This window comes from Massilia sp. Bi118, assembly GCF_918697865.1.
Taxonomy (GTDB): Bacteria; Pseudomonadota; Gammaproteobacteria; order Burkholderiales; family Burkholderiaceae_D; genus Telluria.
Map to the genome: position 1 here is coordinate 1 of NZ_CAKKMV010000004.1, position 112,537 is coordinate 112,537.

Below are 112,537 nucleotides of genomic sequence, written 5' to 3' on the forward strand. Positions count from 1 at the left end.
AAGCGCTTGCACCCCTTGTCCGCGTTGTGTCGCTCGACACAACGATTGAACACAGCGCGTGGAAGACCCTTTAAAAGCGCCTGGAAAGTGGTTATCGTAGACATGGTTGCAGGTTTAGGTTGTGAGCGTGAGAACTCAGGGTTTTAGTACCCTTAACCTTTACCTGCAACTCCTTTCCGATGGTCTACTACCAGCTCAACTGTCAATTATCTTGGACAGCAGTGCGCGAAGGCGGGAACCCAATTTTGCTCGCGTTTCGACTGCGCCGAAAACTTGGGTTCCCGCCTGCGCGGGAACGACGGCGGGGTTAGACCGGCATTGCCCGGTTATTGTTCAGGTCCAGGAACCCGCGAATAATCCGGTAAGCCATCCACAGCCACGCACCGACCCAGATCACCCAGGCCAGTGGAATCCCGATGAGGGTGATGAACAGGAAGCCCGCCGCGATCATCCACACCACGTACCACCAGAACGAACGGATCATCCAGGTGTGGTGCGAATAGACCATGGTGCCGGCGGTCTCCGGGCGCCTGATGTAGTTGACGATCAGGACGATCACGTTCAACAGGCCGAGCGAAAAGAAGAAAGTGGCTGCGTGGGCGATGTAAAGGATGCGGGCGAACTGCTTCGCATCTTCCGCGCCGCGTTCGTAGACGAGTTCCTGGGACATGACATTCTCCTGTTGGTAAGGTCGATTCGACGATAATGGATCGCGCGCTCAGGCGGCGCGCGCCCGGGATTGAACCCAAGAAATGATGCTGCCCGCGTCCATGGCCCCGGCCTGGCGCGCGATCTCCTGGCCGCCCTGGAACAGCGCGATGGTCGGGATGCTGCGGATGCCGAACAGCCCGGCGATGTCCTGCGAGGCTTCCGTGTCCAGCTTCAGCAGGCGCACCTGCGGCTCCAGGCGGCCGGCGGCCTGGGCGTAGGCGGGCGCCATCATGCGGCAGGGTCCGCACCAGGCGGCCCAGAAATCGACCAGCACCGGGATGTCGTTGCGGCTGATGTGGCGTGAGAAGCGCGCGCTGTCGACGTCCAGCGGCTTGCCTTCGAAAAGCGTTTTCGTGCATTTGCCGCAGACGGGTTGGTCGGCGAGGCGTTCGTTGGCGACGCGGTTGACGGCGTCGCAGTGGGGACAGACGATGTGCAGCGGGTCGGCCATGGCAAGCTCCTCCAGATATCGATTGTTCATATTGTAAGGCCGTGCGACGTCAGTTCGCGCTCCCGGCATAAAATCGGCCCATGAGCGACAGCACAAGCACCCAAGCCGGCTCCCCCGGCGCGCGCCTGATCGGCTGCGCCGGCTGGAGCCTCCACAAGGACGTGGCGGCCGCGTTTCCCGAAGATGGCAGCCACCTCGAGCGCTACGCGGCCGTGTTCCCGGCCGTCGAGATCAACTCTTCCTTCTACCGCCCGCACCAGCCGCAGACCTACGCCCGCTGGGCCGCCGCCGTGCCGCCCGAGTTCCGCTTCTCGGTCAAGCTGCCGAAGTCGATCAGCCACGAAGCCCGCCTGCGCGACGCCGACGATCTGCTCGACCGCTTCGCCTTCGAGGTCAACCACCTCGGCGCCAAGCTGGGCTGCGTGCTGGTACAGCTGCCGCCCAAGGGCGTGTTCGACGAAGAGGCGGCGCGCGACTTCCTGCCGCGCCTGCGCGCGCGGGTCGGCTGCATGCTTGCTTGGGAAGCCCGTCACCCGACCTGGTTCTCGGACACCGCCACCGCCGTGCTGCGCGAACACGGCGTCACGCGTGTCATCGCCGATCCGCCCGCCGGCCAGCCCGGCCCGCACGTGCCGACCAGCGCCGCCAGCTACATCCGCCTGCACGGCACGCCCAGGGTCTACTACTCGAGCTACCCGCCGGAATTCCTGCGCGAGGTCGAGCAGCGCATTACAGCCCTGACCGCAAACGGCGCCGATTGCTGGTGCATCTTCGATAACACGGCCGCCTTTGCCGCGGTGCCGAACGCCCTCGAGGTACTGCGCGCCCTGCAGCCTGCCGCCATCGATTGATGCATTATGGTCTGCGCCACCTTCCGTTTCTACGGTAATCTGAACGACTTCCTGCCGCGGGAACGGCGCCAGCACGACATCGCCACGCCCTGCGCGCGCATGGCCACGACCAAGCACATGATCGAGGCGCTGGGCGTGCCGCATACCGAGGTCGAGCTGGTGCTGGTCAATGGCGAGGTCTCCGGCCTCGACCTCCTGCTGGAAGAGGGCGACCGTGTCGCGGTCTATCCGCGCTTCACCCGGCTCGATATTGCCGACCTGGCGCCCGCGCCGATGCTGCCGCCCGGACGCCTGCGCTTCGTCGCCGACGCCCACCTCGGCGGGCTCGCGCGGCTCTTGCGAATGGCAGGGTTCGACACCATCTACGACAACAGCCTGCGCGGCGACCAGGTCGAGGTGCTGGCGGTGGAAGAGGAACGCATGGTGCTGACACGGGACCGCGAACTGCTGAAACGCCGCACCATCGCCTACGGTTGTTATGTGCGCGCGCTGAAGGCCCAGGCCCAGTTGCGCGAAGTCTTCGAGCGCCTCGCGCTGGCCGAACGGGCGCGCCCGTTCACCCGCTGCCTGCATGACAACGCGCCGCTGCGTACCGTGGCGAAGGTCGAGGTGCTGGAGCGCCTGCCGCCCCAGGTCGCCGCCACCCAGGAAGAATTCAGTACCTGCGACCTCTGCGGGCGCGTCTACTGGAAAGGCTCGCATTGGGAGCGCATGAGCGGCATGCTGGAGCAGGCCGCGCGCAATGTTTGAACACGAGCGTGATGTACACTATATCGATCCTTTGCCAGACAGCGTGAGAGCATGTTGCAACAGGTAGGCTTCCCCCTCCGTACCGAATGTCCTCCAGGCGCCTGCGTCTGCGAGCGCGAGCGCCTGCTCGCCGAGCCCGATGCCGACCTGCGCCCGCTGCGCCTGACGCGCATGGAGGAGCAGAAGCTGATCGACCGGATCGAGGGCATCGCCAGCTACGAGGAACTCAAGCGCCTGCAAGAGAAGATCCGTTCCAACCTCGGCGTCGAGCTGAAGATCACGCCGAGTCCGAACGAGGTGCGCACGCTCCGCGGCATCGTCATCCTGCTCGAAGACCGGCCCGGCCTGTGCAAGAAGGTACGGCAATCGATTCCGGCCGCGGTGCGCAAGGCGCTGGAGCGGCATCCGGAGATCACCTATGCGATCCTGGATGCGAACGATTTGTTCGGCATGTGAGTCGCGGCCGGACGGCGCATCGCCAGCACCCGTTGGCCTTTCAAAACATAGGCTTCCAGCCGTTCGGCCAGGAAGGGCGGCAGCGTCGCCGACGGCGCCGGCGTGAAGCCAGCTGCGCCGTAAAACTCCACCAGGTGATCGTAGGGCAGGCAGAAGGCCTCGCCGCGGTCCAGCCACGGAACGCACCGGGCCAGCAATGCGCGGCCGATGCCCTGGCGCTGGCATGCCGGATCGACATGCATGCCGCGCAGGACGATCACGCCGGCTTCTTCGCACAAGCGGACTGCGCCAACCACGCGCCCATCGATCGTCGCCGCGAAGGCGAGGTCGGTATCGCGCACGCCGCCGCCATAGCCAAGCGCCTCATAGAACGCGCGTATCCGCGCCAACTCACTGCGGTGCACGATCGCGACCTTGAGCATGGTGTTCCTTGTAACGTGGAGACATGATCGCGTGCGCGGCGCAGGCGCCCACCATCGCGCCCAGCAAGTGCGCCTGCCAGGCCACGCTGACGCCGGCCGGTAAATCGGTGAAAGCGGCCGTGTGCGCGAAGGCTTCCCACAGGGTCTTGCTGGCCAGGGCCAGCGCCGCGCAGACCAGCACCGGGCGACTGACGGGATGACGGCGCCAGGCCAGCACGCCGCCCAGCACGGCCGTGAGCACGGCCAGCCCGGAGGCGCCGCGGTACTCGACGATGCCGGGCGCCAGCGCCAGCAAGCCGAGCGAGATCAGCAAGGCGCCACCGCCCAGCACCAGCGCCAGGCGGCGCGAGCCGACCGCCGGTTCGGCCACCATGCCCATCGCCGTCAAGACCAGCGCATCGGCGCCTGCATGCGAGAGCGAATAATGGACCAGGTGGCCGCTCCACAGCCGCCACAGCTCCCCATGCAGGACCGCGGCGCGCTCGAAGGCGAAGCCGGCGGCGATCGGTTCGCCCGCGCAGGCGAGCAGCAGGCAGATGCCGCCGATCGCACAGCTGACTGGTGCGCGCCTAAGCATGGCGGCGTCCGATGCACCAGGCGACGCCGACCGCCAGCAGCGCCGCCAGCCAGCCGAAGCTGCCGGCGCCATGCCCGCCGCGGTACTGACTGCGGTCGACCTGGATGCCCGGATCGGATTTGGCGCGCTCCTTGAAGCCCGCCAGCTGCGCCCGCAACTGCGGAATCATCTGGTCCACCGCCTGCGCGTAGCCGTCCGACTGCGCGCCGCGCACTTCCTTGCTGTAGCCGGCCAGCGTCGACGAACCCTTCACCTGGCTGGTGCCCGGTGCGCGGAACAGCAGCTTGCGGCTACGGACGTCGAACACCGCCGCATCGACCATGGTCTGCACGTCGAACTGGTCGCCCTTGATCAGGTAGGCGCCGACCACGGTCCAGTACAGCACCGCGAGGCGGTTGGTGTCGTTGAAGCGGATCTGGTCGTAGGACACCAGCGCGATCACGTCGACGTTGAACATGCGCGCCACCTGGTCCAGGTTGGCGAAGCCGCCGCGCGGGCGCAGGTAGCTGCTCGGGATGACCTCGATGCTGCCGATGTAGTCGTACTGGCCGAAGGACGCCTTGACCCGTTCGAGCAGCTGGGTCTTGGCGGCTTCCTGCAGGCCGCCGCCACCGTAACCGCCGCCCGGCGCGAAGGCGATCCCGACCCGCACCGGCAGCCGCAGGCGCGTGACGGTGGCTTCCATCTTCGGCGGCTCTTTGGCGTCCGGGTAGAGGTAGTCGACGACGCTGCCGGCCTGGCGCGTGCCGCCGTGGTCGAACATGGATGCGCAGCCGCCCAGCGAGAAAAGGACGGTAACGCAGAACAGGGTGATCAAGCGCTTCATGCATGCCTTTCAGTGAAACCGCCCGAGCGGCGAATCATGGCATGATGGCATTGCTTGAAAATCAGTCAAATCAAAGAAAACGGAGGCCCGGAATCCGGCACCTCCGGTATCGCACGACGCTACCGCGGTCTCAGTGCGCGTGCCCGCCACCCAGATAAGCCGCCACCACCTTCGGATCGGTCTTCAGGCTGGCCGCCGGCCCGTGCACCGCGATGCTGCCGTTCTCCAGCACATAGCCGTAGTCGGCCACGTTCAGCGCCGCCTGTGCGAACTGCTCCACCAGCAGCATGGTCACGCCTTCGGATTTCAGGCGCGCGATGATCCGGAAGACCTCATCGACCAGGATCGGCGCCAGGCCCATCGAAGGTTCGTCGAGCAGCACCACTTCCGGATTCAGCATGACGGCGCGCGCCATGGCGAGCATCTGCTGCTCGCCGCCGGACAGGGTACCGGCCAGCTGGGTGCGGCGCTCCTTCAGGCGCGGGAACAGCTCCAGCGCGCGTTCGAGGTCGTGCTGGACGTCGCCTTTCGGACGTGCGCGCGTGAAGCGCGGGAAGGCGCCGAGCAGCAGGTTGTCGGTGACGCTCATCGTCGCGAACACGCGCCGGCCCTCGGGCGAGTGGGCCAGGCCCGCACGCGCGATGCGGTGCGAATCGAGGCCGGTGATGTCGCGGCCGCCGAGCTGCACGCTGCCGCTCTTCGGCTTGATCATGCCCGAGATGGCGCGCATGGTGGTGGTCTTGCCGGCGCCGTTGCTGCCGATGAGGGTGACCAGCTTGCCCTTCGGGACCTCGAGCGAGATCCCGTGCAGGACTTCGACCTTGCCGTAGGCGGCGTGCAGGTTTTGGATGGCTAACATGCTGGCTCCTAGTGTGCGGCTGCTTGCGCGGGCGGGGCTTCGGCGGCGCCGCCCAGGTAGGCTTCGATGACCTTCGGATCGGATTGCACCTTGCCCGGCGTGCCCTCGGCGATCTTCTGGCCGAAGTCGAGCACCGTGACAGTGTCCGAGATCGACATCACGACGTCCATATGGTGCTCGATCAGGACGATGGTGATGCCGTGGTCGCGGATCTTGCGGATGATGGCCATCAGCTCGCGGATGTCCGGCGCGGTCAGGCCGGCGGCCGGCTCGTCCAGCAGCAGCAGGCGCGGATCGAGGGCCAGGGCGCGGCCGATTTCCAGCAGGCGCTGCTTGCCGTAGGGGAGGTTGCGCGCTTCTTCCATCGCCAGGTCCGCCAGGCCGATGAAGTCGAGGATGGCCGCCGCGCGTTCGCGCGCTGCCGCTTCTTCGCGCTTGTAGCGCGGCGTGTGCAGCATGGCGTCGAACGCCGTCGAGCGGAAGCTGTGGTGCAGGCCGACCAGCACGTTCTCGGTGGCGGTCATCTCGCCGAACAGCTGCACGTTCTGGAAGGTGCGGGCGATGCCGCCCAGCGCGATCTGCGAAGGCGTGCGGCCGGCGATGGCCTGGCCGGCGAACACCACGCCGCCCGCGGTCGGCTTGTAGATGCCGGTCAGGACGTTCATCATCGTGCTCTTGCCCGAGCCGTTCGGTCCGATCAGGCCGTGCACCGAACCGCGCGCCACCTTCAGGTCGACCTGGTTCAAGGCCTTCAGGCCGCCGAACTGCATCAGGATCTGTTCGACGCGGAGCAGCTCGCCGCCGGCCGCGGCGGCATCGGCGCGCGCACCCGCAAACGGATCGGCCTGGCCGGCGCGTGCAGCCGCGACGTGCAGGCGTCCGCGTCCCATCAGGCCCTTGAAGAAGCCGACGATGCCGTCCTGCAGGTAGTAGACCACGAACAGGGTCATCAGGCCGAAGATGCTCAGGCGCCAGTCGACCATGTTCTCGAGGCGGTAGGACACCACCGCCATCGCCAGCGTGCCGATCACCGGCACCGCCACCTTGCCCAGGCTCGTGCGCCCGCGCGCCAGTGCGATGCCGGCGCCGATCACGGCCACCACGGCGGCGGTGACGGCGATCTTGCGGAACAGCTCGATGTCCGACAGGAGGCTGGGCAGCATCACGACGATCGCGGCGCCGATGAGGGAGCCGAGGCGGCTCTTGCGCCCGCCCATGATCACAGCCAGCAGGAACAGGATCGTCAGTTCGAAGTTGTAGGTGTTGGGCGAGATATACTGCTCCGAATAGGCGTACAGGCTGCCCGCCAGGCCCGCGAAGCCGGCGCTGATCACGAAGGCATACACCTTGTAGCGGTACACGGAAACGCCCATGCAGTCCGAGGCGATCGGGCTGTCGCGCAGCGCCTCGAAGGCGCGCCCGATGTGGGAGCGCAGCAGGCGGTGCACCAGCAGCAGCGACAGGAACATCAGCGCCGCCACCATGTAGTAGTACTGGACTTCGTTCAGTTCGACGCCGGCCAGCTTCGGCTTGGTCAGCATGATCCCCATCGGGCCTTCCGTCAGGAAGGTCATCTCGTTGATCAGGATTTGCACGATGGTGCCGAAAGCGAGGGTCACCATCGCCAGATAGGGGCCGGTGACGCGCAGCGCCGGCAGGGCCAGGACCACGCCGAACAGCGCGCAGCCGACCACGCTGGCCGGCAGGGTCACGTACCAGGGCATCGCCAGCTTCATCACCAGCACGCCGGTGATATAGGAGCCGATCCCGAACAGGCCGGCGTGGCCCAGCGAGACCTGGCCGGTGTAGCCGACCACGATGTCCAGGCCGTACAGCAGGATGGCATAGATTAGGATGGTCTCGGCCAGATGCACGTAGTAGGGATTCGTGAACAGCAGCGGATAGGCCGCCACCAGGACGATGCCCAGTGCGACGGCGATGGCAGTCTTTTTATTCATGCTTTATACCTTCTTGATCGCGGCCTTGCCGAACAGGCCGGACGGCTTCACCGCCAGTACCAGCAGCAGCAGTACCAGGCCAGGCACTTCCTTGTAGCCGGTCGACAGGTAGAAGCCGGTCGCGGTTTCGGCGATGCCGAGGATGATGCCGCCGACGATCGCGCCGAGCCCTGAGGTCAGACCGCCGATGATCGCCACCGCGAAGGCTTTCAGGCCGAGGGAAGCGCCCATCGTGGCGGAGGTCAGCGTGAGCGGCGCGACCAGGGCGCCGGCGAAGGCCGCCGTGGCCGAGGAAAGCGCATACGAGAAGGTGATCACCATGCGGGTGTTGATGCCCATGAGGCCGGCCGCATCGCGGTCGTTGGAGGTCGCGACCACCGCCTTGCCGTAGATCGATTTGCGGTTGAAGATCTCGACCGCCAGCATGATGGCGAGCGCGCCGAGGATCACCAGCACCTGCATCGGCTGCACGTTCGCGCCCATGATGGTGAAGGGCTCGGAGGACAGCGGCGAAGGGAAAGGCAGCACGTCCTTGCCCCAGATGTTCTCGGCCACGTTCTTGAAGATGATGGCCAGTGCGATGGTCGACATGATCCAGCCGAATTCCGACTTGATGCGGATCGCCGGGCGCACGCCTATCCATTCGACGAACATGCCCTGCAAGGCGCCGAACACGACGACGATGGGGATCATCGCCCAGTAGCCGAGATAGGGGCCGCCATGGATCGTCCCGACCAGGGACAGTCCGACCAGGGCGCCCAGCATCAGGGCCTCGCCCTGGCCGAAGTTCAGGGTGCCGGAGGTGGCGAACGTGAGTTGATAGCCGAAGGCGATGACGGCGTAGATCATGCCGAGCGCGATGCCGGAGAAGACCAGCTGGAGGAGGATTTCCATGTTTTACCCTGAGTGACCTGCAACATTTGCACGTCGTTCCCGCGCAGGCGGGAACCCAAGTTTTGCACGCGCAGTCGAAACGCTAGCGAACTTGGATTCCCGCCTGCGCGGGAATGACGGTCTTACGGCCGGTGGTCTTACTTGGCCAGCACCACGCGGCCGTTCTGCACTTCGCCGAACTTGGTGTTGTCGAAGTTGATGGCTTCGTGGTCGGTCTTGCTGTACGGCTTGTTGTAGGTGGCGACCACGCCTTCGACCGGGGTCTTCAGGTCTTCGAGGGCGGCGGCGATTTTCGGGCCTTCGGTACTGCCGGCCTGCTGGATCGCGGCGGCCAGCAGGTAGACCGAGTCGTAGCCCTGGGCTGCCGACACCGCCGACGGCATGCGGCCGCCCGGCGGGTTGTAGGCCTTGATGTAGGCGTCGATGAAGGCCTTGCGCTTCGGCGTATTCGGATCCTGGATGAAGGTCTGCGGCATGCGCGCGCCATTGCCGTTCGCGCCGGCGTTGTCGACGAAGTTGGCCATCGCCAGGGTCCAGCTGCCGATGATCGGCACTTTCCAGCCCAGCTTCTGCATGCCGTTGGCGATCTGCGCCAGTTCGGGACCGATGCCGTAGGTGAGGACCACGTCGGCGCCGGCCTGCTTGGCGCGCAGCAGCTGCGCGGTCATGTCGACGTCGCCGATGTTGTACTTCTCGACCACCACCGGCTTCATGTTCTTCTTGTCGAGCACCTTCTCGAGGTCCTCGCGGCCCAGTTGGCCGTAGTTGGTGGAGTCGGCCAGGATCGCCGGCTTCTTGAAGCCGCGGCGGGTGACTTCCTCGCCGATCATGGCCGACTGGATGGTGTCGTTGGCCGAGTTACGGAAGACGTAGTTTTCCGGCTGGTTGGCGAACTGCTTGGTGACGATGGAGCCGGTGGCGACGTTGTTCATCACCGGGATTTTGGCCTGCTGGTAGAAACGCTGCGAAGCCAGGGCCACGCCGGTGTTGATGTAGCCGACGGTGGCGACCACGCGCTCCTTGTTGATCAGTTCCTGCGTGACCTGCACGCCGCGCTCGTTCTTGGCTTCGTCGTCGCGCTCGACCAGCTCGAGCTTGCGGCCCAGCACGCCGCCCTTGGCATTGATTTCAGCCGCCGCCAGGCGCACGCCGTCGCGCATCGACACACCCATCGGCGCCGAGCCGCCCGTGAAGGGACCGGACACGCCGATCTTGATCGGATCCGCAGCCATCGCGGACATCGACAAACCCAGTGCTACACCTGCAACCAATGCTTTCAGTTTGAAATTCATTGCTGTCTCCGTAGTTGATTTTCTTGCCGTACGTGGGCGTGCGCCATGGGGGCGCCGGACCGATCGTCGGGCCATTGTAGGATGGCAATTGAGCAACAGCAAACGATTCACGTTGCGCGTTGCAACATGCGTCTTTCATACAAATGCGTAAGAAAAACGTAAGGAAGGGGGTGTATGGCGGGCGAAAAAAAAGAGGCCGCACCGTAGTGCGACCTCCCCATTTTAGTGCAGATTTTGCTGTCTAGCGATGCCTGCGCGGACCACCGTGGTATCCACCGCGATAGCTGCGGTGGTGACCCCAGTTGCTCCAGCTGAAACCGAGCCCGATCGTGACCGGCGGGTACCAGAAGGGATCGTAGACCGGGGCCGGTGCATACACCGGCGCCGGCACGTAGACCGGCTGGGTCACGTAGGTGGTGCTGGACGGCGCCGGGCTGTAGGTGACGACATCCGAGGTGGTGACGCGGCCGGCGTCGCCGGAGGCGGCGGCCTGGGCGCCGGTGCCGTTCGGGACCGGGGTCACCGAGACGACTTGCCAGCCGTTGGCGTCGGGCGCCTGCGCATAGGCGCGGCTACCGTAGTTGGCGGGACCCGGATATTGGGTCGCGCAGCCGCTCAGCGCGGCAACTGCAAGAATGATGGCGAGTTTTTTCATGGCGGTTCTCCTCACCTGTCTACTATATAGATTCCGCCGGCGGCCGCTTCGGAATTTACAGGCTGTTACAGCTGTTCACTTTCCTGAAACGTAGACCGAAACCTCAGGCGCGCCGGCGCCGGCTCGACAGCGCCACAGCCACCAGGATCATGCCGAAGCCGGCCACGTGGTACAGGTGCGGCGCCTCGCCCAGCAGCGGCCACGCCGCCAGGGTCGCGAACAGTGGGATCAGGTAGACCGACATGCTGGCGCGCGCCGGCCCCGCCACCGCCACCAGGCGGTCGAAGCAGAAGTAGGCGCCCAGGCTGGGAACGATGGCGAGGAAGGCCAGCGCCACGTAAAGGCGGCCGTCGCCGAAGGACGGCAGGTCGCCGCTGATGGCTTCGATTGCTGCAAACGGCGCCAGCACCAGTGCGCCGCCGCCGATCAGGGCCGCCAGCTTGACGGTGCCGGGCAGCGGCGGCAGCGGCAGGCGTTTATTAAACACCGTGTACAGCGACCAGCCGATCGCGGCCAGCACCACCCACAGGTCGCCGCGGCCGAACTCCAGCTGGCCGAGGGCGGTGATGTCGCCTTTCGACAGCACCACCAGCACGCCGGCGATCGCGACCATCAGGCCCCAGCCCTGGCGGCGGCCCAGCGGCGCCTTCCATACGAGACGTTCGACCAGGGTCACCAGCGCCGGGCAGGCGGCCAGGATGATGGCGACGTTGGCGGCGCCGGTGTGGCGCGCGCCGATGTATTGCGGGGCCACCGCCAGGCCCATGCCCAGCATGGACAGCAGCAGGATGCGCGGCCAGTTGGCGAGCAGGGTGCCGCGCAGCGCCCACAGGCGCGGCCCGACGGAGGGCAGGAGAATCAGGAAGGCCAGGGCCCAGCGGCCGAAGGCGAGGAAGACCGGGGGAATGTCCGCGCCCTGGGCCCAGCGTGCGACCACCAGGTTGGCGGCGAACAGGGCGGGGGTGACCAGCATGAGCGGCAATTCGGCACTGAAGGCGGCGCCCTGGACACCCAGTCCGCCGCGGGATACTGCTTCCGACACTACATAACTCCTTGATTTGAATGCCGGGAAATCATACTGCACCGCACAAAAAATGTGCTTCTGTTCGCTCCTTTCCAAAGAATTCAAATAAAAGATTCTTTTATATTTGGGCTAAAATGCGCAAGAACTATCTTTAACACCTCTTGTATAGACAAGGAAGCCCTGCCATGAAGGACGGCCAGCTCGACGATATCGACCGCCACATTCTGCGCACCCTCAGCCGCGACGGACGCATCAGCAACCAGAAACTGGCCGACACCGTGAACCTGTCGCCCACGCCCTGCTGGCACCGGGTCAAGGCGCTCGAGGAGGCCGGTTTCATCACCGGCTATGCGGCCGTGTTCGACCAGCGCCGCATGGGCGTGCCGGACACCGTGATCATCGAAGTCACGGTAGACCGGCACGACGACGAGATCTTCAAGGCCTTCTCGGACGCGCTGGCCGAGCTGCCCGAAGTGACGGAAGCCTATCTGCTATCCGGCGAATACGATTACCTGATCAAGGTGGCGGTGGCCGGCACCGAGGGCTACGAGAACTTCCTGCGCCAGAAGCTGTACAAGCTGCCAGGCGTGCGCCACACGCGCTCGACGTTCGCGCTGCGCTGTCTGAAGCGTTCGCCCTCGGTCAATCCTTAACTGAATAAATCGATCCGCACCGCCTGCGCCAGCGTCTGGTAGCCGGCATTGTTCGGATGCAGGTGGTCGCCGCTGTCGTAGGTGGATCGCAGGCGCGCGATCCGCGCCGGGTCGCGCAGCGCGAGATCGAAGTCGGCCACGGCGTCGTAGTTGCCGGCAGTGCGGATCCAGGCGTTCAGGCCCTTGCGCACGTTCTCCCGCGCCGCCGTGTAGTAAACATGGCCTTCGAAGGGCGTCAGCGTCGCGCCGATGGCCCGGATGCCGCGCGCCCGCGCCCGCGAGACCAGCTGCTGGTGGCCGGAGATCAGGCTGCTGACCGGGATCGGATTCGAGCCCGAACTGTAGACGATGTCGTTGATCCCGATGAGGACGATCAGCCAGCGCACCCCGGCCGTACCGAGCACGTCGCGGTCGAAGCGCGTCAGCGCCTTCTGCCCGGCCAGCATTGCCGACGGATAGTCCTTCAGCAGCGAGTTGGCGCTGATGCCGCGGTTGGCCACGCCGATATTCCCGCTTACGCCCAGCTCCAGCTGCAGGCGCCGCGCCAGCATGTCCGGCCAGCGCCGGTTGGCATTGGCGCTGCTGGCCTGGCCGTCGGTGATCGAATCGCCGAGCGCGACCACGGACGACGATGCGCTCAGGCCGGAGTAGGGCCCGCTGACGTCGACCTCGCTGAGGAAGGGCCAGGTCGCGATGCTGCGCGAGACCGGCAGGCTTTGCAGGGCGCTGCGGTCGCCGGCGGTCGAGACGTAGCTCGTTTGCAGGGCCGCGTTGTGCAGGGTCGTGACGCGCACGCTGCCCGGCAGGTAGAGGCTGACGGCCAGGTCGGAGAAGGGCGGCACATTGAAGTTCGCGCCGTCTGAAAGAACGGCGGCGCCGGCCGCGATCGTCACCGAGCTGCGGCCGCCGAACAGCAGCTGGCGATCCGTGCCGGCCACGGTGACGGCGCCGCTGGATCGCCGCGCGATGCGGGCAGCGCCGATGGTCAGCGGCGTGCTGCCCATCTCGTTCGAGATGCGGATCCGCACCCGGCTGCCGGCGACGCTGGAATGCACGATCAGGCGCAGGGTCTGGCTGGAGAGGGTCATCGTCGATGCCGCCGGCGGCGGTCCCGCCGGGGCCGCGCCCCAGGAAGCGACCCAGAGGTCGGCGGCCTGGGCCTCGGACAGTGGCGCCAGCGCGGGCAGGGCGAGCGCGGCGGCGAGGGCCGGGCCGCTGCGCAGGAAGCCGCGGCGTGGCAGGTTGGACGGGGCGTCGTCTGGCTCGCCCTCGTGCTCGGAATTCTGGATCGGTCTCATGAAGGTCTCCTCGGAATGGACGAGCGTTAGACCACGCCGGCCGCGCTTCGTCTCACGCCGATATGAACAGATTGAGAGGCACGGCCTGTGCCATGAGCTGGTAGCCGGCGTCGTTCGGATGCAGGTGGTCGCCGCTGTCGCAGGCCGGGTTCAGGCGTCCCGGCTGGGCCGGGTCGCGCAGCACCTGGTCGAAGTCGACCACCGCGTCCCAGGCGCCGGCGTTGCGGATCCAGTCGTTGGCGTGCTGGCGCGCCGCTTCCCGCGCCGGCGTGTAATACGCCTGGCCTTCGAAGGGCGTCAGGGTGGCGCCGATCGCGCGCAGGCCACGCAGGCGCGCGCGGGCGATCAGCTGCAGGTAGCCTGCGATCAGCTCGTCCGCGGAGATCGTATTCGACGACGGGCTGTAGACGATGTCGTTGATGCCGATGAGGGCGAACAGCCAGCCCGCGCCGGTGGTGGCGAGCACGTCGCGGTCGAAGCGCTCCAGGCAGTCGTGGCCGGCGATCAGGGCGCTCGCGTAATCGGTCAGCAGGCAGTTGCCGCTGATGCCGCGGTTGACCACCGCCACCGGCAGCGACTCCTGCTGCAGCCGGCGTGAAAGCCAGTCCGGCCAGCGGCGGTTGGTGTTGCTGGAACTGCGGGCGCCGTCGGTGATCGAGTCGCCGAGCGCGACCACGGCCCGCGCCGTGCCCGATGCCGGCAGTACGTCGACCTCGGCCAGGAAGGGCCAGGAACCGATGGTCTTCTGCACCGGCAGGCTGGGCGCGGACGCGTAATCGCCGCTCGATGAAATGTAGCTGGTCTGCGCTGCCATGTCGTGCAGGGTCGTGGCCTGCACGCTGTCCGGCAGGTAGAGGCTGACGGCGAGATCGGCAAGCGCGGGCACCGCCAGGTCCACGGGATCCGAGACCAGCGGCGCGCCCGGCGGAATGGTGGCGAAGCTGCGACCGCCGAAGCGCAGGTCGCGGGCGCTGCCGGCGACGATGTTCGCGCCGCTCGAACGCAAGCCGATCTGCGCCGCGCCGATGCGCAGCGGCGTACTGCCCATCTCGTTGGACAGGCGCACCCGCACGCGGCTGCCGGCGATGCTCGTGTGGACGATCAGCCTCAGGGTCTGGTTGGCGATGGCGAGCGTGGACGCCGCCGCGGGCGGTCCGGCCGGCGCCGTGCCCCAGGTGGCGCACCAGGCTTCCAGCGGTGCGGCGGCGCGGGCCGGCGGCGCTGCGGTGGCGAGGGCGGCGGCGAGCGCCGGACCGGCTTGCAGAAAGTGACGCCGCGCCATGATCGAGCGCGGCGCGGCGGACGGCGTCTGTGCGGGCATCAGGAATCTCCTATGGTTCCCGCATAATCTACGCCTGTTACTGTCCAGCTCGCTTATGCGGCCGGCATGCTTTTTTGCGCCAGGTCGAAACCTGGTCAGCTTACGTTCAGGACAGAATTGCCAGCAAGCCGTCCAGGCCAGTGAAATTCAAGGCCACATCGGCTTGCGCACGCACCACCGGCTTGGCGCGGAAGGCCACGGACAGGCCGGCAATGCCCATCATCCTGAGGTCGTTGGCGCCATCGCCCATCACGATGGCCTGGCAGGGGTCGATGCCGAGCTCCGCGCAGACGCGCTGCACGGTGCGCATCTTTTCCTCGGCGTCGACGATGCCGCCGGTTACGCGGCCGGTCAGCTTGCCATCCTGTTCTTCCAGCAGGTTGGCGTGCACGTAATCCAGCCCCAGCCTCGCCTGCAGGCGCTCGGTGAAGAAGGTGAAGCCGCCCGACACCAGCAGGGTCTTCAGGCCGGCCGCCTGCACGGCCTCCAGCATCGCTTCGCCACCCGGCGAGATGCGCAGGCGCTCTTCATACACGCGGCCTAGCGCCTCGACCGGCAAGCCTTCCAGCAGCGCCACGCGGCGCTTCAGGCTCTCGGCGAAATCGAGTTCGCCGCGCATCGCGGCTTCGGTAATGCTTGAAACCTGCGGCTTCAGGCCCTGCATGTCGGCGATCTCGTCGATGCACTCGATGGTGATCAGGGTCGAGTCCATGTCCATCGCCACCAGCCTGAAGTCCGCCAGGCTGCGGTCGGCATCGATGAAGGTGGCGTCGACGCCGGCCTGCTCGGCGGCGGCTTCCACGCTCGCCTTGAGCGCCGGCGTGAACTCGAAGCCGTCGGCGCGCAGGGCGTGTGCGTTGAGGGGTGTGGCGCTGCGCGGCTGTGCCAGGGCGGCGACCGCGGCGAGCACGCCCTGGTCGGCCGCGGGGCCTTGAACGATCAGTTTTTTGGACATGAGACTTATGCTAATAATTGTTTGATGGTTTGCTTGACCTGGTTCACGCGCGCCTGCAGGTCCGGCATCGCGGCCGTGATGCGCAGCTTGTCCTGGCCGGCCAGTTTGATCTGGCGGTTCTTCTGGATCAACGTGATGATCTTGATCGGATCGATGGGCGGCTTTTCCATGAACTGCAGGTTTGCGCTCTCCGCATGCGCATCGATCTTGACGATGCCGACCTGTTTGGCGACGATGCGCAGGCGGTGGGTCTCGATCAGGGCCTTCACCGCATCCGGCAGCTTGCCGAAACGGTCGATCAGCTCTTCCTGCATGTCGTCGATGCGGTCCTGGGTCTCGCAGTTGGCCAGGCGCTTGTAGATGGACAGGCGCTCGTGGACGTCGCCGCAGAAGTCGGACGGCAGCAGGGCCGGCACGTGCAGGTTGATCTCGGTGGTCGAGGACAGCGGCGCCGCCAGGTCCGGCTCGCGGCCGGCCTTCAGCGCCTTCACCGCCTCGTTCAGCATATCGGAGTAGAGCTGGAATCCGATCTCCAGCATCTCGCCGGACTGGTTCTCGCCCAGCACTTCGCCGGCGCCGCGGATTTCCAGGTCGTGCATCGCGAGGTAGAAGCCGCTGCCCAGTTCTTCCATCGCCTGGATCGCGTCCAGGCGGCGCTGCGCCTGCTTGGTCATGTTCAGCGCGTCGTTCACCAGCAGGTAGGCATAGGCCTGGTGGTGCGAACGGCCGACGCGGCCGCGCAGCTGGTGCAGCTGGGCCAGGCCGAATTTGTCGGCGCGGTGCATGATGATGGTGTTCGCGGTCGGCACGTCGATGCCGGTCTCGATGATGGTCGTGCACAGCAGGATGTTGAAGCGCTGGCCGACGAAGTCGCGCATCACCTTTTCCAGGTCGCGCTCGTGCATCTGGCCGTGGGCCACGCCGATGCGCGCTTCCGGCAGCAGCGCGCGCAGCATCGAATGGCGGTTCTCGATGGTCTCGACCTCGTTGTGCAGGAAGTAGACCTGGCCGCCGCGTTTCAGCTCGCGCAGCACGGCTTCGCGAATGATGGAGCCGTCCTCGCTGCGAACAAAAGTCTTGATCGCCAGGCGCTTCTGCGGCGCGGTGGCGATGACGGAAAAGTCGCGCAGGCCTTCGAGCGCCATGCCCAGGGTGCGCGGGATCGGGGTCGCGGTCAGGGTCAGCACGTCGACCTCGGCGCGCAGGGCCTTCAGCGCTTCCTTCTGGCGCACGCCGAAGCGGTGTTCCTCGTCGATGATGACCAGGCCGAGGCGCGTGAATTTCACGTCCGGCGACAGCAGCTTATGGGTGCCGATCACGATGTCGACGGTGCCGTCGGCCATGCCCTTGATCGCGTTGTTGATCTCCTTGCCGGTGCGGAAGCGCGACAGCTCGGCGATCTTGACCGGCCAGTCGGCGAAGCGGTTGGCGAAGGTCTGGGCGTGCTGCTCGGCCAGCAGCGTGGTCGGCGCCAGGATCGCCACCTGCTTGCCGCCCATGACGGCGATGAAGGCGGCGCGCAGCGCGACCTCGGTCTTGCCGAAGCCGACGTCGCCGCACACCAGGCGGTCCATCGGGCGGCCCGAGGTCATGTCCTTGATGACGTTGGCGATGGCCTCGGCCTGGTCCGGCGTCTCGTCGAAGCCGAAGCTCTGGGCGAAGTTCTCGTAGTCGATGCTCGAATACTCGAAGGCGTGGCCGGTGCGCGCGGCGCGGCGGGCGTACAGGTTCAGGAGCTCGGCGGCGGTGTCGCGCACCTGCTCGGCGGCCTTGCGCTTGGCCTTGTCCCACTGGCCGGAACCGAGGGTGTGCAGCGGCGCGTCTTCCGGCGAGGCGCCGGAGTAGCGCGAGATCACGTGCAGCTGCGACACCGGCACGTAGAGCTTGGTCTCCTTGGCGTATTCCAGGTGCAGGAACTCGGTGTCGCCTTCGCCCAGGTCCATGCTGACCAGGCCCATGTAGCGGCCGATGCCGTGGTTGATGTGCACCACCGGATCGCCGATCTTCAGCTCCGAGAGGTCGCGCACCATCGATTCGACCTGCGAGCTGGCTTCCTGCTTCTTCTTGCCGGCGCGCCGGCCCGAGCCCGCATACAGCTCGGTCTCGGTGATGAACACCAGATGGCCGCACCTGGCGTCCATCAGCTCGAAGCCGGCCTGCAGCGGGGCCACGCCCAGCATCACCTGCGCGCCGGACGCGCACAGGCCCTCGTAGCTCTCGACCGGGACCGTGTCCAGGCTGTATTCGTTGAAGTACTGCTGCAGGGTCTCGCGGCGGCCGTTAGACTCGGCGCAGATCATGACCTTGGCGTCCGTCTTCAGCAGGAAGGACCGCAGGTTGGACAGCGGATCGTCGAGGCGGCGATTGACGGCGATGTCGGGCAGCGGCGCCGACAGCTCCGAAGCCGCAACCGACCCGTCACGCGCAATCGCCCAGCGTCCGTGCGGCTTGGCGCACACGAAGAAATCCTCGGCGCCGAGGAAGATCTCCTTCGGCTCCAGGATAGGCCGTTCGCGGTCGGCCTTCAGGAATTTGTAGCGCGACTCCGTGTCAAGCCAGAAGCGCTGGATCGCTTCTTCGATGTCGCCGACCAGGGCCAGCGGCGACTCCTCCGGCAGGTAGTCGAACAGGGTCGCGGTCTCGTCGAAGAACAGCGGCAGGTAGTATTCGATGCCGGCCGAGGCGATGCCGCTGCCGATGTCCTTGTAGACCGGCGAGCGGCTCGGGTCGCCCTCGAAGCGTTCGCGCCAGCGCCCGCGGAAGGCGGTGCGGGCCTGCTCGTCCATGGGAAATTCGCGGCCCGGCAGCAGGCGCACTTCCCGGACCGGGTAGAGCGAGCGCTGGGTGTCGGCGTCGAAGGTGCGGATGGTTTCGATCTCGTCGCCGAACAGGTCGAGGCGATAGGGCAGCGCGGAGCCCATCGGGAACAGGTCGATCAGGCCGCCTCGCACCGAGTACTCGCCCGGCGACATCACCTGGGTCACGTGGCTGTAGCCGGCCAGGGTCAGCTGGGCCTTCAGCTTTGCTTCGTCCAGGCTCTCGCCCTGGCGGAAGAAAAAGGTGTAGGCGGCCAGGAAGGAAGGCGGCGCCAGGCGCACCAGCGCGGTGGTGGCCGGCACCACCAGCACGTCGCACTGGCCGTTGCGGATCTCGTGCAGGGTCGCCAAACGCTCCGACACCAGGTCCTGGTGCGGCGAGAACGCATCGTAGGGCAGGGTTTCCCAGTCCGGCAGCAGGTGGCACGCCAGCTTGCCGTCCGCGAACCACGGGATCTCGTCCAGCAGGCGCTGGCCGTCGCTGGCGTTGGCCACGATCACGGTCAGCATCTGTTTGTTTGCCTTCAGCGTGAGCGCGGCGAGCGCCAGCGCATAGGCGTCCGACGAACCGTGCAGGTGAGGCAGGGCGAAGCGTTGTGCGGGCTTGGGGAGGTGTTTTTTCAGGTCGAAAGGCATGCGGGAATTATAGTCCAAGCAGCCGTTCGAAGACTCGCGCCCGCTCGTCCTCCTCGTCGTCCGCGGCCGGATAGCCGGCGGCATCTCCCACTGCATGGCGATGCGCGCCGCCAGCGTGCGGGTGCGCGCCAGCAGGGCCTCGACGAAAGCCGGATCCCGAGGCAGGGCGTCGGCTTCCAGCACGCGCTTGCTCGGTCGTCGGATTGCTTGGCGCATGGCAGGGACATTGGCGCTTCTAGCGCGGTTAGCGCCCCTTTTTTCGTCCCCCGGCGCTACCCCGCGCCGTCAGGCTTCCAAGTCGCGCAGCCGCTCTTCCAGCGCCCTTAAATCCGCCTTTGTCGCGTCGTCCGCAAGCCCCGCCGCTACCTGATCCCGCTTTGCCGTTACTAGCTCAGTCAGCTTGGCCTTTGCCGGTTCATAGACCCCTGCCAGCGTGCCCAAGGCTAGGAAGCCGTAAGCACGCCTAAACATTTCGGTAGACGGGTGGGACGGGTCTGGGTTGTCGTGTATCCAAACGAGACATTCAAGGGCTTTGGCGTAATCGCCCGCCGTAACGGCGTCTGCCGATTCCTGCAATGTGTTCGCTAAATTTCGCATTTTCACCCCGATAAAAAGCACTCGCCGTTAAGCGAGTACGACAACGCCGGACTAGTGATCACCAAGAGAAAACCCACCAGTTGAGCCACGCCCAATTATTCGTGTGGCAGCTATCCTTGCATTTCCAGTAATAATCCGTAGCCTTATCATTGCACTTCTTCCAAGTGTCCGGGTTATTGGGCGCAATTATTAAGCAGTATTGCCCCATGTTTTGGGACGCGGGTTTGCATACATTTTGTATGCAGTCCTCGGGGTTTTCACCAGGCGGATTACTAACGTCGCCCCCACCGGACGGCATTTCCCTAGCGGGCGGGAAATCGTTCCCCCACGTATAACCGCCGCCATCCCACCCGCCATCGTCCAATTCATCGCCGTCTGGCCTTGTCCCTTCAACCACTATGGTGCATGTTTCGTCGTCATCGGTCCCGACGCAGTAATTGGCCGCGCCGGGATTGCGAAGTGCGGCAATACCGTTTTGAATCGCCATGAACGAAGTTACGCGCGTCGGCTTGTTTTGGACGCGGAATTTTACCCGCGCGCTGGTGTCGCTCGTCAGGCCGAGCATTTCGCCGTTCGGGCCGTAGGACGCCTTGATATACCTGCCGTCAGTGTAGACAACGCCTGAAAATTTGCCGCCGTCGTATTGGTAGGTTCCGACTACATCGTTTTGGCCGATTTCCTTCACCAACCGCCCGTTTTCGTAGCCGTACCGCGTCACGCCGTTTTTATCACTCCGCATCAGCACCCTGCCGCGTACGGCTAAATATTTGGGCCTCAGATCGACCTTTTTCGGCGCGGTCTGCGGCGGGGCTTCGCGCACAGTCCCCAACTGTTGCGCGCCCAACGGTACGGCCAAGGCGGCCAGGACAATTGCCCCGGATAACGTCTTGAACCATTTCAACATAATTGCCTCCGTGATAGTTTATGAAAGTCCGCCATAAGAAAGGCAGTAACCCATCATAGGTAAGCGCCCGCGCGGACAGTTTGAGGGTTCCCATGTCGTTGTTAGATACAACACAACGACGCCGCGCATGTATGGAAAACGAACTTGCCGAAGCGCTCGACGTTTCGCGGGCAACAATTCAGAAGTGGTAACCGAACGACGCACCGGGGCGCACGATGCGCCGTTTTTACGCCCACTTGGCGGCATATTGACGGCTTGCATTCCGAATCTGGACAATGGTCCCGACCGTTCAACGGTCATTCTTTAGGTTGCCGGGTGTTGCCTCTTGCGACGCCCGTTTTTTTATACGCATTCAGGCAGGCGATAAGGCGCGCTGTCAGCCATCACGCGCGACAGGCGCAAGGCAAGCCAGCGCAAGACCGGGACCGCCATTGAATTACCAAGGCGGCATAACGCAGCGACTCCGGCGCTTTGGCCTTACCCCGCCAAGGAATATTCGTCCAGTCGTCCGGCAGACCGTGCAACCGTTCGCATTCAATCGGCGTCAGTCGGCGGACGAATTCACGGCGTGTATGCGGCAGGGCGAAGCGTTGTCCGGGCTTGGGGAGGTGTTTTTTCAGGTCGAAAGGCATGCCGGGATTAAGGTCCAACCAGCCGTTCGAAGACCCGCGCCCGCTCGTCCTTGCCATCGTCCGCGGCCGGATAGTCCGCGTCCTGCACGCCCTGGTCCAGCATCATGCGCAGGCAGGCCAGCCGTTCGGCTTCAAGCAGCGCGCTGGCCAGGCCCGTCGCCGGCGCCGGATCCGCGGCGCCCAGGATCGCCGCGGCGATCGGCGGCGGCATCTCCCACTGCATGGCAATGCGCGCCGCCAGCGTGCGCGTGCGCGCCAGCAGGGCGTCGACGAATACGGGATCCTGGGGCAGGGCGTCGGCCTCCAGCACGCTGTCGAACAGGCGGAAGGCGACGATCAGGCCGAGGTCGTCCATCAGGCCAGCAAGATAGGCCTCGAAAGGATCGGCGCGGTAAGTGGACGCAAGCAGGCTGGCGGCCAGCGCGCAGTTTTCGGTGTGGTTCCAGAGCCGCGGCCCGGCCTGCCGGCTGTGGCGCCCGCCCTGCATGCCGATCAGCGGACGGAAGGCGGCGCGCGCAATCAGCATGCGCAGGCCGTTGCGGCCCAGCACCAGCAGGGCGGCGTCGATGGTGCGGACCTGGCTGGACGGGCGGTAAAAGGGGCTGTTCGCTTCGCGGATCAGTTCCGCGACCAGGGACGGATCGCGCGCCACCAGGCGCGCCAGGTCGGCGCTGGAGGCGTCTTCGTCGCGCAGGCTGCGCAGTAGTTGGGGAACGACTTCGGGAACGCGCGGCACCAGGCCTTCGGCATCGGACGGTGCCTCGATCAGGCGATCGAGTTCGGTCAGCACCAGCTGGGCATGCGCAAGCGCTTGCGGGGTCGGGGCCGACGCTGCGGCGCCGGCTGTCAGGCAGTGCCAGAGATCCTGGCCCTTGGGCCTTGCGGGCGTAACAGGGTCCGCGGCAGCAGACTGCGCCTCGCCTTTGGCCACGGCGGCCCGCGCCACGGTGGGCTCAGCGGGCGCGGCAGCCGTGCCGCCGCCGAACAGCCGCGCAATCCAGTTTTTCATCGCCTGGCACCCTCGAGTCGATCAGGCTGCATTCTAACCCGAGGGGCGGCGCCAGGCCGCCGGTTCAGCTATTGGCCATTGGTGCCGGTCGCAGGCTTCTGTACGCCGGTGGTATCGTCGATGACTGCGCCGGTCGTGCCCTGGGTGCCGCTGCTGCCGCTGGCCGGCATGCCGCCGGCCGGCTTGCCGGTGCCGTTGGCGTCCGAATTGCCCTTGGCCGCTGCCGAGCCGGTGGCAGTTGCCGTGCCGGTGGTCGAGCCGCCGGTCGAGGTGTCGCTCGGATTACCGGTGGTATTCGTCGAGCTGCAGGCCACCAGGCTGAACAGCAGGCTGGTGTTGATGAATACGCTGTGTACCTTCCTCATTTGGTGTTCCTCGCTTAGCGGATGCCGGTACCCGAGGTGCCGGAATTGGTGGTGCCGGAGGTGCCCGAGCCGGCGGTGCCGGTGCCGGTCGTGCCGGTGGTGCCGGTGGCGCCTTCGGTCGTGCCGCTGGAGGTGGCGCCGGAGGACGAGCTGCCGCTCATGTCGCTGGAACTGGTGCCGGTCGAGCTGCATGCGGCCAGGCTCATGGCCATCAGGCCAGCGACTAGTGCGCCCTGGAATGTTTTCATTTTGATCTCCTTGTTTGGTGGTTGATGCCATCATGGAGTGGAGCGCGCATGTTCAAAATAGGAAGAGCCCGGCCATGCATGTAGGATAAAACCGACCTGCTTATGGCAATTTTCATAATAAAAACTGTATTTGTGGGGAAGTGCTTCGCCAAAAGAAAAGGCCCCGGGTGAGCGGGGCCTCTCGTTTGTCTATCTTGCGGTAGGGCCTTAGAACAGGCTGTTCTGCAGTTGCTGCTTCTCCTTCGGCGGCAAGGTTGCGGGCTGCTGTGCCGGCGGCAGCGCGTTCGGATCGACGGGCGCGTTCGGGTCGAGCGCCGCGTTCGGATCCACAGCCGGCTGCTGGTCGAGGTCGATACCTGTAAATACCGGGCTCTCGGCAAACTCGGCGTAGACCCAGTCGTCGTTCTCGCGCACCACGCCTTCCGGCGGCACGCGCTCTTCCTGCGGATGCTTGGCCAGGGCCACGCGCATGTAGTCGATCCAGATCGGCAGCGCCAGGGTCGCACCGAATTCGCGGCCGCCGAGCGACTTCGGATCGTCGTAGCCCATCCAGGCCACGGCCACCACGCCGCCGCCGTAGCCGTTGAACCAGCCGTCGACGGCATCGCTGGTGGTGCCGGTCTTGCCGGCGATGTCGCTGCGGCCCAGTTCCTTGGTGGCGGCGGCGCCGGTGCCGTAGCGGGTCACGTCGCGCAGCATGGTGTCGGTGATGAAGGCATTGCGCGCATCCAGCACGCGCTGTTCTTCCTGCTGGGCGGCGGGCGGATTGGCCTCGGCGATGACCTTGCCGTCGGCATCCTCGACGCGGGCGATCAGGTAGGGCTGGACCCGGTAGCCGCCGTTGGCGAACACCGCGTAGGCGGCGGCCATCTGCAGCGGCGTGACGGCGCCGGTGCCCAAGGCCATGGTGTAGTTGGCCGGCTGGCGCGCCACGTCGAAGCCGAACCTGCCGATGAATTCATGGGCGTAGGGCACCGAGATCGCGCGCAGCAGGCGCACCGAGGGCACGTTTTTCGATTCGGCCAGCGCGCGGCGCATGGTGATCGGGCCGTCCCACTTGAAGTCGTCGTTCTGCGGCGACCAGGTGGCGCCCGCGTTCTCGCCCGGCATGTCGAGCGGCGCGTCGAGGATGAGGGTGGCCGGCGAATAGCCCTTTTCCAGCGAAGCCGAGTAAATGAAGGGCTTGAAGCCGGAACCCGGCTGGCGCCAGGCCTGGGTCACGTGGTTGAACTTCTGCAGGTTGTAGTCGAAGCCGCCGACCAGCGCGTGGTAGGCGCCGGTGTTGGCGTCGATGGCGACGAAGGCCGCGGCCACCTGCGGCACCTGGGTGATGGACCAGTTGCCCTTGGCGTCCTTGGCCACGCGCACGATGGCGCCCTTGGCGATGCGGCGTTCCTCCTTGGCGCTCGATGCCAGGGCGCCCGCCGCGAACTTCAGGCCGGCGCCGGTGATGTTGACGTCGTCGCCGTCGATGGTCTCGACGCGCACCGCCTTGCCGGACGCGGCCAGCACCACGGCCGGGATCAGGCCGTCGCTGACCGGGCGCTTGCCCAGCGCGTCCGAGATCGCGTCTTCGCGCTCGACCGGATCGTCGGGCAGGTCGATGCGGCCTTCCGGACCGCGGTAGCCGTGGCGCTGGTCGTAGGCCAGCACGTTGCGCCGCACCGAGTTGTAGGCCGCTTCCTGCTCGGCCTTCAGGATGGTCGTGTAGACGCGGATGCCCTTGGTGTAGGCCTCTTCCTTGAACTGGCTGTAGACCGCCTGGCGCGCGGCTTCCGCCACGTACTCGGCGTGCGTGTCGAATTCCTGGCCGCGGGTGTTCACGCGCAGCGGCTCGTTCAGCGCCTTCTGGTACTGGTCTTCACTGATGTAATCCAGTTCGCGCATGCGCTTCAGCACCGCATGCTGGCGGTCGCGCGCGCGCTTCGGATTCGCCACCGGGTTGTGGCGCGAGGGGTTTTGCGGCAGGCCGGCCAGCATCGCCATCTCGGCCACGCTGAGCTGGTCGAGGGTCTTGTTGAAGTAGGTGCGGGCGGCGCTCGAGAAGCCGTAGGCGCGCTGGCCCAGGTAGATCTGGTTCATGTACAGTTCGAGGATCTCGTCTTTCGACAGCGCAGCCTCGATCTTGTAGGCCAGCGCGATCTCGTTGGCCTTGCGCGTCAGGTGCTTTTCGCGCGACAGGAAGAAGTTGCGCGCCACCTGCATCGTGATGGTGGAGGCGCCGCCGGCGCCGAAACCGTGGCGCAGGTTGGCGACCACCGCGCCGACGCCGCGCTGGAAGTCGATTGCGCCGTGCTCGTAGAAGCGCGCGTCCTCGATCGCCAGCAGCGACTTTTTCATCAGGTCCGGAATCTTCTTGATCGGGACGAAATCGCGATGCTCCTCGCCGAATTCGCCGATGAGGACTTTGTCGGCGGTGTAGATACGCAGGGGGATCTTGGGCCGGTAGTCGGTGACGGCGTCCAGCGCCGGCACGTTCGGCAGGACGCGGAACAGGACGTAGCCGACCACGCCCGCGACGAGCAGGAGGAGGGCGGCGAGGGCGATCAATATGAATCCGCGGATGCCGCTGAAGGCGCGGCGGGGTGTTTTACTCGTAGTTGCCAAAACTTCACTCTCTGATGACGGTCAGATGACCGGCAGATCGCCGTGCCGACAGGGCGTAAACACGGTCTACCTCAAAATTATAATCCGCTTTTCTTCCACTACGGCATGTGCCATAGTGCTCCTTTAAGGGAGCGCTAAGCGGTCCCTGCCGTCCAGAAACACGATACCTCCCTAGGAAAACATGCCGTACGACCCCCATCCGCCCGCGGTCAAGCCGTATATTCCGGCCTCCGCACACCTGCCCGAGCTGACCCTGCGCGCCCTGATCATGGGCACGGTGCTGGGCATGATCTTCGGCGCGTCTTCGCTCTACCTGGTGCTGAAGGTCGGCCTGACGGTCAGCGCCTCGATCCCGGTGGCGGTCATTGCGATCACCCTGTTCGGCATGGCCAAGAAGGCGGGCGGACGCGAATCGACCATCCTCGAGAACTCGATCACCCAGACCGCCGGCTCGGCCGGCGAATCGCTGGCCTTCGGCCTGGGCGTGACCATGCCCGCGATTATGATCCTCGGCTTCGACCTCGAGATCTCGCGCGTGATGCTGGTGGGCGTGCTGGGCGGCCTGCTCGGCATCCTGATGATGATCCCGATGCGCCGCACCATGATCGTCGACCAGCACCGCGAACTCAAATACCCGGAAGGCACGGCCTGCGCGGAAGTGCTGAAGGCCGCCGCCACGCCGTCCTCGCGCGAAGCCGCCGGCGAGATCCGCCTGGAAGGATCAAGCGAGGAAAAGGCCGCGCGCCAGCGCGCCTTCATCATCTTCGGCGGCTTCGGTCTCGGCCTGCTGTACAAGGTGCTGAACATCTCCCTCAAGCTGTGGAAGGATACGGTCAACTTCATCTTCGGCGCACCGCTGAAGGCCGGCTCGATCGGCGCCGAGATCTCGCCCGAGCTGCTGGGCGTCGGCTACATCATCGGCCCGCGCATCGCGATGACGATGGCGGCCGGCGGCGTGCTGTCCTATCTGCTCCTGATCCCGATGATCAAATTCTTCGGCGACCTGCTGACGGTGCCGTTGTCCCCCGGGACGATGCTGATCAAGGACATGGGCCCGGACGACATCCGCAGCGCCTACGTTTTGTATATCGGCGCGGGCGCGGTGGCAGCCGGCGGCCTCATCAGCCTGGTGCGCTCGATGCCGACCATCTGGAATGGCCTGAAGGGCGGCCTGGCCGGCTTCAAGTCGGGCTCGACCGGCGACTCCAATCTGCGTACCGACCAGGACATCCCGCTGAAGTGGGTGGTGATCGGCTGCCTGGCCATCATCGCCGTGATCACCTTCGCCACGCCGCTGCACATGAATCTGCTGGGCGCGCTGCTGATCCTGGTGTTCGGCTTCCTGTTCTCGACCGTGTCCTCGCGCCTGACGGGGGAGGTCGGCTCGTCCTCGAATCCGATTTCGGGGATGGCGGTAGCAACGCTCTTGTTCACCTGCCTGATCTTCCTGGTGATGGGCTGGACCGGCGGCCGCTATTACGTGACCGCGCTGTCGGTCGGCGCCATCGTCTGCATCGCCGCCAGCAATGCCGGCACCACCTCGCAGGATCTGAAGACCGGCTTCCTGGTCGGCGCCACGCCGCGCCTGCAGCAGTACGCGATCCTGGCCGGCGCCTTCGCGTCGGCGCTGATCCTCGGGCCGATCCTGCTGAAGCTGAACGATGCCGGCACCGTCTACGTGCCGGCCGCGCAGGTGGCGCCGCATGTGACGACCGATGCGTCGAAGCTGACCCAGACCGCGCAGCTGCAGGGCCCCCAGGCTTCGAGCGACCACGCCACTTACAAAGTCTGGCAGAAGACCGACACGACGGGCGGCCCGGCCGGCAAATACCTGGTGCGCGACGACGGCTCGCTGGCTTACCTGGTCGACCCGGGTATCAACGGCCAGTTCCACACCCGCCCGGACGGCTCCGAAGTCAAGAAGTACGACGCGCCCAAGGCCGTGCTGATGTCCTACATCATCAAGGGCATCCTCGACCAGCAACTGCCCTGGACCCTGGTGCTGTTCGGCGTGATGATCGCGGTGGTGCTGGAGATGGCCGGCATCCAGTCGCTGGCATTTTCGGTGGGCGTGTACCTGCCGCTGGTGTCGACGCTGCCGATCGCGATCGGTGGCCTGGTCCGCTGGGCGGTCGACCGCCGCAACAACAAGCTGCCGCAATACGCCGGCCTGAACGAGGAAGAACTGCAGGCCGCGGGCGACCGCAGCTCCGGCACCTTGCTGGCCTCGGGCTACATCGCCGGCGGTGCGCTGGCGGGCATCATCATTGCGATTACGGCGGGGGTGCTGACGGACTTCGACACGGCGATGGGCAAGTGGGCGGAGGCGGCGAATCCGTTCTTTGCGGGGCTGAGTGCGGATGCGCTTTCGATTCTGCCGTATGCGGCCTTGATTTTGCTGTTGTATTGGGTTGGCCGCGAAAAGCCGGCTAAGTAATTGCAGCTGACCGTCGTCCCCGCGAAGGCGGGGACCCAAGTTCTGCGTGCATTGCGATAACGCGTGCAACTTGGGTCCCCGCCTGCGCGGGGACGACGTTTTTGGGCTGCGGGCTTAAACGAAAGCCAGGTCGTGCTGGCGAATGGTGTGATCCAGCCACTCGTCGGTATGCCCGAACGAATACCCCAAGCCCTTCGCCCGCGCAGTATCCAGCACCATCGCCCCCGGCAAATCGAAAGGCGACAAACGACCCGGCGCCTCGGCCGGCACCGCGCGCCGCGTCCGCACCGGCCCGTCCAGCACCTCGCCAACCCGCTCATACAGCTGGCATGCCGACAGCGCCCCATCGCAAGCCGCATTCACCGGCCCCGTGAAATCCTGCATCCCGGTCCAGAACAGGAAGTCGGCCGCCGCATGCGCGGTCATGAAGGACACCGCGGCGTCTTCCTTCGAATAGTGGAGCGTGGCGCCGGCGCGCGCCAGTTCGACGTAATGGGCCAGCCGGCCCGTGAAATCTTCCGGTCCGCCCAGCACGTGGGCCATGCGCGGCGTCACCAGCGGCAGCGAACCCTCGCGCACCAGATAGGCCTCGGCCTGTACCTTGCCGGTCACGTAGCACTCGGTCGCGCGGCGCGGGTCGTGCCAGGGGTAGCTGGCGTCGATGGCCTGGGCTTCGATGGCGAGATCGTCCTCCTTCAACAAACCGGCGCGCTCGAAGCCGAGCACGCGGTAGGCGTCGACGGTGGAGGTCATCACATAGCGCCCGACCTGGCCTGCGAAGGTGCGCACGGCGATGGCCGCGTCGAGGGGGCTGTAGCACATCTGATCGAAAACGATATCGAAGGGGCCGGCCTTGGCCACGGCGCGCATGGCGAGTTCGTTGCGGCGGTCGGCGCGGATGCGCTGGATGCGGCTGCCGAAGGGGTCGGGGGCGTAGCCGCGGGTGACGATGGTGACGCGGTGGCCCGCGCGCAGGAGCCGCTGCACGAGCAGCCTGCCGATGAAACGGGTGCCGCCGATCACCAGGATGTTCTTGAACATGGTTTTCCTTACGCTGAAGACGCTATACATATAGCTAGTTCTTGGCGAATCAGCTATATTTTGTATGCAGTGCAGCAAATGTTCAAACAAGAAAAAAACGGTGCGATGAATAAGAAAAACTTATGCATGGTGGCCCATTGAAGCCCCTGCGCAGCTTGTCCGGTCTGATCGATTTTGAATGCGCTGCCCGCTGGGGCAGTTTCAAGCTGGCGGCGCAGGAGCTGCACAAGACCCCGGCCGCCGTCAGCCTGCAGGTCAAGCAGCTCGAAGAAACGGTGGGCTTCCCGCTGTTCGTGCGCCACCCGCGCCACATCGCGCTGACGTCGAAGGGCCAGGAACTGGCGATCGCGGTCGGCCGCTCATTGGGCGATTTGCGCGCCAAGGTCGCGGCACTGCAGCGCGGCGACGAGGAAGCCATCCTGCGCATTTCGACCACCCACTCCTTCGCCATCAAATGGCTGGTGCCGCGCATGCCGCGTTTCACCAAGCTGCATCCGGAACTCGACATCCGCATCGATTCGAACGACACGCCCGTCGACCTGCTGGATGACGGCGTCGACGTCGCGATCCGCTTCGGCCCGGTCAAGGACGGCGATCCGGCGCTGCTGTTCCGCGAGCGCCTGGTGCCGGTCTACAGCCCCGATCTCCTGGCGGAGGGCCAGCAAGCCTTGCTGCTATCCGACCTGGCGCGCTTCCCGCTGCTGTGCGAGCGCACGCCGGAAACCTGGCTGCAGCTGCTGAACGAGAACAAGGCACTCAAGGGTAAATACGATTTCTCGCGCACCTTCAGCCACTGGGGCGTGCTGGCCCAGGCCGCGGTGGCCGGGCAGGGCGTGGCGCTGGTGCCCTACGGGATCGCGTTCGGGGACATCGCCTCCGGCGCCCTGCGCGTGCTGAACTGCCGCAGCGCGCCATATGGGAACGGCTACCGCTTCCTCGTGAATCCGCACAAGGAGACGATGGCCAAGGTGCAGCAGTTCCGCGCCTGGGTGATCAATGAGATGGAGACGATGCGGCGGACCCTGGACGGGGACAACTGAGCAGGGTCTTGCGCATCACGGCATTGCGCAGGGTACTGCCGCGGACGGACACTTCCTGTTCCCGCTCGACGATAAAACCGTGGCGCCGGAAGAATGGCTGCGCGGTCAGGCTGACATGGGCCGTGAGCGCGGCGGCGCCGAGGGCCAGCGCTTGTTGGTGCAGATGGCGCATCAGCGCGGCGCCGACACCGCGGCCGGCAAATTCGGGCGCGACGAAGAACTGGTCGATCAGGCCCGAGGGCTGGACGTCGGCGAAAGCGGCCGGGCGGCCATCCAGCTCGACGACCCACGGACGGTTCGATTGCATGCGTTCTGCCCATTGCCGCAGATAGTCGGCGCCGGGTGCGGAGGGCGACCATGCTTCGATCTGCTCGGGTGTGTAGTTGCGTGAAGCCAGGCCGCGAACGGAGGACTGGAACAGCGCGAGGAGGGCGCTTTCTTCTCCCTGGACGAAAGGTCGGATCAGCATTGGGGCTCCTAGTCTTCGATCGCCGCACGGCCGCTGCGCCGCAGTTCGGCAAGATGATCCAGCATCTGCCCGATCGCTTCCGGCGAATGGCCCTCCCAGTTTGTAAGCTCTTCGACGATGCGCAGTCCGTGGCGCGTGCGATAAGACCGCGTCGGATTGCCTGGAAAGCGCTTGTTGGTCAGGTTCGGATCGTCCTCGAACGGACCCACCGGTTCGACCAGGTAGATGTGGCCGCGGCCCTCGACGCCGGCCAGCGCGCTCGCCAGCTCGGCACCCCAGGCGGCAGGCTCGATGAGGGCGGAAAAATACACGTTGTTGGAGACGCGGCCTTCCTCGAAATTCGAGGCGAAGCCCGGCACCAGTAGCTCGCCCGGCGCGAGAGGCCAGCGGGTGCCGTGATAGAAAGGTCCTTCGACCTCGCCGCAGTTGTCCATCGTGACCGGATGCCATTCCTGATTGCTCATTCGCTTCCCTTCTTGAAGATGCCGCGCGCGGTAAGGATGGTCTGCTTTTTCGCCTCGAACAAATCCGCCGCGGAGGTCGCCTTCAGGCACCAGGCGCGGCCGCCGCGGATGTCGAAATACCCGGCCGGATAATAGCGCTTGATCTGCTCCGGCTTCAACTCCTTGAGCGGATAGGACACCGGCGCCGCAAATTCGACGGGGCGCGCCTTGACCGTGCGCGGCGGATTCGGATAGTTTTGGTAGGGATCGCCGCATCCATACCACTGGGCGTCGACGCCCTGATGAAGGTCGTAGAACTGGTATTTTTCATGGACCCAGCTGCCGTCCGGCTGCCGGCTCACGAACAGCAGCACGGTCTCGTAGGTCGAGAAAGCCGGCGTTCCGTAGTGGTCGTAGACGTCGAAAGCGATCGTGTTGGCGCGGTAGTCGCCGAAGACCGTGTCCAGGATGCGGTAGTTGGCGACGAAGTGCTCGTCCATGATGATGCAATTGTCGCAGCCGGGCGGCGGCTGCTTTTCCAGGCTGATTTTTTGTCCGACGAAGACCAGCAGGTTTTCGCCGTTTGCCGCGCTGTCGGCTGAAGCCGCATGGGCCAGGCAGGACAGACCCGGCACCATGGCAAGACTTGCTGCAGACAGGATCTTCCTTATTGTTCGCATGCTTTCCCGTTTCTATTTGCATGGCCGCTTGCTCTTGTCACCGAGCGTATCCAGCTGCGCCTGGGTCAAGACCTGCGGCATCGGCTCCTTGACCGGCTGACCGTCCGGACCGAGCCGCGCCGACCGCGGCGGCGGCTCGTTCGGACAGGCCGGCACCGCCTTCGGTATCGACGCCGCCAGCGCAAACAGCTGCTGGCGCAAGGGCACGCGCGCGATGTTTGCGTCGACCCACAGCTGGTAGTCGCGCCGTCCCTCCATCCAGGAAAGCAGCGAGACCGCCTTGCCCGTGGGGTCTTCCATGACGACGAGGCGCGCCGGGTGCCCGTTGACGCGCTCCGGTTCATCCTTCGGATCGCGCCAGGACGTGCTGCCGTCGGCGGACATGTCCTGCTCGAACAGGATCAGGCGATGCCCGTCCGGCATGCGGAAGCCGCGGTAAAGCCGCGAGCGGACATCGACCACGGTTTCGGCCCGGCTGCCGAGACTCTCGAATTGCGCGAAAGGCGTGTGCGACAGGTCGACGGGCGTGAATGCGAGGTTACGGGTGGCGATGAGGTTCGGCAGCAAGCCCACATCGTACTGCGCCAGGGCGCTTTCGCAGACCAGCTCGAAGCCATTCTTTTGCGTCTCGGCCGCATGCGTGGCCGCGTTGCGCGAACGGTCGATGCTGCACTTGTATTCGTTCACGCCCGTACGGGCAAGCATCGCAAACACGCCGGCCGTCGCCACGGCCAGCCCGCCCAGCAGCCAGCGCTTTTGCCTTGAAGCCGGCAGCACGGGAAGATCGTCGCGCAAACGCCGTCCGATTCGCCGGCACAGCCACGCCAGCGCCAGCGGCGGCAGCAGCATCGGCGCGCCGGCCAGGAGGACGCCGACCAGCGGCGCATGCATCCACACCACGGCGCCGAACAGGTAGATGAGGGCCGAGAACAGAGTCAGGCCATTGATGATGTGACCAGCCAGCCACAGCAGGGTACCGATCGCTTTCTTCATGGCGTAATCATAAGCAAGGAGGCCTAGCCGATACATACGAAAGATGATATTTTCTCACGGTTAATCTTTTTACTTTTAATCATCTTTCTCATACATATGTCGAGTCACTCCGCGGGCACCCATCCCGCCGCCAGCAAGGCCATCCCCGCCGCCGTCGCGCTGCTGCTCCTGAGCCTCAACGCCGGCGCGCAAACGGCCCCTGCCGACACCCGACCCACGCCAGCGGCGGCGGCCAAGCCGGCGCCCAAGGCAGAGGGCCGGACCGCGGTGAAGGCCGAGCCGCCGCAGGCCGAAGGCCAGATCGCCACCGTGAACGTGGTCAGCGAGCGCTCGAGCAACCGCGTCGACCGCCAGGTCTACGACATCAAGAACGACGCCAGCACCGCCGGCGCCTCGATCGGCGACGTGCTGAACAACGTGCCCTCGGTGAACGTCGATCCGAACGGCACCGTGCGCCTGCGCGGCAGCGAGCGCGTGACGGTGCTGGTCGACGGCAAGCCCACCGCCCAGCTGCAGGGCGAGAACCGCGCCGCCGCCATCAATGCGCTGCCGGCCGAGAACTACGAATCGGTCCAGGTGATCAACAACCCGGGCGCGGAGTTCGGCAACGAAGCGGGCGGCGGCCCCATCCTGAACCTGATCTCGCGCCGCTACACCAAACCGGGCGGCAACGGCAGCATGGCCAGCACCATCGCCCCGGGCGGCCGCGGCAATGCCTTCGCCAACGGCAGCTACAGCGCCGGCTACGCCTCCGTGAACGGCAGCCTGAACCTGCGCCGCGACGGCAACGACAGCGAAACCGAACAGCTGCGCGAAGCCATCGATCCCAAGACCGGCGCCATCAACCGCCTGCGCCAGGACAGCCGCAACCACGGCATCAACACCTTCGTGCAGGCCGGCGTGGGCGGGCGCTACAACTACAACGAGCAGGACACCGTCACCGGCTCGGTCTCGGTCAACAAGCGCGGCAACGACAACGACTCGAACCAGCACTTCACGGATTTCCGTAACACGCAGGCGCCGGTGGTCGACTACTTCACGCGCCGCAGGACCGAAGGCGATGCCCTCAACCACGAATTCGTGACCGGCTTCGAGCACCGCTTCAAGAACGACGGCGAAGCCCTGAAGGTCGACCTGCGCCACTCGTCGAACACGAACACCGCCGACACTTCGACCCTGTACCAGAGCGTGCAGACGCCCTGCGCCTGCGGTCCGGTGCTGCGCGACTACGCCCAGGACGTCGAGACGCGCGTGCGCCTGACCGACCTGAGCACCGACTATTCGGGCAAGACCGGCCCGGGCTTCCTGAACGCCGGCGCGCGCTGGCAGCGCACCCAGCAGACGGCCGACAACCGCTATCTGTTCCTGACCGGCGGTGGTGGCCTGGACACCCGCCGCAGCAATCTGTTCGAGCTGGACCAGTCCGTGCTGGCAGTCTACGGCACCTACGAGATGCCGCTGAATAAGCTGTGGTCCTTCAAGAGCGGCATGCGGGTCGAGCGCACCGACCAGGACCTGGACCAGGTCACTACCGGCATCCAGGCCACCAACCAGTACACCAGCTACCTGCCCAGCCTGTTCCTGACCTATAAACTGGACCCGAACTCGAACCTGCGCCTGTCCTACGCCGACCGCATCTCGCGTCCCAACTCGGGCGAGCTGAACCCCTTCGTCAACTACGCCAACGATTACTACGTCAGCTCGGGCAACCCGCACCTGCACGCGGTCAAGCTGCACTCGCTGGAACTGGGCTACGAGACCAAGATCAAGGGCCTGATGCCGGTGAGCCTGCGCGGCTACCTGCGCCGCGAGTCCGATGTGATCACCGAGCGCCGCGTCTTCCTCGATGCGAACACGCTGCTGACCACGCGCGAAAACCTCGGCGACCGCCGCTCGGGCGGCCTCGAGTTCTCGGTGATGGGCATGATCCCGCCGAACATGAAGATCAAGGGCGTGGCGCTGCCGAACATCCGCTTCATGTTCAACGGGAACTGGGGCTTCATCGAGCAGGACCGCGTCGGCGCGCTGGGCCTGACTGGCGAGAAGCGTTCCTCGCCTTCGCTGCAGCTGCAGGGCGGCGGACAATGGCTGATCAACCCCATGAACACGCTGTCGGTGATGACCTTCCGCCAGGGTAAGCTGCTGTCCGGTGAAGGCTATCGCGAGCCCTTCGGCATGATGACGCTGGCCTACGAGCACAAGTTCGACAAGCGCCTGTCGCTGAACATCCGCGCCAACGACGTGCTGAATTCGACCGGCCAGAAGTTCCGCGTCGAGACCGACACGCTGCGCGACCGCCTTGAGACCACCGTGCACCAGCGCCGCATCTACGTCGGCCTGCGCTACACCTTCGGCGGCGTGACCGGCAACGATGCGGTGCGCAATGCGATGGCGGCGGCCGGCGTCAACGTCGACAGCCCGGCGGCGCGCGAGGCGATCAGGCGCGCCCAGGAGATGCAGCAGGCGCAGGAGAAGGCGGCGCAGCCGCAGCCGCCCAACCCGCCGGCGCAGCCGCAGCCAGCCAAGCAGCAGTAAGCGCTTCGGCTTACTTCCTGAAGGGTCCCCAGCCGGGGGCCTTGATGGCCGCCGTCCGCGCCGTCAGGCTGTGCTTGACGCGCCCGTCGACCGACACCACGGCAAGCGCACCGCGGCCATCGGCCTCGCCGGCATAGACGATGTACTTGCCGTTTGGCGCAAAGCTCGGCTCGGTGGCGCCCTCGGCCAGGCGCTGCTCCTGGCCGCTGGCGAGGTCCATCGCATACAGGCAGTAGTTGCCGTCGACGCGCGCAATCCACGCCAGCGTGGTGCCGTCGGGCGAGATGCGCGGCGAGATATTGAAATTGCCGTTGAAGGTCACGCGGGCCGGCTGGCCGCCGTTCACGCTCATCCTGTAGATCTGCGGGCCGCCGCTGCGGTCGCTCAGGAAATACAGGCTCTGGCCGTCGCCGGAGAACTGCGCTTCGGTGTCGATGGCCTTGCTGTTCGAAACGCGGCGCACCCCGCTGCCATCGGCGTTCATGACGTAGATTTGCGTATTGCCGGTCGTCGACAGCGACACCGCCAGCTTCGTGCCGTCCGGCGACCATGCCGGCGCCGAGTTGTTACCCTTGAAGTTGGCCACGACCGCGCTGCGGCCGGTCCGCAGATCGTGCACGTGCACCACCGGCTTGTTCATGTCGATGGCAACGTAGGCGAGCCTGCTGCCGTCCGGCGACCAGACCGGCGACACGATGGATTCGCGCCCGCCGGCGGCCAGCTGTTCGTTTTCGCCGTCGGCGTCGGCCACCATGAGTTCGTACTTGTGCGGGCCGGGCGCCGGATTCACCTTGACGTAGGCGATGCGCGTTGCGAACACGCCGCGCACGCCGGTCAGCTTTTCGTAGACGTCGTCGGCGATCCGGTGCGCTTCCAGCCGCAGGTTTTGCGGCGCGGCGGCATCGTTCAGTTGCGAGAGCTGGGTCTGCTTGACCGCGTCGAGCAGCTTGTAGCGCACCTGGAAGCGGCCATCGGCCAGCTTCTGTACCGAGCCCACCACCAGCGCATCGGCGCCGCCGGCCTTGAAGGCCGCCAGGTCGACATTGGCGGTATCCGCGATGGTCTGCTGTACGTCGATGACCTTGAACACGCCGCTGCGCTCGAGGTCGGCGCGGATGATCGCCGAGACCTGGTTCGGGCCGGCGGCTTCGTCGGCAAAGGCCGCGACGGCGACCGGGATCTGCTTGTTGCCGACGCCGGCGATGTCCACGCGCAGTTGGGCATGGGCGGCCATGCTTGCGAGCAGGGTCGCGGAAAACTTTTGGGTAAGACAGTGTAAAAGGCGACTTGCACGCAAGGCAAGTATTTTCAGCTTGCCCTCAACCGCCCGCGCGCTTCGGGTCGTGGCCGAGTTTCTTGAGTGTTTCCATGACCAGGTCGCAATGGTCGCCCTGGATTTCGATGACGCCGTCCTTCACGGTGCCGCCGGAACCGCAAGCCGTGCGCAGCTGCTTGCCGAGCGCGGCCAGTGCGACGGCGTCGAGTGCAACGCCCTTGACCAGGGTGACGCACTTGCCGCCGCGGCCCTTGGTCTGGCGCGAGACGCGTATGACGCCGTCGCCGACGATGACGGGTTTCGCCTCGCACGCGCAGGCGGCGAGCGGCTGGCGGCAATCGGGGCACATGCGGCCGGTTTCGGTGGAGTAGACGAGGCCGCTGTTGGAACTGCTTTTCATACTGTGAGGCGAACGAGTTGGAATCGACGGAGCGGAATATACAGGGGCAGGCCGGCGAGTAGCAAATAAAAAACCCGCAAGGGAAGAGGGTGGCCATTCATGGTATTGCAATATACTAAAGAACTCTCAACCGTGGAGCCGCTATGTCCCTTCGACGACTGCCATTCTGCGCGACGATCGCAATCGGCCTGGGCTTGTTTCCGACTGCCCAGGCGCAGGGAAGCCGCGTCACCGACGCCACCCTGGCGGGATATTACGCGGTCTACCAGAACCCATTCGTGATCGGATTGCGCAAGGAGTTGGACGCCTATATCGCACTGAAGCAAGGAAAATCCGAGAAATGGCACGGCCGGGGCAGGACCGATAAGGCAATGCTGGAGCGTGCCGATCTCGAGCAGGTCGACAGCCAATATCTATCCAGCCGTTTCACCGTCTATAAAATCGAAGGCCAGCCCTTCACCGGCGGGCGCCAGGTGTCGATTCTGTTTATCGAAAAGCCGGACCGCATCTTCAAGGCCTGGATGTACCTGACCGGCGACGGCATCTACGAACTGCGCGGCTTCAAGGATTCGGGCATCACGCCGGAGCAGATCGCCGTGATGCGCAAATCCTACGAGAAGCTCATGCTGGACAGGGAGCACGCCCTGTAATACGGCGCCGTCGCCAAACGAAAACGGCAGCCCGAAAGCTGCCGTTTCTTATTGAAGTGGGGCCTGCAATCTGTGCCCCCGTCTTCGATCACTTCACGCCATGCATCAGCTTCTGGATCAGCGGCGCAATCAGGAACAGCAGCACGCCCGAGCCGATCAGGGCCCAGAAACCGAAGGTGTAGCCACCCAGCGCCGATTCCACGCTCATGCCTTTTTCGCCCGACACCATCGAGGCGAAGATGCCCGACAGGTTGTTGCCGATACCGGTCGACAGGAACCAGCCGCCCATGCCCAGGCCGACCAGGCGGACCGGGGCCAGCTTGGTGACCATCGACAGGCCGATCGGCGACAGGCAGAGCTCACCGATGGACTGGATCACGTAGACCATGAACAGGGTCCAGAACGGGATCTTGGAATCCTGGCCGACCAGGTGCTGCAGCGCGAACATCAGCAGCAGGAAGGCGAGGCCGTTGAAGATCAGGCCCAGGCCGAATTTGCGCGGGATCGACGGATTGGCGCGGCCCATCTTGACCCAGATGGCGGCCACGATCGGCGCGCAGACGATGATCGCGATCGAGTTCACCGACTGGAACCAGCCGACCGGGAATTCCCAGTCGCCGAAGGTGCGGCGCACGATGTTCTTCGCCAGGAAGGTGAAGGAGCTGCCGGCCTGCTCGAAGAAGCACCAGAACATGATGTTGAAGAAGAAGATCAGCAGCATGGCGATGGTCTTGTCGCGCGCGACCTTGCCGTTGCGGATGCCTTCGACCATCAGCATGATCGCCAGCACGATGAACAGCACCGACAGGATGCCCTGGATGGTGTCCGCGCCCAGCTTCAGCAGGTAGTAGACGACCGGGATCACGACGGCGGAACCGACGATCACGCCGATCAGGCGGGTCGTGCTGGCCAGTTCGCCGACCGGCGCGCCGATGCCCTTCAGGCCCTTGCGGCCGATCTGGAACCAGACCAGCGACAGCAGCATGCCGACGCCGGCGGCGAAGAACACGACCTTGTACGCCGGCACGCCGGTGCTGCCGGCCATGGCGTTGGCCAGGATGCCGGTCAGGATCGGGGCGATGAAGGCGCCGCTGTTGATGCCCATGTAGAAGATGGTGAAGCCGGAGTCGCGGCGCTCGTCGCCGACGGCGTACAGCTGGCCGACCATGGTCGAGATGTTCGGCTTGAACATGCCGTTGCCGACGATGATCGTCGCCAGGCCGAGCTTGAACACGTTCGGATCGGGGACGGTGATGGCGAACAGGCCGGCCGCCATGAAGGCCGCGCCGACCAGGATCGAGCGCTGGTAGCCGATCACGCGGTCGGCGACGTAGCCGCCGAAGACGGCGCCGGCGTAGACCAGCGCCAGGTAGGAACCGTAGGTCAGGTTGGCATCGGCTTCGCCGACGCCGCTGCCGCCGTAGAACTGGGCGACGATGTAGAGCACCAGGGCCCAACGGATGCCGTAGAAAGCGAAGCGTTCCCAGAATTCGGTCATGAACAGCATCCACAGCGGCGCTGGGTGTCCCATGATCTGTTTGAATTCCGGGATCGCCTTCTGTTCGACGGTAGAAGTAGCTGCACCGCTCATGCGGTTCCTCCCCAAATACGTTTTATAAGAATAGGAATGGCTGGACCAGATGCCTGCATTGTGTGCGGGCGCAAATCCAGTAGCGTCGCATTTTAGAGGAAATCCTGCTCGTTAAGGCAACTTTTTCCTGCTCAACAGTATTGACACGAAAAGCCTGCGCAAGCGTGGGGGCAAACTGTGTTCAGATGTCGTATATTGGCGTAAAAGCTGTACGGAAACACCTCAGCACAGATAGACGAAAGAAAGGGAAGAGAACATGACGAACGACGTTGTCGACACATTGATTTCCCCGGAAGGGCGCCTCGAAGTATTGTCCAAGGCGGAAGTGGCAAAGCTGCTCGATACCAGCCAGGGCGGCCTGTACCAGGTCTTCCGCAAATGCGCGCTGGCGGTGCTGAACTCGGGCAGTTCGATCGACGACGGCAAGGAACTCCTGGAACGCTACAAGGATTTCGACATCAAGATCATCCAGCGCGAACGCGGCATCAAGCTCGATATCCGCAGCGCGCCGGCCCATGCCTTCGTCGACGGCAAGATGATCAAAGGTATCCACGAGCACCTGTTTTCAGTGCTGCGCGATATCGTCTACGTGAGCTTCGAGGTGACGGACAATCCGCGCTTCGACCTGAACCGGCCGGAAGGCATCACCGACGCCGTCTTCCACATCCTGCGCAACGCCAACGTGATCCAGCCGCAGCGCAATCCGAACCTGGTGGTGTGCTGGGGCGGCCACTCGATCAACCGCGTCGAGTACAACTACTCGAAGCATGTCGGCTACCAGCTCGGCCTGCGCGAACTGGACATTTGCACCGGCTGCGGTCCGGGCGCGATGAAGGGCCCGATGAAGGGCGCCACCATCGGCCATGCCAAGCAGCGCCTGCAGGGCGGCCGCTATCTCGGCATCTCCGAACCGGGCATCATCGCCGCGGAATCGCCGAACCCGATCGTCAACGACCTGGTGATCATGCCGGACATCGAGAAGCGTCTCGAAGCCTTTGTGCGTACCGGCCATGGCATCGTCGTGTTTCCGGGCGGCGCCGGCACCGCCGAGGAAATCCTCTACATCCTCGGCATCCTGCTGCACCCGGAAAATGCCGAGGTGCCGTTCCCGCTGGTGTTCACCGGGCCTTCGACGGCCAAGGAATACTTCGAGCAGATCGACCATTTCATCGGCCTGACCCTGGGCGCGGAAGCGCAGAAGCGCTACCAGATCATCGTCGACGATCCGGAAGCCGTGGCCCAGGCGATGCACACCGGGATCCGCCAGGTGCGCGAATTCCGCAAGTCGCGCAGCGACGCCTACTACTTCAACTGGGGCCTGAAGATCGACCCCGAATTCCAGAAGCCGTTCAAGCCGACCCACGAAAACATGCGCAGCCTGTCGCTGCACAAGGGCCAGGAAACGCACCTGCTGGCGGCCAATCTGCGCCGGGCGTTTTCGGGCGTGGTGGCGGGGAACGTGAAGGAAGAGGGGATCCGCGAAATCGAAAAGTACGGCAAGTTCGAGATCCACGGCGAGGAGGAGATCATGGCGCCGATGGACAGGCTGCTGCAGTCGTTCGTGGAGCAGAGCCGGATGAAGTTGCCGGGGAAGGAATATATTCCTTGTTATCGGGTGGTGCGTTAGCCCGAAGACCGTCGTCCCCGCGCAGGCGGGGACCCAAGTTTGTTCGCAGGCCACTCGCGCAACTTGGGTTCCCGCCTGCGCGGGAACGACGGGCCAACAACATAAAAAAGGCGCGAACGGTTTCCCGTTTCGCGCCTTTTTCCTTACGCATTACGCAAATCCGTAATCAATCTTCCTTGCGCAGGTGCGGGAACAGCAGCACATCGCGAATGTTCGGCGAGTCCGTCAGGATCATGATCAGGCGGTCGATGCCGATACCGCAGCCGCCGGTCGGCGGCAGGCCGTATTCCAGCGCGCGGATGTAGTCGGCGTCGTAGAACATCGCCTCTTCATCGCCGGCGTCCTTGGCGGCCACCTGGGCCTGGAAGCGGGCTGCCTGGTCTTCCGGATCGTTCAGCTCCGAGAAGCCGTTGGCGATTTCGCGGCCCACCATGAACAGCTCGAAGCGCTCGGTGATGCCTTCGCGGGTGTCGGAAGCGCGCGCCAGCGGCGAGACTTCGACCGGGTAGTCGATGATGAAGGTCGGCTCCCACAACTGGGCTTCGGCGGTCTCTTCGAACAGCGACAGCTGCAGCGCGCCCAGGCCCGAGATCACGTGCGGCTTCACGCCGAACTTCTCTTTCAATTCCTTCTTCAGGAACTCGGCGTCATGCAGCTGCTCGTCGGTGTACTCCGGCGCGTACTTGTTGATCGCTTCGACAATCGTCAGCCTGTGGAAGGGCTTGCCCAGGTCCAGCTGGCGGCCGCCATAGGTCAGGTCGGCGGTGCCGTGGGCGTCGACCGCGGCCTGGCGGATCACGGCCTCGGTATAGTCCATCAGCCACTTGTAGTCGGTGTAGGCGGCGTAGAACTCCATCATCGTGAATTCCGGATTGTGGCGGATCGAGACGCCTTCGTTGCGGAAGTTACGGTTGATTTCGAATACGCGGTCGAAGCCGCCGACCACCAGGCGCTTCAGGTACAGCTCAGGCGCGATACGCAGGAACATCTGCATGTCCAGCGCGTTGTGGTGGGTGATGAAAGGCTTGGCCGCGGCGCCGCCCGGGATCGGGTGCAGCATCGGGGTCTCGACTTCCATGAACTGGTTGTCCTGCATGAAGCGGCGGATCGACGCGATCGCGGCGGTACGCGCCTTGAAGGTGCGGCGCGTCTCTTCGTTCATGATCAGGTCGACGTAGCGCTGGCGATATTTCGTTTCCTGATCCGCCAGGCCGTGGAACTTGTCCGGCAGCGGGCGCAGCGACTTGGTGATCAGGCGCAGCTTGGCGACCTTCACGGTCAGCTCGTCGGTCTTGGTCTTGAACAGCGTGCCTTCGACGCCCAGGATGTCGCCCAGGTCATAGTGGCGCAGGGCTTCCATCGCTTCCTCGCCGGTGTTGTCGAGGGTGACGTAGATCTGGATGCGGCCGTCGGCGCGCGGGCCCGAGGCGTCCTGCAGGGTCGCGAAGGCGGCCTTCTTGCCGGCTTCGCGCTTGAGCATCATGCGGCCGGCCAGCACCACCTGCTGCGGCTCGGCTTCCAGCTGCTCGCGGGTCCAGCCGCCGTAGGTTTCGGTCAGGTCGGCGGCCTTGTGCTGCGGGACGAAGTCGTTCGGGAAGGCGATGCCTTTTTCGCGCACGGCGGCCAGCTTGACGCGGCGCTCGGCGATGATCTTGTTGTCGTCGGCCTGCAGGGTGCTTTGCTGTTCCTGGCCGCCTTGTACTTGGCTGTTCTGTTCTTGGTTTTCGGTGCTCATATCAGGTTTTATCTTGTCTAGTATTGGTTCAGAGGGCAGCCAGAAGATCCTCAACGGACAGCTCGTCATAGTCGTTGACGATCTTGATCACGTTGTCGAATTCCGCGAAGCTGGCCGCGGGCAGGGTGGTGGTGATGACCACCGCGCGCATGCCTGCGCGGCGCGCGGCTTCCACGCCCATCGGCGCATCTTCGAAGACGATGCAGTCGGCGGGATTGGCGCCAAGCTGCTCGGCGGCTTTCAGGAACACGTCCGGATGCGGCTTGCCCTGCTTGACGTCGGCGGCGCCGACCACCGTCGCGAAGTGGCGGCGCAGGTCGAGTTCATCGAGCGTGAACACGATGTTCTTCGGCGGCGCCGAGGTGGCCACTGCCAGCGCCACGCCTTTGTCATCGGCATCGGTCACGAACCTGTCGAAGCCCTGGATTGCGGCGCGGTGCGGGCCGTACATCTCGCGGTACAGCGCATCCTTCTCCGCGGCCAGCGCGGCGATCTCCTCGTCGGTGACATCCTCGCCCAGGCGGGCGCGCAGAATCTCGCGGCCCTGGGCGCCGGCGGTCTCGCGGAAGAAGGCCTCGGCCTCGTACTCCTTGCCGCGGCGCGCGAAGAACTCGAGCCAGGACTTGGTGTGGAAGGCCATGTTGTCGACGATGGTGCCGTCCATGTCGAAGATGAATGCGCTATTTGCCATCGTGATCAGACGCCTTGTTTCAGGGATGCGGAGATGAAGTCGTCGAGATCGCCGTCCAGCACGTTCTTCGTATTGCCGGTCTCGAAGCCGGTACGCAAGTCCTTGATGCGCGACTGGTCGAGCACGTAGGAACGGATCTGGTGGCCCCAGCCGACGTCGGTCTTCGAGTCTTCCAGCTTCTGCTGCTCGGCCATGCGCTTGCGCATCTCGAGTTCGAACAATTTCGCGCGCAGCATGTCGAAGGCCTCGGCCTTGTTGCGGTGCTGCGAGCGGTCGTTCTGGCACTGCACCACGATGCCCGAAGGCGCGTGCGTCAGGCGCACCGCGGAGTCGGTCTTGTTGATGTGCTGGCCGCCTGCACCGGATGCGCGGTAGGTATCGATGCGCACGTCCGCCGGGTTGATCTCGATTTCGAAGGACTCGTCGACTTCCGGGTAGACGAACAGCGAGGTGAACGAAGTGTGGCGGCCGTTGGCCGAGTCGAACGGCGACTTGCGGACCAGGCGGTGTACGCCGGTCTCGGTGCGCAGGTGGCCATAGGCGTACTCGCCCTCAACCTTGATGGTGGCGGTCTTGATGCCCGCAACCTCGCCCTCGGAAATCTCCAGCACGTCGGCCTTGAAGCCCTTGCGCTCGCAATAGCGGAGGTACTGGCGCATCAGCATCGAGGCCCAGTCCTGGGCTTCGGTGCCGCCGGCGCCGGCCTGGATGTCGATGAAGCAGTTCGCATGGTCCATCGGATTGCTGAACATGCGGCGGAATTCCATCTGCTCGATGACCTTCAGGATCTCGCCTGCGTCGGCTTCGACGGATTCGATCGTGTCGTCATCGCCTTCTTCGCGCCCCATGTCGAACAGGTCGCGCGAATCGTCGATGTCGGACCTGGCCTTCTCCAGCGTCAGCACGACGCCTTCCAGGGACTTCTTCTCCTTGCCGAGTTCGAGCGCGCGTTTCTGGTCGTTCCAGACGGTCGGGTCTTCCAGTTCCTGGTTGACCTGTTCTAGTTTCTCTGACTTCCGATCGAAGTCAAAGATACCTCCGAAGTTCGGCTTCACGGCTGCTCAGGTCGTTCAGCAGGGCGGAAAGGGCGTTGATGCGTTCAGCTTCCATGGTCGGTGACGTATTTTTAGAGGGTTGAATCGAACCGGAGATTATACCGCAGCCAGGCTCCGGGGAGCGCGATGGAGCGCTTTCCTTGCCCCGCGGAAGGCGCCTGCCTTATGATTCGGGCATGAGCTACCGCCACCCCCGCCCGTTCTGCCTCATCGTTTCCGTCGCCATCGCCACCGCTGCCGCATCGACGCCGGCCCTGGCCGCGAAGCCGCGCGCCGGCGCCAGCGCCGAACTGGCCATCCTGGAAACCACCGACCTGCACTCGGCGGTGGTCGGCTACGACTACTTCAAGCTGGCCGAGGACCCGTCGCTGGGCCTGGACCGCACGGCCTCCCTGATCTTGCAAGCGCGCCGCGATTTCCCGAACACGCTCCTGCTCGACAACGGCGACACCATCCAGGGCAATGCGCTGGGCGATTACCAGGCCACCGTCGCGCCGCTGAAATGCGGCCAGCTGCTCGGCATCTACAAGGCGATGCAGAAGCTGGGCTACGACGGCATCGGCATCGGCAACCACGATTTCAATTTCGGACTGGCCTATCTGGGGCAGGTGACCGGACAGCGCCTGGACGTGGAAGGCGTTTCTGCGAAAACCTGCGCCGGACCGGGATTCCCGGTGGTGCTGGCCAACGTCTACAGCGTCAAGACGAAGAAGCCGCTGTTCGCGCCTTACCGCATCCTCACGCGCCGCATCAAGGCTGTCGATGCGAACGGCAAAGCCTTTGAAACCAGCGTCAAGGTCGGCATCATCGGCTTCACGCCGCCGGCCATCCTGAACTGGGACCGGCGCTGGCTGGAAGGGAAGATCACTACCGAAGGCCTGGTCGAAACGGCCAAGCGCTACCTGCCGGAGATGCGCGCAAAAGGCGCCGAGCTGGTGGTGGCGATTTCGCATGGCGGCCTCGATGCCGGCCCGTATTCGCCCACGATGGAGAACGGTAACTACTATCTGGCGCAAGTCGGCGGCATCGACGCGCTGCTGCTCGGCCACTCGCACCAGCCTTTCCCGAATCCCACCAGCACCGTCGCCCAGTTCAACCTGCCGCATGTCGACAAAGTGAAGGGCAGGGTGTTCGGCGTGCCGACCGTGATGGCCAATTTGTGGGGCAAGAACCTGGGCGTGGTGCGCCTGCAGCTGCGCCACGACGGCAAGCGCTGGCACGCCGAGCAGGATGCAGCCATCGTCGAGAACCGCAGTACCCAGCAGCCGGACAAGCGCTATGTGGCGGCCGATCCGGACGTGATGGCACTTGTGAAGAACGAGCACGAAGCCACGATCCGTTACGTCAAGACGCCGATCGGCAGCGCCGACTTCCGCATGTCGACTTATTTTGCCGATGTCGGCGACGTGTCGGCGATCCAGGTCGTGAACCAGGCGCAGGCCGACTATGCGCGGCGCTACGTGGCGGCGAACCTGCCGCAATATGCGCAGCTGCCGGTGCTGTCGGTGTCCGCGCCTTTCAAGAGCGGTTCGGCCGGCGTGCTCGACTACACCGACGTCGCGGCCGGCGATTTGGCGCTGAACAACGCCGCGGACCTCTACCTGTATCCGAATGCGCTGGCGCTGGTGAAGGTCGACGGGGCTGGGCTGAAGGCATGGCTGGAAAAGGCGGCGTCGCGCTTCAACACGATCGACCCGGCCAGGACCGAGCCGCAGGAGCTGGTGAATACCGGCTTCGCCGGCTATAACTTCGATACCCTCACCTCGCCCGAGCTGCGCTACGAGATCGACGTGACCCAGCCGCCGGGCAAGCGCATCGCCGATCTGCGGCTGCACGGGAAGCCGCTGCCGGCCGGGCAGGAATTCCTGGTCGCGACGAACAACTACCGCGCGAGCGGCGGCGGGAACTTCCCTGGCCTGGACGGCAGCCGCACCGTGCTCGCTTCGCCTGATGCCAGCCGCGACGTGCTGATCGCTTACGTCAAGGAGGCTCGCCGTCTGACCCGCGTCGCCAACGGGGCGCAGCGCAGCTGGCGCTTCACGAAAGTGGAGACGAAAGGGCCGGTGGTGTTCCACTCGGCGCCGGGCAAGCTGGAACTGGCGCGTGCGGCGGGCTTGGAGAATGTGTCGCAGCTGGCTGCGGATGATGGACAGGGCAAGGGGTTTGCGCTGTACCAGGTGGATCTGGCGAAATAAGCGCCGTACGTACGCACCGTCATTCCCGCGAAAGCGGGAATCCATGCTGAGCGAAAAGAATTCGCTCAGTCAGATGCATTAGTAAGGTTTTAGATATACGGACTTCGGAAACTCAGCATGGATCCCCGCTTTCGCGGGGATGACGAGATACTAAAACCTGTTCGGCCGGCTGGCCTGAATCTCCGCCGCAGCAATCGCCGCCAGATCGAGCAAGCCCTGCACCTCAGCCGCCCGCAAGCGGCGCGGTTCGCGGTCGATCACGCACAGGGTGCCGAGCGGGTGGCCGGCGCGGTCGCGCAGCGGTACGCCGGCGTAGAAGCGGATCTTCGGGTCGCCCTGGACCAGCGGGTTGTCGCGGAAGCGCTCGTCGCCGAGGGCATCCTCGACCACGAACATCTCTTCGCGCAGCACGGCGTGCGAGCAGAAGGCCCAGTCGCGCGGGGTTTCGCGCGGCTCGAGGCCGACCCTGGCCTTGAACCACTGGCGGGTCGAGGTCAGCAGCGAGATCAGCGCGATCGGCGAGCCGGTCACCATGGTGGCCAGGCGCACGATGCGGTCGAAGCGCGGTTCCTCGTCGGTGTCGACCAGGCCGCTCGCACCCACGGCCGCGAGGCGTGCGCGTTCGTCCGCCGGGACCGGGTAGTTCGGATCCAGGAGAGGCAGGAATTCCTTGTCGTTGCTGGCCGCGGGGCGCAGATGGGCGTTGTCGTCCTTCCCGTGCAGGAGTCCCTGGACTAGGCTCAGGCGCGTACGGCGATGCCCGCCCGGTGTCTTCCAGGACTCGATCGCGCCGCTTTCCATCCAGATCTGGACCGTGCTCGTGGCCACGCCCAACAGGCGCGCAACCTCGCTGGTGGTCATCACTGGATCGTCGGTTTTGATATTGCTCTGCATAAACTTCCTCGTATCCCAACAGTATAGCGGATAAATTTGTTCACATCTTGTTTTCTTGCATTACGTCAAGAATTCTTCACTCGGATTATAGAAAGAGGTTATACCACCCACACTAAAAGTTTGCTCAAATTGCGGAGATATCGTTGGCCGTTTGTAATCTGCACGGCACTATTCCGTCACTTTGATCAAATTATCATGTTGAGTGATGGTCGCCACCAAAAAGGCGGGAAGAGATGAGGGATGGTGCCGGTGTTGCAATCTCAACAAAACTGTACGCGACATTTGCCATCGTGGTGTTGGCCGCCGGACAGATCGCGGTCCACCATGCGGCGCTGGTGAATACTTTTCAGCTGGAGCAGGCGCCGGCTATGTCGCGCAGCAGCGGGCGGGCGCCGATCGCTTGACTAATGCAGGGTGTCTTTCGGCGCCGCCTTGTCTTCCTGGACCAGCACGAAGGGACTGAGCACCGATGCCCACAGCAGGGCATTGGTGGATTGCCAGGCCAGCGCCTGCGCGTCCGACACCTTGGCCAGTTTGCCCTCGCTCATCCAGCGCGCGATGTGTTCCTTGTCGTCGTGGGCGATGCGCAGGGCGGCTTCGACCAGGTCGAGTTCATGGCTCACCCAGACCACGGCGCCGTTGGCGAAGTGGCGCTCCAGTTCGGACCAGTTGATGCGGGCGGTCTCGCGGTTGATCTTGTCGTGCAGTTCGGTGTCTTTTAATGGATCGGTTTTCATGGCTTCATTGAATCAGATGGCTTCGACGCTCGGCGCCGGCGAACCCGCCCATGTTAACCGATACGCCTGTCCCTTGCGGACATTCCCGACCAGGGCCGGGCGGAAGCAGGCAAGGTTCGTGCCCTCGGGCCGCCGGACGCTGGGGTAGATGATGCCCATGGCGCCGGCGTCCAGCAGCGCGTTCGCGAGGCGCTGCGAGGCGATGTAGCTGGACGGATCGAGGCAGTCGGCCCAGGCCTCGCTGCCGCGCAGGTCGTGGAAGACGGCGGTGAAATCGGCGAGCAGGGCCTGGTAGCTGACGCTGTCGTCGAAGCGGCCGATCTCCTGGTACTCGACGGTTTTATGGAAGCAGACCTCGGCCAGCGCGGTCTCGAGTTCGAAGGCGCAGTACCAGGCGCCGCGCTCGCCGTCGTTGAAGCGGCTGCCTTCCGGGCGCGCATAGGTATAGGCCGCATTGATCATGCGGAAGTTCGGCAAGCCGAACACCAGTTCGTCCATGCCGATGCCGGGCAGGAGGCCGGATTCGCCGCGCAGGCGGTCGTTGGTGGCGTTGTCCAGGTCGAACAGGTCGCGCAGCACGGCATCGTTTTCCGCCAGCGGCGCCAGCACCGAGTCTTCGGCATCGGCGAAGCGCGAGGGGATGAGGCGGACGGTGTCGAACTGGCGCAGCTGGACGAGGCCGGGTTCAGGCCGGGGGACCAGTTTCACTCACAGCCCTCCGCGGCGGGCGTCGAGCAGGCGGCGCACGGTCTGCATGGCCAGCAGGCCGCCGCCCAGCATGAAGGCGAGCGGGGCGCGGCCGTTGAACACCGGGTTGCTGTTGGCGAGGTGGACCCATTCGTCGGCCAGCTTGTCGCCGTACAGGATGTGCAGGGCTTTATAGATGCCGAGCAGGTAGGAGATGCGCGTGATGCGGTCGACTTCCAGCACGCGGGCCGGATTCTTCTTCCAGTCGTAGAAGGCCGACGAGGACAGGCCGCCCAGCAGCTCGCGCGCATCTTCGTCTTTTATCTGCCAGGTGATCGCCAGCTGGAAGAAGCCCTTCAGCGCGGCGCTGGACAGGCGCTCGCGCTGTTCGCGGTCGTTGAGGTCGACCAGCACGGCGGTTTCGAAGCGGCTTTTGGGATAGGCGTAAGCGAGACTCATAGGAATCCTCCGATTATGGAGTGTTTATACTCCGCTTCCGGAGGCTTCGCAAGCGGCTTGTGCAAATTGTATTGCCGTGACAAAATTGTTCGATTATCAAGCTGGACTTGCTTAGGCTCGAAACGTGGAGGACGCATGCGTCTGCTGTCGATTGGGGTTTTGTGTATCAGTATGTTCATGCTGGCGGTCGCCAGCGCGGCGCGGCCGACGAATGCCGAGCTGAAGAAGCAGGTGACGGACCATGAGCGCGCCTTCGCGGCGACCATGAAGGCGCGCGACCACGCGGCGTTCACCAGCTTCCTGTCCGACGAGGCAGTGTTCTTCTCCGGCCCCGGCAGCGTCCTGCGCGGCCGCGAGGCCGTGGCCACGGCCTGGCGCAAGTTCTACGACGGCCCGCAAGCCCCGTTTTCCTGGGAGCCGGAAGAGGTCGAGGTGGTCGACTCCGGCACCCTGGCCTACAGCGGCGGCCCGGTCTACGACGCCGCTGGCCGCCGCGTCGGCCGCTTCAACTCGATCTGGCGCCTCGAAGCCCCCGGCCGCTGGCGCATCGTCTTCGACCGCGGCGAACAGCCGTGCAACTGCAAGCCCAAAGTCGACACCCCTTGACCCGCAATAAATCGGGGTCAGAGCACTTTTTTGAGCAAATGCCCGCGGGCTATTGCCACAAAAAGTGCTCTGACCCCGAATTTACGGTTTGATTATTCCCTGACTTTGCCGCGCAAGGCCTTGACCTGGCCGCTGCGGGTTTTGGAGTCCAGGCGTCTCCGCTGGGAGCCGCGGGTTGGTTTGGTTGGGCGGCGCACCGCCTGCACCACGCTGGCCTGGTCGACCAGCTCCTGCAGCCTGCGCAGCGCGTCTTCCTTGTTGGCTTCCAGGCTGCGCGATTGCTGGGCTTTCAGCACCACCACGCCGTCCGCGGTGATGCGGCTGTCGCGCGTTGCCAGCAGGCGCTCCTTCACGTGATCAGGCAGGGACGAGGCGCCGATGTCGAAGCGGGCGTGCACGGCGCAGGAGACCTTGTTGACGTTCTGCCCGCCCGGACCCTGGGCCCGGATGGCGCTGAACTCGACCTCTTGCGGATCGATCTGCACGCCCATGAATCAGGCCGGTTCCGCGTGCTCGACCAGCAGCTGCACCTTGGTCACGCCGTTGTATTCGTTGGCGTCCAGCCGGAAGGCCACGCGCGCACGCTCGCCCAGCGAGGCCGTATTGCCGAACCAGATCGCATCGTAGCGCCGGCCATTCCGCTCCAGCAGCAGCTTCAGGTGGCGCTCCTTCAGGATGCGCTGGCTCACCACGCGGAATTCGTCGCAGAAGACCGGCGGCGCGAAGCCCTGTCCCCAGACCTGGCCGTCCAGCAGCTCGATGAACTGCACCGTATAGAAATCGTCCTCCAGCGGCCCGTCGGTCTCGACCACGCGTTCCAGCTGGGCCTCGCTCAGCCATGCGCGCCCAACCGCCTCGAAGGCCTCGCAAAAGGTGTCGAAGTGCTCGAGCCGGATCGACAGCCCGGCCGCCATTGCATGCCCGCCGAACTTGTCGATCAGTCCCGGCACGCGCTTGGACACCAGGTCCAGCGCATCGCGCAGGTGGAAGCCGGGAATCGAGCGCCCCGAGCCCTTGATCCAGCCGTCGCCGGCCGGCGCGAAAGTGATGGTCGGCCGGTAGAACTTCTCCTTCAGGCGCGAGGCGACGATGCCGATCACGCCCTGGTGCCAGCCGTCGTCGAACACGGCGATGGTGCTGGCGTCCGCCGGCTTGAAATCGTCGAGGTGGAGCAGGGCGGTGTCCTGCATCTCGGCCTCGATCTCGCGGCGCTTCAGGTTGATCTCGTTGAGCTGCTGGGCGATCTGCCAGGCGCGGTCCTCGTCGTCGGTCACCAGGCACTCGATCCCGAGCGACATGTCTTCCAGCCGGCCGGCGGCATTCAGGCGCGGTCCCAAAGCAAAGCCCAGGTCGAACGGCGATGCGCAGCGCGCTTCCCGGCCCGACACGCGGAACAGGGCGGCAATACCGGCATGCATGCGGCCCGCGCGCATGCGCTTCAGGCCCTGCGCTACCAGGATGCGGTTGTTGGTGTCGAGCTTGACCACGTCTGCCACGGTGCCCAGCGCCACCAGATCGAGCAGCGAATCCAGCTTCGGTTGGGAGGCAGCGTCGAACACCCCGCGCTTGCGCAGTTCCGCGCGCAGCGCCAGCAGCACGTAGAACACGACGCCGACCCCGGCCAGGTGCTTGCTGGGGAAGCCGCAGGCGGGCTGGTTCGGATTCACGATCACGCGCGCGTCGGGCAGGGCGTCGCCCGGCAGGTGGTGGTCGGTGACCACGACTTCGATGCCACGCGCACGCGCCGCTTCCACGCCATCGATGCTGGCGATGCCGTTGTCCACGGTGATGATGATGTCGGGCGCGGTCGAGCGCGCGGTCAGCTCGACGATTTCCGGCGTCAGGCCGTAGCCGTACTCGAAGCGGTTGGGCACGATGTAGTCGACGTTCGCGCCCATGGAGCGCAGGCCGCGCAGCGCGGTGGCGCAGGCGGTGGCGCCGTCGCAATCGTAGTCGGCGACGATGGTCATCTTCTTCCGGCTTTGAATGGCATCGGCCAGGTAGACGGCGGCGGCGTCGATCTGCAGCAGGGCCGCGGGCGGCAGCAGGGCTTGCAGCTCGCTGGCCAGCTCGCGCGGGTCGGACAGGCCGCGCGCGGCGTACACGCGGGCGAGTACGGGGTGGATCCCGCCCTGGGCCAGCAGCTCGGATTGGCGGCCGGGGCAGGGACGGGTTGAAATACGGGTCTTCACTTCAGTGCTTCCAATGTCGGACGGCGCCAGAATTTGCGCTGGGCCATCGGTGTCGTGGTGGTATCGAGGTGGCCGTCGCGGTGGCTCAGCACCAGCCGCAGCGACTTGATACGGCCCTGCTTCAGGGCCGCGAGCAGGGGCGCGAACAGCGCCGCCTCGTAGTGGTGCATGACTTGCAGCCAGCCGTGCCAGTCGGCGGCGATGGCCGGCGCCGCGGCGCTGCCGCAGACCAGCATGCGGCCGCCTTCGACGGCATCCGCGCCGGAGCTCAGCTTGCCGGCAATGTCATCGAGATCGTTCAAACGCTGGTCGGCCAGCGCATCCAGCCAGCCCTGCGTGTTGTAGGTGGAAACCAAGGGCGGCGGCGCCAGCTTGCCGGCGGCGCGCGCCACCAGCTTCTGCGCGTGCTCGGCGGCGACGCTGGCCTCGCCCCAGGGCCAGATCGCATTCACCGGCGCCTGGCCGCGGCTTTCGCGCGCGGCGTTCACCGGATGCGTGTACCAGCTGACCTGCACCTCGTTCTGCAGCTTGCGGAAAGCGCGCGCCTGGTTGCCGGTCGGGACCCAGTCGGTCAAATTCATGCCCACCGCCGCATCCGGGCTGGCGGTCTGGATGCCTTCCCACTCGTCGGCGCGCAGGAACCAGGTGTCGGGCGCGCCGTAGAGCAGGGCGTGGCCCGCTTCCTCGCAGGATTCGCGGGCGGTCTCGAACAGCGCGCGCGAGTCGGCTTCGCCAAGGCCGAGCTGGCGGGTATCGACCAGCATGAGGTGGCTGTGGGCGATCTGGATATGGCCCGGGTTGACGATGAACCACGTGCCGTCCAGCGGGTCGAGGCCATAGCCGCGCATGGCGCTGGCGGCGATGCCGGGCGCCGTCCCGTGCGCCAGCCCGAGTGCACGCGCTATCCACAGCTCGTGCGGCAGCACGCGTGCGCTCGCTTCGAGCGGAAGGAAAGTCCGCTTCGACGCGCGCGACAACAGCGCCGCCAGGGCCGGTGCTTCGAGGGCACGGACCAGGTCGGAGGCGAATTCGGGGGCAGGCAGGGCGAACGGCAGGACGAGCGAAATGTGGGCCATGCGGTATTGTAGGATAAATGCTGATTTCGCAGAAGCAGCCGCGAAATCAGTAGCTTAGCAGTTGGACATCATTCGCCTCGATTGCCGCTATCAAGGCCTTGACTGCGCCCGGTTGCTCGGTCGAGATCCGGAAGAAGTGCGCTAACGCGTTGAATGGTTTGTTTGCAAAGCTGCTGCATGTTGGTAGCAGACGCCCGAAGCTGATCAAGCTGGAATTCGTAAAGATCAGCCTGGCGTCCTGGATCGAGTTCTCGCAGTTCAAAAAGCAGCCGGTTATTTTGAAGCCCCGCATGGATTTGGCCGATCGCTGTTTCATAGGTCCAGATGATGTCCTGCCGAAGCTGATCGTCTTCAATCATTGTCAGGCGACCGAGCACCGCGCGATATATGGAGAAGCGTTCGTTTGGGACGACGGTAGGAACAGCAATATTGAAGATTTCGCCTGGCTGAAGACGCAGCAGAGCGGCAACATTGGAGCTGGTCGCAATTATTTTTTGAAGGATCCTCAGTTCATCGCGGACTGCGAGGCAGATCCGGCGTGTCTCTTCCTGCGCTCGCTCACTCTCCCCTTTTTGCTGCTGCTTGATTTGATAGTTCGTGAGCCCAAGGGTGATGAGAATGGCCGAGATCGAGCCAACCGCTTGTACCCAACCAGCCCATTCGCTCGAATTAAGGTGTACCTTGTTTCCCCAAGTGACCAACACAATAATCATTATTCCTGTTGACGCACTGGCGACGATGAGTGGGTCGAGCGCCACTCGGATGAATCCTTTTGGATTTTTCATGAGGAAATATTAACATGAGCAGTCCAGCCGCTCGGGCCGGCAACGTTAGTTTCAATCGTGACAACCCCTCACATGGATGAGCTTTGTATGGCACACTGCGGGGCGAAGCAGCATTTACCCAGGAGCCCATGAGCATCATCCACAAATTGCCCTACGAATGGCTGGTCGGCCTGCGCTACACGCGCGCCGGCAAGCGCAGCAGCCGCAACAGTTTTATCTCCTTCATCTCCCTGATTTCGGTGTCCGGTATCGCTCTCGGGGTGGCGGCGCTGATCGTCGTGCTGTCGGTCATGAATGGCTTCCAGAAGGAAGTGACGGACCGGATGCTGTCCGTGCTGGCCCATATCGAGGTGTTCGACGCCCGTGGCGGCATGCCCAACTGGCAGGACGCCGAGAAGGAAGCCTTCCGCAACCCGGCCGTGCGCGGCGCCGCGCCTTTCGTGGAAACCCAGGGCCTGCTGGTGCGCGACGACGTCATGAAGCCCGCGGTCATCCGCGGCATCCTGCCGGAACAAGAACATAAAGTGTCGGACGTCGGCCGCCAGGTCCGCCAGGGCAGCCTGCAGAACCTGCGTCCCGGCGAGTTCGATATCGTGCTGGGCTACGTGCTGGCGCGCTCGCTGGGCGTGGGCGTCGGCGACAAGGTCAACATGATGCTGGCCCAGGGCCAGGTCACGCCGGCCGGCTGGGTGCCGCGCACGCGCAGCTTCACGGTGGTCGGCATCTTCGAGGCCGGGCATTACGAATTCGATTCGGCGATGGCCTTCGTGCACCTGCAGGATGCCGAACGCATGGAGCGCCTCGAGGCGCCCAACGGCCTGCGCCTGCGCATCGCCGACATGCACCAGGCGCCGCTGGTGGCGGCGGAACTGAAGAAGTCGATGTCCGGCGACCTGGTCATGCGCGACTGGTCCAAGCTGAACGCCAACTGGTTCGCCGCCGTGCAGACCGAGAAGCGGATGATGTTCATCATCCTCACGCTGATCATCGCGGTGGCCGCGTTCAACCTGGTGTCGACCCTGGTGATGACGGTGACCGACAAGCAGCCCGACATCGCGATCCTGCGCACGCTGGGTTCTTCGCCGGCCTCGATCATGAAGATCTTCATGATCCAGGGCGCGCTGGTCGGCATCCTCGGTACGATTGCCGGCGTGTGCCTGGGCGTGCTGGTGGCCCTGAACATCGACGTGATCGTGCCCTTCATCGAGCATCTGCTCGGGGTGCAGTTCCTGTCGAAGGATATTTATCTGATCAGCGAAATCCCCTCGGACATGCGCTGGCCGGACGTTTTCAAGATCGGCGGCGTGTCCGTGCTGCTGGCGTTTGCGGCGACGCTCTACCCGAGCTGGTCGGCGTCGCGCGTGAAGCCGGCGGAGGCGCTGCGCTATGAATAATACGATGACTACTGAAACTATCGAGACCATGACCGGCATGCCGGTGCTTTCCTGCCGCGGCGTCGGCAAGACCTTCCGCGAAGGCGACTACGCGGTGCAGGTGCTGGACAATATCGATTTCTCCATCGCCCGCGGCGAACGCGTGGCCATTGTCGGCGCTTCCGGCTCCGGCAAGTCGACCCTGCTGCACATCCTCGGCGGCCTCGATACGCCGAGCGGCGGCGCGGTGGTGCTGCAGGGCGAGGATTTCGCGGCCCTGTCGGAGACGAAGCGCGGCGACCTGCGCAACGCCTCGCTGGGCTTCGTCTACCAGTTCCACCACCTGCTGCCGGAATTCTCGGCGCTGGACAACGTCGCCATGCCGCTGCTGATCCGCCGCATGAAGCGCGAGGAAGCGGTGGCCAAGGCGCAGGCGATGCTGGCGCGGGTCGGCCTGGCCAAGCGCGCCGTGCACCGTCCCGGCGAACTGTCGGGCGGCGAACGCCAGCGCGTGGCCCTGGCGCGCGCGCTGGTGACGGAACCGGCCTGCGTGCTGGCCGACGAGCCGACCGGAAACCTCGACCACAGCACCGCCGAGACCATCTTCGACCTGATGCTGGAGCTCTCGCGCACCCTCGGCACCGCCTTCGTGATCGTCACCCACGATCCCGAGCTGGCGCGCCGCTGCGACCGCGTGCTGCGCCTGACCGAGCACGGACTGCGCCCGGAAAGCTGAGACGATGTGGATCGACACCCACTGCCACCTCGACGCCCACGAGTTCGGCGCCGAGTCGCTCGACGTCGCCGCGCGCGCGGGGCAGGCCGGGGTGGACATGATCGTGATCCCGGCCGTGGCGCGCGTGAACTTCGACGTGGTGCGCGACCTGGCCCATGCGGCGCCGAACGCTTCCTATGCACTGGGCATCCATCCGATCTACGTGCCGCAGGCGGCAGACGAGGACCTGGCGTTGCTGCGCCGGCAGGTGGAAGCGGCGATGATCGACCCCCGCTTCGTCGCCATCGGCGAAATCGGGCTGGACTTCTTCATTCCCATGCTGTGCGAACCGGCGATGCGCGAGAAGCAGGAGCACTTCCTGCGCGAGCAGCTGCGCATCGCGCGCGACTTCGGACTGCCGGTGCTGACCCACGTGCGGCGCTCGCAGGACCAGGTTTTAAAACATATCCGGCAGCTCCGGCCGGCGGGCGGCATCGCCCACGCCTTCAACGGCAGCTTCCAGCAGGCGCGGAATTTCATCGACCTCGGTTTCCATCTCGGCTTCGGCGGCGCGATGACGTTTACGCGCGCGCTGCAGATCCGGCGCCTGGCCGCCGAGCTGCCGCTGCAGGCCATCGTGCTGGAGACCGATGCGCCGGACATCGCCCCCAGCTGGGTCCACCCCGGCCGCAACAGCCCGGAACAGCTGCCGGCGATCGGCCATATGCTGGCTGAATTACGCGGCCTGTCCGGCGACGAAATCCGCGCCGCCACCAGGCAGAGTGCATTGGCTGCGATTCCGCGCCTGAAAAACCTGCTCGCATCCTGATCCACGCCTAATCCCGCTGCATTCGGGCATTCGCCGCGCAGGGTGGCGCCGCGCGCGCCCGTCGGGTGCGCGGCATGCACCCTGCCGCGAGCGGGTGGGCGGTCCGCGCCGGATTCTGGCGGTCACGACAATTCCGCCCGGGTGAAAGTTCCGCCTTGACCGGCCCCAAACCGTATGACGCACGGCAACGGACCGCCTTGGCAGGCGTGGAAAAATACCTTCTCCGCCGCACTGCGGCACCCGAACACGGAGAGATGGTGGAGAGCGCGAGCGAGTTCCTGCGGGTCCTGCAGCATGAGAAGTCCCTCAGCACGGCCAACCGCCCCCTGCGCCTGCGCCTCGCGCAAGCAGGGCAGCTTGCCGAGGACATCCTGCTGCCCCAGCGGGTGGTGGGCAGCGAGGCGGTCTGCGGCGGCATCGAATACCGCGTCGCCTGCCTGGCCAGCAGCCCGCACCTGCCGCTCAAGGAATTGATCGCGCTGCCGGCCGAGATCCAGTTCGTCACCGACCGCGGCCAGCTGCGCAGCGTGTGTGGCCTGGTCACCGAGGCGCGCGCCGGCGATTCGGACGGCGCCCTCGCATCTTATGAACTGGTGGTGCGCGACGTCTTCGCGGTGATGGAAAAGCGCAGCAACAGCCGCGTGTTCCGCTACCAGAACGAGCTCGAGATCGTGCAGCTGCTGTGCGACGAATGGCGGCACTCGAACACGGTGCTGGCGAACGCCTTCGAACTCGAACTCGACGCGCTGCTCGACCTGGGCCAGTACCCGCCGCGCGAACAGACCATGCAGTACAACGAGTCGGACGCCGCCTTCGTGCGCCGCCTGCTGAAGCGGCGCGGTATCGGCTGGGTGTTCCGCCCGGGCCGCAGCCGCGGCACCGCGGTCGACCCGGCCCACGACCGCACCCCGGCGCACACCCTGGTGCTGTTTGCCGACGCCGGCAACCTGCCGAAGAACAGTGCCGGCAGCGTGCGCTACCATCGCGACGGCGTCGCCGAGGGCCGCGACACCGTCACGTCCTGGACTGCCGCGCGCCGCCTGCAGCCCGGCCTCACCACCCGCCACAGCTGGGATTACAAGAATCCGGGCGGCCCGCAGTTCATGACCGCCAGCGCGCGCGGCATGGCCGACCAGGGCCCGAGCGGCAACCAGCTCGCCGCCACCCTCGACGACTACCTGATCGAAATGCCGCACGCCGGCGATGACGTCGAAGACCACTGGCGCCTCGGCCACGTGCGCATGAGCCGCCACGAATTCGAATCGAAGTGCTTCCACGGCGAGGGCAGCGTGCGCGACTTCTGCGCCGGCCAGTACTTTTCGCTGGCGGACCACCCCGAGATCGACACCCACCCGGCGGAGCAGCGCGAGTTCGTCATCACCGAGCTGCGCGTGGTGGCCGACAACAACCTCCCGCGCGAGCTCGCCGCTTCCGCCTCGAGTCTGCTGGGCGTGGGGGCGCCGAGCGCCGATCCGGCGGGGCGCGTGCGCATCGCCTTCACCGCGGTCCGGCGCGGCATTGCCATTGTGCCGGCCTACGATCCCCGCAGCGACCTCCCGCATCCGGAGCTGCAAAGCGCTGTCGTGGTGGGCCCGGCCAACGAGGACGTGCACTGCGACGCACTGGGGCGCGTGAAGATCCGCTTTCCGGGCATGCGCGCGGCCGATCACGCGCATGCGCGCGGCGCCGGCGCCTCCGGCGGCCCGGCCGATTCGGCCTGGGTGCGCGTCGCCTCCAACTGGGCCGGCAACGGCAGCGGCAGCCAGCACCAATCGGGCGCGCTCGGCTTGCCGCGCGTCGGCACCGAAGTGCTGGTGGCCTTCCTGGGCGGCGACCCGGACCGCCCCATCGTCCTCGCCCAGCTGTATAACCAGCGCTCGGCGCCGCCGGCCTTCAATGGCGAAGGCAGCCTGCCCGGCAACCGCTACCTGTCCGGCACCCGCACCCGCGAAATCGCCGGCGCGCGCGGCAACCAGCTGCGCTTCGACGACACCCGCGGCCAGATCAGCGCCCAGCTGGGCAGCGACCACGGCGCCTCGGAGCTGAACCTCGGCTGGATGACCGAGCCGCGCGACCACGGCAAGGGCGCGCCGCGCGGCGAGGGCGCCGAACTGCGCAGCGACCTGTCGGTGGCCGTACGCGGCGCCCAGGGTGTGCTGATCAGCGCAGAAGGCGACCAGGGCGGCGCCGGCGGCCAGCTCGCGCGCGCCGGCCTGGTCGGCCTGGCCGAAGTCATGCAGGGCATCCTCGACGAAGTCGGCAAGCTGGCGGCGGTCCACAACGAGGACGAACCTTCGCAGCAGCGCCTGGCCGCGCTGGTCGACAAACTCAAGCGCTGGCACGAAGGCAGCAACGTGGCCGAAGACGGATCGGGCGGCGGCGCGGCCGTCGTCGCCGCCAGCGCGCCCGCCGGCGCCATCTTCGCCAGCAGCGACAACCTGGCGCTGGGCGCGCAGAACAAGGTCGACGTGGTCAGCGCCGGCGACGCCGAAGTCTCCACCGGCCGCAACATCTTCCTGCGCGCCGCGCGCGGCCTGAGCATGTTCGCGCACGAACTGGGCATGAAGATCGGCGCAGGGAAGGGCGACATCGTGGTCCAGACCCACCTCGGCAACATCCAGATCAAGTCCTCGGGCCGCATCAGCCTGATCGCGGCCGAGCGCATCGAGCTGGAAGCGCCGGCGGTCAAGATCATCGCTCCCGGCGCCACCACCGACTGGGCCGACGGCAAGATCACCCACCAGAGCAGCAGCCAGCAGATCCACAAAGGGTCCGATTTCATGTACTTCGGCCCCGGCGGCGCCAGCCCCAGGGACGTGCGCCTGCCGACTTCGCACCTGCACACCGACGAATACGTGGTGCTGCGCCACCTGCAGACTGGCGCGCCGATCCCGAACCAGCGCTACAAGGCGACCTTCGAGGACGGCCGCACCGTCACCGGCCGCACCGACGACCAGGGCCGGACCTCGCTGCTGATCGGAGAAATGATCGGCGGCGTCGACATGGCTTATTTACCCGAACAGGACGATCCGGCCGCCTGAGCCGGACATACAACGAACACGGAGCGCCGCAAATGGCTGATCCTACCCGACCCTTGCCGAACCTCGTCCCGCAGCCGGATGGCAGCTGGACCGGGCGTACGGTGCTCACGCCGACGGCCTTGAAGACCCGTGGCTTGTTTACGATGCCGCCGTCGAAGGTGGTGCCGGTGATTGTGGTGCCGGGGATTATGGGGACGAATTTGCGGGCGGTTGGCGATCCGGCAAAGCTTGCGGACGGGGCCCTCAAGCCGAACGAGGAGGCCTGGCGGCCGCCGAATGGGTCGATCGCCGGGATTAACGCAGCCCGCATCTGGAAGAAGCGGGATCCTGTTACGCGGCAGAAGCTCCTGAATGCCGGAAAACTCGAGGTCGACGATCGTGGCGACATCAGCTTGCCTTTGGAAGCCAGGAATTACGGCATGTTGGAGAAGGAAGTCCGTGATCGCTACTGGGGTGAGGTTCACTGGGACTCTTATGGCGGACTTCTCTACGGGCTTCACGTTGGATTGAATCACACCTTTGAACTGGACCCGCTCGATGACTCGCCTGTCGTCTGCCGGCACTGGAAAGAAGTAATGGCCTGCGACCCGGCAAAGTGGGGTGTTCGCAGCATCGAGAAAATCACGCAGAGTGAGCTGGAAAAGCACGCGGGCTACTATTACCCCGTGTATGTGTGCGGCTACAACTGGCTGGAATCTTGTGAAGATTCCGCCGCAAGGCTGCGGCAGCGTATCGAAAGTACGATCGCGCACTGGAAGAAACTAAAGCGCGAATGCAATAAAGTGATTCTCGTGACGCATTCGATGGGTGGACTGGTGGCACGAGCTTGCGCCAAACAGATTCCCGATCAAATTCTGGGCGTCATTCACGGTGTAATGCCGGCATTGGGTGCCCCAGTCTGCTATCGACGGATTGCCTGCGGCACGGAGCGCTGGAGTCCAAGCAACGACACCACTGCCAATCTCAAAGCCGATTTTACCGCAGACATCCTGGGCGGAAAGCCGGAACAAACCATGCCGGTGATGGCTACCGCTCCCGGTCCACTGCAGTTGTTGCCGAACCACCTCTATCCGCAACCTTGGCTGCATGTGTGCATGGTCAGCCGGGTTAACAACAAGGATGTACCACGTGATTTAGTTCATCTTCCGGTTGGTAATCCTTACGACTTATACCGCGACACGCAGTCCTGGTATCGGCTTATTGATTTGCAACTGGTCGATCCGGCGCGGAAATATGGTGGCGATCAGCGCAGGCTCGCGCACGCCGTTCGGATCGCTGTCGATAATGCAGAAAAGTTTCACCGTGACGTTCTGGGCACGTATTACCACCCGAATACTTACGCCTTTTACGGCGCGGATTCGGCGCACATGTCGTTCGGCGCCGTGCGGTGGGTAGCACGAGAGCCCGGGGCAGGGGCAGTGTTCACCGAAGCGAACCTGCGCAAGGCGGCACTGATGGGGTATCGAGAGACTGTTGGCCGCCGGGTCAAAGTGGAAGCCAAGACCGCTCTGGAATTCGTGCCTGCCCGGCAGGACATTGGCGGCGATGGCACGGTGCCACTCCAATCCGGTGCCGGACCGCGGGGGAAAGTGCGGCAGTTATTCGAAATTCGCGGCGTGGACCACCAGGATGTCTTCAATAACGAAGCTGTACTGCTGCTGACCCAACACCTCGTCGTCAAGTTAACGCAAAAATTGCCATGACACGAGTAAGAAAAGGCGGATGGCGGGAACTCGTCGTCCTGCTGGCAGCCCTTGCCTGCGCTGGAAGCTGGGCAGCCGGCCACGTCCGCAGTATGCGGGACAGATCCGAGGTGGCAAAAATGACCGAAAACTTGAAGACGGTATGCGTCGGGCGTTACCTGGTCGACGTACCGGCCCAGGCGGAAGTAAGCCTTTCTGGGGGAATGCTCAGCGGTTTCGAGATCAGCACACGCGAGGAGGATGAGGCGAAATTCCGGGAACGGCTCGCTGCACGCGAAACCGAGCTCAAGGGCGGCGGCGGGAGCGCTTCTGCCGGAGTGATCGAGACGCGCGAGTTACGTGTTCCGCACATGATCGGACGTACCCTGATATTTGGGCGCACCCGCAGCCATGGGTCTGAGGGCGATCGAAGGGTGACATCGGAGTACGCATCGATCGAGACGCATGCACATGTGGCTGGACTAAGCGTTGCACTCGCCATGCAATATGGCGATGACGCCGACGTTAAACTATCCGAGCTGCTGCTGTCGCGTATTCAGGTCCGGGATAAGGACGAAATCCCTACGGTTCCAGGCTTCTGCGTGTCGGGTGCCGTCTTTGCTGAACCGCTCCCGAACCACAATAACGAACACATGGTCATGCATCTTGCCTTGCCTGGCCACCCGGACGTAGCCTTGGCGCTTTTCAGTATCGCCGGCGCCAAATCGGGATCCGGCATCCTTTCCCGGACTGCGGACGTCGATGCAAGTGCCAGCGCCGAAGAGCTTCTGCGCGTGACCAAGTTACGGGCCGGTAAACGGAACATCAATGGATTGGAGGGGGAGGAAGTATTGGAGCGGGTACGCGAATTCAACTTTGCGACCACTTACGGTTTCAACTGGGAGACGCGAGGAATAGCAGTAGACCCGCTGCAACCCTATCTCTCCCTTGAACTTCAGACCGGCATTGGTGAACGGGCAGGCGGCAAGCCAGTCGATACAAGCCTTCATGAAGACGCCTTGCTCGCTTTGTGGGATAGCATTGCTTCCAGCATCCGGCTACGAAAAAGCGGACCGCCGCCTACGCCATCGGCGCCGCCCGAACCCTCGGGTCCGAAGCTGGGCGCGGTGGCGAATGCCGGGGAAATCTGCCCACAGTCCGGCTGGTGGCGCTGCAATACCGGAGGTGAAGGTAGGAGCGTGCATGGCGGTGCGGTGCAGTTCATTCGTCAGGGCGAGCGCATGCCCCAGGCATTGCTGCTGCCGCGCCAGACGATCTGGCAGAAGCTGAAACGCATCCAGCCAAGCGTCGAGAGTCCGGAGCTCACAGCCTGGACCCTGGTCGATAAGCGGCTGCGCCCGCGTACCGCGATCACGGTTGCCTTGGCACCGGCCGTCGCACCGGCCGCAGGTGCGGCATCTGCTGCGATGGAGGTGCGCGCGGTGCCGCTCGGAAGCCATGTACGTACCGGCGAGGTTTGTCTCGCAAGTGGCTGGTGGAGATGCGAGGAATCGCATGCGCTCGACGGTACGCGCTGGTTCGCCCAAGGTAGTTTGATGCCGGTAGCGACCTTCCAGGTCCCTGCCGGTGTCTTCGCCAAGTCGGCCGGTCCCGAAGTGATTCAGCGGCGGAGCATGTGGCAACTAGTGCGGCATGCCGAAGCGTCGGTGGCGGCGCAAACGGTGCTGCCGACATCCGATCGATTGTCGATTAACGAGCCTCCCGAATTGGTGTGACGATCAGCATCTGAACAAGGCGCGTAGTCAGGCGATCTTATGAAAAACAAAAAAATGGGCAGATGGCCACATCTCGTTATTCTCGTGTTCGTTTTTTCAGGTGTGGCAACTTGGGCTGCCAGCGAGATCCGCAGCGCGCGGCATCGATCGGAAGTTGCCGCGATGATGGCAAAGAAGAAGACAGCTTGCGTTGGACGCTATCTCGTCGATGTGCCAGCGGACGCCGATGTGACGCTGACCAGTGAGCGGCTGGCGGGTTTCGAGATTCAAACGCGTGAGGAGGACGAGGCGACATTTCGGACGCGTATTGCAGCGCGCGAGGCTGAAATCGCAACATCGGGCCGAATGTCCGATGATTCAAACGGATTGGCGATAGTTCGCGATCTACGCATACCGGGAATGATCGGACGTACGATGATCTTTGGACACAATGCCGGTTATTTAATGGAAGCTGGTCGCCGGGTCAAAGACCAGTTCTCGTCAGTCGAGGTCCATGCGCATATTGGAAAGCAGAGTTTCACGCTCTCTGCGAAGTATGCGGACGAGGACAGGGCAAGATTGGCCGAAACACTCCTGACGCGACTACGCCTACGTGGTGAGGACGAGATTCCGTCCGAGCCCGGTTTTTGTATTGAGCGTGCATTCTTCTCGGAGCCACTTCCAATACGCGAAGCCGAACATTTCGCGCTGCAAATTGGTCTCCCGAACCATGCGGATATAAAGATGACCTTATTTAGTCTGCCTGGCGGTGGTGCCGAACCCAGTTTATTCCGCCGTGTTGCCGAAACAGACTCCAGCGCCGGCTTTAGCGAACGCCTGCGGGTTACGAAAATTCGTCTCAAGAAGCGAAGTATTGATGGCCTGGAGGGCGAGGAGGCGCTCGAAAGCTTTCTCGAACTGAACCTCGCGACGACGTATTCCTTCATATGGGAAGCGAGAGGAATAGTAAGTGATCCACTTCGCCCCTTTCTATCGATCGAGCTTCATGCTGGGATGAGCCAACAGGCAGGAGGAAAGCCAGTCAACGCGAGCCTGCACCAAGACGCTCTATTAGCTCTGTGGGACAGTATCGCCTCCAGCATTCGGTTGCGCGACCCCGAGCCAGGTTCTCTGCAGCACTCTAACGATCCAGGGCGACTCAAAGCGGTCGCCACAACCGCGCCAAACAAACTCTGACCGACGCACTCGATGCGCTGCGCCATTCTGGCCTTCACCGCTGGCGTGCTGGCGCTGCAAAGCGTCGCCGTACTACCGACGGCGCCGGTCATGTGCGTCTGCGTGGGATGTGCGATCGCTTGCATCGCGTTGGTAGGCATCGTGAAGCGGGTCTGGAGCACAGCTTGCCTTACTGCCTGCGCCGGCACACTCCTCGGCTACACCTGGGCCGCCCTGATGGCCCACCATGCCCTCGTATCCCAACTCGCCCCTGCCGACGAAGGCCGCGACCTCACAGTAGTCGGCATCGTCGACAGCCTCCCATACCACTTCGAGCAAGGCCTGCGCTTCAACCTGCTGGTCGAGCGCACCGAAACACCCGGAACGACAGTCCCGTCCAGAATAGCCCTGTCCTGGTACGCCGACCGCGGCAGCAGCCCCGGCAAGCTGCCCGACAGCTTGAAACCCGGCGAACGCTGGCGCCTGACGGTGCGCCTGCAGCGCCCGCACGGCAACGCCAACCCGGGCGGCTTCGACTACGAGGCCTGGCTGCTGGAGCAGGGCGTGCGCGCCACCGGCTATGTGCGCGTGGACAGCGGAAATGCGCAGCTGGACGCCTTCGTGCCGCGCGCCGGAACCCTGATCGAGCGGGCCCGCGCCGTGCTGCGCGACCGGATCCAGGCAGCGCTGCCGGACAGGCAGTACGCCGGCGTGATCGTCGCGCTGGTGATCGGCGACCAGCGCGGCATCGATCAGGCGGACTGGCAGGTCTTCAATCGCACCGGTATCGGCCACCTGATCTCGATCTCGGGCCTCCACATCACGATGATCGCGGGACTCGCCGCGCTGGCGATGTCCGGCCTGTGGCGGCGCTCCTTCTTCACCGGCGCCCAGTTGCCGCTGCGGCTGCCCGCGCAGAAGGTCGCTGCCTTGACGGGCGCGGCGGCCGCGCTGCTGTACGTGCTGCTGGCCGGCTTCGGCGTGCCGGCGCAGCGTACGCTCTACATGCTGGTGGTGGTCGCGCTGGCGCTGTGGTTCGGCAGGCTGGCTAGCGTCACGCACGTGCTGTGCCTGGCCCTTGGCGTGGTCGTGCTGCTCGACCCCTGGGCCGTGCTGTGGCCCGGCTTCTGGCTGTCCTTCGGCGCGGTCGCCGTGATCCTGTTCGGCGGCCACGGACGCATCGCCCCGCGCGAGACCGGATTCAAGGCGAACCTGAAGACGGCAGGCCGCACGCAGTGGTCGGTGACGCTCGGGCTGGTGCCGCTGACGATGCTGTTGTTCGGCCAGGTCTCGCTGGTCAGCCCGCTGGCCAATGCCATCGCGATTCCGCTGGTGAGCTTTATCGTGACGCCGCTGGCGCTGCTGGGCAGCCTGTCGCCGGCGCCGCTTGGCGGCTGGCTGCTGCTGGCGGCGCATGCCGTCGTCGAAGGACTGGCGGTGGTGCTCGGGCAGCTTGCACAGATGCCGGCCGCGGTCTGGCGCGCGCCGGCGCCGCAGGCCTGGGTCTTCCTGCTGGCGCTGGGCGGCACCATGTGGATGCTGATGCCGCGCGGCTGGCCGCATCGCTGGGCCGGCGCGGCGGCCTGGCTGCCCCTGCTGCTGCAGATGCCCGAGCATCCGGAGCCAGGGCGCTTTCGCGTAATCGCCTTCGACGTCGGCCAGGGCATGGCGCTGCTGGTCGAAACCGCCGGCCACCGCCTGCTGTACGACACCGGTCCGGGCTACGCGCCCGGCGCGGATTCGGGCAGCCGCGTGCTGCTGCCGTATTTGCGCATGCGCGGGATCGCGGAACTCGACGGCATGGTGGTCAGCCACAGCGACGCCGATCACACCGGCGGCGCGCTGGCCGTGCTGGGCGAGGTGAAGGTCGGCTGGCTGGCGTCCTCACTGCTGGCCAGCCACGCGGTCGCGCGCGCGGCGCCGCGCCATCTGCACTGCGCGGCCGGCCAGCGTTGGGAGTGGGACGGCGTGCGCTTCGAGATGCTGCATCCGGCCGCCGCCAGCTATGCGGACCCGAAGCCGAGGCCGAATGCGCGCAGCTGCACGCTGCGGATCACCAATGGCCGCACTGCCATCCTGCTGGCTGGCGACATCGAAGCGGCCCAGGAAGCGGCGCTGGTTGCAAGCGGTGCGGACGGCCTGCGCGCCGACGTCCTGCTGGCGCCGCACCACGGCAGCGGCACCTCGTCGACCCAAGCCTTCCTGCAGGCGGTCCACCCCAGCGTGAGCGTGTTCCAGGTCGGCTGGCGCAACCGCTACAAGCATCCCAAGAAAGAGGTCTACGAGCGTTACGGCCAGCTCGGGATCGAACGCCTGCGAACCGACGAACTGGGTGCGCTCACGCTGGCGTTCGACGCGAAAGTCGAAGCACAGGCCTACAGGCGCCAGCACGCGCGCTACTGGAGCGCGGCGCCGGAGCCGAAGCAATAGATCAGGCTTCGCGCGGCAAGGTAATCGTCACCCGCAAGCCACCCCCGGCGCGGTTCGCCGCCGTGATCCGCCCGCCATGCGTCTCGACCACCCGCTTGGCGATCGCCAGCCCGAGTCCATGGCCGTCGACGTTGTTCTGCGTCGGGTTCGAGCGGAAGAAGGGTTCGAAGATCTCGCCCAGGTGTTCCTCGGCGATGCCGGGGCCGCGGTCCAGCACTTCGATGTGGACCAGGCCGTCCTCGGGGTGCAGGGCGACGTCCACCGCGCCGGCGGCGCCGCCGTGCTTGACGGCGTTGCGCACGATGTTCTCGACCGCGCTCCACAGCAGGTCGGGCGCGCCCATGACCGTCACCGGGACCGGGGCGTCGACGTCGATGCGGGCGCCGGCTTCGAAGCGGGCGTCGTCGGCGATCTGGTCGATCATCTCGACCAGGTCCACCGCTTCCATCGCCGGCGGCACGCTGGCGGCTTCGAGGCGCGACAGCGTCAGCAACTCGCCGACCAGGCGGTCCATGCGTACGCTTTCGCGTTCGATGCGTTCGAGCGAGGCCTGGATCTTGTCCGGCTGCTGGTGCGCCAGGCCGATCGCAGCCTGCAGTCGCGCCAGCGGCGAGCGCAATTCGTGCGAGACGTCGTGCAGCAGGCGGCGCTGGCCTTCCATCAGGGTGCGCAGCTGGGCGCTCATGCGGTCGAAGTCGTGGCCCAGTTCGGCCAGTTCGTCGCCCGCGACTGCCATCTTGGCCTCGCCGAACTTGGGCGCGAGGTCGCCGGCGGCGGCGGCTTCGAAGGCGCCGCGCAGGGCGCGGATCGGCCGCGAGAAATACCAGGCGAGGAGGGCGGCGAACAGGAAGCTGGCCATGGTCGCGGCGGCGATCGGCAACCAGCGGCCGACGTGACGGCCGAATTCCGGCGGCAGGCCGAACAAGCCGCCGGGACCGCCCGGGCCGCCGGGGCCGGGACCCACGCCCGGATAGGGGCCGTGCGCCCGCTCGAACCTGGACGCGACCGAGCTGCCAGGCGCCGCGCCATCCAGGCTGGCCCTTGCGCCGTGCGCCGGGTCCGCATAATTGCCGCCGGCCGGCGCAGGCTTGCCGTCCGGCGCGAAGCCAGGCCCGCGCTGGTCGTCCGGGCGTGGACCCGGTTCGCGCGAGGCGAAGGCGAGATAGCGCCGGCCGTCCGGCGCGGTCAGGCGGGCCACGGCGTGGGTCTGGGTACCGTCGATGAGCTTGCGCGCGACTTCCTCGCGCAATTTGGGCGGCACCGTGCGCCCGAGCAGTTCGTGGTCCTGGTCGTCCAATACGTAGAGGTGCACGCGGCGCGTGGTCGCGGCCAGTTCGCGCAGGGCGTCGACGCCACCGTGCTTGAGCGTCGCCGCGGCGGCGTCCAGCATGATCACGGCCGGCGGACCGAGATCGAGGGTGGGTTCGGTATTGCGGTGGCGCGCCTGGTCGCGCAGCCAGAGCGTGCCGCCGATGCCGATGGTGGCCGCCACCTGGGCGAGCAGGATCGACAGGAAGAACTTCCAGAACAGTCGGCCCATCTTTACTCGCGGATCAGTTGGTAGCCGAGACGGTAGACGGTCTGCAGGCAGGAGCGGCCGTCCGACAGGGTGCCGAGCTTGTGCCGCAGGCTGCTGAGGTGGACGTCGATGTTGCGGTCGAAGCGCGCCAGCGGGCGGCCCAGTCCCTGTTCGGACAGGTCGTTCTTGCTGACCGGGCGGCCGGCGTTGCGGGCCAGGACTTCGAGCAGGTTGAATTCGGTGCTGGTCAGTTCCAGCGGGGTGCCGTCCCAGGTCGCGCGGCGCTGCTCGGGCAGCATGGTCAGCTTGCCGACCGTGAGCGTGATGCCGGGGCCCTCGCTGCTCGCGCCTTGCGTGCGGCGCAGGATGGCGCGCACGCGGGCGGTCATCTCGCGCGGGGTGCAGGGCTTGGTCACGTAGTCGTCCGCGCCAAGTTCGAGGCCGAGAATGCGGTCGGCGTCGTCGCCGCGGCCGGTCAGCATCAGCACCGGGATACGGCTGGCGGCGCGGATGCGGCGCAGGGTCTCGATACCGTTCATACGCGGCATCATCACGTCGAGGATGGCGATCGCGTACTGGCCGCTGAGGGCTTCGCGCGCGCCGGTCTCGCCGTCATGGGCGCAGGCCACGCGAAAGCCTTCCTGTTCCAGGTACTCGGTGAACATCCCTACCAGTTCGGTATCGTCGTCGATTAACAGCACTTGAGTCATGTTCGCATCTTAGCAAATGGGGATGGGGACTGGCGCTTCAGGTGCCCGTCTTTACCCGGTTTTACAAGCATTTAACGCCACTTTACAGCGCCGGGCACGAGAATGCGGCATCTCAACCACACAAGGATGTCGAACATGAAAACGGTACGTAAATCGTTGGCGGCCGCACTGCTTGCGGCCTGCTGCGCCTCCACCTTCGCCGCCGGCCAGGCCGAGGCGCCGCCGGCGGATGGCGATCACGCTGCCGACCAGGGCCCGCGCAATGGCCCTGGCGGCCGCGGACCGGAAGGACGCGGACCGGAAGACGGTCCGCGTCACGGCCCCGGCCCCGGCTTCGAAGGCCGCGGCCCCGGCGGTCCGGCTTTCGGCCACCACTTCGGCCACCTGAAACTGAGCGAAGCCCAGCAGGACAAGCTGTTCGCGATCGAGCACGCCGCCGCGCCCCAGCGCCGCCAGCAGGAAAAGGCGATCCGCCATGCGCACGACGCCCTGCGCGCCCTGCGCGACGCCGCCCAGTTCGACGAAGCCAGGGCCGGCGCTGCCTCGCGCGAGCTCGGCCAGGCCATCGCCGCGGAGACCCTGCTCGAAGCGCGCCTGCATGCGCAGGTGCTGGCCGTGCTGACGCCGGAGCAGCGCGAACAGCTGCACCAGCGCCGCCCGCAAGCGCCGCAAGAACGTCCGTAAGCCATGGAGGAACAAGAAATGGATCACCATCGCGACGGACTCGCCGAGGACCTCGAACCCCTGCTGGAGATCGCGGCCAGCCGCCGCCAGTCGCTGCGCTGGCTGCTGGGCGGAATGGCGGCGCTGCCCCTGGCCAGCTGCGGCGGCGGCACGGTCGCCAGCGTCGATACCAGCGCCACTGCCAGCGGCAGCACCGGCAGCACCGGGTCGACCGGCAGCACCAGTAACAGCTGCGCGGTCATCCCCGAGGAGACCAGTGGCCCTTACCCCGGCGACGGCACCAACAGCAACGGCAGCGGCGTGGCCAATGCGCTGGCCCTGTCCGGCATCGTGCGCAGCGACATCCGCACCAGCGTTTCGCCGGGCAGCGCAACCGCGCAGGGCATCCCGCTGACCATCAGGCTGCAGCTGGTGAACGTGGGCGCAAGCTGCGCGGCCATCGCCGGCGCCACCGTCTACCTGTGGCACTGCGACCGTGACGGCAACTACTCGATGTACGCCAGCGGCCTGACGAAGGAGAACTACCTGCGCGGCGTACAGGCGGCCGACGCCGATGGCTACGTGACGTTCACGACCATCTTCCCCGGCTGCTACGCGGGCCGCATGCCGCACGTGCACTTCGAGGTGTTCCCGAGCCTGGCCAATGCGGCCAGCGCGGCCGGGCGCATCAAGACTTCGCAGTTCACCTTCCCGATGGCGACGCTGAACGAGGTCTATGCGAACACGGCGTACGCGGCGAGCTCGCGCAACCTGGCCTCGATGAGCTATGCCACCGACAACGTGTTCAGCGACGGCACCTCGCTGCAGATGGGCAGCGTGAGCGGTAATGCGAGCACCGGTTACACCGTGACTTTGGTAGTAGGGGTTTCACTCTAAAGCTGGATCGGGTTCATGGCGAAGGCCTTACAATGGGCGCCATGAACAAGCCTCTGCTGCATTTCACGCACGGGAACAGCTATCCGTCCGGCTCCTACGGGCGCCTGCTCGAGGAGCTGGGCCGCGACTTCGACGTGCGCACCACCGACATGCTCGGCCACGATCCGCGCTGGCCGGTGGACGACAACTGGCATGCGCTGATCGACGAATTGATTGCCCAGCTCGAACGCTACGACGAGCCGGCGATCCTGGTCGGCCACTCGCTCGGCGGCGCGGTCGGCATGCTGGCCGCGTGGCGCCGTCCGGACCTGGCGCGCTGCGTGGTGATGCTGGATTCGCCGGTGGTGGCGGGCTGGCGCGCCCATGTCTGGCGACTCGCGAAGGCGCTGGGCCTGGGCCGCAAGCTGTCGCCGGGCGGGATCGCGGAGCGCCGCCGGAATGTCTGGCCCTCGCGCGCGGCGGCCTACGAGCACTTCATCTCGAAACTGATCTTCCAGGCCTGGGCGCCGGGCGCGCTCGACGATTACCTGGACCACGGCCTGGCCCCGCATCCGGAAGGCGTGCAGCTGCGTTTCGACCGCGAGGTCGAAGCGGCCATCTACAGCAGCCTGCCGCATGACATGAACGCCGTGCTGCGCAAGCCTTACCCGCTGCCGATCGGCTTCGTCGCCGGCACCCGTTCGGAAGAACTGCGCCAGGCCGGCATGGCCTCGACCCGCAAGCTGGTCGGCGAGAATCTGGTCATGATCGAAGGGACGCATTTGTACCCGATGGAGTTGCCCCGGCTGACGGCGCAGCTGACGCGCGAGATGATAGGGCGGCTGCTGCCGGTGCTCGCCGAAGGTGACCAGCGCAAGGCTTTCGCGTAAAATCCCAGGTTAATATTTATTCACCGGGAAGCCCTGCGATGGCAATCAAAAGCGACAAATGGATCCGCCGGATGGCGGAAGAACACGGCATGATCGAACCTTTCTCGGCCAAGCAGGTGCGAGAGAGCGAAGGCCGCAAGATCATCTCCTGGGGCACCTCGTCCTACGGCTACGACATCCGCTGCGCCGACGAATTCAAGGTGTTCACGAACATCAACAGCACCATCGTCGACCCGAAGAACTTCGATTCGAACTCCTTCGTCGACGTGAAAAGCGACGTCTGCATCATCCCGCCGAACTCCTTCGCACTGGCCCGCACCATCGAGTACTTCCGCATCCCGCGCAATGTGCTGACGGTCTGCCTGGGCAAATCGACCTATGCGCGCTGCGGCATCATCGTCAACGTGACGCCTTTCGAGCCGGAGTGGGAGGGCTATGTGACCCTGGAGTTCTCGAACACGACACCGCTGCCGGCCAAGATCTACGCGGGCGAGGGTTGCGCGCAGGTGCTGTTCTTCGAGAGCGATGAGGTGTGCGAGACTTCGTACAAGGACCGTGGCGGCAAGTACCAGGGTCAGCATGGGGTGACCTTGCCGAAGACTTGATACGGATTCGGGCGGCATGCCGCCCAGGGTGTATCACTTTGAAAGGAGGCTGCGGCCTCCTTTTTTCATGGCATTGCAAGTTCCGGCGCGATGGACTATCGTGGAAATCCACCACGCAGCCTGAAGGAGAATGGCATGCAGAACCCTGTCGACTGGTTCGAGATCTACGTGCAGGACATGGAGCGCGCGTGCGCGTTCTACACCGGGGTGTTCCAGGTGAAGCTGGAACGCCTCGATACGCCGGATATCGAGATGTGGGGTTTCCCGATGGCGGGGGACAACTACGGCGCGACCGGCGCCCTGGTCCGGATGCCGGGCTTTGAGCCGAGCGGTCAGGGCGTGATCATCTACTTCAAGTGCGAGGATTGCGCGGCCGAGGCGGCGCGCGCAGCGGAGGGTGGCGGCAGCGTGGTCAAGCCCAAGTTCTCGATCGGGAAGTACGGCCATATCGCCTTGGTCAAGGATACTGAGGGCAATATGATCGGGCTGCATTCGATGAATTGAGCCCCCGGCAATGCAGGGTAGTGCTCAGTCAGGCTCCACAAACTCCTTAAGGGCTTTCATGCGTGTCTCTGCATGTCCCTGCATGCAGCCGATATGCATGAGGGTACGGATGGTGCCGCCGGCGTTGCGCTGGTAGACGGCGGCGCAGTCGGCTTCACGGAACTTGACCCAGGCTCGTTGCGCCGTAATCAGTTTCTGCTTTGCTTCGACGCTTTCCTTGCCCTCGGCATCCAGAGTCTTGAGTGTCTGCCGGTAGACCTCGTTGAGTTTCGCTTCGACGCCCTTCAGTTCGATCGCCGCGCACTCGTTCATGTCGGGCGTACTCATGGCGTTCTTGCAATCGAGCGCTGCGGCGGAGGCGGCGCTGGCCGCAAATGCGACCATGGCAGCAAGGAGGGCGCGGCACAAGCTGGCGAATGCGCGTGATGTCATCGTGTTCTTCCTGAAAAAAAGCCCGGATCGCTCCGGGCTTCTCGATTAGCTGAAACTGGCTCAGTCCTGCTTCACGCAATCCACGAAGTACCCCAGCTTCCCATCCACCTCACGCTTGACCAGCCCGTGCACATCGGTCTCGAAGCCCGGGAAGCGCTCGTTGAAGTCGCGCGCGAAGCGCAGGTAGTCGACGATGGTCTTGTTGAAGCGCTCGCCCGGGATCAGCAGCGGGATGCCCGGCGGGTAGGGCGTCAGCAGGATCGCGGTGATGCGGCCTTCGAGCTCCTCGATCGAGACGCGCTCGATCTCGCGGTGCGCCATCTTGGCGAAGGCGTCCGAGGGCTTCATCGCCGGGATCATGTCCGACAAATACATCTCGGTGGTCAGGCGCGCCACGTCGCGCGACTTGTAAAAGTCGTGGATCTGCTGGCACAGGTCGCGCAGGCCCCAGGATTCGTAGCGCGGGTTGGCCGCGCAGAATTCCGGCATGATGCGCCACATCGGCTGGTTGCGGTCGTAATCGTCCTTGAACTGCTGCAGGGCGGTGACCAGGGTGTTCCAGCGGCCCTTGGTGATGCCGATCGTGAACAGGATGAAGAAGGAGTACAGGCCGCACTTCTCGATGATCACGCCGTGCTCGGCCAGGTACTTGGTCACGATCGAGGCCGGGATGCCGGAATCGTCGAAGGAGCCGTCCAGCGCCAGGCCCGGGGTCACCACGGTGGCCTTGATCGGGTCCAGCATGTTGAAGCCTTCGGCCAGCTTGCCGAATCCGTGCCAGGTGTGGTCGGCGTGGATCATCCAGTCGGCCTGGGTGCCGATGCCTTCTTCGCTGGTGACCTGCGGGCCCCAGACCTTGAACCACCAGTCGTCGCCGATTTCTTCGTCGACCTTCTGCATCGCGCGGCGGAAGTCCAGCGATTCGTAGATCGACTCTTCGACCAGGGCGGTGCCGCCCGGCGCTTCCATCATCGCCGCGGCGACGTCGCAGGAAGCGATGATCGAGTACTGCGGCGAGGTCGAGGTGTGCATCAGGTAGGCCTCGTTGAAGGCGTCCTGGTCCAGCTTGACGGTCTCGGATTCGCGCACCAGCACCTGCGAGGCCTGCGACAGGCCGGCCAGCAGCTTGTGCGTCGACTGGGTCGAGAAGATCATCGACTCCTTGGCGCGCGGACGGTCGCGGCCGATCGCGTGCATGTTCTTGTAGAAGTCGTGGAAGGTCGCGTGCGGGATCCAGGCTTCGTCGAAGTGGAGGGTGTCGATCTTCCCGTCCAACATTTCACGCAGGGTTTCGACGTTGTAGACCACGCCGTCGTAGGTCGACTGCGTGATGGTGAGGATGCGCGGCTTCTTGTTCTTGGCTTCGCGCGCGAACGGGTTCGCTTCGATCTTGCGGGCGATCGATTCGGGCGTGAATTCTTCCAGCGGGATCGGGCCGATGATGCCGAGGTTGTTCCGGGTCGGCATCAGGAACACGGGGATCGCGCCGCACATGATGATCGAGTGCAGGATCGACTTGTGGCAGTTACGGTCGACCACGACGATGTCGCCCGGCGCCACGGTCGAGTGCCAGACCATCTTGTTCGAGGTCGAAGTGCCGTTGGTGACGAAGTAGCAGTGGTCGGCGTTGTAGATGCGCGCGGCGTTGCGCTCCGACTTGGCCACCGGGCCGGTGTGGTCGAGCAGCTGGCCGAGTTCCTCGACCGCGTTGCAGACGTCGGCGCGCAGCATGTTCTCGCCGAAGAACTGGTGGAACATCTGGCCGATGGGGCTCTTCAGGAAGGCGACGCCGCCCGAGTGGCCGGGACAGTGCCAGGAATAGGAACCGTCGTTGGCGTAGTTGACCAGGGCGCGGAAGAAGGGCGGCGCCAGGCTGTCCAGGTAGGCCTTCGCTTCGCGGATGATGTGGCGCGCGACGAATTCCGGGGTGTCCTCGAACATGTGGATGAAGCCGTGCAGCTCCTTCAGGATGTCGTTCGGGATGTGGCGGCTGGTGCGGGTCTCGCCGTAGATGTAGATCGGGATGTCCGAGTTCTTGTGGCGGATCTCCTGCACGAAGGCGCGCAGCGCGGTTAGTGCGAAGTTGGTCTCTTCGATGGTGCCGCTGCCGAATTCCTCGTCGTCGATCGACAGCACGAAGGCCGAGGCGCGCGACTGCTGCTGGGCGAACTGGGACAGGTCGCCATAGCTCGTCAGGCCCAGCACTTCCATGCCTTCTCTTTCCATCGCGGCGGCCAGCGCGCGAATGCCGAGGCCCGAGGTATTCTCGGAACGGAAGTCCTCGTCAATGATGACGATTGGGAATCGAAATTTCATGGACAGCTCCAAAGCGAAGCGCCGTGCACCCCATCTCCCTCAAAGTAGAGATGGCCGGGCACGGCACCGAAAAAAAATAGAAGCGGATTTTCGCAGAATTTCCGCATGTCGGCGCAATTTTTTTTGTTAGCTTAGCCAGACTGGACCAATGGCGGCGCACCGTTGTTGCTGGCCAAGCAATGATAAAATGCCACGGTCTACTCAGCGGAGGCCGGCATGAACCCAGTGCGCATCAGATTCGAGAGCAGGCTCCCGAGGTCGGCCGCCGAACTCTGGGCCTGGAGCACCTCCGCGCGCGGCGTGCACACGGAGATGGCGCCGGTGCTGAAGCTCGAGTTCCCGAAGGGGATGCAGCACATCCCGCAAAGCCAGGACAGTCTCGGCAGTCCCTTGGGGAATTGCCGCTTCCTGCTGTTCGGCGTGGTGCCGGTAGACCTGTCGCGCCTGACTTTCGTGGAGATGGAGCCGGGCCGCCGCTTCGTCGAGCAGTCGCCGCTGCTGTCGATGAAGTCGTGGCGGCACGAGCGTGTGATCGAGCCTGTCGATGACGGCGCGCTGGTGGTCGACAGCCTCGAGTTCACGCCGCGCATGGCGGGGCCGGTGGTCGGCTGGTTCGTGGGGCGCTTCTTCGCGCACCGCCACGCCGTGCTGCGCCGCGAATTCGGCGAGCGCCGTTCAGCGCCCCGCGCCGCCGCCAGCCATCAGGGCGCCGATCGGGCCGACATGCGTTCGTAGCTGACGAAGGCGAAGGCCACGCCATCCTTCGAGACGTGCTCTTCGCGCGCGGTGACCGTCCATACCGCCGGATCGATCTCCGGGAAGAAGGTGTCGCAGCGGTAGACGGCGTCGATATGCGTCACGATCAGGCGGCCGGCGGTGGCGATCGCTTCATTGAAGATCTGGGCGCCGCCGATGATGCTGGCTTCCTGCTCGCCCACCAGTGCGGCCGCTTCCTCGAGCGAGCCCGCCACTTCGACGCCCTCGTGCGACCAGTCGCGGTTGCGGGTGACGACGATGTTGCGGCGCTTGGGCAGCGGACGGCCGATCGAGTCGAAGGTCTTGCGGCCCATGATGATGGGGCGCTCGACGGTGACGCGCTTGAAGTGGGCCAGGTCTTCGGGCAGGTGCCAGGGCAGCTGGTTGTCGACGCCGATGCCGCGCTGGGCGTCCATCGCGACCACCAAAGTGATTTGCTTGCTCATGTCTTATACCGCCACAGGCGCCTTGATGGCGGGATGCGGATCGTAGCCGGCCACGTCGAAGTCCTCGAACTTGTAGTCGAACAGTGAATCCGGCTTGCGGCGGATAGACAGCCGCGGCAGCGGGCGCTCCTCGCGCGACAGCTGCAGCTCGACCTGTTCCAGGTGGTTCGAATACAGGTGGCAGTCGCCGCCGGTCCAGATGAAATCGCCCACTTCCAGGCCGGCCTGCTGCGCCATCATGTGGGTCAGCAGGGCGTAGGAGGCGATATTGAAGGGCACGCCCAGGAAGATGTCGGCGCTGCGCTGGTAGAGCTGGCAGGAGAGCTTGCCGTCGGCCACATAGAACTGGAAGAAGGCGTGGCAGGGCGGCAGCTTCATCTGCGGGATGTCGGCCACGTTCCAGGCCGAGACGATCATGCGGCGCGAGTCCGGATTGTTCCTGATCTGGTCGAGCACCTGGCTGATCTGGTCGATATGCCCGCCGTTGGGCGCCGGCCAGCTGCGCCACTGGTAGCCGTAGATCGGACCCAGTTCGCCGTTGGCGTCGGCCCATTCGTCCCAGATCGAGACCCCGTGTTCCTTCAGGTAGGCGATGTTGGTGGAGCCGGCCAGGAACCAGATCAGCTCATGGATGATGGACTTCAGGTGCACCTTCTTGGTGGTCACCAGCGGGAAGCCGTCCTGCAAATTGAAGCGCATCTGGTAGCCGAACACGGAACGCGTGCCGGTGCCGGTACGGTCGGTCTTGACCGCGCCATGGTCGCGGACATGGCGCATCAGGTCTGAATATTGGCGCATCGGGATCGTGAATCTAAAGCAGTTAACAAGCTGGCATTTTACTCGATTGCTGCCGCCAGTTCTGCCGCCAGCAATGCCACCGCCTCGCGCACCCGGCCATCCGGCGTGTCGAGCAGATTGTCCCCGACATAGCATTCGAAATAAGAGGTGTCCGGCAGCACGCCGTGATTGATGCGATGGAAGATCCAGATGCCGTGTTCCGCCGCCAGCTTGCGCCGGATCGCCAGCGCGCGTTCGCGGCTCACCGGCAGGTGCAGGTGCAGCATGTTGGCCTGCGGCGCCGCCGGATTGACCTTGATGACGGGATGGTCGCGCAAGACCTCATACAGGAACTGCGTGCGGCGGAACAGGGCCGGCATGCTGGCCAGGCGCGCATCGAACTGCATCGCCGCCGCCACAACGTAAGGCGACTGGTGCACCAGCTTGCCGCCCTGGCGCGCGAACCATTTGGCGGCGCGGGCGACGAATTCGCGCGAGCCGAGCAGCATGGCGCCGCCCAGGCCGCCGATGCCCTTGTACAGCGACACGTAGACCGAGTCGAAGCCGGCCGCGATTTCGGCCAGCGGGCGGCCATAGCCGGCGGCCGCTTCCCACAGGCGGGCGCCGTCCATGTGCAGGTGGATGTTCTGTTCGCGGCAGTGCGCCTTGATGGCCTGCAGCTCGTCCCAGTCGGACAGCTGGCCGCCGATTTCGCGCATCGGGATCTCGAGGCTGACGGCAGAGAGGCGGTCCGGAATGCCGATGATGTCGGCCGCCGTCCAGGGACGGTGGCGGTCGCCCACCGACAGCGCATCGAAGTGGTTCAGCAGCTGGTAGTTCGAGCCTTCGTGGACGAAGATATGCGAGGTCGGGTGCAGGGCCACCGGGGCCTTGCCACGCTCGGCCACCGCCAGGCGCAGGGCGGTCACCTGGGTCATGGTGCCGGAGATGCAGAACACCGCCGCTTCGAAGCCGAGCAGCTCGGCCACCTTGCGTTCGAAGTCCTGGATCAGGGCGCCTTCGCCGTAGACGTCATGGCTGATGGCATTGGCCTCGCACCAGGCGGCCATGGCGGAAAACATCTCGGCCGGGCGGCGCGGGCGGTGGCCGGGGAGGATGGTGGTGCAGCGGGCAAGCAGTTCGGTATCGCTCATGGCGCAACTCTACACCGAACAAGCGGGGCCGTGAAGGGCGGCCCCGCTGAGGATCAGTAACGCGGCAGCGCAGGGCGTGCGGACGGCTCGGCGGCCATCTGCGCATCGTCCAGCTTGAACAAACGGACCGCGCGCGCCAGCTGCTCTGCCTGTTCCTGCATGGCTTGGGCGGCGGCGCTGGCTTCCTCGACCAGGGCCGCATTGTGCTGGGTGACCTGGTCCATTTCGCCGATCGCGCGGTTGATGTTCTCGATGCCGCCGGTCTGCTCGCTGCTGGCGGCGCTGATGCGGCCCATGATGCCGGTGACCTGTTCGGCGCTGTCCAGCACTTCGGCCATCGTGGTGCCGGCTTCCTGCACCAGGCGGCTGCCGGCGTCGACTTCGGCGCCCGAGGCCTGGATCAGGGCTTTGATCTCCTTGGCCGCGGCGGCCGAGCGCTGCGCCAGGTTGCGCACTTCGGAGGCGACGACGGCAAAGCCGCGGCCCTGTTCGCCGGCACGCGCCGCTTCCACGGCCGCATTCAGCGCCAGGATATTGGTCTGGAAGGCGATGCCGTCGATGACGCCGATGATGTCGGCGATGCGGCCCGAGGACTGCTTGATCGCTTCCATGCGCTCGATCACCTGGCTCACCATGCGGCCGCCTTCCTGCGCGACCATCGAGGTGTTGACCGCCAGCTGGTTCGCCTGGTGGGCGTCGCCGGCGTTCTGGCGCACGGTCTCGGTCAGGTCCTGCATCGAGTTGGCGGTGACGGCCAGGGTCGCGGCCTGCTGCTCGGTGCGGGCGGAGAGGTCGAGGTTACCGGAAGAGATCTCGTTGGACGCGTTGAGGATCTGCTCGGCGCCGCTTCGCACCTGGCCGACCACGTTCGACAGGCCCTTGCCGATCTCGTTCATGGCGGCGGCCAGGCGGCCGATCTCGTCGCGGCGACCGGCGTCGAGCGTGACGGTGAGGTCGCCCTGGGCCATGCGCACGGCGGCGTCGCGGGCCGCGCCCAGCGGACGGGTGACGGCGCGCTTCATGACCGCGCTCAGGATGACGGCGAAGATCGCCAGCGCAATCAGTCCGCTCAGGATGGCGCGGTTGCGCAGTTCCACGGCTTGTTGGACGATTTCGTCTTCGTAGGTGCCGCCGGCAATTAGCCAGTTCCAGTCCTTGAACAGCGTATAGGCGACAACGCGCGAGCGCGCCGATGCGTCGCCCGGGTTCTGGATGGCGTAGGTGGTCAGGCCTTCCTTCGAGTCAAGAATATCGCGCACGTAGGCACGGCCTGCGGCATCGCGGTCGTCGAGGATGCTCTTGCCTTCCTTGCTCGGGTGAACGATCAGGGTGCCGTAATTTTTGCCAGGCGCGGCGTTCAACACGTAGAAGTAACCGGTTTCGCCGACCTTCATGCTGCGGATGCTGTCCTTCAGGTGCGCCAAATCGGCGCTGATGTCGATGCCGACGTAGAGCACGGCAATGACCTTGCCGCCTGCATCCTTTACCGGCTTGTACTCGGTGATGGTTTGCTTGCCGAACAGGGTCACCAGGCCGACATAGGGTTTGCCGGCCTTCAGCTCGGCGTATGCGGGGCTGGCGTGGTCGAGTACCGTGCCGACGGCGCGGTCGCCGTTTTCCTTGCGCACCGAGGTGCTCACGCGGACAAAGTCTTCGCCGTTGGCCACGAAGATGGTGGCGTTGCCGCCGGTCTCGCGAGTGAAGCGGTCGGGCGCGCTGAAGTCGAGATTGAGCTGGGTGTCGCCGCTTTTCAGCACCGGCACCTGCTTGCCCGCCACCTCGACAGTATGCTCGGTATCGACGCTGAATTCGCCCGGGAAGCCAGCGGCGAAAACCTTGCCGAAGGCGACGGCCTCGCTGGAGACGGCGCGGTCGAACATCTCGACGGTGGCCATCACGCTGCGCAGTCCTGCCTTGACGTTGACCACAGCGCGCTCGTGCAGCAGGTTGGAGGTGGTCCAGCTGATGGTGGTGACCAGCGCGGCCAGGATCAGGCCGACGAGGGCAAAAGTCAAAACGGTGATCTTCGAGCCGACTGACCAGCGCGAGATGTCGAACATGGGCTTGTTCATGAAATCCGGGTATGCAAAGTGAATTCCCGAATGATACTGGAAGTATCCACAGGGCAACTACGGAGAAACCCTTAGTTCGACGTATTTGCGCAACAGATTATTATGGTGGCATGCGTTTTTGTTATGCGTGCACGTGGTGGAACTGCAGCGCCGCCAGGTTGGCATAGATCCCGCCCAGCGCCACCAACGAGGCATGGGTGCCGGTCTCAACGATGCGGCCATCTTCCATCACGATGATGCGATCGGCGCGCTGCACGGTGGCGAGGCGGTGGGCAATGATCAGCGTGGTGCGGCCGACCATCGCCGCTTCCAGCGCGCTCTGCACCAGGCGTTCCGATTCCGCATCCAGCGCGCTGGTGGCTTCGTCGAGCAGCAGCAGGGGTGGATTCTTCAGCAGGGCGCGCGCAATGGCGATGCGCTGGCGCTGGCCGCCGGACAGGCGCACGCCGCGCTCGCCCAGGTAGGAGGCATAGCCCTGCGGCAGGCGTTCGATGAATTCGTGGGCGGCCGCCATCTTCGCCGCTGCGATCACCTCGGCGTCGCTGGCCTCGGGACGGCCGTAGCGGATGTTCTCCATGGCGTCGGCCGAGAAGATGACGGTGTCCTGCGGGACGATGCCGATCGCGCCGCGCAGCACCTGCAGGTCGAGGTCGCGGATGTCGGCGCCGTCCAGCAGGATCGCGCCCGACTGTGGGTCGTAGAAGCGCAGCAGCAGCTGGAACAGGGTGGTCTTGCCGGCGCCGGAAGGGCCGACCACGGCCACCGTTTCGCCGGGCCGGATGTCCAGGTTCAGGTGCGACAGGGCGGCGTGGTCCGGACGCGAGGGATAGGAGAAGCCGACGTCCTGCAGTTGCAGCGAGGCGCCGCCGGCATGGCGCGGCGGCAGCGGCTTCGGATGCAGCGGGCTGGCGATGCTCGAGCGCAGCGCCAGCAGTTCGAGCAGGCGCTCGGCGGCGCCGGCCGCGCGCTGGGCCTCGCCCATCACTTCCGACAGCGCGCCGACCGCGCCCGAGACGATGGAAGCGTAGAGGATGAACTGGCCGAGGTCGCCGCCGGTCATGGTCCCGGCCAGCACCGCATGCGCGCCCAGCCACAGCACGAAGACGATGGCGCCGAACACCAGCACGATGGCCAGCATGGTCAGCACCGAGCGCGCGCGAATGCGCCGCATCGCGGTCTGGAAGGCCTGCTCGACCGAGCTGCCGAAGCGCTGGGCCTCGCGGACTTCGCCGGTATAGGCCTGCACGGTCGGCATGGCGTTGAGGATCTCGCCGGCCATGGCGGAAGCGTCGGCGATGCGGTCCTGCGAGTCGCGCGAGAGCTTGCGCACGCGGCGGCCGAACAGCACGATCGGCACCACCACCAGCACCAGCAGGCCGAGGATGATGGAAGTCAGCTTGGCGCTGGTCACGAACAGCATGGCCAGGCCGCCGACGAAGAGCAGGGTATTGCGCAGGGCCAGCGAGATGCTGGTGCCGACCACGCTCTGGATCAGGGTGGTGTCGGTGGTCAGGCGCGACAGCACTTCGCCGCTGCGGGTGGTCTCGAAGAATTCCGGGCTTTGCCGCACCACGTGCGAGTAGACCGCGTTGCGGATGTCCGCGGTGACGCGCTCGCCCAGCCAGGACACCATGTAGAAGCGCGCGGCGGTGGCCACGCCCAGCACCGCGGCCACGCCGAACAGGGCCAGGAAGGTGGCGTTGACGTTGGCGATGCTGCCGCTGCCGGCGGCGCCGAAGCCGTGGTCGATCATCTGCTTGAAGGCGTAGGGAATGGCCAGGGTGGCGCCGGCGGCCACCAGCAGGGCAATCCCGGCCAGCGCGAACTGGCGGCGGTAGGGCTTCAGGAAAGGCAGCAGGCGGGCGAGGGCCTTGAAGGTGCTTTGGCGGCTGGGGGTGGAACTGTCGCTCATGTGTCCTTGTTTCTTCTTTTCGTGTGGTTCAAAGTTTCATTGGGTCGACGTAACCCGTCAGCTCGAGATAGCCGCGGCCCAGGCGGCGGCCGTCGCGCTCGACCGTCACCGCGCCTTCCCAGTACACCGCGCCGGTCGAGCGGCGCGAGTCGAGTTCCTGGTCGGGCTGCAGTGGTGTCAAGCGCCAGGCCAGGGCGCCGGTCCGGATCGTGGTGGCGACCGGATAGCTGGCGCCGGTGCGCGGCGACTTCCATGTTTGCTGCGGCGTGAAGGCGACCTGTTCGGGATTGTACTGGGTCACGCGGCCGGCGGCATCACGATGGGTCGCATGCGCCCAGAGCTTGCCGCCATCCTTGCCGCGGATCTGGAAGGCCATCAGGGCGCCGCCGTCGTCGAGATTGATGCCGGCCCAGTCCCAGCCGGCGGCATTCGTCTCCAGCACCTGGCTGGACCATTCGTGGTCGAGCCATGCGCTGCCTTTGACGGCGATGGCCTTGCCGCCTCGCGTGACCGAGCCTGTAACCTGAAGATGCGGCTCGCTGTAGTAATAGCTGGCGTGTTCGGGCCGCAAGCCCTTGCGCGAGAAGCCGGCTTCGCCCTGCAGCAGCAGGGGCTGGGTCGGCGCCAGCTGCAGCTCGAAGGCCAGCTCGCCGCCGCGCACGGACACCCGGTAGCGGCCGTCCGCGCCACGCCGCATGCTCCAGTCTTCCAGTTTGACGTCGGTGGTGCCGGTCCTGGCCCAGGCAAGGCCGAAACCTTCGCGTGCGCTGCGCTGGTCGTGCAGGAGGTGGCCGGTGGCCGGGTCGGACAGGGCGGCGTGGCCGATGACCAGCTGCTTTGGCGCGAAGGCGCTGGGGTTGGCGTCGTCGTGCTCGGTACGGCTGCGGAAGAAGGTGACCTGGAAGCCGAGCGGCTTGCCGTCCGGTGTGTCGAGCCAGCCGGTCACGTACCACCACTCGGTGCGGTGCGCCGGGTGGGCGCCGAAGTCCTGCGGGAAGACCAGGGTACGGCCTGGTACGACAGGCGCGAACGAAGGCGGTGCGGCCTGCGCGGCGCTGGACAACAAAAGCAGGATCATGAGCAGACGGCGCAGCATCACCAGTCCTCCCGCACCGCGCGCACCGGACCGCCGGACAGCGCATAGCGCCCGGACACCAGCGCCGTGGCCACCGAAGCCGCCACCAGCACCCCCGCCACGCTGCCCAGCAGAGGCCAGGGCAGGTGCAGTTGCATGGTCCAGTGGAAGGATTGCGGGTTCACGACGTAGACGAGAATGAGGCTGATCAAGAGGCCCAGCGCGAAGCCGGTGGCCACGCCCAGCACGGTCAGCGAGCCGCCCTCCAGAGCGAGGATGCGCAGCACCTGGCCGCGCGAGACGCCCACGTGGCGCAGCATGCCGAACTCGCGGGCGCGCGCCAGGGTCTGGGCCGAGAAGGTGGCCGCCACGCCGGACAGGCCGATGGCGATGGCGATCGCTTCCAGCAGATAGGTGACGGCGAAGCTGCGGTCGAAGATCCTGAGGCTGGCGGCGCGGATCTCGCCGGGGCTGGCGAATTGCAGGGTCGCGCCGAAGGGCAGGGCGCGCAGGCGGGCGGCGATGGCGTCGACCGGCACGCCCTTGTCGGCCCACAGCGCGGCGTCGGTGACGGTGCTGTCCCCGGTCAGGCGCCGGTAATCGGGCAGGCGCACCACCACGGAGCCGGACTGGTTGGCGTAGTCGCGCCAGACGCCGGCCACGAAGAAGCTTTGCCGGCGCCCGCCCAGCGGCAGTGCGACGCGCTGGCCGGGGTGGAAGCCATACAGGTCGGTCATGGCTTCCGACACCCACAGCGGCAACTCGCCCGCCGGCGCCGGCACGGCCTCGCCGACCAGGGCCAGCATGCGGCCGGGATCCGCAGCGTCGATGTCGCGCGCGATCAGGGTGATGGCGGGGCGCGCGGGATCCAGCGACAGCGGCCGGGTACGCAGGAAGGCCGAACGCGAGACGCCAGGCAGCGCGGCGATCGCCGCCTGCGCCGGGGCGTCCAGGCTGCCCGTATTGCCGCCGCTGGCGGTGCGCACATACAGGTCGGCCGGCAGGATGTGCAGGATCCAGTCGTCGACAGAGACGCGGAAGCTGGCGACCATGATGCCCATCGCGACCATCAGGCTGAAGCTGGCCAGCACGCCGCCCAATGCGATCGAGGCCTGGCCCGGCGCATTCGCCAGCCGCGCCAGCGCCAGGTTCAGCACCGGCGACTGTGATGAAGAAGGCCGGCGCAGCTGCAACCGGTTCAGCAAACGGAAGCTGCTGGCCGCCAGGCGCGGCATCAGGCCGATCCCGCCGATCAGCAGCAGGGCGACGGCGAAATAGCCGAACAGCGGCAGCTCGAACACGGGCGGCGCGTAGGCGCAGGCGGCGGCCGCGGCCAGGCAGAGCAGCGAGGGCCAGATGCGCGACAGGCGCTCGAGTGCCGCCTCGTCGTTGCCGGACTTGAGCGCCACCGCGGGCCGGGCGCGGGCGGCCTCCCAGGCCGGCGCCGCGCAGCCCAGCAGGGCCACGCCCAGTCCGAGCAGGAAGAACACGCAGGCCGCCACCGGGGTGAACACCACGGTCGGCTTCACCCCGGGGAAGTAGCCGGCGCCGAGGTCGCCGCCGAAGAAGGCCAGCGCGGCCGCCGCCAGTCCATAGCCGGCCGCGATGCCGAGCAGGGCGCCGATCACGCCCAGGCTCGCGCCTTCGACCAGCACCTGGCGCAGCAGCGCGCGGCGCGGCAGGCCGAGCACGCGCAGCAACGCGAACTGGCTGCGCCGCCGCAGCACGGACAGGGCCTGGGTCGAGAACACGAGAAAGGCGCCGGTGAACAAAGCCACCAGCGCCAGCACGGTCAGGTTCACGCGGTAGGCGCGGCTGAGGTTATTGTTGCGGCTTTCCTGGTTGGCGTCGTTCGGCGCCGCCACCGTGAAGCGGCCCGGATAGTCCTTTTCCAGCTCGGCCGCCAGCGCGCGTTGGAAGGCGCCGCGGTCGACGCCGTCGCGCAGTTTCAAATCGATGCGCGACAGCTTGCCCAGCTGGTTGAAGCGCCACTGCAGGGCGCCGATGTCCATCACGGCCAGGCGCTGGCCGCTGCGCGCGCGCAGGATGGGTCCGGCCACGCGCAGCGGCACGTCCTGTGTGCCGGCGCGCAGGCGTAAAGTCGAACCGGTGCGCACGCCCAGCCAGGCCTGGGCCGCCGGAGACAGAAAGATGGTGTCGTCACCCAGCACGTCGGCGCCGCGCCCGTTCGCCGGCACGCCGCTCAGGTCCGGCGAAATGTAGCCGGCGCGCAGTGCGTCCAGGCCGACGATCTTCAGCGATCCCGGCTTGCCGGACAGCGCCGCATCGACTTCCAGCACCGGCGACGCCACTGCCACGCCCTCGTGCGCGGCCAGGCGCGGATAGATGCGTTCGTCGAACTGGGCTTCGCGCCCGGCCACCTGCAAGTCGGCCTGGCCGGCCAGGCTCTGGATGGCGGCGGAGAATTCGTTGAAAGCGGCGGCATTGATCAGGTGGATGGCAAAGCCCATGGCCACGCCGACGGCGATCGCCACCACGGCCAGCAGCGCGCGCATCGGGTGCGCACGCCACTCGCCGAACAGCAGCCAGCGCGAGAGCAGTCCTAGACGGGACATTCCACCGCCAGGGCTTCACGCTGGCGCCTCAGTTTGATGCGCGCGGCCTCGTGCCTGGCGCCGTGCACGGTGCGCGCCAGGTCTTCCTCCGCCCACTTGTGGCGCAGGCGCAGCTTCGCGCATTTCTGGCGCTTGGCATAAGCGGCGCGATTCTGCTTTGCCTGCGTTCTTTCCGCCTGGGCCTGTTCCTTCTCGCGCGCGATGCGAGCCTTTTCCAGTGCCAGCAGGGTGCGGGCGTCGCCGCCTTGCGGCCCCATGGTGTCGGCGGGCGAGATGCCGGCCGGCGGCGGGGGCAAGGCTCTGGACTCTCCCTTGGCGCAGGGGCGGTCGCTATAGCTGGTCTTGCCGTCTGCCGTGCATTTGTACACGGGCTGGGCCTGGGCGGCGGCCGACAGCAGCCAGGGAAGGATAGCCAAAAGAAGGCGCATCATGAAGCTCTCCCGGTCAAAGAATTTTGCCAGGGTTCATAATGCCCAGCGGGTCGAGCGCGGCCTTGATGGCACGCATCAGGTCCAGCTCGACCTGCGTCTTGTAGCGCGGCAGCTCCTCGCGCTTCAGGGCGCCGATGCCGTGTTCGGCCGATATCGAGCCGGCGAAGTCCGCCACGCTGTCGTGCACGATGCGGTTGACGTCGCCCTGGTAGGCCAGGAAGGCTTCATGCGGCGTGCCGGCAGGCGGCGCGATGTTGTAGTGCAGGTTGCCGTCGCCGAGGTGGCCGAAGCAGACCACCTGCACGCCCGGCCAGGCGCGGGCCAACAGGGCGTCGGTCTTTTCCACGAAGTCGGCGATGCGCGAGATCGGCACCGAGATGTCGTGCTTGATGTTCTTGCCGTCCGCGGCCTGGGCCAGCGGGATGTGCTCGCGGATCGCCCACAGCGCGCGCGATTGCGCGATCGAGGTCGCGACCACGGCGTCCTGGGCCAGGCCCGCTTCCAGCGCGTTCTCGATGGTCTCTTCCAGCAGGCGCACCGCGTGCTGCTCGGACTCGTGGCTGGACAGCTCCAGCAGGGCGTACTGCGGGTGCGTTTGCGGGAAGGGCTGGGGCAGGTTCGGGAAGTGCTTGCCGACCAGGCGCAGGCAGACGTCGCTCATCAGCTCGTAGCCGGTGAGGGTCGGGCCCGCGGTTTCCTGGGCCAGCTTCAGGAGTTCCAGCGCGTCGCGGCAGCTGCTAAGTGCGACGAGGGCGGTGATGCCTGCTTTCGGCTGCGGGAACAGCTTCAGCACGGCGCCGGTAATCACGCCCAGTGTGCCTTCGGCGCCGATGTAGAGGTCGCGCAGGTCGTAGCCGGTATTGTCTTTCCTGAGCCCGCGCAGGCCGTTCCACAGCTCGCCCTGGGCGGTGACCACTTCCAGCCCCAGGCACAGCTCGCGCGTGTTCCCGTAGCGCAGGACGCCGGTGCCGCCGGCATTCGTCGCCAGGTTGCCGCCGATCGTGCAGCTGCCTTCGGCCGCCAGCGACAGCGGGAACAGCATGCCGGCCGCGCTGGCGGCCTGCTGGATGTCGTGCAGGATGCATCCGGCGTCCACCGTCATGGTGCGGTTGATGCCGTCGACGGCGCGGATGCGGTTCAGGCGGCGCAGCGAGAGCACCACCGCGCGCCCGGAGTCGTCCGGCACGCTGCCGATCACCAAGCCGGTGCGCCCGCCCTGCGGCACCACCGGCACCCGGTGGGCGGCGCACAGCTGCACCAGGCCGGCCACCTGCTGCGGATCGGCGGGGCGCAGCACGGCGCGGGCGCGGCCCGTGTAGCGGCCGCGCCAGTCGGTCAGGTAGGGTGAGACGTCGGCGTCGTCGGTAAGTACATGCTCGGCGCCGATCAGCTCGCGGCAATGCGCGACGAATTGATCTGTCATGCGAAATCAGTCATGCGGTACTTTGACCTTGTCGAGCAGCTCCTTGGCCAGCTTTTTCGCCTGCTTCTTGTAGGGGCGCAGGTAGAGCAGGGCGAAGACGAAATAGGAAACCACCAGCAGCACCTCGCCCAGCGCCATGATGCGCGAGATCTCGGACCGGTCGCTCCAGGCCCGCACCGCGCCCTCGATGAAATAGATGAGGATGACCATCGACGACCACTGCAGCGTGTACAGGTCGCGCTTGATCACGCCGCGCAGCGGCAGCAGCAGCGGCAGGGCTTTGAGCGCCAGCAGCGAGCCGCCCGGATGCAGCGGGGCCACCACGATTTCCCAGGCCAGCAGCCAGACGCACAGGATGACCAGGCTGGTCACCGCTCCCGTATGAAATACCCGATGCACTTGCATTGCTTATTCCATCCCTTGCAGATTGCGGCTCGCCAGCGCCAGGCGCCGGCCCAGCGCGATCGCCAGCCGCTTCTCGTCGTCCGTGATCGGGCGGTTGCCGTCCACGCCGGACCAGTGGGTCGCGCCGTAGGGGCTGCCGCCGCTTGCGGTGGTCATCAGTTCCGGCATGGTGTAGGGCAGGCCCATCACCATCATGCCGTGGTGCAGCAGCGGAATCATCATCGACAGCAGGGTCGACTCCTGGCCGCCGTGCAGGCTGCCGGTGGAGGTGAACACGGCCGCCGGCTTGCCCGCCAGGGTGCCGGACAGCCACTGCGCCGAGGTGCCGTCGAGGAAGTACTTCATGGCCGCCGCCATATTGCCGAAACGGGTGGGCGAACCGAGCGCCAGCCCGGCGCACTCCGCCAGGTCATCCAGTTCGACATAGGGCGCCCCGCTGCGCGGGATGTCGGGCTCGGTCGCCTCCGCCACGGTGGAGACGGCCGGCACGGTGCGCAGGCGAGCCTCAAGACCGGGGACGCTTTCGACGCCCTGGGCGATGAGCTCAGCCAGTTTGCGAGTCTTGCCATGCCGTGAGTAATACAGGATGAGGATGATCGGAGTGGTTGGGTTCATCGTTGGTATTATAGGGCGGTTTATTCCTCCAACGTGTCCAGATGCTATCGAAAACGGTTTCCTCCATCTCCCGCTCCACCAGTGAGATGATCAACGTCAGCGTCGACATGGTGCGCGGCCTGACCTGGGCCGAGGTGCGCGACCTGGTGCGCTTCGCGCGCCGGCGCCTGCTGGACGAGAAACTGCCGCAGGTGGCAGGCAGCCTGACCTTTACGACCACGCTGGCGCTGGTGCCGCTGCTGACGATCGTGTTAGCCATCTTTACGACTTTCCCGATCTTCGGCCAGCTGCGCTCGGCGCTCGATCACTATTTCGTGCAGATGGTGATGCCGAAGGCGATCGCCAACACGATTACCTCGAACCTGACCCAGTTCGCCAGCAAGGCGACGCGCCTGTCGGCGGTGGGCGCGGTGGCGCTGGTGCTGACCACGGCGGCGATGATCGGCATGATCGAGCGCGCCTTCAACCAGATCTGGCGCGTGAAGCGTCCGCGACCGCTGGTGCAGCGTGTCCTGATCTACTGGGCCCTGGTGACCCTGGGGCCGCTGCTGTTCGGGATCTCGCTGACCCTGACTTCGCAGCTGTTCAGCGCCACCACGGGCCTGATGAGCGCCGTTCCCTTCCTCGGCGCGCTGTTCTATAGCGTGATTTCGGTGGCCCTGACCACCGGCGCCTACACGCTGCTCTACATGACGGTGCCGAACCGCTGGGTCGACTGGCGCGACGCGCTGTGGGGCGGGCTGGTGGCGGCGATCGCCTTCGAAGTTGCGAAACGCGTATTTGCGATTTTCATCCGCCAGTTCCCGACCTACGCCATTATCTACGGCGCGCTGGCGGCGCTGCCGCTGTTCCTGCTGTGGATGTACCTGTCCTGGCTGATCACCCTGGTGGGCGCGCTGCTGACGGCGGCGCTGCCGGTGGTGAAGTACGAGCGCTGGTGGTACGAGCCGGCGCCGGGCGGCGCCTTCGTCGACGCGATGGCCATTTTGAAAGTGCTGCACGGCGGCGCCGGCATCACCGGCACCGCGCTGGTGACCGGCGCCCAGATCCGCGCCCACACCCGCATCGGCTACGACGAGATGAGCCTGCTGCTGGAGCAGATGGTGGCGGCCGGCTGGGTGGGCCGGGTCCACGCCGAGGAAAGCCTGCAGGTGATCTGGGGCCGCGGCGCGCGCGAGGGCGGCGAGGGCTGGGTGCTGCTGGTCGATCCTGGCCTGATCCGTTTGTCCGACGTGTACCGCCGCTTCGTGTTCGGCGGAGCTGGCGTGGAGCCGACGCCTGGACTGGGCGCCGGGGCGGGGACCGGGGCCGGCGAGCCGGCGTCGGCTTCGCCGCTGGCGCTGGACACGGCGGCGCTGGCGCGGCGGGTCGAGGAGGCTGTCGAGCGCGGCCTGGACCAGACGCTGGCTGAGCATTTCGCTAACTGATCGGCGTTTTTAGCGCCGGGAAGCGGCTGTTCCGTGTCTGTCTGGATACGGAATATATTGAATTGTGGAATCAAACGTTGCCCGATGTTACTATTGTCGGCATCCGTTTGGAGACCACATGATCGTTCGCCGCTTCCTTTTTGGCCTGCTGTTCCTGTGCTGGACTGCGCTGGCCCATGCCGGAGCGGACCAGGACGATTTTATGCACGCGCTCGCCACCGCCCGCGAGGAAGCCTATGTCACGCCCACCGCGGCGCTCGCCAGACTCGATACACTGAAAGAAGGCCGCAGCGGCCAGGCGCTCGGCCACCTGCTGGTCGAAACCAGCCGCGCCAACTTCTGGCTCGGCAAGAAGCAGGAAGCGCTGGCCGCCGCCCTCGAAGCCGAAAAGCTGGGCCGCGCCTCCCACGACGACGCCTTGCTGGCCAAGGCCATGCTGAGCCACGGCCTGGTCCTGTCGCGGCTGGTGCACGACCAGGACGCGGCACGCCGCCTGATCGCGAGCGCCGCCGCGCTGGCCGAAAAGACCGAAGACATCCACCTGAAGACCCGCGCGCTGGTGGCTCAGGGCCTGCTGGCCGACCAGGAAGGCCGCAGCGACGACGCCCTGGACTACGTCGAGCAGGCCGCCGGCATCGCCCGCAGCGGCGCCGATCCGGACGCGCTGGCGATGGCGCTGCGCGAACAGGCCCGCCTGATGGCGGTGGTCGGCGATGCCGCGCCGGCGCTGAAGCTGGCCGACGAGCTGCTGGCCATTGCAAGGAGCCGCGGCATTCCGGCCCAGCTGGCCCATGCCAGGCTGATCGAATACGCGACCGCCGCCCATGCCGGCAATCCCAGGCGCGCCGAAAAAGCCTTGCAGGCCGCCGTGGACATCCTCGAAAAGCTGGACGCCCGCGAGCGCCTGGCGGTGCCGCTGGCGAACCTGGCCGAGCTCTATGTCCAGTCACGCCGCTTCGGCGAAGCCGCGCGCACCAGCGAAGCTGCGCTGCGCATCGCGCGCGAAGTCGGCGACGAGAACGGCGCCCGGCTGGCTTCCTACGAGCTGGGCCTCAGCTACATCTACTTCCGCAATGTGGCCCAGGGCCGCCAGATGGTCGACACCGCGCTCGAGGGCCTGAAAGACGACGAGCGCTATGTGCGCATGCTGCTCGATTACGGCCACGCGCTGAACCAGGTGGGCTGGGGTGACGTCGCGCTGACCGTCTACGAAAAGGCCGGCTCGGTCTCGCTGGCCGCCTGGCGCAAGGAAAAGCAGCTGTCCTACCAGGCACTGCAGCGCGCTTGGGCCTACCAGAAAAAGCAGGCCGAGCTGACCGCGGCCCACCACGAAAGCCAGCTGAAGGCGGCCGAACTCACCACCATCAAGCGCCTGCGCACCCTGTGGGTGGCGCTGAGCGTGACGACCTTGGTCGCGGTGCTCCTGATCGCCCTGCTGTACGGCCGCGTGAAAAAGGCCAACGGCACGCTGAAGGTGAAGAACGAGCAGCTGTTCCGCCAGAGCACCCGCGATTCGCTGACCGGCCTGTTCAACCGCCACTATTTCTACGAGCACGTGGTGCCCTCGTATCACGAGAATCCCGGACGCGACGGCAAGTCGGGCGGGGTATTCCTGCTGATGGATGTCGACCACTTCAAGTCGATCAACGACCGCTTCGGCCACAGCGCCGGCGACGTCGTCCTGAAAAACGTGGCGGCGCGGCTGGCGGCCAGCCTGCGCGAGCAGGACGTGCTGATCCGCTGGGGCGGCGAGGAATTCCTGGCTTATCTGCCGGGCGTGGCGACGGACGAGGCGCGCCAGCTGTGCGCGCGCCTGCTGGCGGCGGTGTGCGGTACGCCCATCGATGCCGACGGCCAGCAGCTGACTGTCTCGGTGTCGATCGGATTCTGCCCGCGCCCGGTGGCGCTTGTGGACGGCGGCCCGGACTGGGAAAAGCTGGTGCACCTGGCCGACCTTTGTCTCTACCTGGCCAAGACGGCCGGCAGGAACCAGGCGTTTGGCGTCGCTGATGCGAATGCGCTGACGCCGGCGGCGATCGCCGCGGCCGATGCCGACCTCGGTCAGGCGTCGGCGGACGGCCTGGTAGACCTTGTGAATGTGAAAACGACTGCTACCAGCTGATCTTCCCGGTCAGCATCTGCCAGTACATCACCCAGTCCGCCCGGAACGACCACCAGGGATTGCCGAAGGTGGCCGGCAGGTTCTTCTCGTAGAAAAAATGCCCGATCCAGGCGCCGCCATAGCCGCTCACCACGGCAAACAGCAGCCACCACGGGTTCAGGCTGTCGATGTACTGGGCGACCGAGGCGATGGCCGACGAGCTCCCGATGAAGTGGGCGCGGCGGCACAGGCGGTGCTCGTGCTGGGTCAGGTAGTAGGGATAGAACTCGGCAAAGCTGTTGTAGCGAACGGCAGCCATCGCATCGGTCTCCTCGTTATCCGCCGGCGAACGCGATCAGGGCGTCCAGCACGGCGTCGGCCTGCTCGGCCATCATCGCGTGTCCGGCATCCACGGTGACGATTTTGCCATGCTTGAGCGCCGACGTCAGCGCCTGCGCGGAACGCGGCGGCGTCATCACGTCGCGTGCGCCGAGCACGAAGAGGACAGGGCAGTTCACGCCGGCCGCCGCCGCGCCGCCGTTCGCATAGGCGTTGCAGGCCGAGAAATCGGTATGAAAGAGCTGGTCCGGGTTCTGCTCGGCCAGGCGCTGCATCAGGCGGCGCGATACGCCCGTCACCGAAAATCCGGGCGCCGGGCAGGCCGGGCGCGGCAGCGGTCCGGAATGCGACCAGATGTTGACCATGTCGATGGCGGCCGGCAGCGCGTCCTTCGAGGCCGCCAGCAGGGCGTCCGACACCTTCATCGGCCAGGTCGTGCCCACCAGGGCCAGGCCGCTGACCCGGCCTGGTGCGCGGTGGGCCGCTTCCAGCGCGATCAGCGATCCCATGCTGTGGCCGACGAGAACGGCTTTGCTTGCGCCGGCCGCATCCAGCAGGGCCAGCACCCAGTCGGCCATCGCCTCGATTGTCGCCAGCGCCGGTCCGCCGCTGCGGCCGTGGCCGGGAAGGTCGACCGCCAGCAGGTTCCAGCCGTGCCAGGCGAACCAGCGGCTCTGCAGCGCCCACACCGAGTGGTCGTTCTGGGCGCCATGCAGGAAAACGATGGTCGGCTGTTCCGCGACGAAGGGCTTGCCGCCGGTGTAGGCGTAGGCCGGGACGCCGTTGACTTGATAGATCATCTCAGGCTCCCTTCTGGGCCAGCTTCAGGCCGCGCGTCAGGTCTTCGATCAGGTCGTCGGCATCTTCCAGCCCGACAGACAGGCGGATCATGCCTTCGCCCACGCCGGCCGCCGCCAGCTGGTCGGTGGGCACGCGGAAGTGTGTGGTGGAGGCAGGGTGGATGGCCAGCGACTTGGCATCGCCGACGTTTGCCAGGTGCGAGAACAGGCGCAAAGCGTCGACGAAGCGCTTGCCGGCCGCACGCCCGCCGCGCAAATGGAAGGAGAACACGCCGCCGGCGCCGCGCGGCAGCAGGGTTTTGGCCAGTTCGTAGTCCGGATGGCTTTCGAGCTCGGGCCAGACCACCGATTCCACCGCCGGCTGGCTGGCCAGGAACTCGACCAGTTTGCGCGTGTTGGCGACGTGGCGCTCCATGCGCAGGCCCAGGGTCTCGATGCCCTGCAGGATGGCGAAGGCATTGTGCGGGCTCATCGCCGCGCCGAAGTCGCGCAGGCCCTCGCGGCGCGCGCGCAGGGCAAAGGCGCCGACGGTCGACTCTTCGGCAAACACCATGCCGTGGAAGCCCTCGTAGGGTTCGCACAGCTCGGCGAAGCGCCCGGTGCGCGCATGGGCGCGCTGCCAGTCGAAGCCGCCGCCGTCGACCAGCAGGCCGCCGATCGCCGTGCCGTGGCCGCACAAGAATTTCGTGGCCGAGTGGAACACCAGGTCGGCGCCATGATCGAAGGGTTTGAGCAGATACGGCGTGCTGAGCGTGGAATCGACCATCAGCGGCAGATCGTGCTCGCGCGCCAGCGCAGCCACGCGCGGGATGTCCAATACGTCCAGGCCCGGATTGCCGACCGATTCCCCGAACAGGACTTTCGTTTCGGGGCGGATCGCGGCGCGCCAGGCGTCGAGGTCGCGCGGGTCGACGAAGCTGGTCTCGATGCCGAAGCGCTTCAGGGTATAGGCCAGCAGGTTGTGCGAGCCGCCGTACAGGGCGCGCGAGGCGACGATGTGGCTGCCGGCGCCGGCGATGGTGCTCAGGCCCAGGTGCATGGCGGCCTGGCCGCTGGCGGTGGCGATCCCGGCGACGCCGCCTTCGAGCGCGGCGATGCGTTCCTCGAGCACGGCATTGGTCGGATTCGACAGCCGCGAATAGACGTGGCCGGCGCGCTCCATATTGAACAGGGACGCCGCCTGGTCCGAATCGCGGAACGCGAAGGAAGAGGTGAAATAGACCGGCGTGGCGCGCGCGCCGGTGGCCGGATCAGGGCTGGCGCCGGCGTGCAGGGAGAGGGTGTCGAAGCCGGGATACCTGGGACCGCTCATGGGGAACTCATCCAAATTAGTATAGACGACCGCATGCTACCTCAATTAAAGGCGCGCAAGACTGGCTTTTTTGGAATGCATAGGCTAGAGTCGGCGTTATGTGTTAATCAAGCTTGCTCAGCTCCCCAATCCAGTGTCCAGCTCTCTCGTTCCATCCGCTCCCGTACCCCGTACTCACGACATGGTGACCGCTATGAAAGTATCCGAAATCCTGCAGGTGAAGGGCGATATTTTGTACACGGTGTCTCCGGACACGCAGCTGGCCGACGCGGCAGCGACAATGGCGGACCGCGACATCGGCTCGCTGGTGGTGATGGAATACGGCGACCTGGTCGGCATGCTGACCTTCCGCGAAGTCATCCAGGCGGTCAACGCCCACGGCGGCACCATCGGCGCCGGCACGGTGCGCAAGCACATGGACGACAGCCCCATCACCGTCACTCCGGACACCGAAGTCAACGAGGTGCGCCGCATCATGCTGGAAAAGCACGCGCGCTACCTGCCGGTGATGAATGCCCGTACCTTGCTGGGTGTGATCTCGTTCTATGACGTCGCCAAGGCGGTGCTGGAGGCGCAGAGTTTCGAGAACCGGATGCTGAAGGCTTATATTCGGGATTGGCCGGCGGAGCAGGTGGCCGAGGATTAAGCAGCTCGTCGTTCCCGCGCAGGCGGGAACCCAAGTTTGCTTGAGTGGCCGAAGCTAACGCCGGTAGTCCGCGACGAACTTGGGTCCCCGCCTTCGCGGGGACGACGTTGGTTACGGTTCTGTGTCGCTCACGCTGCCCGGTTAAGGGCATCCTGCCCCAGCCACTCCAATAACGCCTCCGGCGCCAGCGGCCTCGAGAACAGGAAGCCCTGCGCCAGCGGGCAGCCCAGCGCCTGCAGGATCTGCGCCTGGCGCTCGTCCTCCACGCCCTCGGCGATGATCGACAGGCCCAGGTTGCGTCCCAGTTCGATCACCATTTCCGCAATGCTGCTGCCGCGCGCCGAGCCGGTGATTTCGGTGACGAAGGTGCGGTCGATCTTCAAGCGGTCGACCTGCAGCCGCTGCAGATAGGACAGCGATGAGAAGCCGGTGCCGAAGTCGTCGATCGCGATCGAGACGCCGGTGCGCTTGATCGCGGCGAGGCGCTCGATCAGCAGGTCCGGCTCTTCCATCGCCATCGATTCGGTGATTTCCAGTTCGATCCGCTCGGGCGGCACACCGGTGTCCGCCAGCGCGCTGCGCAGCATGTCGAGGAAGCCCGGGTGGCGGAACTGCACCTGCGAGACGTTCACCGACATCGTGAAGTCCAGGTAGCCGGCCGCGCGCAGGCGCATCAGTTCCGCGCAAGCCTGGCGCAGCACCCATTCGCCGATCTCGATGATCAGGCCCGAATACTCGGCAATCGGGATGAAGCGGTCGGGCGGCACCAGGCGGCCGTCCTCGGTGCGCCAGCGCAGCAGGGCTTCGGCGCCGAAGGGGCGGTGGGCGCCCAGTTCGACTTGCGGCTGGTAGGCCAGGAACAGTTCGGAGCGCGCGAAACCGCTGCGCAGCGCGTGCATCAGGCGCACGCGCTCGCGGATCTCCACGCCCATCCCGCGCGAGAAGTAGAAGTGACCGCCGCGCTGGCGTGTCTTGGCGCGCTTGAGGGCGATGTCGGCGTCCTTCATCGCATCGGCGCCGCTGCCTTCGTGTTCCAGCAGGCGCACCAGGCCGAGGGTGCTGGACACCTGCACGTCCTGGCCCTCGATCGAGAACGGCGCCGCGAACAGTGCATGGATGCCTTCCGGATCGACCTGCGCAGCATCGCCGAGGATGCAGAAGATGTCGCTGCCGATGCGCGCCAGCTGCAGGCGCGGATGCACGCGGGCGCGCAGGCGCCGCGCCACCGCCACCAGCAGAGCGTCGCCGAACTGGTGGCCGAGGGCGTCGTTGATCTCGGCGAAGTGGTCGAGGTCGACCAGGCACAGCACCTCGTCGCGGCGCACATCGCCTGCCGACAGGCCGGCGTCGATCAGCTCGACCAGGCGGGTGCGGTTGGGCAGGCCGGTCAGCGGGTCGTAGAAGGCGGCGCGCTGCAGGTCGGTCAGCAGGGCGACGTTATCGAGGCCGACCGCGATGTTCGAGGCGAACAGTTCGAGCAGGCCGCGCCGCACCGGGTCGAGTGGGCGCTCCAGCTCAATCCAGGCGGTGAAGTCGCAGTGCGCTTTGCCGCCGAAGTAGAGGGTCAGGTGGCGCTCGCCGAACATGTGGCGCTGCAGCGCCAGGCTGTCGCGGATCGCGGCCGCCGCGCCTTCCTCGGCCGCCGCCAGCACCCCGGTCGGCGCCAGTGCGGCCTTGTCGCCGCTGGCCGCCAGCACTTCCCAGCCTGCCGCTTCGGGACCGCCGAGGCAGGAGCACATCAGGCCCGGCGCCGGCTGGCCGATCAGGCGCGCCGCTTCGCGCAGGATGCCTTCCGCCATCCCGGCAATCGAGCGCAGCGCCATCAGCTCGGCGTTGGCGCGCACGACGTCGGCCAGGCCGCGGCGGCTGGTTTCCAGCGCGCGGATCTGTTCGTAGGCGCGGATCGCCGTGGCTACCGAGGTGTAGAGCTTGGTGCGCGTGAGTTCGGACTTGGTGCGGTAATCGTTGATGTCGTAGCCGCGGATCGCGTCCATCTCGGGCGCGTAGCCGGGCTGGCCAGTGCGCAGGATGATGCGGGTGTCGTGCAGGCCGAGGGTCTCGCGGATGTGGCGCACCAGGTGCAGGCCGGCGTCCGCTTCTTCCATGACGACGTCGAGCAGGATCACCGCGATGTCGCTCTCGCTCTCGAGCAGGGCTCTGGCCTCGGCCGCGGAACTGGCGTGCAGGAATTCGAGGCGGCGGCCGTGCAGTTCGAGGCTGCCGAGCGCGAAGGTGGTGGTCGAGTGGACGTCGGCGTCGTCGTCGACGATCATCACCCGCCAGGCGCCGCTGGATGGACCGGCGACTGCACCCGGGGCGCCGCTGGATAGAGCCGGCGCTTCGTCGACGAAGACCAGTTCATCGTCCTGCGCTGGGGGCGGTGCGGGCATCGCTGCATCTCCGGTTTGACTTGGATCAATGAAGTTAGTATATCTGACTTGACTACACGGCAGGAAAAAATTCTTCAAGGCAACATTCCATTCGTTGTTCCCAAACCTGTGCCAAGCGCGGGACAAGCGCTGCTGGTAGAATCGATCATTCCGTTTACTCAACTTTAGCGCACCCATGTCCGGCAACACATTTGGCAAGCTGTTTTCCGTCACCACCTTCGGCGAGTCCCATGGTCCGGCCATCGGCTGCGTCATCGATGGCTGTCCGCCCGGGATCGCCCTGTCCGAGGCCGACATCCAGCCCGAGCTGGACCGCCGCAAGCCGGGTACCTCGCGCCACGTGACCCAGCGCCAGGAAGCCGACCGCGTGCAGATCCTGTCCGGCGTCTACGAAGGCGTGACCACCGGCACCCCGATCGCGCTGCTGATCCCGAACGAAGACCAGCGCAGCAAGGACTACGGCAACATCGCCGAGACCTTCCGTCCCGGCCACGCCGACTACACCTACTGGCACAAGTACGGCGTGCGCGACCCGCGCGGCGGCGGCCGCTCCTCTGCGCGCCTGACCGCGCCGGTGGTCGGCGCCGGCGCCATCGCCAAAAAGTGGCTGCGTGAGCACTACGGCACCGAATTCATGGGCTGCATGCGCCAGCTGGGCGACATCGACGTCCCGTTCGAGTCCTGGGACCATGTGCATGCGAACCCCTTCTTCGCGGCGACCGCCGACGCGGCCCTGATCGCGCGCATGGAAGCGGCGATGGACGAGCTGCGCCGCGCAGGCGATTCGATCGGCGCGCGCATCGACGTGGTGGCGAAGAACGTCCCGGTGGGCCTCGGCCAGCCGATCTACGACAAGCTGGACGCCGACATCGCTTACGCCATGATGGGCATTAATGCGGTGAAGGGCGTGGAAATCGGCGCCGGTTTCCACTCGGTGGTGCAGAAGGGCTCCGAGCACGGCGACGAGCTGACCCCCGAAGGCTTCGTCGGCAACAACGCCGGCGGCGTGCTGGGCGGGATCTCGACCGGCCAGGACATCACGGTCTCGATCGCGATCAAGCCGACCTCCTCGATCCGCACCCCGCGCCGTTCGATCGACAAGGACGGCAACCCGGCCACTGTCGAAACCTTCGGCCGCCACGACCCCTGCGTCGGGATCCGCGCAACGCCGATCGCGGAAGCGATGCTGGCGCTGGTGCTGATGGATCATGCGCTGATGCACCGCGCGCAGTGCGGGGATGTGCGGGTTTCCACGCCGCGTATTTAAGCTCTATTCGCCGTCATGCCGGGCATTGCCCGGCCTGACTTCCCGCGGAGGCGGGAATCCATACGCCGCGTGATCTGTGGGTCAGCATGGATTCCCGCGTTCGCGGGAATGACGGGTCAGCTCGCGTTCCCCATCCGCGCATGTACCGCCCCCTAGCCAACTTCGCCCTGTTCCTGTTCGCCTACTACGCGTTCACGGGCACCCTCACTACCTACGCCCCGCTGTACTTCGCCGCCCACGGCGTGGCTGGTTCGGCGGGCCGCTGCAGGCGCGTGGGCAGGCGCTGTTCATGAGTATCGCCTATGGGATAGGCGGGACTTGCGGTGGCTTGTTCATGTCGTGGTGCTGGGAGCGGCTGGGGCCGGGCAGCGTGTATGGGGCGGGGATCGTGCTGGCGGTGCTGGCGGCCGGGGCGGCGGGCTTGTTCTGGCGGTGGGAGAGCCAGGCTGCGCGCGTCAGCCGCTAGCCTCCGTACGTCGTTCCCGCGCAGGCGGGAACCCAAGTTCGGCGCGAACCTTTAGCGCGTGCTTCCTGGTTGCTCACATAAACCTGGATTCCCGCCTTCGCGGGAATGACGGAGCAAAGTTTGCGGGTATGAACTCAGGCGCGCGTCGCGACAGCTTCCAGCTGCTGCCTGCGCTCCACCGACTTCACCACCAGCGCCCGTAAATCGTTCAACAGCGAAAACTCCGTCTGGCTCAAGTACACCGACGGGAAGCGGTCATCCCAGTCCCCATAGATGAAGCCGACCGGCTCGCCGTTGGTGCACAGCGGGATGATGACGAAGCAGCGTGCCGAGCCCAGGCTGCCTTTCCACCAGCCGGGCAGCTTGCTGGCGAATTTCGGGTCGCGGGCGTTTTCGATGAAGATCACGCGGTCGCTGCCGAGGGCGGCGAAGAAGACGTTGGGCTCGTAGGTGTCGTCGAAGAACAGGTTCGGTTGCAGGGCCTTGGCGCCGTCGCCGAGGCCGATCCTTGCGCTGTACCTGCCCTCCCGGCGGCTGCGCAGGAAGCCGAAGGCGCGGGTGAAGGACAGGCCGTGGTAGGCGCTCTCGATCGCCATCGACATCATCTGGCCTGGCGTCGCGCTGCCGGCGGCATCACGCATCTCGGCGACGCCGGATTTCAGGATTTTATTGCCGGCGTCGCGCATGCGGGTCGCGGCGGCGGCGCGGGCGCGTTTTTCCGGCGGATTCGCCAGCGGCGCGATCGACAGGTCGGCGGCGGCGTCGACCCTGGCCTGCTCGATGGCGCCGACGATGTTGTCCGCCTCGATGCCGAGCATGCTTGAAAAGCTCGACGCCAGCTGCGCCACTTTCTCGGCCGCGCCTTCATCGCTATGCCACAGCGATTCGGCGCATTGCGAGGACATGGTGCCCAGTGCGGCGAGCCAGTCTTCGTGGGCGAAGGCCTCACCGCGCTCGCCCGGCTCGACGCGGCGCATGCCGGCGATCAGGTTGCGCGGCAGGCCCCAGTGCTCGGCGGTGGCGCGGCCGACCTGTTCCAGGCTCAGGCCCAGCTGGTCGAGCGCCGCGGCGTCCTCGGCACCTTCGCCCGCGGCCTGCTGCAGGATGGTCCAGCGCTCCGGTAGGTAAAAGGTGACCATCATGCGGCCCAGCGAATGCAGGATCGAGCAGACCACCGCTTCTTCCGGATCGCGCACGTCGGCCCTGGCGGCCACCTGCTGCGCCACCATCCCGGCCAGTACCGCTTTCTCCATTTCGATGTGGGCCTGCAGCGAATCCGGCGTGGACTTGCTCAGCTCCTCGATCAGCTTCAGGCCCAGGGCCAGGTGGCCGATCGCCTCCGTGCCCAGCACCAGCACGGCTTTCGAGACGGTGTTGATGCGCTGGCCGAAGGCCGAGTACATGCCGCTGTTCGCGAGACGCAGCACCTTCTGGGTCAGGACCGGATCGGACAGCACCGTCTGGGTCATGGAGAAGTCGCGCTCGTCCTCGCCGCGCATCGAGGCCAGGATGGCGTTGATGGCGCGGGTGAAGCCGGGCATGTCGCCGCGCCGGCGGATGCGTTCCCACAGCAGGGCGAGGGTGGCGTCGGCTTTCGCCGAGCGCTCGATATTCAGGGTCTGATTCATGTGTGGCCCGCCCGCAGTTCGTTCGGGAGCAGTTCGGTGTACAGGTCTTCCTTCAGCGCCGCCATCGCGACGTGGGCCGACATCGGCTTGCCGGTCAGGTAGCCCTGCACGTAGTCGCAGCCGCGCGATCCCACGTAGCTGAGTTGTTCTTCGGTCTCGACGCCTTCCGCCACCACCGACAAGTCGAGGTGCTTGGCCAGGTCGAGCACGGCGTTGCAGATCGCCGCATCCTTGCTTGATTCCGGCAGGTCCTTGATGAAGGCGCGGTCGATCTTCAGCACCGAGATCGGGAAGCGCTTCAGGTAGGCCAGCGAGGAGTAGCCGGTGCCGAAATCGTCGATCGCGATGCGCGCGCGGCGCTCGGCCATCTTGCCCAGGATGCTCTCGGCATGCGCCGGGTCGACCATCAGCGTGCCCTCGGTGATCTCGAGCACCAGCTTGTCGCCTGGCGTGCCGGAGAAGGCGAGGGCGTCGTCCAGCACCGACAGGAAGCGGTCGTTGCGGAACTGGCGCGGGCTGATATTGACCGAGATGTAGAGGTCGCGCTTGGCGACTTCCTCGAACTGGCGGATCTGCACCAGCGCCGCCTTCAGCGCCCAGGCACCCAGCATGTTGATCAGGCCATTGGTCTCGGAGATGGGGATGAAGCGCACCGGCGGCACCATGCCCAGGGTTGGATGCTTCCAGCGCATCAGGGTCTCGAAGCCCTCGATGCGGCGGGTGCGGCTGCTGACGATGGGCTGGTAGTACAGCATGAACTCGCCCTCGCGCACCGCCTGGAACATCGCTGCTTCGAGCGAAATGTCGTGCTGCGGCGGCGCGCTTTCGCGGCTGCTGTGGACCAGTGTGCGGGCGCCGCCGGTTTCCTTGGCGCGGCTCATCGCGCTGTCGGCCAGCGCCACCAGGCGCACCTCGTCCTCGGCGTGCTCCGGGTAGACCGAGACGCCGATGGAGGCGCCCAGGTAGACCGTGTGGCTGTCGATCTCGAAAGGCGGCTGCAGGGCCGCCAGCAGGCGTCCGGTGACCAGCTTGATCTGGGCTTCGTTGTAGGTGCCCGGCAGGACCGCGACGAATTCGTCGCCGCCGACGCGCGCCAGGGTGTCGCTGTCGCGCAGGGTCTTGCGCAGGCGGCCGGCGGCCATGCGCAGGACGGCGTCGCCGACCGGGTGGCCGAGGCCGTCGTTGACCTTCTTGAAGCCGTCCAGGCCGATGGTGGCGATCGAAAAGCCCTGGCCGGAGCGGCGGGCGTTGGCGATCACCATGCGGATGCGGTCCGACAGCAGCAGGCGGTTCGGCAGTTCGGTGAGGGCGTCGTGGGTCGCCATGTGGCGCAAGCGCTGCTCGGTGGCGCGCTGGGCCGACATGTCGCGGCCGACCGCCAGCAGTTCCGGGCCGCCGTCCAGCAGGCTGACGCGCAGCTCGAACCAGGTTTCCTTGTCGCCTGCGCGCATGTCGCCTACGCGCATGTCGCCGGTGCGCATGTCGCCGGTGCGCAGGCGTGCTTCGACCAGCACCGGCTCGGCGCGCGCGGTCGCGTCGACGATGGCGTTGCGCAGCGCCGGCTGGTCGACCTCGATGGCGAGCGCGGGCAGGGCCGTGCCGTGCAGTTCGCCGACTGCGTCGAGCAGGCGCTGGCCACGTTTGCTGGCATGGCGGATCAGGCCGGAGGGGGCGATGCGGAACGCGATGTCGCCCACCGCTTCCATGAGCGCATCCAGCCCGTGGGCCGGCGGCGCATGGCGCGGATCCTCGTTCGCTGCTGCTGGTGAACCGGGGCGCATGTTTTGAATAGGTGCTTTCTTGAAATCCTGGCCGCTGCGCGGAGCAGCGGCAAACCGCACGAGTGTATCAAATCCTTTGGAAATGTATCACTGAAAGATTCTCGAGAGCACTAAAAAACACAATCGAGCCTCGTGTTTAGCCCCGCCTTGATACCCCGCAGCTGTCATTCCGGACAGGTCGTGCTTGCCCGGCATAAGCCTTTAAGCTAGCCTTGTTGCCTTGTCGATAACGCGAGCCGGACGCCGAGCCGGTGCATTGTCGCCGATACAGTGCAATTAGGAAACATTTCCTTGGATTGCCCGATGCTTCGATGCAACATGAAAGAGACGCGGCCATGAATCGATTCGATACCCACGAGGTCTTCAACCAGGCATCGCCCTTCGGCGACGTCAACCTGTTCCGCTGCGATCCCGCCTTGCGCGAGGGCCTGGAGCGCGAAGGCGGCGGCTGGGCCGCCGGCACGCTGGATGCGCTCGGCGAGCAGCTCGGCAGTGCCGAAGTGCTGGATCTTGCGCGCCTGGCCAACGAGTTCACGCCGCGCCTGGTGAACTTCGACCGCAGCGGGCAGCGCATCGACGAACTCGAATTCCATCCGTCCTGGCATCGCCTGATGAGCATGCTGATCGAGAACGGCGCGCATTCGCTGCCGTGGGAGGCGCCCAAAGCCGGCGCCCAGGTCGCGCGCGCCGCCGCCTACCTCATGTTCGGCCAGGTCGAGAACGGCTCGCAATGCCCGGTGACGATGACCTATGCCTCGGTGCCGGCGCTGCGCCAGAACCCGGTCATCGCCGCGCGCTGGCTGCCGAAGATCCTGTCGCGGGACTACGACCCGCGCTCGCTGCCGGTCGAACAGAAGCGCGGCGCCCTGGTCGGCATGGGCATGACGGAAAAGCAGGGCGGCACCGATGTGCGCGCCAACACGACCCGCGCCGCGCCGCTGGACCCGGCCCAGGCCAAGGCGCGTTTCGGCGAGGAAGGCGAGGGCGCATTTGTGATCGTGGGTCACAAATGGTTTTTCTCGGCGCCGCAGTGCGACGCCCACCTGGTGCTGGCGCAGCTTGATGCCGAAGGCAGCGCCGGCCTCAGCTGCTTCTTCGTGCCGCGCTTCCTGCCCGACGGCAGCCGCAACGCGATCCGCGTGCAGCGCCTGAAGAACAAGCTGGGCAACCGTTCGAACGCCTCCTCCGAGGTCGAATTCTGCGACGCGATCGGCTGGATGATAGGTAGGGAGGGGCGCGGCATCCCGACCATCCTCGAGATGGGCAGCCATACCCGGCTCGACTGCGTGACAGGCACGGCCGGCATCATGCGCGCCGCCCTGTGCCATGCGCTCCACCACGCGCGCGGACGCAGCGCCTTTGGCCGCCCGCTGGCCGAACAGCCGCTGATGCAGAACGTGCTGGCCGACCTGGCGCTGGAATCCGAGGCTGCGACCGCCTTCGCGCTGCGCCTGGCACGCTGTTACGACCGCCAGGACGATCCCGCGGAAGTCCTGCTCGGGCGCCTGCTGACGCCAGCCGGCAAGTACTGGCTGTGCAAGCGCGGCCCGGCCTTCGGCGCCGAGGCGATGGAAGTCATGGGCGGCAACGGCTATGTGGAGGACGGCCCGCTGGCGCGCCTGTACCGCGAATTTCCCGTCAATTCGATCTGGGAAGGGTCCGGCAACGTGATGTGCCTGGACGTGCTGCGCGCCTTCGGCAAGTCGCCGGAAGCGCGCGCGGCGCTGGCGCAGGAACTGGGCCTGGCGGCCGGCATCGACGCCCGCTACGACGCCTGGTGCGCGCGGCTAATGGGAGAGCTCGCAGGAGGGGCAACCCCGGCGGCCGCATCGGAATTCGGCGCCCGCCGCCTGGCCGAGCAACTGGTGGTCGGTGTCCAGGCCGGCCTGCTGCTGCGCCATGCCCCGGCTTTTGTGTCGGACGCCTTCGTGGCCTCGCGCATTGCGCGCGAGGTGGGCGGCGCCTTCGGCCGGCTGCCGGATGGGGCCGACGCGCCCGCCATCCTGGCCCGGGCTCTGGAAATTTCTTCAACCAGGTAGGGACAAACTGGCCCGCGGCTGGGATAATGCTGGTCTGATCGCCAACACTGGCCGCATTTACATAGAGTACCTACATGAAACAAGATCCGCGTTTTCCCAGCCTGTACATCCTGAATCACCCCCTCATCCAGCACAAGCTGTCGCACATGCGCGACCGCGGCACCTCGACCCGCACCTTCCGCGAGCTGCTGAGGGAGATCACGCTGCTGATGGGCTACGAAATCACGCGCGACCTGCCGCTGACCACGCGCGAAATCGAAACTCCGCTGATGACCATCGACGCGCCCATCATCGCGGGCAAGAAGCTGGCCATCGTGCCGATCCTGCGCGCCGGCATCGGCATGAGCGACGGCCTGCTGGAACTGGTGCCGTCGGCGCGCGTCGGCCACATCGGCGTGTTCCGCGACCCGGAAACCCACCAGCCGGTCGAATACCTGGTGCGCCTGCCGGACACCACCGAGCGTACCTTCATCCTCTGCGATCCGATGGTCGCGACGGGCAATTCGGCGGTCTACGCCGTTGACGTGCTGAAGAAGCGCGGCGTGCCGGACGAGCAGATCATCTTCCTGGCCCTGGTGGCCGCGCCGGAAGGCGTCGAGGTGTTCCACAAGGCGCACCCGAACGTCAAGCTCTACGTGGCCTCGCTGGACAGCCACCTGAACGATCACGCCTACATCATCCCCGGCCTGGGCGATGCCGGCGACCGCATCTTCGGTACCAAATAAATGCAGACCGGGAGCGCGGCCGACGCGGAGTTCTTCGAACGGCTGGCGGAGCTGAACGACAGGTTCGCGGCGTCGCTTCCGCAGACCCTCGGGCGCGTGTCGGCTGCACGCAACGCTTTCGACACTGTGCGGCCGCAACCTGAACTGATGCAGGAGCTGCATGCGGTGCTGCACACGCTGGCGGGGTCCTCGGCGACTTTCGGTTTCCGCATCCTCGGCCACCAGGCGCGGAATATCGAGCAGCGCCTGCGGGTCCTGATGACCTTCGACGCCGTCGCCCCGGAAGAGTGGGAGGCCTGGCTGGCCGAGCTGGACGTGTTCGTGGCCTGGGCCTTGCGCGACCCGAAGGATGCCTATCCCAATGACGAGTCCGTCATCTAGACCTTCGACAAGAACATTGTCTTGAAGTCGTTTGATGTATGACAAACTTGCTAACTTTCGATAATCTATATTCTGCATACCGCCGACGCAAAATAAGGGCTCGTAAAAGTTGGTTTTAGGAATGTTACGAGCTGCAGATTTATTTTACGAAAACCGTGTATCTTTTGGTTTATTCGGTATAATGTGGGATCGTTGGATTCGCGGTTGCAGTGCAGTTAGTCTGTCATTTGTTTCTTGCTTCTTCAAACGATCGTAAACGGGCGCAAGCCCACTTCAACTGAAATAGGAAATAGTAATGGCAACTGGCATCGTTAAATGGTTCAATGACTCCAAGGGCTTCGGCTTCATCACCCCGGACGAAGGCGGCGAAGATCTGTTCGCTCACTTCTCGGCGATCCAATCCCAAGGCTTCAAGTCGCTGCAAGAGAATCAGCGTGTTTCGTTCGACGTGACCTCGGGTCCGAAGGGCAAGCAAGCATCGAACATCCAGCCGCTGTAATCGTCACGATTACTCGCTGAATGTCGCAAAAAATCCTCGGCATGTCCGGGGATTTTTTTTGCCTGTCGTATTTCTTTTTGATCGGCAATTTTCTTTAATTGCCAAGGTTGTTCCGCCAGTAATCGGGTTGCGAATAGGCATGGCGCAGAAAATCGACGAAACTGCGGATTCGCAGTGGCAAGTGCCGGCGTTGTGCGAATACCGCGTAAATGTCGTTGCCCGGCGCCGCATATTGCTCCAGCACCGGGACCAGGCGGCCGGCCGCGATTTCCGGTCCCACTTCCCACATCGAGCGCCAGGCCAGGCCGCGTCCGGCCAGCGCCCAGTCATGCAGTACGGCGCCGTCGTTGCAGACCATGTTCCCGCCCACCTTCAGGGTCACGATCTTCCCGCCGTCGTGGAAGGTCCAGCCGCGCTGGCTGCCTTCGCTGCTGATCGGCAGGCAGTTGTGGCGCGCCAGGTCGTCGAGGGTCTGCGGCGTGCCGTGGCGCTTCAGGTAGGCCGGTGCGCCCACCACCACGCGGTGGTTGTCCGCCAGCTTCACACCGATCAGATTCGAGTCCGACAGGCTGGCGATGCGGATCGCCACGTCCACGCCTTCGCCGATGACGTCGACCACGCGGTCGTTCAGGTTCAGGTTGAGCGTGACGTCGCGATGTTCAAGCAAGAAGGACGGCACCAGCGGCGCCACGTGCTGGCGCCCGAAGCCGGCCGGGGCAGATACCAGTAGATGCCCGGTGGCGCGCGCGCTGCGCTCGGAGACGGCCGACTCCGCCTCTTCCAGCTCGGCCAGGATGCGCTGGCAATCCTCGAGGAAGGCGGCGCCCTCGTCGGTGAGGACCAGCTTGCGCGTGGTTCGCTGCAGCAGCTTGACGCCAAGGCGGCTCTCCAGAGCATCGAGGCGGCGCCCGATCATGGCCGGCGCGATGCCCTCGGCACGGGCCGCGGCGGACAGGCTGCCGCGGGCGACGACCTCGACGAAAGTGGAAATCTGGCGAAAATGGCCCATGCGCGGCGTGTACTCCTGTTTTGATCCTCAGCTGTGACAAAAACGCATAGATGAATGTATTTTTTGTCTCGTTTAATGACGCTTGAGTGAATATACTTGACGAGATAGCAAACGCCAAGACCGCTGTTGCGCTTGGCAGCGCCGAGTTTTCATACTAAAGAGGAGTACGTCATGACCATCGCCACCCCGTCCGGAATGGAAATCCGCGCCGAGATCAAGCCCGGCTACGAACAGATCCTGACGCCCGAGGCGCTCGCCCTCGTCGCCAAGCTCAGCCGCGAATTCGAGCCGCGCCGCCAGCAACTACTGGCCGCCCGCGTCGAGCGCGCCAGGAAGCTGGATGCCGGCGAGCGTCCGGACTTCCTGCCCGAGACCGCCCACATCCGCAACGGCGACTGGAAAATCGCTCCGATTCCGCAAGCGCTGGAATGCCGCCGCGTGGAAATCACCGGCCCGGTCGAGCGCAAGATGGTGATCAACGCCCTGAATTCCGGCGCGGACAGCTACATGACCGATTTCGAGGATTCGAACACCCCGAACTGGGACAACCAGATCACCGGCCAGCTGAACATGCGCGACGCCGTGCGCAAGACGATCTCGCTCGAGCAGAACGGCAAGCAGTACAAGCTGAACGACAAGGTCGCGACCCTGGTCGTGCGCCCGCGCGGCTGGCACCTGGACGAGAAGCACGTGCTGGTGGACGGCAAGCGCGTTTCCGGCGGCATCTTCGACTTCGCCCTGTTCATGTTCCACAACGCCAGGGAACAGCTGGCGCGCGGCGCCGGTCCGTACTTCTACCTGCCGAAGATGGAATCGCACCTGGAAGCGCGCCTGTGGAACGACATCTTCGTGATGACGCAGAACGAACTGGGCTTGCCGCAGGGGACGATCAAGGCCACGGTGCTGATCGAGACCATCCTGGCCGCCTTCGAGATGGACGAGATCCTGTACGAACTGCGCGAGCACAGCGCCGGCCTGAACGCGGGCCGCTGGGATTACATCTTCTCCTGCATCAAGAAGTTCAAGCTCGATAAAGACTTCTGCCTGGCCGACCGCCCGAAGGTGACGATGACGGCGCCCTTCATGCGCGCCTACGCGCTGCTGCTGCTGAAGACTTGCCACAAGCGCGGTGCGCCGGCGATCGGCGGCATGTCGGCCCTCATCCCGATCAAGAACGATCCGGAGAAGAACGCCACCGCAATGGCCGGCGTCATCGGCGACAAGTCGCGTGACGCCAACGACGGCTACGACGGCGGCTGGGTCGCCCACCCGGGCCTGGTCGAGCCGGCCATGACCGAATTCAGGAAGGTGCTGGGCGAGCGCCCGAACCAGTTCGACAAGCAGCGGCCGGACGTCGAGGTGACCGCGGCCCAGCTGCTGGACTTCAAGCCGGAAGCGCCGATCACCGAAGCCGGCCTGCGCTACAACATCAACGTCGGCATCCACTACCTGGGCGCCTGGCTGGCCGGCAACGGCTGCGTGCCCATCCACAACCTGATGGAAGACGCGGCGACCGCCGAGATCAGCCGTTCGCAGGTGTGGCAGTGGATCCGCTCGCCGAAGGGCGTGCTGGACGATGGCCGCAAGGTCACGGCGGAGATGGTGCGCGAGATGATCCCGCAAGAACTGGCCAAGGTGAAGGAAGTGGCGCCGAACGGCGACAATCCGACTTATGTGCGGGCGGCGGAGATTTTCGAGAAGATGTCGACTTCGGAGGAATTTGCGGAGTTCCTGACCTTGCCGCTGTACGAAGAAATCTGAGTGTTTTGGTGGGCACGTGGTGCCCACCCTACGATATTTTCGTCACGCGTAGGGTGGAGTGATTGATGCCGGGGGCATCAATCACGTGCCCATGCACAGTTTCGCCAATCGCTTAAAACACGTTTTTCCACTCCCGCAAGGCCGCAAACGCCTCCACCTTTGACGCCCCGCGCTCCAGCCTCCCCGCCGCCACCAGGCTGTCCATGATCCCCGGCTCACTGGCCCGCAGGAAGGGATTGGTCGCCTTCTCAATGGCGATGTTCGAAGGAATGGTCGGCAAATTTGTTCCGCGCGCCTTGCTGTCCGCCTCGAGACGCATCTGCAGCGCCCGGTTGCCGGGCTCGACCGCTTCGGCAAAGCGCAGGTTGGACAGCGTATATTCGTGGGCGCAATAGACCAGGGTATCGTCGGGCAGGGCTGCCAGCTTGCCCAGGGAGGCCGCCATTTGCGCGGGCGTGCCCTCGAACAGGCGGCCGCAGCCGGCGCCGAACAGGGTGTCGCCGCAGAACAGCCAGTGCTCGCCCGGCGTCTCCCGCACGTAAGCGATATGCCCCAGCGTATGGCCGGGCACGTCCAGAACCGACATTTCCAGCGCCAGGCCCGGCACCTTTACCCGGTCACCTTCGCCCAGCGGGTGGGTGACCGCGGCAATCTTGTCGTTACGCGGACCAAATACCGGAACGTTATACTCGCTGAGCAATTGAGGCACGCCACCGATATGGTCAGCGTGGTGATGGGTGAGTAGAATGGCGGTGAGGGTCAATCCATTCGCCCGTAAGGCATCGAGGATGGGCTGCCCGTCGCCCGGGTCGACCGCCGCCGCTTGGATGCCGTCGTGGATGAGCCAGAGATAATTGTCCTTGAAGGCGGGCACGGTGAGAACGCTCAGGGTGTTGGGGCTGCTTGGCGAATTCGTCATGGGCTGAAAGATGCGTAAGCAAGAAGGGGTGGCATGGATAGCGCGGTATCCGAAAAATCCATTATAGCGCTCGACCGATGGCTGCAATCCCCGGCCGGCGCCTACGTGCGCGCCTGGGAACAGGCCTGCCTGGACGAGCTGACGGCCGATATCTTCGGCTTCAACGCCGTGCAGATCGGCGTGCCGCAGATCGATGCGCTGGCCGCCAACCGCATGCCGAACAAGTGGCAGGCCGCAACCCGCACCTCGACCGCCAACGAACTGTCGATCGCCGCGGGCGGCAAGCAGATCGCGGTGGCGCTCGACTTTGCCGAGCTGCCCTTCGCATCCCAGAGCCTGGACCTGGTGGTGCTGCCGCACGTGCTGGAATTCGCCGCCGAGCCGCACCAGGTGCTGCGCGAGGTCGAGCGTGTGCTGATCCCCGAGGGGCAATTGATCATCTGCGGCTTCAATCCGGCCAGCATGTGGGGCGTGCGCCAGGGCATGGGACGCATCACCAGCAGCGCCTACCTGCCGACCGCAGGCGAGTTCATTTCTTTGCCCCGGTTGAAAGACTGGTTAAAATTGTTGAATCTCGGCGCCACCCGCAGCCACTTCGGCTGCTATGCGCCGCCTTTCCGCACCACCCAGTGGCTGAACCGCTTCGCCTTCGTCGAAGGGGCAGGGCAGCGCTGGTGGCCTTACCTGGGCGCCGTCTACATCGTGCATGCGATCAAGCGCGTCAAGGGCATGAACATCATCGGACCGGCCTGGAACAAGAAGCCGGGCAAGGCGCCGAAGGCGGTGCCGGCAACCAACCGCAACGAACGCAACAAGTAGAAGAGAGCATGACGACCAAAGTAGAGATTTTTACCGACGGGGCCTGCAAGGGGAATCCGGGCACCGGCGGCTGGGGCGCGCTGCTCGTGGCCGGCGAGCACGAAAAGGAAATCTTCGGCGGGGAGCCGAACACCACCAACAACCGCATGGAGCTGCGTGCCGTGATCGAGGCGCTGACCGTGCTGAACCGTCCCTGCCATGTGGTGCTGCACACCGACAGCCAGTACGTGCAGAAGGGCATTTCCGAATGGATCCACGGCTGGAAGGCGCGCGGCTGGAAGACCTCGACCAAGGAGCCGGTCAAGAACGAGGACTTGTGGAAGGCCCTCGACGCCGCGCAGCAGCAGCACGCGGTCGAATGGCGCTGGGTGCGCGGCCACAACGGCCATCCGGGCAACGAGCGCGCCGACGGTCTGGCCAACATGGGCGCGGCCTCGGTCAAGCGTTGAACTGGTAGAATATTGCATGCGCCAAATCGTCCTCGACACCGAAACCACCGGCCTCAACCCACGCACGGGTGACCGCGTCATCGAAATCGGCTGCGTTGAAATCTTCAACCGCAAGCTGACCGGCAATAACTTCCACCGCTACATCAATCCCGAGCGCGACTCGGACGAAGCGGCGCTGGCGGTGCACGGCCTGACCACCGAATTCCTGAGCGACAAACCGAAATTCCACGAGATTGCCCAGGAACTGCGCGAGTTCGTGCAGGATGCGGAAGTCATCATCCATAACGCGCCCTTCGACTTGGGCTTCCTGAACCACGAGTTCGAGCGCCTGGGCCTGCCGCCTTTCGTCAGCCACTGCAGCAACGTGATCGACACCCTGGTACATGCGAAGGAACTGCACCCGGGCAAGCGCAACTCGCTGGACGCGCTGTGCGACCGCTACGGCATCTCGAACGCCCACCGCAAGCTGCACGGCGCGCTGCTGGACTCGGAGCTGCTGGCCGACGTCTACCTGGCAATGACGCGCGGACAGAACATGCTGTCGATGGATGTCGAGATCGAAGCGGCCGGCGGCGGTGCGCTGCTGGAAGCCGTGCCCTT

Annotated in this window: 102 protein-coding genes (1 of these 102 cut by a window edge); 40 read left to right on the forward strand and 62 right to left on the reverse strand. The window is 65.6% G+C overall.

Going from position 1 to position 112,537, the window contains the following annotated elements; all coding sequences use genetic code 11:
- Positions 1-307: 307 nt before the first annotated feature.
- Together LQV39_RS06865 and trxC are read right to left on the reverse strand one after the other, a co-directional pair.
- Positions 308-670, reverse strand: coding sequence for a hypothetical protein (locus LQV39_RS06865; protein ID WP_230022265.1), 363 nt, complete (start codon positions 668-670; stop codon positions 308-310).
- 48 nt (positions 671-718) lie between these two features.
- A complete protein-coding gene (gene trxC, locus LQV39_RS06870; protein WP_230022268.1) occupies positions 719-1,162 on the reverse strand; it encodes a thioredoxin TrxC in 444 nt (147 codons plus the stop codon).
- 80 nt (positions 1,163-1,242) lie between these two features.
- Between trxC and LQV39_RS06875 the strand changes: the two genes are divergently transcribed.
- The 3 genes from LQV39_RS06875 to LQV39_RS06885 are packed head-to-tail and all read left to right on the forward strand — an operon-like array spanning position 1,243 to position 3,219.
- On the forward strand, positions 1,243-2,013 hold the full coding sequence (locus LQV39_RS06875) for a DUF72 domain-containing protein (protein WP_230022271.1): 771 nt from the start codon (positions 1,243-1,245) through the stop codon (positions 2,011-2,013).
- Between the two features lie 6 nt (positions 2,014-2,019).
- A complete protein-coding gene (locus tag LQV39_RS06880; RefSeq protein WP_230022274.1) occupies positions 2,020-2,763 on the forward strand; it encodes a Mut7-C ubiquitin/RNAse domain-containing protein in 744 nt (247 codons plus the stop codon).
- 51 nt (positions 2,764-2,814) lie between these two features.
- Positions 2,815-3,219 (forward strand): hypothetical protein, encoded by a 405-nt coding sequence (locus tag LQV39_RS06885; RefSeq protein ID WP_230022276.1) that lies wholly within the window; start codon positions 2,815-2,817, stop codon positions 3,217-3,219.
- On the opposite strand, the gene LQV39_RS06890 is transcribed toward LQV39_RS06885, so the two are convergent.
- The 9 genes from LQV39_RS06890 to LQV39_RS06930 form a co-directional block, all read right to left on the reverse strand.
- Positions 3,180-3,641: a GNAT family N-acetyltransferase gene (locus LQV39_RS06890; RefSeq protein WP_230022278.1), complete on the reverse strand. Its 462-nt coding sequence runs from the start codon at positions 3,639-3,641 to the stop codon at positions 3,180-3,182. The genes LQV39_RS06885 and LQV39_RS06890 overlap by 40 nt on opposite strands.
- Positions 3,610-4,218: a rhombosortase gene (gene rrtA, locus LQV39_RS06895; protein ID WP_230022280.1), complete on the reverse strand. Its 609-nt coding sequence runs from the start codon at positions 4,216-4,218 to the stop codon at positions 3,610-3,612. The genes LQV39_RS06890 and rrtA overlap by 32 nt, the downstream gene beginning before the upstream one ends.
- Positions 4,211-5,044 carry a rhombotarget lipoprotein gene (rhlP, locus tag LQV39_RS06900; RefSeq protein ID WP_230022282.1) on the reverse strand — a complete coding sequence of 278 codons (834 nt, stop codon included), beginning with the start codon at positions 5,042-5,044 and terminating at the stop codon, positions 4,211-4,213. The genes rrtA and rhlP overlap by 8 nt, the downstream gene beginning before the upstream one ends.
- Before the next feature lie 130 nt (positions 5,045-5,174).
- Positions 5,175-5,903 carry an ABC transporter ATP-binding protein gene (locus tag LQV39_RS06905; RefSeq protein ID WP_230022284.1) on the reverse strand — a complete coding sequence of 243 codons (729 nt, stop codon included), beginning with the start codon at positions 5,901-5,903 and terminating at the stop codon, positions 5,175-5,177.
- Positions 5,904-5,911: 8 nt separating this feature from the next.
- Entirely contained in the window at positions 5,912-7,861 is a 1,950-nt protein-coding gene (locus tag LQV39_RS06910; RefSeq protein ID WP_230022286.1) for an ATP-binding cassette domain-containing protein, read from the reverse strand.
- A 3-nt stretch (positions 7,862-7,864) separates the two neighbouring features.
- On the reverse strand, positions 7,865-8,755 hold the full coding sequence (locus LQV39_RS06915; RefSeq protein ID WP_230022289.1) for a branched-chain amino acid ABC transporter permease: 891 nt from the start codon (positions 8,753-8,755) through the stop codon (positions 7,865-7,867).
- A 137-nt stretch (positions 8,756-8,892) separates the two neighbouring features.
- Positions 8,893-10,047, reverse strand: a complete 1,155-nt coding sequence (locus LQV39_RS06920; protein WP_230022292.1) for an ABC transporter substrate-binding protein — start codon at positions 10,045-10,047, stop codon at positions 8,893-8,895.
- 241 nt (positions 10,048-10,288) lie between these two features.
- Positions 10,289-10,702 (reverse strand): hypothetical protein, encoded by a 414-nt coding sequence (locus LQV39_RS06925; protein ID WP_230022295.1) that lies wholly within the window; start codon positions 10,700-10,702, stop codon positions 10,289-10,291.
- A 103-nt stretch (positions 10,703-10,805) separates the two neighbouring features.
- Positions 10,806-11,744: a DMT family transporter gene (locus tag LQV39_RS06930; RefSeq protein ID WP_230022298.1), complete on the reverse strand. Its 939-nt coding sequence runs from the start codon at positions 11,742-11,744 to the stop codon at positions 10,806-10,808.
- 167 nt (positions 11,745-11,911) lie between these two features.
- Here LQV39_RS06930 and LQV39_RS06935 point away from each other — a divergent pair, with 167 nt between their 5' ends.
- Complete coding sequence (locus tag LQV39_RS06935; protein WP_230022301.1) at positions 11,912-12,379, forward strand: Lrp/AsnC family transcriptional regulator; 468 nt, start codon at positions 11,912-11,914, stop codon at positions 12,377-12,379.
- On the opposite strand, the gene LQV39_RS06940 is transcribed toward LQV39_RS06935, so the two are convergent.
- The 9 genes from LQV39_RS06940 to LQV39_RS06980 form a co-directional block, all read right to left on the reverse strand.
- Positions 12,376-13,677: an SGNH/GDSL hydrolase family protein gene (locus LQV39_RS06940; RefSeq protein ID WP_230022304.1), complete on the reverse strand. Its 1,302-nt coding sequence runs from the start codon at positions 13,675-13,677 to the stop codon at positions 12,376-12,378. The two genes, LQV39_RS06935 and LQV39_RS06940, sit on opposite strands and share 4 nt — an antisense overlap.
- 52 nt (positions 13,678-13,729) lie before the next feature.
- Complete coding sequence (locus LQV39_RS06945) at positions 13,730-14,998, reverse strand: SGNH/GDSL hydrolase family protein (protein ID WP_230022307.1); 1,269 nt, start codon at positions 14,996-14,998, stop codon at positions 13,730-13,732.
- A gap of 106 nt (positions 14,999-15,104) precedes the next feature.
- Complete coding sequence (gene serB, locus LQV39_RS06950; protein WP_230022309.1) at positions 15,105-15,953, reverse strand: phosphoserine phosphatase SerB; 849 nt, start codon at positions 15,951-15,953, stop codon at positions 15,105-15,107.
- Between the two features lie 5 nt (positions 15,954-15,958).
- Positions 15,959-19,405 carry a transcription-repair coupling factor gene (mfd, locus tag LQV39_RS06955; protein WP_230023435.1) on the reverse strand — a complete coding sequence of 1,149 codons (3,447 nt, stop codon included), beginning with the start codon at positions 19,403-19,405 and terminating at the stop codon, positions 15,959-15,961.
- A gap of 655 nt (positions 19,406-20,060) precedes the next feature.
- A complete protein-coding gene (locus LQV39_RS06960) occupies positions 20,061-20,906 on the reverse strand; it encodes a hypothetical protein (protein ID WP_230022312.1) in 846 nt (281 codons plus the stop codon).
- Between the two features lie 639 nt (positions 20,907-21,545).
- The gene (locus tag LQV39_RS06965; RefSeq protein WP_230022315.1) at positions 21,546-22,547 is read right to left on the reverse strand and encodes an HDOD domain-containing protein; all 1,002 of its coding nucleotides are present in this window, start codon (positions 22,545-22,547) and stop codon (positions 21,546-21,548) included.
- Positions 22,548-22,615: 68 nt separating this feature from the next.
- Entirely contained in the window at positions 22,616-22,912 is a 297-nt protein-coding gene (locus LQV39_RS06970; protein WP_230022318.1) for a hypothetical protein, read from the reverse strand.
- Between the two features lie 14 nt (positions 22,913-22,926).
- On the reverse strand, positions 22,927-23,160 hold the full coding sequence (locus tag LQV39_RS06975) for a hypothetical protein (protein ID WP_230022321.1): 234 nt from the start codon (positions 23,158-23,160) through the stop codon (positions 22,927-22,929).
- 207 nt (positions 23,161-23,367) lie between these two features.
- Entirely contained in the window at positions 23,368-25,710 is a 2,343-nt protein-coding gene (locus tag LQV39_RS06980; protein ID WP_230022322.1) for a penicillin-binding protein 1A, read from the reverse strand.
- 238 nt (positions 25,711-25,948) lie between these two features.
- Between LQV39_RS06980 and LQV39_RS06985 the strand changes: the two genes are divergently transcribed.
- Positions 25,949-28,204, forward strand: coding sequence for an OPT family oligopeptide transporter (locus tag LQV39_RS06985; protein WP_230022324.1), 2,256 nt, complete (start codon positions 25,949-25,951; stop codon positions 28,202-28,204).
- A gap of 114 nt (positions 28,205-28,318) precedes the next feature.
- Here LQV39_RS06985 and LQV39_RS06990 read toward each other — a convergent pair whose 3' ends face one another.
- Positions 28,319-29,245, reverse strand: a complete 927-nt coding sequence (locus tag LQV39_RS06990; protein ID WP_230022326.1) for an NAD-dependent epimerase/dehydratase family protein — start codon at positions 29,243-29,245, stop codon at positions 28,319-28,321.
- A gap of 122 nt (positions 29,246-29,367) precedes the next feature.
- Here LQV39_RS06990 and LQV39_RS06995 point away from each other — a divergent pair, with 122 nt between their 5' ends.
- A complete protein-coding gene (locus LQV39_RS06995; protein WP_230022334.1) occupies positions 29,368-30,285 on the forward strand; it encodes a LysR substrate-binding domain-containing protein in 918 nt (305 codons plus the stop codon).
- Here the strand turns inward: LQV39_RS06995 and LQV39_RS07000 are convergent.
- The 4 genes from LQV39_RS07000 to LQV39_RS07015 are packed head-to-tail and all read right to left on the reverse strand — an operon-like array spanning position 30,239 to position 32,870.
- Entirely contained in the window at positions 30,239-30,754 is a 516-nt protein-coding gene (locus LQV39_RS07000) for a GNAT family N-acetyltransferase (RefSeq protein ID WP_230022345.1), read from the reverse strand. The genes LQV39_RS06995 and LQV39_RS07000 overlap by 47 nt on opposite strands.
- Before the next feature lie 8 nt (positions 30,755-30,762).
- The gene (gene arr, locus LQV39_RS07005) at positions 30,763-31,218 is read right to left on the reverse strand and encodes an NAD(+)--rifampin ADP-ribosyltransferase (protein WP_230022348.1); all 456 of its coding nucleotides are present in this window, start codon (positions 31,216-31,218) and stop codon (positions 30,763-30,765) included.
- Positions 31,215-31,877: a hypothetical protein gene (locus tag LQV39_RS07010; protein WP_230022351.1), complete on the reverse strand. Its 663-nt coding sequence runs from the start codon at positions 31,875-31,877 to the stop codon at positions 31,215-31,217. Before LQV39_RS07010 ends, arr begins: the two co-directional genes overlap by 4 nt.
- A gap of 12 nt (positions 31,878-31,889) precedes the next feature.
- On the reverse strand, positions 31,890-32,870 hold the full coding sequence (locus LQV39_RS07015; protein ID WP_230022353.1) for a hypothetical protein: 981 nt from the start codon (positions 32,868-32,870) through the stop codon (positions 31,890-31,892).
- A 96-nt stretch (positions 32,871-32,966) separates the two neighbouring features.
- On the opposite strand from LQV39_RS07015, the gene LQV39_RS07020 reads away from it, so the two are divergent.
- Positions 32,967-35,405, forward strand: a complete 2,439-nt coding sequence (locus LQV39_RS07020) for an outer membrane beta-barrel family protein (RefSeq protein ID WP_230022356.1) — start codon at positions 32,967-32,969, stop codon at positions 35,403-35,405.
- Positions 35,406-35,415: 10 nt separating this feature from the next.
- On the opposite strand, the gene tolB is transcribed toward LQV39_RS07020, so the two are convergent.
- Positions 35,416-36,639: a Tol-Pal system beta propeller repeat protein TolB gene (tolB, locus tag LQV39_RS07025; protein ID WP_230022358.1), complete on the reverse strand. Its 1,224-nt coding sequence runs from the start codon at positions 36,637-36,639 to the stop codon at positions 35,416-35,418.
- 85 nt (positions 36,640-36,724) lie between these two features.
- Positions 36,725-37,081, reverse strand: coding sequence for a translation initiation factor Sui1 (locus LQV39_RS07030; RefSeq protein WP_230022360.1), 357 nt, complete (start codon positions 37,079-37,081; stop codon positions 36,725-36,727).
- 143 nt (positions 37,082-37,224) lie between these two features.
- Between LQV39_RS07030 and LQV39_RS07035 the strand changes: the two genes are divergently transcribed.
- Complete coding sequence (locus LQV39_RS07035) at positions 37,225-37,731, forward strand: hypothetical protein (protein WP_230022367.1); 507 nt, start codon at positions 37,225-37,227, stop codon at positions 37,729-37,731.
- Positions 37,732-37,819: 88 nt separating this feature from the next.
- On the opposite strand, the gene LQV39_RS07040 is transcribed toward LQV39_RS07035, so the two are convergent.
- The gene (locus LQV39_RS07040; RefSeq protein ID WP_230022370.1) at positions 37,820-39,322 is read right to left on the reverse strand and encodes a peptide MFS transporter; all 1,503 of its coding nucleotides are present in this window, start codon (positions 39,320-39,322) and stop codon (positions 37,820-37,822) included.
- Between the two features lie 256 nt (positions 39,323-39,578).
- On the opposite strand from LQV39_RS07040, the gene ppnN reads away from it, so the two are divergent.
- A complete protein-coding gene (ppnN, locus tag LQV39_RS07045) occupies positions 39,579-40,949 on the forward strand; it encodes a nucleotide 5'-monophosphate nucleosidase PpnN (protein WP_230022373.1) in 1,371 nt (456 codons plus the stop codon).
- A gap of 166 nt (positions 40,950-41,115) precedes the next feature.
- Here ppnN and lysS read toward each other — a convergent pair whose 3' ends face one another.
- From lysS to prfB, 3 genes are all read right to left on the reverse strand, one after another.
- Entirely contained in the window at positions 41,116-42,684 is a 1,569-nt protein-coding gene (lysS, locus tag LQV39_RS07050) for a lysine--tRNA ligase (RefSeq protein ID WP_230022376.1), read from the reverse strand.
- A gap of 28 nt (positions 42,685-42,712) precedes the next feature.
- Entirely contained in the window at positions 42,713-43,381 is a 669-nt protein-coding gene (locus tag LQV39_RS07055) for an HAD family hydrolase (protein ID WP_374199416.1), read from the reverse strand.
- A protein-coding gene (gene prfB, locus LQV39_RS07060) for a peptide chain release factor 2 (protein WP_230022386.1) occupies positions 43,381-44,485 on the reverse strand; the annotation gives its coding sequence in 2 pieces (ribosomal slippage) (positions 43,381-44,403 and positions 44,405-44,485; 1,104 coding nt in all). The genes LQV39_RS07055 and prfB overlap by 1 nt, the downstream gene beginning before the upstream one ends.
- Positions 44,486-44,606: 121 nt before the next feature.
- Between prfB and LQV39_RS07065 the strand changes: the two genes are divergently transcribed.
- The gene (locus tag LQV39_RS07065) at positions 44,607-46,625 is read left to right on the forward strand and encodes a bifunctional 2',3'-cyclic-nucleotide 2'-phosphodiesterase/3'-nucleotidase (protein ID WP_230022390.1); all 2,019 of its coding nucleotides are present in this window, start codon (positions 44,607-44,609) and stop codon (positions 46,623-46,625) included.
- A gap of 150 nt (positions 46,626-46,775) precedes the next feature.
- Here the strand turns inward: LQV39_RS07065 and LQV39_RS07070 are convergent, their stop codons facing one another.
- Entirely contained in the window at positions 46,776-47,519 is a 744-nt protein-coding gene (locus tag LQV39_RS07070) for a GAF domain-containing protein (protein ID WP_230022392.1), read from the reverse strand.
- 233 nt (positions 47,520-47,752) lie between these two features.
- Here LQV39_RS07070 and LQV39_RS07075 point away from each other — a divergent pair, with 233 nt between their 5' ends.
- A complete protein-coding gene (locus LQV39_RS07075; RefSeq protein WP_230022394.1) occupies positions 47,753-47,923 on the forward strand; it encodes a hypothetical protein in 171 nt (56 codons plus the stop codon).
- On the opposite strand, the gene LQV39_RS07080 is transcribed toward LQV39_RS07075, so the two are convergent.
- From LQV39_RS07080 to LQV39_RS07090, 3 genes are read right to left on the reverse strand one after another with little or no spacing between them, the layout of a single operon-like run.
- Positions 47,924-48,256: a DUF2288 domain-containing protein gene (locus tag LQV39_RS07080; RefSeq protein ID WP_230022406.1), complete on the reverse strand. Its 333-nt coding sequence runs from the start codon at positions 48,254-48,256 to the stop codon at positions 47,924-47,926.
- Between the two features lie 12 nt (positions 48,257-48,268).
- Positions 48,269-48,964, reverse strand: a complete 696-nt coding sequence (locus LQV39_RS07085; RefSeq protein ID WP_374199412.1) for an RES family NAD+ phosphorylase — start codon at positions 48,962-48,964, stop codon at positions 48,269-48,271.
- On the reverse strand, positions 48,965-49,402 hold the full coding sequence (locus LQV39_RS07090; protein WP_230022409.1) for an antitoxin Xre/MbcA/ParS toxin-binding domain-containing protein: 438 nt from the start codon (positions 49,400-49,402) through the stop codon (positions 48,965-48,967).
- A gap of 135 nt (positions 49,403-49,537) precedes the next feature.
- Between LQV39_RS07090 and LQV39_RS07095 the strand changes: the two genes are divergently transcribed.
- The gene (locus tag LQV39_RS07095; RefSeq protein ID WP_230022411.1) at positions 49,538-50,008 is read left to right on the forward strand and encodes a DUF4440 domain-containing protein; all 471 of its coding nucleotides are present in this window, start codon (positions 49,538-49,540) and stop codon (positions 50,006-50,008) included.
- 92 nt (positions 50,009-50,100) lie between these two features.
- Here LQV39_RS07095 and arfB read toward each other — a convergent pair whose 3' ends face one another.
- The 4 genes from arfB to LQV39_RS07115 all read right to left on the reverse strand — a co-directional run bounded on the left by arfB (position 50,101) and on the right by LQV39_RS07115 (position 54,061).
- Positions 50,101-50,499, reverse strand: coding sequence for an alternative ribosome rescue aminoacyl-tRNA hydrolase ArfB (arfB, locus tag LQV39_RS07100; protein WP_230022414.1), 399 nt, complete (start codon positions 50,497-50,499; stop codon positions 50,101-50,103).
- 3 nt (positions 50,500-50,502) lie between these two features.
- Positions 50,503-52,200: a single-stranded-DNA-specific exonuclease RecJ gene (gene recJ / locus LQV39_RS07105; RefSeq protein WP_230022416.1), complete on the reverse strand. Its 1,698-nt coding sequence runs from the start codon at positions 52,198-52,200 to the stop codon at positions 50,503-50,505.
- On the reverse strand, positions 52,197-53,276 hold the full coding sequence (locus LQV39_RS07110) for a hypothetical protein (RefSeq protein ID WP_230022418.1): 1,080 nt from the start codon (positions 53,274-53,276) through the stop codon (positions 52,197-52,199). The genes recJ and LQV39_RS07110 overlap by 4 nt, the downstream gene beginning before the upstream one ends.
- 68 nt (positions 53,277-53,344) lie before the next feature.
- Positions 53,345-54,061, reverse strand: a complete 717-nt coding sequence (locus LQV39_RS07115; RefSeq protein WP_230022420.1) for a hypothetical protein — start codon at positions 54,059-54,061, stop codon at positions 53,345-53,347.
- Between the two features lie 128 nt (positions 54,062-54,189).
- Here LQV39_RS07115 and LQV39_RS07120 point away from each other — a divergent pair, with 128 nt between their 5' ends.
- The 8 genes from LQV39_RS07120 to LQV39_RS07155 all read left to right on the forward strand — a co-directional run bounded on the left by LQV39_RS07120 (position 54,190) and on the right by LQV39_RS07155 (position 67,022).
- Positions 54,190-55,455, forward strand: coding sequence for a lipoprotein-releasing ABC transporter permease subunit (locus LQV39_RS07120; RefSeq protein WP_230022422.1), 1,266 nt, complete (start codon positions 54,190-54,192; stop codon positions 55,453-55,455).
- Positions 55,456-55,459: 4 nt separating this feature from the next.
- Positions 55,460-56,170: a lipoprotein-releasing ABC transporter ATP-binding protein LolD gene (lolD, locus tag LQV39_RS07125; protein WP_374199413.1), complete on the forward strand. Its 711-nt coding sequence runs from the start codon at positions 55,460-55,462 to the stop codon at positions 56,168-56,170.
- Positions 56,171-56,174: 4 nt separating this feature from the next.
- A complete protein-coding gene (locus LQV39_RS07130) occupies positions 56,175-56,978 on the forward strand; it encodes a TatD family hydrolase (RefSeq protein WP_230022423.1) in 804 nt (267 codons plus the stop codon).
- Positions 56,979-57,232: 254 nt separating this feature from the next.
- Positions 57,233-60,019, forward strand: a complete 2,787-nt coding sequence (locus tag LQV39_RS07135) for a type VI secretion system Vgr family protein (protein WP_230022425.1) — start codon at positions 57,233-57,235, stop codon at positions 60,017-60,019.
- Between the two features lie 32 nt (positions 60,020-60,051).
- Positions 60,052-61,722, forward strand: coding sequence for a triacylglycerol lipase (locus LQV39_RS07140; RefSeq protein ID WP_230022427.1), 1,671 nt, complete (start codon positions 60,052-60,054; stop codon positions 61,720-61,722).
- A 119-nt stretch (positions 61,723-61,841) separates the two neighbouring features.
- Positions 61,842-63,437 carry a T6SS immunity protein Tli4 family protein gene (locus tag LQV39_RS07145; RefSeq protein ID WP_230022430.1) on the forward strand — a complete coding sequence of 532 codons (1,596 nt, stop codon included), beginning with the start codon at positions 61,842-61,844 and terminating at the stop codon, positions 63,435-63,437.
- Positions 63,438-63,476: 39 nt separating this feature from the next.
- A complete protein-coding gene (locus tag LQV39_RS07150; RefSeq protein WP_230022434.1) occupies positions 63,477-64,613 on the forward strand; it encodes a T6SS immunity protein Tli4 family protein in 1,137 nt (378 codons plus the stop codon).
- Positions 64,614-64,625: 12 nt separating this feature from the next.
- Positions 64,626-67,022, forward strand: a complete 2,397-nt coding sequence (locus LQV39_RS07155) for a DNA internalization-related competence protein ComEC/Rec2 (protein WP_230022438.1) — start codon at positions 64,626-64,628, stop codon at positions 67,020-67,022.
- A 1-nt stretch (position 67,023) separates the two neighbouring features.
- Here the strand turns inward: LQV39_RS07155 and LQV39_RS07160 are convergent, their stop codons facing one another.
- Complete coding sequence (locus LQV39_RS07160) at positions 67,024-68,562, reverse strand: cell wall metabolism sensor histidine kinase WalK (protein ID WP_230022441.1); 1,539 nt, start codon at positions 68,560-68,562, stop codon at positions 67,024-67,026.
- Between the two features lie 2 nt (positions 68,563-68,564).
- A complete protein-coding gene (locus LQV39_RS07165) occupies positions 68,565-69,251 on the reverse strand; it encodes a response regulator transcription factor (RefSeq protein ID WP_230022444.1) in 687 nt (228 codons plus the stop codon).
- A gap of 135 nt (positions 69,252-69,386) precedes the next feature.
- Here LQV39_RS07165 and LQV39_RS07170 point away from each other — a divergent pair, with 135 nt between their 5' ends.
- The 5 genes from LQV39_RS07170 to LQV39_RS07190 all read left to right on the forward strand — a co-directional run bounded on the left by LQV39_RS07170 (position 69,387) and on the right by LQV39_RS07190 (position 72,789).
- Positions 69,387-69,935 carry a Spy/CpxP family protein refolding chaperone gene (locus tag LQV39_RS07170; RefSeq protein WP_230022447.1) on the forward strand — a complete coding sequence of 183 codons (549 nt, stop codon included), beginning with the start codon at positions 69,387-69,389 and terminating at the stop codon, positions 69,933-69,935.
- 18 nt (positions 69,936-69,953) lie between these two features.
- Complete coding sequence (locus LQV39_RS07175) at positions 69,954-70,811, forward strand: intradiol ring-cleavage dioxygenase (protein ID WP_230022450.1); 858 nt, start codon at positions 69,954-69,956, stop codon at positions 70,809-70,811.
- Positions 70,812-70,852: 41 nt separating this feature from the next.
- The gene (locus tag LQV39_RS07180) at positions 70,853-71,680 is read left to right on the forward strand and encodes an alpha/beta fold hydrolase (protein WP_230022459.1); all 828 of its coding nucleotides are present in this window, start codon (positions 70,853-70,855) and stop codon (positions 71,678-71,680) included.
- Between the two features lie 38 nt (positions 71,681-71,718).
- Positions 71,719-72,285, forward strand: a complete 567-nt coding sequence (gene dcd, locus LQV39_RS07185; protein ID WP_230022462.1) for a dCTP deaminase — start codon at positions 71,719-71,721, stop codon at positions 72,283-72,285.
- A gap of 135 nt (positions 72,286-72,420) precedes the next feature.
- On the forward strand, positions 72,421-72,789 hold the full coding sequence (locus LQV39_RS07190; protein ID WP_230022465.1) for a VOC family protein: 369 nt from the start codon (positions 72,421-72,423) through the stop codon (positions 72,787-72,789).
- A 24-nt stretch (positions 72,790-72,813) separates the two neighbouring features.
- Here the strand turns inward: LQV39_RS07190 and LQV39_RS07195 are convergent, their stop codons facing one another.
- Positions 72,814-73,221, reverse strand: a complete 408-nt coding sequence (locus tag LQV39_RS07195; protein ID WP_230022468.1) for a lysozyme inhibitor LprI family protein — start codon at positions 73,219-73,221, stop codon at positions 72,814-72,816.
- 60 nt (positions 73,222-73,281) lie between these two features.
- Positions 73,282-75,537, reverse strand: a complete 2,256-nt coding sequence (locus tag LQV39_RS07200; RefSeq protein WP_230022471.1) for an arginine/lysine/ornithine decarboxylase — start codon at positions 75,535-75,537, stop codon at positions 73,282-73,284.
- A gap of 216 nt (positions 75,538-75,753) precedes the next feature.
- On the opposite strand from LQV39_RS07200, the gene LQV39_RS07205 reads away from it, so the two are divergent.
- Positions 75,754-76,272: a hypothetical protein gene (locus LQV39_RS07205; protein ID WP_230022474.1), complete on the forward strand. Its 519-nt coding sequence runs from the start codon at positions 75,754-75,756 to the stop codon at positions 76,270-76,272.
- Here the strand turns inward: LQV39_RS07205 and LQV39_RS07210 are convergent.
- The 11 genes from LQV39_RS07210 to wrbA form a co-directional block, all read right to left on the reverse strand.
- A complete protein-coding gene (locus tag LQV39_RS07210; RefSeq protein ID WP_230022476.1) occupies positions 76,239-76,739 on the reverse strand; it encodes a dihydrofolate reductase in 501 nt (166 codons plus the stop codon). The genes LQV39_RS07205 and LQV39_RS07210 overlap by 34 nt on opposite strands.
- A 3-nt stretch (positions 76,740-76,742) precedes the next feature.
- On the reverse strand, positions 76,743-77,537 hold the full coding sequence (locus LQV39_RS07215) for a thymidylate synthase (RefSeq protein ID WP_230022478.1): 795 nt from the start codon (positions 77,535-77,537) through the stop codon (positions 76,743-76,745).
- A gap of 38 nt (positions 77,538-77,575) precedes the next feature.
- Complete coding sequence (locus LQV39_RS07220) at positions 77,576-78,670, reverse strand: low specificity L-threonine aldolase (protein ID WP_230022481.1); 1,095 nt, start codon at positions 78,668-78,670, stop codon at positions 77,576-77,578.
- Positions 78,671-78,723: 53 nt separating this feature from the next.
- Entirely contained in the window at positions 78,724-80,742 is a 2,019-nt protein-coding gene (locus LQV39_RS07225) for a methyl-accepting chemotaxis protein (RefSeq protein ID WP_230022484.1), read from the reverse strand.
- Between the two features lie 121 nt (positions 80,743-80,863).
- Positions 80,864-82,654: an ABC transporter transmembrane domain-containing protein gene (locus LQV39_RS07230; RefSeq protein WP_230022487.1), complete on the reverse strand. Its 1,791-nt coding sequence runs from the start codon at positions 82,652-82,654 to the stop codon at positions 80,864-80,866.
- 28 nt (positions 82,655-82,682) lie between these two features.
- Positions 82,683-83,750 carry a carotenoid 1,2-hydratase gene (locus LQV39_RS07235; RefSeq protein WP_230022491.1) on the reverse strand — a complete coding sequence of 356 codons (1,068 nt, stop codon included), beginning with the start codon at positions 83,748-83,750 and terminating at the stop codon, positions 82,683-82,685.
- The gene (locus tag LQV39_RS07240) at positions 83,750-86,305 is read right to left on the reverse strand and encodes an ABC transporter permease (RefSeq protein ID WP_230022493.1); all 2,556 of its coding nucleotides are present in this window, start codon (positions 86,303-86,305) and stop codon (positions 83,750-83,752) included. Before LQV39_RS07240 ends, LQV39_RS07235 begins: the two co-directional genes overlap by 1 nt.
- Positions 86,293-86,736 (reverse strand): DUF4124 domain-containing protein, encoded by a 444-nt coding sequence (locus LQV39_RS07245; RefSeq protein WP_230022496.1) that lies wholly within the window; start codon positions 86,734-86,736, stop codon positions 86,293-86,295. The genes LQV39_RS07240 and LQV39_RS07245 overlap by 13 nt, the downstream gene beginning before the upstream one ends.
- A gap of 13 nt (positions 86,737-86,749) precedes the next feature.
- On the reverse strand, positions 86,750-88,159 hold the full coding sequence (locus LQV39_RS07250; protein WP_230022508.1) for an FAD-binding oxidoreductase: 1,410 nt from the start codon (positions 88,157-88,159) through the stop codon (positions 86,750-86,752).
- 6 nt (positions 88,160-88,165) lie between these two features.
- Positions 88,166-88,564: a DUF2069 domain-containing protein gene (locus LQV39_RS07255; protein ID WP_230022510.1), complete on the reverse strand. Its 399-nt coding sequence runs from the start codon at positions 88,562-88,564 to the stop codon at positions 88,166-88,168.
- 3 nt (positions 88,565-88,567) lie between these two features.
- Complete coding sequence (gene wrbA, locus LQV39_RS07260; RefSeq protein ID WP_230022512.1) at positions 88,568-89,179, reverse strand: NAD(P)H:quinone oxidoreductase; 612 nt, start codon at positions 89,177-89,179, stop codon at positions 88,568-88,570.
- 86 nt (positions 89,180-89,265) lie between these two features.
- Between wrbA and LQV39_RS07265 the strand changes: the two genes are divergently transcribed.
- Positions 89,266-90,606, forward strand: coding sequence for a YihY family inner membrane protein (locus tag LQV39_RS07265; protein WP_230022515.1), 1,341 nt, complete (start codon positions 89,266-89,268; stop codon positions 90,604-90,606).
- 118 nt (positions 90,607-90,724) lie between these two features.
- A complete protein-coding gene (locus LQV39_RS07270) occupies positions 90,725-92,728 on the forward strand; it encodes a diguanylate cyclase (protein WP_230022518.1) in 2,004 nt (667 codons plus the stop codon).
- Here LQV39_RS07270 and LQV39_RS07275 read toward each other — a convergent pair.
- From LQV39_RS07275 to LQV39_RS07285, 3 genes are read right to left on the reverse strand one after another with little or no spacing between them, the layout of a single operon-like run.
- Positions 92,718-93,026 carry a DUF962 domain-containing protein gene (locus LQV39_RS07275; protein WP_230022520.1) on the reverse strand — a complete coding sequence of 103 codons (309 nt, stop codon included), beginning with the start codon at positions 93,024-93,026 and terminating at the stop codon, positions 92,718-92,720. The genes LQV39_RS07270 and LQV39_RS07275 overlap by 11 nt on opposite strands.
- A 16-nt stretch (positions 93,027-93,042) precedes the next feature.
- Positions 93,043-93,846, reverse strand: coding sequence for an alpha/beta fold hydrolase (locus tag LQV39_RS07280; protein WP_230022523.1), 804 nt, complete (start codon positions 93,844-93,846; stop codon positions 93,043-93,045).
- A 1-nt stretch (position 93,847) separates the two neighbouring features.
- Positions 93,848-95,158 carry an O-acetylhomoserine aminocarboxypropyltransferase gene (locus tag LQV39_RS07285; protein WP_230022526.1) on the reverse strand — a complete coding sequence of 437 codons (1,311 nt, stop codon included), beginning with the start codon at positions 95,156-95,158 and terminating at the stop codon, positions 93,848-93,850.
- Positions 95,159-95,351: 193 nt separating this feature from the next.
- Between LQV39_RS07285 and LQV39_RS07290 the strand changes: the two genes are divergently transcribed.
- Positions 95,352-95,804: a CBS domain-containing protein gene (locus LQV39_RS07290; RefSeq protein WP_230022542.1), complete on the forward strand. Its 453-nt coding sequence runs from the start codon at positions 95,352-95,354 to the stop codon at positions 95,802-95,804.
- A 128-nt stretch (positions 95,805-95,932) separates the two neighbouring features.
- Here the strand turns inward: LQV39_RS07290 and LQV39_RS07295 are convergent, their stop codons facing one another.
- Positions 95,933-98,194 carry an EAL domain-containing protein gene (locus tag LQV39_RS07295; protein ID WP_230022544.1) on the reverse strand — a complete coding sequence of 754 codons (2,262 nt, stop codon included), beginning with the start codon at positions 98,192-98,194 and terminating at the stop codon, positions 95,933-95,935.
- Between the two features lie 175 nt (positions 98,195-98,369).
- Between LQV39_RS07295 and aroC the strand changes: the two genes are divergently transcribed.
- From aroC to LQV39_RS07310, 3 genes are all read left to right on the forward strand, one after another.
- Positions 98,370-99,461, forward strand: a complete 1,092-nt coding sequence (gene aroC, locus LQV39_RS07300; RefSeq protein WP_230022546.1) for a chorismate synthase — start codon at positions 98,370-98,372, stop codon at positions 99,459-99,461.
- A 140-nt stretch (positions 99,462-99,601) separates the two neighbouring features.
- Positions 99,602-99,754, forward strand: coding sequence for a hypothetical protein (locus tag LQV39_RS07305; protein WP_230022548.1), 153 nt, complete (start codon positions 99,602-99,604; stop codon positions 99,752-99,754).
- The gene (locus LQV39_RS07310; RefSeq protein ID WP_230022550.1) at positions 99,751-99,927 is read left to right on the forward strand and encodes a hypothetical protein; all 177 of its coding nucleotides are present in this window, start codon (positions 99,751-99,753) and stop codon (positions 99,925-99,927) included. The genes LQV39_RS07305 and LQV39_RS07310 overlap by 4 nt, the downstream gene beginning before the upstream one ends.
- A gap of 134 nt (positions 99,928-100,061) precedes the next feature.
- On the opposite strand, the gene LQV39_RS07315 is transcribed toward LQV39_RS07310, so the two are convergent.
- Both LQV39_RS07315 and LQV39_RS07320 read right to left on the reverse strand, forming a co-directional pair.
- The gene (locus LQV39_RS07315) at positions 100,062-101,555 is read right to left on the reverse strand and encodes an HDOD domain-containing protein (RefSeq protein ID WP_230022552.1); all 1,494 of its coding nucleotides are present in this window, start codon (positions 101,553-101,555) and stop codon (positions 100,062-100,064) included.
- Entirely contained in the window at positions 101,552-103,336 is a 1,785-nt protein-coding gene (locus LQV39_RS07320) for a bifunctional diguanylate cyclase/phosphodiesterase (RefSeq protein ID WP_230022554.1), read from the reverse strand. The genes LQV39_RS07315 and LQV39_RS07320 overlap by 4 nt, the downstream gene beginning before the upstream one ends.
- A gap of 335 nt (positions 103,337-103,671) precedes the next feature.
- Here LQV39_RS07320 and LQV39_RS07325 point away from each other — a divergent pair, with 335 nt between their 5' ends.
- The 4 genes from LQV39_RS07325 (at position 103,672) to LQV39_RS07340 (ending at position 106,980) form a co-directional block, all read left to right on the forward strand.
- Positions 103,672-105,375, forward strand: a complete 1,704-nt coding sequence (locus LQV39_RS07325) for an isovaleryl-CoA dehydrogenase (RefSeq protein WP_230022556.1) — start codon at positions 103,672-103,674, stop codon at positions 105,373-105,375.
- A 74-nt stretch (positions 105,376-105,449) separates the two neighbouring features.
- Entirely contained in the window at positions 105,450-106,100 is a 651-nt protein-coding gene (upp, locus tag LQV39_RS07330) for a uracil phosphoribosyltransferase (protein ID WP_230022558.1), read from the forward strand.
- Positions 106,101-106,481 carry an Hpt domain-containing protein gene (locus LQV39_RS07335; RefSeq protein ID WP_230022561.1) on the forward strand — a complete coding sequence of 127 codons (381 nt, stop codon included), beginning with the start codon at positions 106,101-106,103 and terminating at the stop codon, positions 106,479-106,481. It abuts the gene before it with no gap.
- A 295-nt stretch (positions 106,482-106,776) separates the two neighbouring features.
- Entirely contained in the window at positions 106,777-106,980 is a 204-nt protein-coding gene (locus tag LQV39_RS07340) for a cold-shock protein (RefSeq protein ID WP_036166698.1), read from the forward strand.
- A 94-nt stretch (positions 106,981-107,074) separates the two neighbouring features.
- Here the strand turns inward: LQV39_RS07340 and LQV39_RS07345 are convergent, their stop codons facing one another.
- Complete coding sequence (locus LQV39_RS07345) at positions 107,075-107,989, reverse strand: LysR family transcriptional regulator (protein ID WP_230022564.1); 915 nt, start codon at positions 107,987-107,989, stop codon at positions 107,075-107,077.
- 171 nt (positions 107,990-108,160) lie between these two features.
- Between LQV39_RS07345 and aceB the strand changes: the two genes are divergently transcribed.
- Positions 108,161-109,750, forward strand: coding sequence for a malate synthase A (gene aceB, locus LQV39_RS07350; RefSeq protein ID WP_230022566.1), 1,590 nt, complete (start codon positions 108,161-108,163; stop codon positions 109,748-109,750).
- A gap of 112 nt (positions 109,751-109,862) precedes the next feature.
- Here aceB and gloB read toward each other — a convergent pair whose 3' ends face one another.
- On the reverse strand, positions 109,863-110,669 hold the full coding sequence (gloB, locus tag LQV39_RS07355) for a hydroxyacylglutathione hydrolase (RefSeq protein ID WP_230022569.1): 807 nt from the start codon (positions 110,667-110,669) through the stop codon (positions 109,863-109,865).
- 33 nt (positions 110,670-110,702) lie between these two features.
- Between gloB and LQV39_RS07360 the strand changes: the two genes are divergently transcribed.
- The 3 genes in view from LQV39_RS07360 to dnaQ are tightly spaced (at most 16 nt apart) and all read left to right on the forward strand, a layout consistent with a single transcriptional unit that may run on beyond the window.
- Complete coding sequence (locus LQV39_RS07360; protein ID WP_230022571.1) at positions 110,703-111,488, forward strand: class I SAM-dependent methyltransferase; 786 nt, start codon at positions 110,703-110,705, stop codon at positions 111,486-111,488.
- An 8-nt stretch (positions 111,489-111,496) separates the two neighbouring features.
- On the forward strand, positions 111,497-111,937 hold the full coding sequence (gene rnhA / locus LQV39_RS07365) for a ribonuclease HI (protein WP_230022573.1): 441 nt from the start codon (positions 111,497-111,499) through the stop codon (positions 111,935-111,937).
- Positions 111,938-111,953: 16 nt separating this feature from the next.
- A protein-coding gene (dnaQ, locus tag LQV39_RS07370; RefSeq protein ID WP_230022576.1) for a DNA polymerase III subunit epsilon crosses the window boundary here: on the forward strand, positions 111,954-112,537 show its 5' portion. It continues 124 nt past the right edge of the window; the window shows 584 of its 708 coding nt (coding positions 1-584); it begins with the start codon at positions 111,954-111,956; the stop codon falls past the right edge of the window.

Excerpts from the sequence above, each read along its gene's own strand:
- LQV39_RS06865 (WP_230022265.1), bottom strand. The coding sequence starts at position 670 with ATGTCCCAGGAACTCGTCTACGAACGCGGCGCGGAAGATGCGAAGCAG.
- trxC (WP_230022268.1), bottom strand. The coding sequence starts at position 1,162 with ATGGCCGACCCGCTGCACATCGTCTGTCCCCACTGCGACGCCGTCAAC.
- LQV39_RS06875 (WP_230022271.1), top strand. The coding sequence starts at position 1,243 with ATGAGCGACAGCACAAGCACCCAAGCCGGCTCCCCCGGCGCGCGCCTG.
- LQV39_RS06880 (WP_230022274.1), top strand. The coding sequence starts at position 2,020 with ATGGTCTGCGCCACCTTCCGTTTCTACGGTAATCTGAACGACTTCCTG.
- LQV39_RS06885 (WP_230022276.1), top strand. The coding sequence starts at position 2,815 with ATGTTGCAACAGGTAGGCTTCCCCCTCCGTACCGAATGTCCTCCAGGC.
- LQV39_RS06890 (WP_230022278.1), bottom strand. The coding sequence starts at position 3,641 with ATGCTCAAGGTCGCGATCGTGCACCGCAGTGAGTTGGCGCGGATACGC.
- rrtA (WP_230022280.1), bottom strand. The coding sequence starts at position 4,218 with ATGCTTAGGCGCGCACCAGTCAGCTGTGCGATCGGCGGCATCTGCCTG.
- rhlP (WP_230022282.1), bottom strand. The coding sequence starts at position 5,044 with ATGAAGCGCTTGATCACCCTGTTCTGCGTTACCGTCCTTTTCTCGCTG.
- LQV39_RS06905 (WP_230022284.1), bottom strand. The coding sequence starts at position 5,903 with ATGTTAGCCATCCAAAACCTGCACGCCGCCTACGGCAAGGTCGAAGTC.
- LQV39_RS06910 (WP_230022286.1), bottom strand. The coding sequence starts at position 7,861 with ATGAATAAAAAGACTGCCATCGCCGTCGCACTGGGCATCGTCCTGGTG.
- LQV39_RS06915 (WP_230022289.1), bottom strand. The coding sequence starts at position 8,755 with ATGGAAATCCTCCTCCAGCTGGTCTTCTCCGGCATCGCGCTCGGCATG.
- LQV39_RS06920 (WP_230022292.1), bottom strand. The coding sequence starts at position 10,047 with ATGAATTTCAAACTGAAAGCATTGGTTGCAGGTGTAGCACTGGGTTTG.
- LQV39_RS06925 (WP_230022295.1), bottom strand. The coding sequence starts at position 10,702 with ATGAAAAAACTCGCCATCATTCTTGCAGTTGCCGCGCTGAGCGGCTGC.
- LQV39_RS06935 (WP_230022301.1), top strand. The coding sequence starts at position 11,912 with ATGAAGGACGGCCAGCTCGACGATATCGACCGCCACATTCTGCGCACC.
- LQV39_RS06940 (WP_230022304.1), bottom strand. The coding sequence starts at position 13,677 with ATGAGACCGATCCAGAATTCCGAGCACGAGGGCGAGCCAGACGACGCC.
- LQV39_RS06945 (WP_230022307.1), bottom strand. The coding sequence starts at position 14,998 with ATGCCCGCACAGACGCCGTCCGCCGCGCCGCGCTCGATCATGGCGCGG.
- serB (WP_230022309.1), bottom strand. The coding sequence starts at position 15,953 with ATGTCCAAAAAACTGATCGTTCAAGGCCCCGCGGCCGACCAGGGCGTG.
- mfd (WP_230023435.1), bottom strand. The coding sequence starts at position 19,405 with ATGCCTTTCGACCTGAAAAAACACCTCCCCAAGCCCGCACAACGCTTC.
- LQV39_RS06960 (WP_230022312.1), bottom strand. The coding sequence starts at position 20,906 with ATGTTGAAATGGTTCAAGACGTTATCCGGGGCAATTGTCCTGGCCGCC.
- LQV39_RS06965 (WP_230022315.1), bottom strand. The coding sequence starts at position 22,547 with ATGAAAAACTGGATTGCGCGGCTGTTCGGCGGCGGCACGGCTGCCGCG.
- LQV39_RS06970 (WP_230022318.1), bottom strand. The coding sequence starts at position 22,912 with ATGAGGAAGGTACACAGCGTATTCATCAACACCAGCCTGCTGTTCAGC.
- LQV39_RS06975 (WP_230022321.1), bottom strand. The coding sequence starts at position 23,160 with ATGAAAACATTCCAGGGCGCACTAGTCGCTGGCCTGATGGCCATGAGC.
- LQV39_RS06985 (WP_230022324.1), top strand. The coding sequence starts at position 25,949 with ATGCCGTACGACCCCCATCCGCCCGCGGTCAAGCCGTATATTCCGGCC.
- LQV39_RS06990 (WP_230022326.1), bottom strand. The coding sequence starts at position 29,245 with ATGTTCAAGAACATCCTGGTGATCGGCGGCACCCGTTTCATCGGCAGG.
- LQV39_RS06995 (WP_230022334.1), top strand. The coding sequence starts at position 29,368 with ATGCATGGTGGCCCATTGAAGCCCCTGCGCAGCTTGTCCGGTCTGATC.
- LQV39_RS07000 (WP_230022345.1), bottom strand. The coding sequence starts at position 30,754 with ATGCTGATCCGACCTTTCGTCCAGGGAGAAGAAAGCGCCCTCCTCGCG.
- arr (WP_230022348.1), bottom strand. The coding sequence starts at position 31,218 with ATGAGCAATCAGGAATGGCATCCGGTCACGATGGACAACTGCGGCGAG.
- LQV39_RS07010 (WP_230022351.1), bottom strand. The coding sequence starts at position 31,877 with ATGCGAACAATAAGGAAGATCCTGTCTGCAGCAAGTCTTGCCATGGTG.
- LQV39_RS07015 (WP_230022353.1), bottom strand. The coding sequence starts at position 32,870 with ATGAAGAAAGCGATCGGTACCCTGCTGTGGCTGGCTGGTCACATCATC.
- LQV39_RS07020 (WP_230022356.1), top strand. The coding sequence starts at position 32,967 with ATGTCGAGTCACTCCGCGGGCACCCATCCCGCCGCCAGCAAGGCCATC.
- tolB (WP_230022358.1), bottom strand. The coding sequence starts at position 36,639 with ATGGCCGCCCATGCCCAACTGCGCGTGGACATCGCCGGCGTCGGCAAC.
- LQV39_RS07030 (WP_230022360.1), bottom strand. The coding sequence starts at position 37,081 with ATGAAAAGCAGTTCCAACAGCGGCCTCGTCTACTCCACCGAAACCGGC.
- LQV39_RS07035 (WP_230022367.1), top strand. The coding sequence starts at position 37,225 with ATGTCCCTTCGACGACTGCCATTCTGCGCGACGATCGCAATCGGCCTG.
- LQV39_RS07040 (WP_230022370.1), bottom strand. The coding sequence starts at position 39,322 with ATGAGCGGTGCAGCTACTTCTACCGTCGAACAGAAGGCGATCCCGGAA.
- ppnN (WP_230022373.1), top strand. The coding sequence starts at position 39,579 with ATGACGAACGACGTTGTCGACACATTGATTTCCCCGGAAGGGCGCCTC.
- lysS (WP_230022376.1), bottom strand. The coding sequence starts at position 42,684 with ATGAGCACCGAAAACCAAGAACAGAACAGCCAAGTACAAGGCGGCCAG.
- LQV39_RS07065 (WP_230022390.1), top strand. The coding sequence starts at position 44,607 with ATGAGCTACCGCCACCCCCGCCCGTTCTGCCTCATCGTTTCCGTCGCC.
- LQV39_RS07070 (WP_230022392.1), bottom strand. The coding sequence starts at position 47,519 with ATGCAGAGCAATATCAAAACCGACGATCCAGTGATGACCACCAGCGAG.
- LQV39_RS07075 (WP_230022394.1), top strand. The coding sequence starts at position 47,753 with ATGAGGGATGGTGCCGGTGTTGCAATCTCAACAAAACTGTACGCGACA.
- LQV39_RS07080 (WP_230022406.1), bottom strand. The coding sequence starts at position 48,256 with ATGAAAACCGATCCATTAAAAGACACCGAACTGCACGACAAGATCAAC.
- LQV39_RS07090 (WP_230022409.1), bottom strand. The coding sequence starts at position 49,402 with ATGAGTCTCGCTTACGCCTATCCCAAAAGCCGCTTCGAAACCGCCGTG.
- LQV39_RS07095 (WP_230022411.1), top strand. The coding sequence starts at position 49,538 with ATGCGTCTGCTGTCGATTGGGGTTTTGTGTATCAGTATGTTCATGCTG.
- arfB (WP_230022414.1), bottom strand. The coding sequence starts at position 50,499 with ATGGGCGTGCAGATCGATCCGCAAGAGGTCGAGTTCAGCGCCATCCGG.
- LQV39_RS07110 (WP_230022418.1), bottom strand. The coding sequence starts at position 53,276 with ATGGCCCACATTTCGCTCGTCCTGCCGTTCGCCCTGCCTGCCCCCGAA.
- LQV39_RS07115 (WP_230022420.1), bottom strand. The coding sequence starts at position 54,061 with ATGAAAAATCCAAAAGGATTCATCCGAGTGGCGCTCGACCCACTCATC.
- LQV39_RS07120 (WP_230022422.1), top strand. The coding sequence starts at position 54,190 with ATGAGCATCATCCACAAATTGCCCTACGAATGGCTGGTCGGCCTGCGC.
- lolD (WP_374199413.1), top strand. The coding sequence starts at position 55,460 with ATGACTACTGAAACTATCGAGACCATGACCGGCATGCCGGTGCTTTCC.
- LQV39_RS07130 (WP_230022423.1), top strand. The coding sequence starts at position 56,175 with ATGTGGATCGACACCCACTGCCACCTCGACGCCCACGAGTTCGGCGCC.
- LQV39_RS07135 (WP_230022425.1), top strand. The coding sequence starts at position 57,233 with ATGGTGGAGAGCGCGAGCGAGTTCCTGCGGGTCCTGCAGCATGAGAAG.
- LQV39_RS07140 (WP_230022427.1), top strand. The coding sequence starts at position 60,052 with ATGGCTGATCCTACCCGACCCTTGCCGAACCTCGTCCCGCAGCCGGAT.
- LQV39_RS07145 (WP_230022430.1), top strand. The coding sequence starts at position 61,842 with ATGACCGAAAACTTGAAGACGGTATGCGTCGGGCGTTACCTGGTCGAC.
- LQV39_RS07150 (WP_230022434.1), top strand. The coding sequence starts at position 63,477 with ATGAAAAACAAAAAAATGGGCAGATGGCCACATCTCGTTATTCTCGTG.
- LQV39_RS07155 (WP_230022438.1), top strand. The coding sequence starts at position 64,626 with ATGCGCTGCGCCATTCTGGCCTTCACCGCTGGCGTGCTGGCGCTGCAA.
- LQV39_RS07160 (WP_230022441.1), bottom strand. The coding sequence starts at position 68,562 with ATGGGCCGACTGTTCTGGAAGTTCTTCCTGTCGATCCTGCTCGCCCAG.
- LQV39_RS07165 (WP_230022444.1), bottom strand. The coding sequence starts at position 69,251 with ATGACTCAAGTGCTGTTAATCGACGACGATACCGAACTGGTAGGGATG.
- LQV39_RS07170 (WP_230022447.1), top strand. The coding sequence starts at position 69,387 with ATGAAAACGGTACGTAAATCGTTGGCGGCCGCACTGCTTGCGGCCTGC.
- LQV39_RS07175 (WP_230022450.1), top strand. The coding sequence starts at position 69,954 with ATGGATCACCATCGCGACGGACTCGCCGAGGACCTCGAACCCCTGCTG.
- LQV39_RS07180 (WP_230022459.1), top strand. The coding sequence starts at position 70,853 with ATGAACAAGCCTCTGCTGCATTTCACGCACGGGAACAGCTATCCGTCC.
- dcd (WP_230022462.1), top strand. The coding sequence starts at position 71,719 with ATGGCAATCAAAAGCGACAAATGGATCCGCCGGATGGCGGAAGAACAC.
- LQV39_RS07190 (WP_230022465.1), top strand. The coding sequence starts at position 72,421 with ATGCAGAACCCTGTCGACTGGTTCGAGATCTACGTGCAGGACATGGAG.
- LQV39_RS07195 (WP_230022468.1), bottom strand. The coding sequence starts at position 73,221 with ATGACATCACGCGCATTCGCCAGCTTGTGCCGCGCCCTCCTTGCTGCC.
- LQV39_RS07200 (WP_230022471.1), bottom strand. The coding sequence starts at position 75,537 with ATGAAATTTCGATTCCCAATCGTCATCATTGACGAGGACTTCCGTTCC.
- LQV39_RS07205 (WP_230022474.1), top strand. The coding sequence starts at position 75,754 with ATGAACCCAGTGCGCATCAGATTCGAGAGCAGGCTCCCGAGGTCGGCC.
- LQV39_RS07210 (WP_230022476.1), bottom strand. The coding sequence starts at position 76,739 with ATGAGCAAGCAAATCACTTTGGTGGTCGCGATGGACGCCCAGCGCGGC.
- LQV39_RS07215 (WP_230022478.1), bottom strand. The coding sequence starts at position 77,537 with ATGCGCCAATATTCAGACCTGATGCGCCATGTCCGCGACCATGGCGCG.
- LQV39_RS07220 (WP_230022481.1), bottom strand. The coding sequence starts at position 78,670 with ATGAGCGATACCGAACTGCTTGCCCGCTGCACCACCATCCTCCCCGGC.
- LQV39_RS07225 (WP_230022484.1), bottom strand. The coding sequence starts at position 80,742 with ATGAACAAGCCCATGTTCGACATCTCGCGCTGGTCAGTCGGCTCGAAG.
- LQV39_RS07230 (WP_230022487.1), bottom strand. The coding sequence starts at position 82,654 with ATGAGCGACAGTTCCACCCCCAGCCGCCAAAGCACCTTCAAGGCCCTC.
- LQV39_RS07235 (WP_230022491.1), bottom strand. The coding sequence starts at position 83,750 with ATGCTGCGCCGTCTGCTCATGATCCTGCTTTTGTTGTCCAGCGCCGCG.
- LQV39_RS07240 (WP_230022493.1), bottom strand. The coding sequence starts at position 86,305 with ATGTCCCGTCTAGGACTGCTCTCGCGCTGGCTGCTGTTCGGCGAGTGG.
- LQV39_RS07245 (WP_230022496.1), bottom strand. The coding sequence starts at position 86,736 with ATGATGCGCCTTCTTTTGGCTATCCTTCCCTGGCTGCTGTCGGCCGCC.
- LQV39_RS07250 (WP_230022508.1), bottom strand. The coding sequence starts at position 88,159 with ATGACAGATCAATTCGTCGCGCATTGCCGCGAGCTGATCGGCGCCGAG.
- LQV39_RS07255 (WP_230022510.1), bottom strand. The coding sequence starts at position 88,564 with ATGCAAGTGCATCGGGTATTTCATACGGGAGCGGTGACCAGCCTGGTC.
- wrbA (WP_230022512.1), bottom strand. The coding sequence starts at position 89,179 with ATGAACCCAACCACTCCGATCATCCTCATCCTGTATTACTCACGGCAT.
- LQV39_RS07265 (WP_230022515.1), top strand. The coding sequence starts at position 89,266 with ATGATCAACGTCAGCGTCGACATGGTGCGCGGCCTGACCTGGGCCGAG.
- LQV39_RS07270 (WP_230022518.1), top strand. The coding sequence starts at position 90,725 with ATGATCGTTCGCCGCTTCCTTTTTGGCCTGCTGTTCCTGTGCTGGACT.
- LQV39_RS07275 (WP_230022520.1), bottom strand. The coding sequence starts at position 93,026 with ATGGCTGCCGTTCGCTACAACAGCTTTGCCGAGTTCTATCCCTACTAC.
- LQV39_RS07280 (WP_230022523.1), bottom strand. The coding sequence starts at position 93,846 with ATGATCTATCAAGTCAACGGCGTCCCGGCCTACGCCTACACCGGCGGC.
- LQV39_RS07285 (WP_230022526.1), bottom strand. The coding sequence starts at position 95,158 with ATGAGCGGTCCCAGGTATCCCGGCTTCGACACCCTCTCCCTGCACGCC.
- LQV39_RS07290 (WP_230022542.1), top strand. The coding sequence starts at position 95,352 with ATGAAAGTATCCGAAATCCTGCAGGTGAAGGGCGATATTTTGTACACG.
- LQV39_RS07295 (WP_230022544.1), bottom strand. The coding sequence starts at position 98,194 with ATGCCCGCACCGCCCCCAGCGCAGGACGATGAACTGGTCTTCGTCGAC.
- aroC (WP_230022546.1), top strand. The coding sequence starts at position 98,370 with ATGTCCGGCAACACATTTGGCAAGCTGTTTTCCGTCACCACCTTCGGC.
- LQV39_RS07305 (WP_230022548.1), top strand. The coding sequence starts at position 99,602 with ATGTACCGCCCCCTAGCCAACTTCGCCCTGTTCCTGTTCGCCTACTAC.
- LQV39_RS07310 (WP_230022550.1), top strand. The coding sequence starts at position 99,751 with ATGAGTATCGCCTATGGGATAGGCGGGACTTGCGGTGGCTTGTTCATG.
- LQV39_RS07315 (WP_230022552.1), bottom strand. The coding sequence starts at position 101,555 with ATGAATCAGACCCTGAATATCGAGCGCTCGGCGAAAGCCGACGCCACC.
- LQV39_RS07320 (WP_230022554.1), bottom strand. The coding sequence starts at position 103,336 with ATGCGCCCCGGTTCACCAGCAGCAGCGAACGAGGATCCGCGCCATGCG.
- LQV39_RS07325 (WP_230022556.1), top strand. The coding sequence starts at position 103,672 with ATGAATCGATTCGATACCCACGAGGTCTTCAACCAGGCATCGCCCTTC.
- upp (WP_230022558.1), top strand. The coding sequence starts at position 105,450 with ATGAAACAAGATCCGCGTTTTCCCAGCCTGTACATCCTGAATCACCCC.
- LQV39_RS07335 (WP_230022561.1), top strand. The coding sequence starts at position 106,101 with ATGCAGACCGGGAGCGCGGCCGACGCGGAGTTCTTCGAACGGCTGGCG.
- LQV39_RS07340 (WP_036166698.1), top strand. The coding sequence starts at position 106,777 with ATGGCAACTGGCATCGTTAAATGGTTCAATGACTCCAAGGGCTTCGGC.
- LQV39_RS07345 (WP_230022564.1), bottom strand. The coding sequence starts at position 107,989 with ATGGGCCATTTTCGCCAGATTTCCACTTTCGTCGAGGTCGTCGCCCGC.
- aceB (WP_230022566.1), top strand. The coding sequence starts at position 108,161 with ATGACCATCGCCACCCCGTCCGGAATGGAAATCCGCGCCGAGATCAAG.
- gloB (WP_230022569.1), bottom strand. The coding sequence starts at position 110,669 with ATGACGAATTCGCCAAGCAGCCCCAACACCCTGAGCGTTCTCACCGTG.
- LQV39_RS07360 (WP_230022571.1), top strand. The coding sequence starts at position 110,703 with ATGGATAGCGCGGTATCCGAAAAATCCATTATAGCGCTCGACCGATGG.
- rnhA (WP_230022573.1), top strand. The coding sequence starts at position 111,497 with ATGACGACCAAAGTAGAGATTTTTACCGACGGGGCCTGCAAGGGGAAT.